The organism is Azospirillum sp. A26, from assembly GCF_042604635.1.
GTDB classification, from domain to species: domain Bacteria; phylum Pseudomonadota; class Alphaproteobacteria; order Azospirillales; family Azospirillaceae; genus Azospirillum; species Azospirillum palustre.
In genome coordinates this window covers 1,907,917-2,018,725 of the sequence record NZ_CP170472.1, presented here as the reverse complement: position 1 = coordinate 2,018,725, position 110,809 = coordinate 1,907,917, and the positions used below count along the sequence as shown (strand labels likewise).

General features: G+C 68.7%; 106 protein-coding genes (1 of these 106 cut by a window edge). 67 read left to right on the top strand and 39 right to left on the bottom strand.

Going from position 1 to position 110,809, the window contains the following annotated elements:
* Nucleotides 1-26 precede the first annotated feature (26 nt).
* Entirely contained in the window at nt 27-1,859 is a 1,833-nt protein-coding gene (locus ABNQ39_RS10155) for a right-handed parallel beta-helix repeat-containing protein (RefSeq protein ID WP_376957411.1), read from the top strand.
* A gap of 131 nt (nt 1,860-1,990) precedes the next feature.
* Here the strand turns inward: ABNQ39_RS10155 and ABNQ39_RS10150 are convergent, their stop codons facing one another.
* The 4 genes from ABNQ39_RS10150 to hemC all read right to left on the bottom strand — a co-directional run bounded on the left by ABNQ39_RS10150 (nt 1,991) and on the right by hemC (nt 7,004).
* Nucleotides 1,991-3,340, bottom strand: a complete 1,350-nt coding sequence (locus ABNQ39_RS10150) for a heme biosynthesis protein HemY (RefSeq protein WP_376957409.1) — start codon at nt 3,338-3,340, stop codon at nt 1,991-1,993.
* A complete protein-coding gene (locus ABNQ39_RS10145) occupies nt 3,337-5,133 on the bottom strand; it encodes a COG4223 family protein (protein ID WP_376957407.1) in 1,797 nt (598 codons plus the stop codon). Before ABNQ39_RS10145 ends, ABNQ39_RS10150 begins: the two co-directional genes overlap by 4 nt.
* Nucleotides 5,134-5,268: 135 nt before the next feature.
* The gene (locus ABNQ39_RS10140) at nt 5,269-6,039 is read right to left on the bottom strand and encodes a uroporphyrinogen-III synthase (protein WP_376957405.1); all 771 of its coding nucleotides are present in this window, start codon (nt 6,037-6,039) and stop codon (nt 5,269-5,271) included.
* A gap of 26 nt (nt 6,040-6,065) precedes the next feature.
* Nucleotides 6,066-7,004: a hydroxymethylbilane synthase gene (hemC, locus tag ABNQ39_RS10135; protein WP_376957403.1), complete on the bottom strand. Its 939-nt coding sequence runs from the start codon at nt 7,002-7,004 to the stop codon at nt 6,066-6,068.
* A 157-nt stretch (nt 7,005-7,161) separates the two neighbouring features.
* Here hemC and tsaD point away from each other — a divergent pair, with 157 nt between their 5' ends.
* The 3 genes from tsaD to ABNQ39_RS10120 all read left to right on the top strand — a co-directional run bounded on the left by tsaD (nt 7,162) and on the right by ABNQ39_RS10120 (nt 9,891).
* Nucleotides 7,162-8,247: a tRNA (adenosine(37)-N6)-threonylcarbamoyltransferase complex transferase subunit TsaD gene (tsaD, locus tag ABNQ39_RS10130; protein ID WP_376957401.1), complete on the top strand. Its 1,086-nt coding sequence runs from the start codon at nt 7,162-7,164 to the stop codon at nt 8,245-8,247.
* 46 nt (nt 8,248-8,293) lie between these two features.
* A complete protein-coding gene (locus ABNQ39_RS10125) occupies nt 8,294-9,313 on the top strand; it encodes an NAD(P)H-dependent glycerol-3-phosphate dehydrogenase (RefSeq protein ID WP_376957399.1) in 1,020 nt (339 codons plus the stop codon).
* A gap of 149 nt (nt 9,314-9,462) precedes the next feature.
* Nucleotides 9,463-9,891, top strand: a complete 429-nt coding sequence (locus ABNQ39_RS10120) for a DUF2141 domain-containing protein (protein WP_376957397.1) — start codon at nt 9,463-9,465, stop codon at nt 9,889-9,891.
* 237 nt (nt 9,892-10,128) lie between these two features.
* Here the strand turns inward: ABNQ39_RS10120 and ABNQ39_RS10115 are convergent, their stop codons facing one another.
* Nucleotides 10,129-10,317: a hypothetical protein gene (locus ABNQ39_RS10115; RefSeq protein ID WP_376957395.1), complete on the bottom strand. Its 189-nt coding sequence runs from the start codon at nt 10,315-10,317 to the stop codon at nt 10,129-10,131.
* A 119-nt stretch (nt 10,318-10,436) separates the two neighbouring features.
* Complete coding sequence (locus ABNQ39_RS10110; RefSeq protein ID WP_376957393.1) at nt 10,437-11,918, bottom strand: sensor histidine kinase; 1,482 nt, start codon at nt 11,916-11,918, stop codon at nt 10,437-10,439.
* A gap of 130 nt (nt 11,919-12,048) precedes the next feature.
* On the opposite strand from ABNQ39_RS10110, the gene ABNQ39_RS10105 reads away from it, so the two are divergent.
* The 4 genes from ABNQ39_RS10105 to ABNQ39_RS10090 all read left to right on the top strand — a co-directional run bounded on the left by ABNQ39_RS10105 (nt 12,049) and on the right by ABNQ39_RS10090 (nt 14,840).
* The gene (locus ABNQ39_RS10105; RefSeq protein WP_376957391.1) at nt 12,049-12,363 is read left to right on the top strand and encodes a hypothetical protein; all 315 of its coding nucleotides are present in this window, start codon (nt 12,049-12,051) and stop codon (nt 12,361-12,363) included.
* 69 nt (nt 12,364-12,432) lie between these two features.
* Nucleotides 12,433-13,878: a D-glycero-beta-D-manno-heptose-7-phosphate kinase gene (gene rfaE1 / locus ABNQ39_RS10100; RefSeq protein ID WP_376957389.1), complete on the top strand. Its 1,446-nt coding sequence runs from the start codon at nt 12,433-12,435 to the stop codon at nt 13,876-13,878.
* A gap of 198 nt (nt 13,879-14,076) precedes the next feature.
* Entirely contained in the window at nt 14,077-14,286 is a 210-nt protein-coding gene (locus tag ABNQ39_RS10095) for a cold-shock protein (protein WP_098739051.1), read from the top strand.
* A gap of 140 nt (nt 14,287-14,426) precedes the next feature.
* Nucleotides 14,427-14,840, top strand: coding sequence for a DUF6481 family protein (locus ABNQ39_RS10090; protein ID WP_376957387.1), 414 nt, complete (start codon nt 14,427-14,429; stop codon nt 14,838-14,840).
* Between the two features lie 157 nt (nt 14,841-14,997).
* Here the strand turns inward: ABNQ39_RS10090 and ABNQ39_RS10085 are convergent, their stop codons facing one another.
* Complete coding sequence (locus ABNQ39_RS10085; RefSeq protein ID WP_042692070.1) at nt 14,998-15,156, bottom strand: entericidin A/B family lipoprotein; 159 nt, start codon at nt 15,154-15,156, stop codon at nt 14,998-15,000.
* Nucleotides 15,157-15,334: 178 nt separating this feature from the next.
* Here ABNQ39_RS10085 and ABNQ39_RS10080 point away from each other — a divergent pair, with 178 nt between their 5' ends.
* Both ABNQ39_RS10080 and lpdA read left to right on the top strand, forming a co-directional pair.
* Entirely contained in the window at nt 15,335-15,922 is a 588-nt protein-coding gene (locus tag ABNQ39_RS10080) for a Uma2 family endonuclease (RefSeq protein ID WP_376957384.1), read from the top strand.
* A gap of 160 nt (nt 15,923-16,082) precedes the next feature.
* Nucleotides 16,083-17,480 carry a dihydrolipoyl dehydrogenase gene (lpdA, locus tag ABNQ39_RS10075; protein WP_376957382.1) on the top strand — a complete coding sequence of 466 codons (1,398 nt, stop codon included), beginning with the start codon at nt 16,083-16,085 and terminating at the stop codon, nt 17,478-17,480.
* A gap of 68 nt (nt 17,481-17,548) precedes the next feature.
* Here the strand turns inward: lpdA and ABNQ39_RS10070 are convergent, their stop codons facing one another.
* From ABNQ39_RS10070 to fsa, 6 genes are all read right to left on the bottom strand, one after another.
* The gene (locus tag ABNQ39_RS10070; protein ID WP_376957380.1) at nt 17,549-18,175 is read right to left on the bottom strand and encodes a nucleotidyl transferase AbiEii/AbiGii toxin family protein; all 627 of its coding nucleotides are present in this window, start codon (nt 18,173-18,175) and stop codon (nt 17,549-17,551) included.
* Nucleotides 18,087-18,491 carry a hypothetical protein gene (locus tag ABNQ39_RS10065; RefSeq protein ID WP_376957378.1) on the bottom strand — a complete coding sequence of 135 codons (405 nt, stop codon included), beginning with the start codon at nt 18,489-18,491 and terminating at the stop codon, nt 18,087-18,089. Before ABNQ39_RS10065 ends, ABNQ39_RS10070 begins: the two co-directional genes overlap by 89 nt.
* A gap of 142 nt (nt 18,492-18,633) precedes the next feature.
* The gene (locus ABNQ39_RS10060; protein ID WP_376957376.1) at nt 18,634-20,814 is read right to left on the bottom strand and encodes a methyl-accepting chemotaxis protein; all 2,181 of its coding nucleotides are present in this window, start codon (nt 20,812-20,814) and stop codon (nt 18,634-18,636) included.
* Between the two features lie 309 nt (nt 20,815-21,123).
* Nucleotides 21,124-22,074, bottom strand: a complete 951-nt coding sequence (locus ABNQ39_RS10055; RefSeq protein ID WP_376957374.1) for a tyrosine recombinase XerC — start codon at nt 22,072-22,074, stop codon at nt 21,124-21,126.
* Nucleotides 22,071-22,793, bottom strand: coding sequence for a DUF484 family protein (locus ABNQ39_RS10050; RefSeq protein ID WP_098739055.1), 723 nt, complete (start codon nt 22,791-22,793; stop codon nt 22,071-22,073). Before ABNQ39_RS10050 ends, ABNQ39_RS10055 begins: the two co-directional genes overlap by 4 nt.
* A 17-nt stretch (nt 22,794-22,810) precedes the next feature.
* Nucleotides 22,811-23,467 carry a fructose-6-phosphate aldolase gene (gene fsa, locus ABNQ39_RS10045; RefSeq protein WP_063635338.1) on the bottom strand — a complete coding sequence of 219 codons (657 nt, stop codon included), beginning with the start codon at nt 23,465-23,467 and terminating at the stop codon, nt 22,811-22,813.
* A gap of 162 nt (nt 23,468-23,629) precedes the next feature.
* Between fsa and ABNQ39_RS10040 the strand changes: the two genes are divergently transcribed.
* Both ABNQ39_RS10040 and ABNQ39_RS10035 read left to right on the top strand, forming a co-directional pair.
* Nucleotides 23,630-25,879, top strand: a complete 2,250-nt coding sequence (locus ABNQ39_RS10040; protein WP_428846393.1) for a primosomal protein N' — start codon at nt 23,630-23,632, stop codon at nt 25,877-25,879.
* 210 nt (nt 25,880-26,089) lie between these two features.
* A complete protein-coding gene (locus ABNQ39_RS10035; RefSeq protein ID WP_246307125.1) occupies nt 26,090-26,596 on the top strand; it encodes a cache domain-containing protein in 507 nt (168 codons plus the stop codon).
* Between the two features lie 110 nt (nt 26,597-26,706).
* On the opposite strand, the gene ABNQ39_RS10030 is transcribed toward ABNQ39_RS10035, so the two are convergent.
* Nucleotides 26,707-27,102: a hypothetical protein gene (locus tag ABNQ39_RS10030; RefSeq protein WP_376957372.1), complete on the bottom strand. Its 396-nt coding sequence runs from the start codon at nt 27,100-27,102 to the stop codon at nt 26,707-26,709.
* A gap of 383 nt (nt 27,103-27,485) precedes the next feature.
* Here ABNQ39_RS10030 and ABNQ39_RS10025 point away from each other — a divergent pair, with 383 nt between their 5' ends.
* From ABNQ39_RS10025 to gstA, 7 genes are all read left to right on the top strand, one after another.
* On the top strand, nt 27,486-28,055 hold the full coding sequence (locus tag ABNQ39_RS10025) for a F0F1 ATP synthase subunit delta (protein WP_098739058.1): 570 nt from the start codon (nt 27,486-27,488) through the stop codon (nt 28,053-28,055).
* Nucleotides 28,055-29,584, top strand: coding sequence for a F0F1 ATP synthase subunit alpha (atpA, locus tag ABNQ39_RS10020; protein ID WP_098739059.1), 1,530 nt, complete (start codon nt 28,055-28,057; stop codon nt 29,582-29,584). Before ABNQ39_RS10025 ends, atpA begins: the two co-directional genes overlap by 1 nt.
* Before the next feature lie 85 nt (nt 29,585-29,669).
* Nucleotides 29,670-30,554, top strand: coding sequence for a F0F1 ATP synthase subunit gamma (locus tag ABNQ39_RS10015; RefSeq protein ID WP_376957369.1), 885 nt, complete (start codon nt 29,670-29,672; stop codon nt 30,552-30,554).
* 86 nt (nt 30,555-30,640) lie between these two features.
* The gene (gene atpD / locus ABNQ39_RS10010; protein ID WP_109048034.1) at nt 30,641-32,062 is read left to right on the top strand and encodes a F0F1 ATP synthase subunit beta; all 1,422 of its coding nucleotides are present in this window, start codon (nt 30,641-30,643) and stop codon (nt 32,060-32,062) included.
* Between the two features lie 146 nt (nt 32,063-32,208).
* A complete protein-coding gene (locus ABNQ39_RS10005; protein WP_109048033.1) occupies nt 32,209-32,625 on the top strand; it encodes a F0F1 ATP synthase subunit epsilon in 417 nt (138 codons plus the stop codon).
* 254 nt (nt 32,626-32,879) lie between these two features.
* Nucleotides 32,880-33,704 (top strand): acyl-ACP desaturase, encoded by an 825-nt coding sequence (locus ABNQ39_RS10000; RefSeq protein ID WP_376957367.1) that lies wholly within the window; start codon nt 32,880-32,882, stop codon nt 33,702-33,704.
* 97 nt (nt 33,705-33,801) lie between these two features.
* A complete protein-coding gene (gene gstA / locus ABNQ39_RS09995; protein WP_376957365.1) occupies nt 33,802-34,416 on the top strand; it encodes a glutathione transferase GstA in 615 nt (204 codons plus the stop codon).
* Nucleotides 34,417-34,507: 91 nt separating this feature from the next.
* Here gstA and ABNQ39_RS09990 read toward each other — a convergent pair whose 3' ends face one another.
* Together ABNQ39_RS09990 and ABNQ39_RS09985 are read right to left on the bottom strand one after the other, a co-directional pair.
* The gene (locus ABNQ39_RS09990; protein WP_376957363.1) at nt 34,508-35,992 is read right to left on the bottom strand and encodes a DEAD/DEAH box helicase; all 1,485 of its coding nucleotides are present in this window, start codon (nt 35,990-35,992) and stop codon (nt 34,508-34,510) included.
* Nucleotides 35,993-36,311: 319 nt separating this feature from the next.
* Nucleotides 36,312-36,866, bottom strand: a complete 555-nt coding sequence (locus ABNQ39_RS09985; protein ID WP_376957361.1) for a superoxide dismutase family protein — start codon at nt 36,864-36,866, stop codon at nt 36,312-36,314.
* 172 nt (nt 36,867-37,038) lie between these two features.
* Between ABNQ39_RS09985 and ABNQ39_RS09980 the strand changes: the two genes are divergently transcribed.
* The 11 genes from ABNQ39_RS09980 to ABNQ39_RS09930 all read left to right on the top strand — a co-directional run bounded on the left by ABNQ39_RS09980 (nt 37,039) and on the right by ABNQ39_RS09930 (nt 47,403).
* Nucleotides 37,039-37,485, top strand: coding sequence for a Fur family transcriptional regulator (locus ABNQ39_RS09980; RefSeq protein WP_376957359.1), 447 nt, complete (start codon nt 37,039-37,041; stop codon nt 37,483-37,485).
* Complete coding sequence (locus ABNQ39_RS09975) at nt 37,482-37,706, top strand: hypothetical protein (protein WP_174471113.1); 225 nt, start codon at nt 37,482-37,484, stop codon at nt 37,704-37,706. Before ABNQ39_RS09980 ends, ABNQ39_RS09975 begins: the two co-directional genes overlap by 4 nt.
* A gap of 326 nt (nt 37,707-38,032) precedes the next feature.
* Nucleotides 38,033-38,851 (top strand): phage capsid protein, encoded by an 819-nt coding sequence (locus ABNQ39_RS09970; protein ID WP_376957357.1) that lies wholly within the window; start codon nt 38,033-38,035, stop codon nt 38,849-38,851.
* Nucleotides 38,852-39,097: 246 nt separating this feature from the next.
* The gene (locus ABNQ39_RS09965) at nt 39,098-39,619 is read left to right on the top strand and encodes a phage tail protein (protein ID WP_376957355.1); all 522 of its coding nucleotides are present in this window, start codon (nt 39,098-39,100) and stop codon (nt 39,617-39,619) included.
* A gap of 192 nt (nt 39,620-39,811) precedes the next feature.
* The gene (locus tag ABNQ39_RS09960) at nt 39,812-40,084 is read left to right on the top strand and encodes a hypothetical protein (protein WP_376957353.1); all 273 of its coding nucleotides are present in this window, start codon (nt 39,812-39,814) and stop codon (nt 40,082-40,084) included.
* Nucleotides 40,085-40,164: 80 nt separating this feature from the next.
* Nucleotides 40,165-40,734, top strand: a complete 570-nt coding sequence (locus ABNQ39_RS09955; RefSeq protein ID WP_376957351.1) for a hypothetical protein — start codon at nt 40,165-40,167, stop codon at nt 40,732-40,734.
* Nucleotides 40,735-40,747: 13 nt separating this feature from the next.
* Nucleotides 40,748-42,643, top strand: a complete 1,896-nt coding sequence (locus ABNQ39_RS09950; protein ID WP_376957349.1) for a hypothetical protein — start codon at nt 40,748-40,750, stop codon at nt 42,641-42,643.
* Nucleotides 42,643-43,464: a hypothetical protein gene (locus ABNQ39_RS09945; RefSeq protein ID WP_376957347.1), complete on the top strand. Its 822-nt coding sequence runs from the start codon at nt 42,643-42,645 to the stop codon at nt 43,462-43,464. Before ABNQ39_RS09950 ends, ABNQ39_RS09945 begins: the two co-directional genes overlap by 1 nt.
* Nucleotides 43,465-43,494: 30 nt before the next feature.
* Entirely contained in the window at nt 43,495-45,525 is a 2,031-nt protein-coding gene (locus ABNQ39_RS09940; RefSeq protein WP_376957345.1) for a glycosyl hydrolase family 28-related protein, read from the top strand.
* Entirely contained in the window at nt 45,522-47,048 is a 1,527-nt protein-coding gene (gene terL / locus ABNQ39_RS09935) for a phage terminase large subunit (protein ID WP_376957343.1), read from the top strand. The genes ABNQ39_RS09940 and terL overlap by 4 nt, the downstream gene beginning before the upstream one ends.
* Nucleotides 47,049-47,082: 34 nt before the next feature.
* Complete coding sequence (locus tag ABNQ39_RS09930) at nt 47,083-47,403, top strand: hypothetical protein (RefSeq protein ID WP_376957341.1); 321 nt, start codon at nt 47,083-47,085, stop codon at nt 47,401-47,403.
* A gap of 13 nt (nt 47,404-47,416) precedes the next feature.
* Here ABNQ39_RS09930 and ABNQ39_RS09925 read toward each other — a convergent pair whose 3' ends face one another.
* Complete coding sequence (locus ABNQ39_RS09925) at nt 47,417-47,635, bottom strand: hypothetical protein (protein ID WP_376957339.1); 219 nt, start codon at nt 47,633-47,635, stop codon at nt 47,417-47,419.
* A 344-nt stretch (nt 47,636-47,979) separates the two neighbouring features.
* On the opposite strand from ABNQ39_RS09925, the gene ABNQ39_RS09920 reads away from it, so the two are divergent.
* The 5 genes from ABNQ39_RS09920 (at nt 47,980) to infC (ending at nt 53,571) form a co-directional block, all read left to right on the top strand.
* Nucleotides 47,980-48,354 (top strand): DUF952 domain-containing protein, encoded by a 375-nt coding sequence (locus ABNQ39_RS09920; protein WP_109048020.1) that lies wholly within the window; start codon nt 47,980-47,982, stop codon nt 48,352-48,354.
* Nucleotides 48,351-49,424, top strand: coding sequence for a quinone-dependent dihydroorotate dehydrogenase (locus ABNQ39_RS09915; protein ID WP_376957337.1), 1,074 nt, complete (start codon nt 48,351-48,353; stop codon nt 49,422-49,424). Before ABNQ39_RS09920 ends, ABNQ39_RS09915 begins: the two co-directional genes overlap by 4 nt.
* Nucleotides 49,425-49,552: 128 nt before the next feature.
* Nucleotides 49,553-50,818 (top strand): EAL domain-containing protein, encoded by a 1,266-nt coding sequence (locus ABNQ39_RS09910; protein WP_376957335.1) that lies wholly within the window; start codon nt 49,553-49,555, stop codon nt 50,816-50,818.
* Nucleotides 50,819-50,994: 176 nt separating this feature from the next.
* The gene (gene thrS / locus ABNQ39_RS09905; RefSeq protein WP_376957333.1) at nt 50,995-52,959 is read left to right on the top strand and encodes a threonine--tRNA ligase; all 1,965 of its coding nucleotides are present in this window, start codon (nt 50,995-50,997) and stop codon (nt 52,957-52,959) included.
* A gap of 84 nt (nt 52,960-53,043) precedes the next feature.
* Nucleotides 53,044-53,571, top strand: coding sequence for a translation initiation factor IF-3 (infC, locus tag ABNQ39_RS09900; RefSeq protein ID WP_109490724.1), 528 nt, complete (start codon nt 53,044-53,046; stop codon nt 53,569-53,571).
* 77 nt (nt 53,572-53,648) lie between these two features.
* Here infC and ABNQ39_RS09895 read toward each other — a convergent pair whose 3' ends face one another.
* The 3 genes from ABNQ39_RS09895 to ABNQ39_RS09885 all read right to left on the bottom strand — a co-directional run bounded on the left by ABNQ39_RS09895 (nt 53,649) and on the right by ABNQ39_RS09885 (nt 57,082).
* Nucleotides 53,649-55,064 (bottom strand): CocE/NonD family hydrolase, encoded by a 1,416-nt coding sequence (locus tag ABNQ39_RS09895; RefSeq protein WP_376957329.1) that lies wholly within the window; start codon nt 55,062-55,064, stop codon nt 53,649-53,651.
* A 125-nt stretch (nt 55,065-55,189) separates the two neighbouring features.
* Nucleotides 55,190-55,387 carry a DUF2783 domain-containing protein gene (locus ABNQ39_RS09890; RefSeq protein ID WP_109445456.1) on the bottom strand — a complete coding sequence of 66 codons (198 nt, stop codon included), beginning with the start codon at nt 55,385-55,387 and terminating at the stop codon, nt 55,190-55,192.
* A gap of 27 nt (nt 55,388-55,414) precedes the next feature.
* Nucleotides 55,415-57,082 (bottom strand): FAD-dependent oxidoreductase, encoded by a 1,668-nt coding sequence (locus ABNQ39_RS09885; protein ID WP_376957326.1) that lies wholly within the window; start codon nt 57,080-57,082, stop codon nt 55,415-55,417.
* A 274-nt stretch (nt 57,083-57,356) separates the two neighbouring features.
* On the opposite strand from ABNQ39_RS09885, the gene ABNQ39_RS09880 reads away from it, so the two are divergent.
* Nucleotides 57,357-57,995, top strand: a complete 639-nt coding sequence (locus tag ABNQ39_RS09880; RefSeq protein WP_376957324.1) for a transferase hexapeptide repeat family protein — start codon at nt 57,357-57,359, stop codon at nt 57,993-57,995.
* Between the two features lie 9 nt (nt 57,996-58,004).
* Here ABNQ39_RS09880 and ABNQ39_RS09875 read toward each other — a convergent pair whose 3' ends face one another.
* Nucleotides 58,005-58,550, bottom strand: a complete 546-nt coding sequence (locus ABNQ39_RS09875; RefSeq protein ID WP_376957322.1) for a MarR family winged helix-turn-helix transcriptional regulator — start codon at nt 58,548-58,550, stop codon at nt 58,005-58,007.
* A gap of 158 nt (nt 58,551-58,708) precedes the next feature.
* On the opposite strand from ABNQ39_RS09875, the gene ABNQ39_RS09870 reads away from it, so the two are divergent.
* From ABNQ39_RS09870 to ABNQ39_RS09860, 3 genes are all read left to right on the top strand, one after another.
* Nucleotides 58,709-59,833 (top strand): homogentisate 1,2-dioxygenase, encoded by a 1,125-nt coding sequence (locus ABNQ39_RS09870; protein WP_376957320.1) that lies wholly within the window; start codon nt 58,709-58,711, stop codon nt 59,831-59,833.
* 49 nt (nt 59,834-59,882) lie between these two features.
* Complete coding sequence (locus ABNQ39_RS09865; protein WP_376957318.1) at nt 59,883-60,899, top strand: fumarylacetoacetate hydrolase family protein; 1,017 nt, start codon at nt 59,883-59,885, stop codon at nt 60,897-60,899.
* 311 nt (nt 60,900-61,210) lie between these two features.
* On the top strand, nt 61,211-63,295 hold the full coding sequence (locus ABNQ39_RS09860) for a methyl-accepting chemotaxis protein (RefSeq protein ID WP_376957316.1): 2,085 nt from the start codon (nt 61,211-61,213) through the stop codon (nt 63,293-63,295).
* 15 nt (nt 63,296-63,310) lie between these two features.
* On the opposite strand, the gene ABNQ39_RS09855 is transcribed toward ABNQ39_RS09860, so the two are convergent.
* From ABNQ39_RS09855 to paaX, 4 genes are all read right to left on the bottom strand, one after another.
* Nucleotides 63,311-64,363 carry a 2Fe-2S iron-sulfur cluster-binding protein gene (locus ABNQ39_RS09855; RefSeq protein ID WP_376957314.1) on the bottom strand — a complete coding sequence of 351 codons (1,053 nt, stop codon included), beginning with the start codon at nt 64,361-64,363 and terminating at the stop codon, nt 63,311-63,313.
* A gap of 97 nt (nt 64,364-64,460) precedes the next feature.
* Nucleotides 64,461-65,489, bottom strand: coding sequence for a hypothetical protein (locus tag ABNQ39_RS09850; protein WP_376957312.1), 1,029 nt, complete (start codon nt 65,487-65,489; stop codon nt 64,461-64,463).
* Nucleotides 65,490-65,740: 251 nt separating this feature from the next.
* The gene (locus ABNQ39_RS09845; protein WP_376957310.1) at nt 65,741-66,226 is read right to left on the bottom strand and encodes a BLUF domain-containing protein; all 486 of its coding nucleotides are present in this window, start codon (nt 66,224-66,226) and stop codon (nt 65,741-65,743) included.
* A 131-nt stretch (nt 66,227-66,357) separates the two neighbouring features.
* A complete protein-coding gene (paaX, locus tag ABNQ39_RS09840; protein WP_376957308.1) occupies nt 66,358-67,302 on the bottom strand; it encodes a phenylacetic acid degradation operon negative regulatory protein PaaX in 945 nt (314 codons plus the stop codon).
* Between the two features lie 442 nt (nt 67,303-67,744).
* On the opposite strand from paaX, the gene ABNQ39_RS09835 reads away from it, so the two are divergent.
* From ABNQ39_RS09835 to ABNQ39_RS09805, 7 genes are all read left to right on the top strand, one after another.
* The gene (locus tag ABNQ39_RS09835; protein ID WP_376957306.1) at nt 67,745-68,911 is read left to right on the top strand and encodes an ABC transporter substrate-binding protein; all 1,167 of its coding nucleotides are present in this window, start codon (nt 67,745-67,747) and stop codon (nt 68,909-68,911) included.
* A gap of 194 nt (nt 68,912-69,105) precedes the next feature.
* Entirely contained in the window at nt 69,106-69,981 is an 876-nt protein-coding gene (locus ABNQ39_RS09830) for a branched-chain amino acid ABC transporter permease (RefSeq protein WP_376957304.1), read from the top strand.
* Between the two features lie 13 nt (nt 69,982-69,994).
* The gene (locus ABNQ39_RS09825; protein ID WP_376957302.1) at nt 69,995-70,942 is read left to right on the top strand and encodes a branched-chain amino acid ABC transporter permease; all 948 of its coding nucleotides are present in this window, start codon (nt 69,995-69,997) and stop codon (nt 70,940-70,942) included.
* Nucleotides 70,939-71,763, top strand: a complete 825-nt coding sequence (locus ABNQ39_RS09820) for an ABC transporter ATP-binding protein (protein ID WP_376957300.1) — start codon at nt 70,939-70,941, stop codon at nt 71,761-71,763. The genes ABNQ39_RS09825 and ABNQ39_RS09820 overlap by 4 nt, the downstream gene beginning before the upstream one ends.
* Before the next feature lie 12 nt (nt 71,764-71,775).
* A complete protein-coding gene (locus tag ABNQ39_RS09815) occupies nt 71,776-72,480 on the top strand; it encodes an ABC transporter ATP-binding protein (protein WP_098739096.1) in 705 nt (234 codons plus the stop codon).
* A gap of 50 nt (nt 72,481-72,530) precedes the next feature.
* Nucleotides 72,531-73,181, top strand: a complete 651-nt coding sequence (gene maiA / locus ABNQ39_RS09810) for a maleylacetoacetate isomerase (RefSeq protein ID WP_376957297.1) — start codon at nt 72,531-72,533, stop codon at nt 73,179-73,181.
* Between the two features lie 160 nt (nt 73,182-73,341).
* Complete coding sequence (locus tag ABNQ39_RS09805) at nt 73,342-75,906, top strand: hybrid sensor histidine kinase/response regulator (protein ID WP_376957295.1); 2,565 nt, start codon at nt 73,342-73,344, stop codon at nt 75,904-75,906.
* A gap of 9 nt (nt 75,907-75,915) precedes the next feature.
* On the opposite strand, the gene ABNQ39_RS09800 is transcribed toward ABNQ39_RS09805, so the two are convergent.
* Nucleotides 75,916-76,851 (bottom strand): solute carrier family 35 transporter, encoded by a 936-nt coding sequence (locus ABNQ39_RS09800; protein WP_376957293.1) that lies wholly within the window; start codon nt 76,849-76,851, stop codon nt 75,916-75,918.
* A gap of 249 nt (nt 76,852-77,100) precedes the next feature.
* On the opposite strand from ABNQ39_RS09800, the gene ABNQ39_RS09795 reads away from it, so the two are divergent.
* The 3 genes from ABNQ39_RS09795 to ABNQ39_RS09785 all read left to right on the top strand — a co-directional run bounded on the left by ABNQ39_RS09795 (nt 77,101) and on the right by ABNQ39_RS09785 (nt 78,852).
* A complete protein-coding gene (locus tag ABNQ39_RS09795; protein WP_376957291.1) occupies nt 77,101-77,685 on the top strand; it encodes a hypothetical protein in 585 nt (194 codons plus the stop codon).
* 40 nt (nt 77,686-77,725) lie between these two features.
* Complete coding sequence (locus tag ABNQ39_RS09790; protein ID WP_376957289.1) at nt 77,726-77,911, top strand: hypothetical protein; 186 nt, start codon at nt 77,726-77,728, stop codon at nt 77,909-77,911.
* Nucleotides 77,912-78,084: 173 nt separating this feature from the next.
* Nucleotides 78,085-78,852 (top strand): cold-shock protein, encoded by a 768-nt coding sequence (locus ABNQ39_RS09785; protein WP_376957287.1) that lies wholly within the window; start codon nt 78,085-78,087, stop codon nt 78,850-78,852.
* Nucleotides 78,853-78,869: 17 nt separating this feature from the next.
* Here the strand turns inward: ABNQ39_RS09785 and ABNQ39_RS09780 are convergent, their stop codons facing one another.
* The 3 genes from ABNQ39_RS09780 to ABNQ39_RS09770 all read right to left on the bottom strand — a co-directional run bounded on the left by ABNQ39_RS09780 (nt 78,870) and on the right by ABNQ39_RS09770 (nt 80,416).
* Nucleotides 78,870-79,136, bottom strand: a complete 267-nt coding sequence (locus ABNQ39_RS09780) for a DUF2934 domain-containing protein (protein WP_376957285.1) — start codon at nt 79,134-79,136, stop codon at nt 78,870-78,872.
* Between the two features lie 32 nt (nt 79,137-79,168).
* The gene (locus ABNQ39_RS09775; RefSeq protein ID WP_376957283.1) at nt 79,169-79,603 is read right to left on the bottom strand and encodes a CBS domain-containing protein; all 435 of its coding nucleotides are present in this window, start codon (nt 79,601-79,603) and stop codon (nt 79,169-79,171) included.
* A 141-nt stretch (nt 79,604-79,744) separates the two neighbouring features.
* Nucleotides 79,745-80,416: an NnrU family protein gene (locus ABNQ39_RS09770; RefSeq protein ID WP_376957281.1), complete on the bottom strand. Its 672-nt coding sequence runs from the start codon at nt 80,414-80,416 to the stop codon at nt 79,745-79,747.
* A gap of 148 nt (nt 80,417-80,564) precedes the next feature.
* Here ABNQ39_RS09770 and ABNQ39_RS09765 point away from each other — a divergent pair, with 148 nt between their 5' ends.
* From ABNQ39_RS09765 to ABNQ39_RS09755, 3 genes are all read left to right on the top strand, one after another.
* Nucleotides 80,565-81,203 (top strand): DedA family protein, encoded by a 639-nt coding sequence (locus ABNQ39_RS09765; RefSeq protein WP_376957279.1) that lies wholly within the window; start codon nt 80,565-80,567, stop codon nt 81,201-81,203.
* A gap of 149 nt (nt 81,204-81,352) precedes the next feature.
* Nucleotides 81,353-81,946, top strand: coding sequence for a DUF4398 domain-containing protein (locus tag ABNQ39_RS09760; RefSeq protein ID WP_376957277.1), 594 nt, complete (start codon nt 81,353-81,355; stop codon nt 81,944-81,946).
* Nucleotides 81,943-82,728 (top strand): OmpA family protein, encoded by a 786-nt coding sequence (locus tag ABNQ39_RS09755; protein WP_376957275.1) that lies wholly within the window; start codon nt 81,943-81,945, stop codon nt 82,726-82,728. The genes ABNQ39_RS09760 and ABNQ39_RS09755 overlap by 4 nt, the downstream gene beginning before the upstream one ends.
* Before the next feature lie 75 nt (nt 82,729-82,803).
* On the opposite strand, the gene ABNQ39_RS09750 is transcribed toward ABNQ39_RS09755, so the two are convergent.
* A complete protein-coding gene (locus tag ABNQ39_RS09750; RefSeq protein WP_376957273.1) occupies nt 82,804-84,405 on the bottom strand; it encodes a phospholipase D-like domain-containing protein in 1,602 nt (533 codons plus the stop codon).
* A 399-nt stretch (nt 84,406-84,804) separates the two neighbouring features.
* On the opposite strand from ABNQ39_RS09750, the gene ABNQ39_RS09745 reads away from it, so the two are divergent.
* Complete coding sequence (locus ABNQ39_RS09745; RefSeq protein ID WP_376957272.1) at nt 84,805-85,221, top strand: hypothetical protein; 417 nt, start codon at nt 84,805-84,807, stop codon at nt 85,219-85,221.
* Nucleotides 85,222-85,409: 188 nt separating this feature from the next.
* Here the strand turns inward: ABNQ39_RS09745 and ABNQ39_RS09740 are convergent, their stop codons facing one another.
* Together ABNQ39_RS09740 and ABNQ39_RS09735 are read right to left on the bottom strand one after the other, a co-directional pair.
* A complete protein-coding gene (locus tag ABNQ39_RS09740) occupies nt 85,410-86,153 on the bottom strand; it encodes a gamma-glutamyl-gamma-aminobutyrate hydrolase family protein (RefSeq protein ID WP_376957270.1) in 744 nt (247 codons plus the stop codon).
* Between the two features lie 12 nt (nt 86,154-86,165).
* Nucleotides 86,166-87,209, bottom strand: a complete 1,044-nt coding sequence (locus ABNQ39_RS09735; protein WP_376957268.1) for an amidoligase family protein — start codon at nt 87,207-87,209, stop codon at nt 86,166-86,168.
* Nucleotides 87,210-87,588: 379 nt separating this feature from the next.
* Here ABNQ39_RS09735 and ABNQ39_RS09730 point away from each other — a divergent pair, with 379 nt between their 5' ends.
* On the top strand, nt 87,589-90,693 hold the full coding sequence (locus ABNQ39_RS09730) for a PAS domain-containing protein (RefSeq protein WP_376957266.1): 3,105 nt from the start codon (nt 87,589-87,591) through the stop codon (nt 90,691-90,693).
* Nucleotides 90,694-90,776: 83 nt separating this feature from the next.
* On the opposite strand, the gene acnA is transcribed toward ABNQ39_RS09730, so the two are convergent.
* Nucleotides 90,777-93,467 carry an aconitate hydratase AcnA gene (gene acnA, locus ABNQ39_RS09725; RefSeq protein ID WP_376957264.1) on the bottom strand — a complete coding sequence of 897 codons (2,691 nt, stop codon included), beginning with the start codon at nt 93,465-93,467 and terminating at the stop codon, nt 90,777-90,779.
* A 392-nt stretch (nt 93,468-93,859) separates the two neighbouring features.
* On the opposite strand from acnA, the gene lepB reads away from it, so the two are divergent.
* On the top strand, nt 93,860-94,597 hold the full coding sequence (gene lepB, locus ABNQ39_RS09720; RefSeq protein WP_376957262.1) for a signal peptidase I: 738 nt from the start codon (nt 93,860-93,862) through the stop codon (nt 94,595-94,597).
* A 34-nt stretch (nt 94,598-94,631) separates the two neighbouring features.
* Here lepB and ABNQ39_RS09715 read toward each other — a convergent pair whose 3' ends face one another.
* On the bottom strand, nt 94,632-95,675 hold the full coding sequence (locus ABNQ39_RS09715) for a class I SAM-dependent methyltransferase (RefSeq protein WP_376957260.1): 1,044 nt from the start codon (nt 95,673-95,675) through the stop codon (nt 94,632-94,634).
* A 262-nt stretch (nt 95,676-95,937) separates the two neighbouring features.
* Between ABNQ39_RS09715 and ABNQ39_RS09710 the strand changes: the two genes are divergently transcribed.
* From ABNQ39_RS09710 to ABNQ39_RS09695, 4 genes are all read left to right on the top strand, one after another.
* On the top strand, nt 95,938-96,540 hold the full coding sequence (locus tag ABNQ39_RS09710; protein WP_376957258.1) for an NUDIX domain-containing protein: 603 nt from the start codon (nt 95,938-95,940) through the stop codon (nt 96,538-96,540).
* A gap of 39 nt (nt 96,541-96,579) precedes the next feature.
* On the top strand, nt 96,580-97,209 hold the full coding sequence (locus tag ABNQ39_RS09705) for a 3'-5' exonuclease (RefSeq protein WP_376957256.1): 630 nt from the start codon (nt 96,580-96,582) through the stop codon (nt 97,207-97,209).
* A 134-nt stretch (nt 97,210-97,343) separates the two neighbouring features.
* A complete protein-coding gene (locus ABNQ39_RS09700; protein ID WP_098739117.1) occupies nt 97,344-97,628 on the top strand; it encodes a YciI family protein in 285 nt (94 codons plus the stop codon).
* A 17-nt stretch (nt 97,629-97,645) separates the two neighbouring features.
* The gene (locus ABNQ39_RS09695; RefSeq protein WP_376957254.1) at nt 97,646-98,065 is read left to right on the top strand and encodes an EVE domain-containing protein; all 420 of its coding nucleotides are present in this window, start codon (nt 97,646-97,648) and stop codon (nt 98,063-98,065) included.
* A gap of 74 nt (nt 98,066-98,139) precedes the next feature.
* Here ABNQ39_RS09695 and ABNQ39_RS09690 read toward each other — a convergent pair whose 3' ends face one another.
* Nucleotides 98,140-98,364: a hypothetical protein gene (locus ABNQ39_RS09690; RefSeq protein ID WP_376957252.1), complete on the bottom strand. Its 225-nt coding sequence runs from the start codon at nt 98,362-98,364 to the stop codon at nt 98,140-98,142.
* A gap of 415 nt (nt 98,365-98,779) precedes the next feature.
* Between ABNQ39_RS09690 and acs the strand changes: the two genes are divergently transcribed.
* Nucleotides 98,780-100,720, top strand: coding sequence for an acetate--CoA ligase (acs, locus tag ABNQ39_RS09685; RefSeq protein WP_376957250.1), 1,941 nt, complete (start codon nt 98,780-98,782; stop codon nt 100,718-100,720).
* A gap of 89 nt (nt 100,721-100,809) precedes the next feature.
* Here the strand turns inward: acs and ABNQ39_RS09680 are convergent, their stop codons facing one another.
* The 3 genes from ABNQ39_RS09680 to ABNQ39_RS09670 all read right to left on the bottom strand — a co-directional run bounded on the left by ABNQ39_RS09680 (nt 100,810) and on the right by ABNQ39_RS09670 (nt 103,019).
* Nucleotides 100,810-101,304 (bottom strand): hypothetical protein, encoded by a 495-nt coding sequence (locus ABNQ39_RS09680; RefSeq protein WP_376957248.1) that lies wholly within the window; start codon nt 101,302-101,304, stop codon nt 100,810-100,812.
* The gene (locus ABNQ39_RS09675) at nt 101,301-101,840 is read right to left on the bottom strand and encodes a hypothetical protein (RefSeq protein ID WP_376957246.1); all 540 of its coding nucleotides are present in this window, start codon (nt 101,838-101,840) and stop codon (nt 101,301-101,303) included. The genes ABNQ39_RS09680 and ABNQ39_RS09675 overlap by 4 nt, the downstream gene beginning before the upstream one ends.
* A gap of 141 nt (nt 101,841-101,981) precedes the next feature.
* Nucleotides 101,982-103,019 (bottom strand): DctP family TRAP transporter solute-binding subunit, encoded by a 1,038-nt coding sequence (locus ABNQ39_RS09670; protein WP_376957244.1) that lies wholly within the window; start codon nt 103,017-103,019, stop codon nt 101,982-101,984.
* 116 nt (nt 103,020-103,135) lie between these two features.
* Here ABNQ39_RS09670 and ABNQ39_RS09665 point away from each other — a divergent pair, with 116 nt between their 5' ends.
* The 6 genes from ABNQ39_RS09665 (at nt 103,136) to cowN (ending at nt 107,613) form a co-directional block, all read left to right on the top strand.
* Nucleotides 103,136-103,756 carry an OmpA family protein gene (locus tag ABNQ39_RS09665; protein WP_376957242.1) on the top strand — a complete coding sequence of 207 codons (621 nt, stop codon included), beginning with the start codon at nt 103,136-103,138 and terminating at the stop codon, nt 103,754-103,756.
* A gap of 124 nt (nt 103,757-103,880) precedes the next feature.
* On the top strand, nt 103,881-104,360 hold the full coding sequence (locus ABNQ39_RS09660) for a cupin domain-containing protein (protein WP_376957240.1): 480 nt from the start codon (nt 103,881-103,883) through the stop codon (nt 104,358-104,360).
* Nucleotides 104,361-104,454: 94 nt separating this feature from the next.
* Entirely contained in the window at nt 104,455-105,585 is a 1,131-nt protein-coding gene (lpxD, locus tag ABNQ39_RS09655; protein ID WP_376957238.1) for a UDP-3-O-(3-hydroxymyristoyl)glucosamine N-acyltransferase, read from the top strand.
* 51 nt (nt 105,586-105,636) lie between these two features.
* On the top strand, nt 105,637-106,413 hold the full coding sequence (locus ABNQ39_RS09650) for an RNA methyltransferase (RefSeq protein WP_109047974.1): 777 nt from the start codon (nt 105,637-105,639) through the stop codon (nt 106,411-106,413).
* Nucleotides 106,414-106,441: 28 nt separating this feature from the next.
* Nucleotides 106,442-107,173, top strand: coding sequence for a LytTR family DNA-binding domain-containing protein (locus tag ABNQ39_RS09645; protein ID WP_376957236.1), 732 nt, complete (start codon nt 106,442-106,444; stop codon nt 107,171-107,173).
* Nucleotides 107,174-107,316: 143 nt separating this feature from the next.
* Nucleotides 107,317-107,613: a N(2)-fixation sustaining protein CowN gene (cowN, locus tag ABNQ39_RS09640; RefSeq protein ID WP_085090167.1), complete on the top strand. Its 297-nt coding sequence runs from the start codon at nt 107,317-107,319 to the stop codon at nt 107,611-107,613.
* 4 nt (nt 107,614-107,617) lie between these two features.
* Here cowN and ABNQ39_RS09635 read toward each other — a convergent pair whose 3' ends face one another.
* Nucleotides 107,618-109,021, bottom strand: a complete 1,404-nt coding sequence (locus ABNQ39_RS09635) for a PQQ-dependent sugar dehydrogenase (RefSeq protein WP_376957233.1) — start codon at nt 109,019-109,021, stop codon at nt 107,618-107,620.
* 289 nt (nt 109,022-109,310) lie between these two features.
* Here ABNQ39_RS09635 and ABNQ39_RS09630 point away from each other — a divergent pair, with 289 nt between their 5' ends.
* On the top strand, nt 109,311-110,809 hold the start of the coding sequence (locus tag ABNQ39_RS09630; protein ID WP_376957231.1) for a response regulator. It continues 2,338 nt past the right edge of the window; 1,499 of the gene's 3,837 nt are visible here — the first part of the coding sequence; its start codon is at nt 109,311-109,313; its stop codon lies off the right edge, out of view.

Here is a 110,809-nt window from a genome sequence, read left to right as displayed (position 1 = left end):
TGACTGCCGCCGGATGGGGGCCGGCTGTGGCAGCGGAGACGACCTTCTACGTCTCGCCCACCGGCAACGACCGCTGGTCGGGACGCCTGGCCCAGCCGTCGGCCGACGGGCGCGACGGTCCGTTCGCCACGCCGGCCCGTGCGCTGGCCGCCGCCAAGGGAAGCGGCCCGGCGACCGTGCGGCTGCATGGCGGCACCTATCGGCTGACCGCCCCGCTGGTGGTGGATGCGTCGCTGCCGGGGCTGCGGCTGGCCGCGGTGGACGGCGAGCAGCCGGTGCTGTCGGGGGGCGAGGCGGTCGGCGGCGCGCAGACGGCCAACGGCGTGCTGTCGGCGCCGCTGGCGCGCGATCCGGCGCTGGACGTGTCCATCGGCGGGCAGCGTCTGGACGCGGCGCGCAGCGGCGACTTCACGCCCGGCGATCCGCGCAGCGGCTGGTTCCCGGCCAAGGCGGTGCAGTCCGATCCCAAAAACCAGGGGAGCAAGCGGCAGATGCGGCTGCCCTCCGGCGTGCTGAAGGCCGGCTGGGCTGGGCCGGGGGTGCGGGCGCAGGCGCTGGACCGCGAACGGCTGTCCGACGATCTGCTGGGGGTGGTGTCGGCCGACCCCGGCGGGCTGCTGAGCTTCGACGGCGACGGGCAATATCCGTACCGCGACGGCTCGACCGTCCGGCTGCTCGGCCATCCCGACTTCCTGACGCGGCCGGGCGAATTCGCCTGGGACGCCAGGGCGAAGCGCCTGCTGGTGAAGCCGCCGACCGGGCTGAACGCCGCGGGGGCGGATCTCGTGGTGGCGCGGCAGCCGGTGCTGCTGCGGCTGGACAATGCCCGCAACGTGTCGGTCGAGGGGCTGACCTTCACCGACGTGCCGTGGGACGGCAACGCGGTGGTGGTGAAGGGCGGCAGCGGGACACGGGTCGCCGGCAACCGCTTCGCCCTGGTCGGCACCGCGGTGATGCTGGACGGCGCCAGCCGGACCGAGGTGTCGGGCAACCGGATGGAGCATCTCGGCCGGTCCGGCGTGGTGCTGGCCCCGGGCAGCAGCGACAACCGCATCCTCGCCAACCGCATCAGCGACATCGGCGAGGTGCGTTTCTTCAGCGGCGGGGTGATGGGCGCCGGCATCCGCAACACGCTGATCGCCCACAACGACATCCGGCGGTCGGCCCGCTACGGCATCTCGATCAAGAACTGGAACCCGCAGACGGTGAACAGCGACAACACCATCGAGTTCAACCGCATCCGCGACACCTCGCGCCAGACCGCCGACGCCGGCGCCATCGAGATGCTGGGCCGCAGCGGCAACGACACCCGCAGTTTCGTCCGCTTCAACGACATCCGCGACACCGGCGGCCTCGCCACCGATGCGCAGGGGCGCTGGCTGGCCCGCTACAAGGGGTTCGGCATCTATCTCGACGACATGACCAGCGGCGTGACGGTGCAGGGCAACCTGCTGGAGAACACCGGGATGGCGGCGATCTTCCTGCATGGTGGCGACAACAACCGGGTGGCCGACAACATCACGGTGATGAATGACGGCAAGGACCGCTTCCTGCGGCTGGAATGGGTGCCCAGCGCCGGACAGGCCGGGCGGATGCACGGCAATGTCGCCGACGGCAATGTGGTGGCCGGCCCGTCGCCGAAGGAGCAGCTCGTCAACAGCCTGTCGGGCGGCGAGTACCGCATCGACAACACCCGGCTGGAGAGTGCCGCCCCCGTTGCGGAGGCGGCCGGGGCCGCCAATGCCGCCAGGGCAGCGGCTCCGCCGGCCAACGCGCCTGCCGGGGGGCGTTTGCTTGACCGCCTGCTGGCGATGAAGGAGCTGCCGCTGGACCGCGTCGGGCCGGAGGGGATGCGGTAGGGTTGTGACACCCAATGGGGAAATGCTGGCTTCGGTGGACGGGAGACCGCTGACGCCAGCGTCTGTCCCATAAAGAAAAAGCGCCCTTCCCGGTGGGGAAGGGCGCTTTTTTCGTGCGTTGCAACGATCCCTTACACGGTCGCCGGACGGGCCAACGCCGGGGGGATGTCGGTCGGTTCCATCACCGGGACGGCCACCGTCGGGGTCTTCCAAGTCAGGCTGTCGAAGGCGCCGCAATGGCCGCACAGACCGCCCCAGTTGTGGCTGACCGCGCCGCAGGAGCTGCAGGTCCACACCGGATCCTCCGGCGCGTTGGCGGCCTGGGCCAGCCAGTCCTTCGCCGCCTCCTCGTCGTGGCGCTCGCCGCGGTCCAACTCGGCCATCAGGCGGTAGGCGCGGCGGGTCGGGCCGATCTCCATGGCGCGGTTCAGGTGCTGGCGCGCCTCGCCCCACAGCTGGGCATCGATGGCGGCCTGGGCGACGGCGAGGTGGGACTCGGCCGAATCGGGGGCCTGACGCACCAGCTTCTGGAACAGACGCACGCGGGTCAGCGCGTCATAGCTGGACACGATGGTCCGGTAGATGTCGGCCAGTTCCGGGTGCGGCGACTGGCGCCAGGTCCGCTCCACCACCTTGGCAGCCGGCTTCAGCCGGTCGGCGGCGACCTGGAGACGGGCCAGACGCACGGCGGCGGGGACGAAGCCCGGCATCATGTCGTGCGCCGCCTGGGCATGCGACAGGGCGGCGTCGGCGCGGCCGCGGCGCTCCGCCTCGAAGCTGCGCTCCAGCAGCAGGACGGCGCGGTGGCGGCGGCCCTCCTCGGTCGGGATCGCCCCGGTCTGGATCGCCTGTTGCAGGGTGCCCTCGGCGGCAGCCCAGTCGCCGGCCTGCGCCTCCAGGTCATAGAGCGTGCTGAGCAGCCAGGGCGTGTTGGGCTGGAGCCCGCGCGCCTTGCGGGCGAGGTTCAGCGCCTCCACCCGGTCGCCCGACTTGATCGCCTGGGTCAGCAGCCCGCGCATGCCGAGGAAGGCGGTTTCCGGCCGTTCCAGCATCGCTTCGAAATACTGACGGGCGGCGCGCTCGTCGCCCTGCAACTGGGCGGCCTGAGCCGACAGCAGCATGGTCAGCGGCGGCTCGTTCAGCAGGCCGTCGGCCTTGCGCGCCATCTTGCGCGCGGTCGGCGCGTCGCCGGCGGCGATGGCGACCATGCCCTGGGTCAGGGCACGGTAGCCGCGTTCGCGGCGGCGGGCCCGGCTGTGGCGGCGGAGGCGCTGGGGCGTGCGGATCATGCCGCGGAGCAGGCGGTAGCCCAGCGCGGCGATGCCCAGCGCCACCAGCGTGACCAGCAGGGCGACCCAGAAGGGCGCCTCGACGGCGTAGCCCAGCCAGTGGACGCTGACGGTGCCGGGACGGTCGGCGAGCCAGATCGCGGCGGCGATGACCACCGCGACCTTCAGAAGGAACCAGAGGGCGCGGATCATTGGGCCGTCCCCTTCCCGCCGGCGGCGGTGGTCATCAGGGCGATGGCGCGGTCGTTCAACTGGCGCGCGGCCTGATCGGCGGCCACGCGCGCCTTGGCGTCGGCCAGCCAGGGGGCGGCGGTCTGGGCGGCCGGACCCTGGAGGGTCGACAGCTCCTCCACCGCCTTGGCCAGATTGCCGGCGGCGAGAGCGGCCTCGGCACGGGCGACGACGGCGTCGGCGGTGGTGCCGACCACCCCGCCGCCCTCGCGGCGCACGGTGACCAGGGTGGACAGCTTGCCGACCGCCGAATCGATCCAGCTGTTGCCCTCGCCGCGGATTTCGGCGCGGACGATCTCGCCGGCCAGCGGCTGGAAGCGGTCGGTCAGCTGGGCGCGGGTCGGGATGCCCTTGGCGGCATAGGGCGCCACGGCGTCGAGCGGCTGGGTCACGCCGGCATCGGCGATGTTGAGCGCACGGACGGCCTGGAGGTCCTGCTGGAACGGCTGCCCGCCCGACAGCGAGGCGCGCAGCTGGCCGGCGGCCAGCACCAGCGCCTGGGCGGCGGTGGCGGCATCCTGCCGCTCGCTGACGGCCTGGTTGACGCTGGTGACCTGCTGCTTCAGCGAGTCGACCTCGCCACGCAGCTGCTGCGCGGCCTGGGCGTTGCCGGAGGCGGCGGTGACCTTCTGCTCCAGGGCGGCGAGGCGGTCGGCCAGCGCCTTCTGGGCCTCGGCGGCGCTGGCGGCGGCACCGGTGTCCGGGGTGGCGGCCGGGCGCTTCTCCAGCGCATCGATCCGCTGGGTCAGTGCGGAGACGTCGACGCTTGCGGTGCCGTTGCCGGCGGCGGCCGGACGCTGCTCTAGCTTGCCGACGCGGTCGGCCAGCTGCTGGATCTGCGAGCGCAGCGCCGGATCGGCCGGAGCGGGCGCGGCGCCGGAGGCGGCGGACGGCGGGGATGCCGGCCAGCCGGGCAGGGCCGGACCCCACCAGGGCTCCGACAGGGCGGCGGCGCCGACCAGCAGGGCCACGACCGACAGGGCGGTGGCGAAACCGCCGCCGGAGCGTGGCTCCTCGATATAGGACGGGGTCGGGGCGATGGTCGGACGCACCGGCTCGGCATCGGCGCTGCGGCTGTAGCCCGCGCTGCCGGTGGTGCCGGAGGGCGTCCAACTGGTGGTTGAAGAGGTCGTCTTCGTCCCGCCCGACTTGATGGACTCCGGCTTGATGGCGTCGGCCTTCGCGCTCTCGACCTTCTCCGCGCCGCTCTTCGGCAGGTCGCTTTTCGGCAAGTCGCTCAGGCTGTCGGTGGCGCCGACCGGCGTGGCCGGCGGGATCAGGGCGTCGGCGGATTGCAGCTCGGTCACCGCACCGGCGGTCGCGCTGGGGGCCGGGATGTCGGTGCCGGAGATGGCTCCGGGAATGGTGTCGGCCGGGGAGGCGGCCGGGATCGGCTCGACCACCGGAACCGCGTCGATCGTGGTGACGGACGCAGCGGCGGGCGGGATGATGACGGCGGCCGCGGAGGCATCCGTCGGACGGTCCTCGCTGGGGGTCGCCGCGTCCAGGTCGGCGTCGTCCAGCTTGATGCGGTGCTTGGCGGCGGCGGCGCGCAGGTCGGCATGGCGCGCCAGCGGGATGGCGCCGCGCTTCTTCCAGCCCTGCACCGTCGTCACCGGGGTGTCCAGCTTGTGGGCCATCGGGCGGATGCCGCCGAAACGTTCGACGATGCGGTCGACCGCCGCATTGCCGGTGCTGGCGCCGTCGCCGTCACGGTCGGTGCCGGGGCGTTCGGAGCCTGGACGAGAGGTCATGGGCTGTACCTTCGGTTCGCTGTTGTTCGTTGTAACGTCACAGCCCCCTGACCGGTCCCCCTCGTCCCCCGTACGGCTGACCCGACCATCCGAAAGCATCGGAGGCGTAAGCCGTACGGCCGGACCGCGCCGGTGTTACCCGGCGACCGGCAACAGATCGAGCAGAGAGTCCTGCTCCGGCCGAGCCGCCACCCGTACGCTTCGCCACGGCATCTCTCCCTGTCCGCCGTACGCACGGGCAGCCTCCGCGACCGCGGGGCTGAGGCAGAACGCATCGACCGTACGACAACAGTCGACCAGCCCCGCCTCGGCGAGCAGCCTAACAAAGGATGCCGCGGTACGGGGAGAGAAAAACAACACGCCGTCGAGTGCGGACGTACGCAAAAATGTCGCGGTATCGTCCGAGAGGGTTAGCGCGGGTACGGCATCGTACATCACGCTGCGCCGCAGCGTGAACCCATCCGCCGCCAGCAGGCCGGCAAGGTCGCCCGCCACCTTGCTTCCCGCCACATGCAGGAGCGTCCCGGCGGCCGGATCGCGCAGCGCCCGCACCCGCTCGGCCAGCGCGTACACGTCGCCCGAGGCGCTGTCGACGTGGCCGAAGCCGGCTACCCGCGCCGCCCGCGCCGTGGCGTCTCCGACGGCTTGCACCGGACGGTCGCGCCGGCTCGTACGTTTGGCGTATGCGCGTACGCCGTTTGCGCTGGTGAACAGCAGCGCTTGTACGTCCGAAAGGTCGGGTTCCGGCCCGTCGAGCCAGACCATCGACAGCATCGACTCCACCGCCACCGCATGGCCGAGCGCTTCCAGCCGGCGGACCAGCGGCTCGGCATCCTCGGCCGGGCGGGTCACCAGCAGGCGCGTACGGGGGGAGCGGCGGGATGGTTCGGGCTGCTTTTCCGTCATGCGGAAAACCTGACCGGAGCGGGGGATCAGTGGGGTGAGGCGGCGAAGAAATCGGGTGGCAGCTGTGCCCGGATCTCGGCGCCGGCATCGCGCCCCAGCGACTCGGCATCGGCCGACCGGCCGCGGCGTTCGGTCCGGAAGATGATGCTCCCGTCATGCGACAGCACCTTGGCACGCAGATGCAGCCCGTCGCCGTCCAGCATCGCCAGCGCGGCGATGGGCGTGCGGCAGGAGCCGTCCAGCGCAGCCAGCAGGGCGCGCTCCGCCGTGACGCGGACCATGGTCTCGGCACAGTTCAGCGGGGCCAGCAGGGCGCGGGTGGCGTCGTCGTCGCTGCGGATCTCGATGCCGATGGCGCCCTGGGCCACCGCCGGCAGCATGGTTTCCGGTTCCAGCACCGCGGTGATGCGGTCGGTCAGGCCGAGGCGGCGCAGGCCTGCCAGCGCCAGCAGGGTGGCGTCGACCTCGCCGGCGTCGAGCTTGGACAGGCGGGTCTGCACGTTACCGCGCAGCGGGAAGATCTTCAGGTCGGGGCGCAGTTCCAGGACCTGGGCCTGACGGCGCAGGCCGGCGGTGCCGACCACGGCGCCGGCCGGCAGATCGGCCAGCCCGCAGCCGGTGCGCGAGAAGAAGGCGTCGCGCGGATCCTCGCGCGGCAGCAGGGTGGCGATCTCCAGCCCGTCGGGAAGCTGGGTCGGCACATCCTTCATCGAATGGACGGCAAGGTCGGCGCGGCCGTCGAACAGCGCCTCCTCCAGTTCCTTGGTGAACAGGCCCTTGCCGCCCGCCTCCGCCAGGGTGCGGTCGAGGATGCGGTCGCCGGTGGTCTTGAAGACGACGATCTCGATGGCGCCGGGCGCGGCGAGATGCGGATGGGCGGCGATCAGGCGGTCGCGGGTTTCATGGGCCTGCGCCAGCGCCAGCGGGCTGCCGCGCGTCCCGATACGGAGCGGGTGGGTCGTCATAGGGCGTGTTCTAGGGGATCCGCGCAGCTTTGCAAGGATTCGTCTGCCCTCCATACGTAAGATTGAGGCGGATCAAATCTGCGGATCGAATGTCGGGCGCGCAGCCGCCCGCAACTCCATCCTGTACCCGGACCGCCAAGGCGGCTAATTTGGCGCCATGATCGTTCTTGGAATCGAAACGAGCTGCGACGAGACGGCCGCCGCAATCGTCACCGACGCGCGCGAAATCCGCGCCGACGTCGTGCTGTCGCAGTTGGACGACCACACGCCCTATGGCGGCGTCGTCCCGGAAATCGCCGCCCGCGCGCATCTTGAGCATCTGGACGGGTTGATCCGCCGCGCCATGGCCGAGGCCGGGATCGGCTTCGGCGACCTCGACGCGGTGGCGGCCACCGGCGGGCCGGGGCTGATCGGCGGCGTCATCGTCGGCGTGATGACCGCCAAGGCCATCGCCGCGGCGCGTGGGCTGCCCTTCGTCGCGGTGAACCATCTGGAAGGCCACGCGCTGACCGCGCGGCTGACCGACAATGTCGCCTTTCCCTACCTGCTGCTGCTGGTGTCGGGCGGCCATTGCCAGTTGCTGGCGGTCGAGGGGGTGGGGCGCTATCGCCGGCTCGGCACCACCATCGACGATGCGGTCGGCGAGGCGTTCGACAAGACCGCCAAGCTGCTGGGGCTGGGCTATCCCGGCGGGCCGCTGGTGGAGAAGGCGGCGGCGCGAGCCACAAACCCGGCCCGCTTCGAGCTGCCGCGGCCGATGCTGGGGCGTCCGGGCTGCGACTTCTCCTTCTCCGGGCTGAAGACCGCGGTGCGGCGTCATGTGGAGGAGTTGGGCGGCATGTCGGGCGGCGTCCTGTCGGATGCGGATCGCGACGACCTCGCCGCGGCCTTCCAGGCGACGGTGGCGGAGGTGCTGGCCGACCGCTGCGCCCGCGCTATCCGCCGCTTCCAGGAGGACCATCCGCAGGGTGGCGCCCTGGTGGTCGCCGGCGGCGTGGCGGCCAACAAGGCGATCCGCAGCCGCCTGTCGATCCTGGCGGAGACGCATCGCATGCCGTTCGTCGCCCCGCCGCTGCGCCTGTGCACCGACAATGCGGCGATGATCGCCTGGGCCGGGATCGAGCGCTTCCGCATGGGCGAGAGCGACCCGCTGAACTTCGCCCCCCGTCCGCGCTGGCCGCTGGACCCGAACGCCGCGCCGGTGATCGGGCGCGCAGGCGTGGGGGCGGGGGTGAAGGCGTGACGAGTGTGCGCATACCCCTCTGTTTCTTATGCGTGAGTAAAGCTCCATGAGTGCCTTTTCCATCTCCTCCCTCAACCGCATCGGCGTCGTCGGTGGCGGCGCCTGGGGTACGGCGCTGGCGCTGGCGGCGTTGCGGGCCGGGCGCGAGACGCTGCTGTGGGCGCGCGAGCCGGCGGTGGTGGAGGCGATGAGCATCCGCCGCGAGAACCGCGATTACCTCCCCGGCGTGCCGCTGCCCGATGCGCTGCGGGTCACCGGCGAGCTGGCCGATCTCGGCGGCTGCGACGCGGTGCTGCTGGTATCGCCGGCCCAGCATGCGCGCAGCGTCACCGCGCGGATGGCGCCGGTTCTAAAGCCGGGGGCACCGGTCGTCGTCTGCGCCAAGGGAATCGAACTGGACAGCCACGCGCTGATGAGCGAGGCGGTGGCGGCATCGCTGCCGGCCGGCAATCCGGTGGCGATCCTGTCCGGTCCGACCTTCGCGGCGGAGGTGGCGCGCGGGCTGCCGACGGCGGTGACGCTGGCCTGTGCCGACGAGAAGCTGGGCACGGCGCTGGTCGCGGCGCTGGGCAGCCGCACCTTCCGGCCCTACCGCTCGGACGATGTCGTCGGCTCGCAGATCGGCGGGGCGGTGAAGAATGTGCTGGCCATCGCCTGCGGCGTGGTCGAGGGGCGGCGGCTGGGCGACAATGCGCGGGCGGCGCTGATCACCCGTGGGTTGGCGGAGATCACCCGGCTGGCGCTGGCGCTCGGCGGCCGGGCGGAGACGCTGATGGGGCTGTCGGGGCTGGGAGACCTGACGCTGACCTGCTCCAGCCTGCAATCGCGCAACATGTCGCTGGGGGCGGCGCTGGGCGAGGGCAAGGCGCTGGCCGAGATCCTGGCGGTGCGCCGGTCGGTGGCGGAGGGCGTCTATACCGCCGCCGCGGTGGTCGGGCTGGCCGGGAAGCTTGGCGTCGACATGCCGATCTGCGCCGCCGTCGACGCCATCCTGAATCGCGGCGCCGGGCTGGACGAGACCATCGACGGGCTGCTGTCCCGGCCCTTCCGCGGCGAAGGCGTTTAAGGGACGGAGAGATCTGCGGTCGTCATGGTCGCGTACTGTACCGCGGAGCACCCGGCCGGTCGGGTGCCGCCAGGGGAGAGCGGGGAATGACGGCACGGCGACGGTTCGCGCGTTGGTCCACAAGCTGGTCCATAAGTTGGTCCGCAAGGATGATCGCCCCGGTGACGCTGCTGGCGCTGGCCGCCATGGGATCGGGCGCGGGGACCGCTACGGCCGGGGAACTCCGCGCGACTGTCCGCAACGTCAAGCCCAACCAGGGCAAGGTGATGGTCGCGCTGTTCGACAGCGCCGAGGCGCAGAAGGCAAAGGCGCCGCGCGCCGGCTATTTCGCCGCGGCGCTGGGGACCGAGGTGCAGGTGGTGTTTCCGGATCTGCCGGCGGGGCGCTATGGGCTGATCGCCTTCCAGGATCTCGACAACAATGGGGAGATGGCGACCGGCCTGTTCGGCATCCCGGCCGAGCCGCACGGGTTCAGCCGCTCCGCCCGCGGCAGCTTCGGTCCACCGGGTTTCGACGATTATGCCGTGGCGGTCGGGGCCTCCGGCGTCGCGACGACGGAGATCCGGCTGGTCGAGTGACGGGCCGGCGGCGGCGTCCTCATACGTGCGCCACCAGGAACAGCAGCCGAGATCGACGACGGTCCGCGGCTTTGGGGAGAAGGGAAGCGCCGCCGTCAAATCCATGACGGGACGGCGGCGCAGGACATCGATGGTCGCAAAGGCGTTGGGGGTCGCCGTTGTGGCACCCGCTTCGTTGGGCGCCTGCCCCCGGGTGGTTCACCCGGCCTTCGCGTTACCGGTCGCTTGGCGCGACGGTCAGTGGGCGGAGCCCGGACGGTCGAAATAGCGGCCGATCGACGCGAAGATGAAGAGCACGCAGCCGAGGAAAACGATCAGGCCGCCGGCCGCGAAGGCTTCGTCCGCCGCGCGCGAGGAGGCGAGCAGCCCGACGAAGGCCATGATGCCGGCGAGGATGGGGTTGATCCAGAAGGAGAAGGCTTTCACGTCGCGGAGTCCTTTCAGAACAAGGCGTTGGCGGTGGGGAAGCGCCCGCCTCCCGCCCCGCCGGGCTGCTCGCGAACGCTTCGGCTTTGAAGGAATTCTGCGGGACGAACCCGGCAGAATCAATGCGACACAAACGACTTGTGCGCTGCAACGGCTACCGCACCGCGGTCCGCATTGCATTGCGGTATGTCAAGGGCGAAGGCCGTTCCGGCGGCGTCGCTTTCCACCAGCCGCAGCTCGCCGCCATGGGTGCGCAGCACCTCCCGCGCGATGGCGAGGCCGAGTCCGATCCCGCCGGCCCGCGCCGATCCGGCGAAGGGCTGGAACAGGTTCTCCCGCGCCCGCGGCGCCAGTCCGGGTCCATTGTCGGCGACGGTCAGGGTCAGCCGGTTTGCCGGTTCGGCCTGGATGGAAAGGCGCACCCGGTCGGCGCCGGCCTGCACCGCGTTGCGGCCGAGATTGACGAGTGCACGGCCAAGCTGGGCGGCATCGACCTGCGCCAGCGTGCCGGCGGGGACCTCGTTGACCCAATCCGCTTCGACCCGGCCGCCGTCGGGCCGGGCGGTGGCGAGAACCTCGGCCCCGACCTCCTCCACCAGCCGGCGCAGGTCCGTAGGCGCGGGAGAGAGCGGCAGGACGCCGTCGCGGGTGAAGGACAGGGTCTGGCTGCACAGTTCCACCGCCCGGTCGAGCGAGGCGACCAGCCGCGGCGTCACCCGCCGCACCTCCGGATCGGCGCTTTCGGTCAGCCGCTCCGACAGGAGGGAGGCGGTGGACAGGATGCCGCGCAGGTCGTGGTTGATCTTCGCCACCGCGGTGCCCAGCGTGGCGAGCCGCTCGCGCTGGCGCAGGGCGGCGCGCACCGTGCCCTGCATGGCGGCCAGCTCGCGCTCCGCCACGCCGATCTCGTCGGCGCGGGTGCCGGGCACCAGCGGTGGGGCGCCGTCGGGGTCGCGGCGGAAGGCGACCACTTCGGCGGTCAGGCGCCGCATCGGCCGCACCAGCAGGGCATGCAGGGTGACATAGACCAGGATCGCCGCGATCAGCGAGATGGCGACCGACACCGCCAGGATGCGGCGGGAGAAATCGAGCATGGCGTCGATCAGCGGACGCTCGTCCATCGTCACCTCGACGCGCTGGGCCGGGTCGTTGGGCGACCGGTCGATCACCCGGATCACCCGGTTGCGCTGCGGCCCGATGCCGCTGCCCAGAGCGCCTTCCAGGGCGAGCCACAGGGCGTTGCCGGCATCGACGAACTGCATGCCCATGCCGGTGCCGCGCAGGTCGTACACCGCATCGGCCTGCGGCGGCATCGGGCGCGACAGCATGTAGACGCGGGCGCCCGGCTGGATCAGGTCGATGACGTGGGTGCCGGTGTAGGCCAGCAGCTTCGCCTGAAGCTCCTTCGTCACCATCAGGTCGGGGGCCGCTTCCACCGACAGCGCCGCGATGTGGGCGGCGGCCAGCCGCTCCTCCAGGTAGCTCATCCGGAAGCGCGCGATGGAGGGGGCGTAGATCAGCACCTCCGCCAGCAGCACGAACAGGATGGTGAGCAGCAGAAGCTTGGCCGACAGGCTGGTCGCGACGGTGGGGCGGGGCATGGTGGCTCGCTGTGTGCCGGATGTGACGGCGGGCAGGACGCGTGACCTTACGCGCCGGACAGTCATCTACTACACTAAGCTGCCTTCAACGGCTCGGATGTCGGAAGGCGGCGGGAGCGGAGGACATGCGATGCGGAGCTTTCTGAAATACGAAGCGGTCGCCACCCTGGAGCGCAATGCGGCGCTGACCGCGGTCGCCGACGCGCTGGGGGCCGCCGGGGGCTGGATCGTCGACCACACGCTGTTCTCCGACGTCATGGCGACCGTCCGTTTCGCGCTGCCGGGCGACCGGACCGGACTGTTCGAGACCGCGCTGGCCGATGCCGGCCTCAGGGTCGAACCGGCCGCGGTGACTGCCGGTGCGGAGGAGGTGAACGGGGCGATCACCCTGACCTTCGCCCGTGGAACCGGCGATCTGCGCCGGGACGTTCCCGCTTTTTCCTGACGCCTCCATTCCGCACGGCGCAAACTTGTCCTCTGGCGTTACCGCTTTGGCGTTGGTAAGACAGGCGCCATGAGCGACCTTGCCCGTCACATCGACACCCTGTCGCGCGCCAACGTGCTGTGCCTTGGCGACGTGATGCTTGACCGTTTTGTCTATGGTTCGGTGGACCGGGTGTCGCCGGAGGCGCCGATCCCCGTCCTGCGCGTGGACCGCGAAGTGCCCAAGCTGGGCGGCGCCGGCAATGTCGCCGCCAATCTGGTGGCGCTGGAGGCGGACTGCCGCTTCGTCTCGGTGGTCGGGCGCGACGGCGTCGGCACCGATCTGCTGGCCCTGCTGCGGCGCGAGGGCGTCAGCGACGGCGCCATCGTGATGGAGGACGGGCGCCAGACCACGGTGAAGACCCGCTTCATCGCCGGCCAGCAGCAGCTTCTGCGCACCGACATCGAGACGGTGGTGCCGATCACCGTGACCGACCGCGTGCTGGAGCGGGTGCGCGACCTGCTGCCCGAGGTGGGCGGCGTCATCCTGTCCGATTACGGCAAGGGCGTGCTGACCGACGAGCTGGTGGTGGCGGTGATCGCCGCCGCGCGGCAGGCCGGGCGCACCGTGGTGGTCGATCCGAAGGGGCGCGACTACCGCCGCTATCGCGGGGCCGACATCGTCACGCCGAACCGCAAGGAGCTGATGGAGGCGACCGGCCTGCCGGCGCGCACCGACGAGGAGGTGATCGTCGCCGCCCGCCACCTGATCGCAACCTGTGGCATCGTCGCCGTCGTCGCCACCCGTAGCGAGCAGGGCATGTCGGTGGTGACGGCCGAGGATGCGGTGCATCTGCCGGCCGAGGCGCGCGAGGTGTTCGACGTGTCCGGCGCCGGCGACACCGTGGTGGCGACGCTGACCGCCGCGCTGTCGGTGGGGATCGATCTGGTCGATTCGGCGCGGCTTGCCAATCTGGCGGCCGGCATCGTGGTGGGCAAGGTCGGCACGGCGGTGGTCCGCTCGGCCGAACTGCTGTCCGGCCTGCACGAGCAGCAGTGGCGCCATGGCGAGGAAAAGGTGCTGACCCGTGACGCCGCGGCGGAACGGGCGGAGCGCTGGCGGCTGCGCGGCAAGCGGGTCGGCTTCACCAACGGCTGCTTCGACCTGCTGCACCCTGGCCATATCGCGCTGCTGAAGCAGGCCCGCGCCGCCTGCGACGTGCTGGTGGTCGGGCTGAACAGCGATGCGTCGGTGAAGCGGCTGAAGGGCGAAAGCCGGCCGGTCCAGAACGAGACGGCCCGCGCCACGGTTCTGGCGTCGTTGGGCTGCGTCGATCTGGTGGTGATCTTCGGCGAGGACACGCCGGAAATGCTGATCCACGCCCTGCGCCCCGACGTGCTGGTCAAGGGCGCCGACTACACCATCGCCACGGTGGTGGGGGCGGATTTCGTCCAGAGCTATGGCGGAAAAGTGGTGCTGGCCGAGCTGGTCCAGGGACAAAGCACGACCAACACGATCAAGCGTATGAAGGGCTGAGACGATCCGGCGCGCATGGCGGACCAGCGTCGTTTGTCGCTTGTAACCGTCCGATGCATGTCCTATCTGTGATTAGTCGACGTTGCTCTGGGCTTTGTTATTCTGATCCGTTCACACGGATTTGGGTCTCTTCCCCGAAGTGAAATTGATGCATCTGCGCAAACTCGCGTAGTGCAACGCCAGGAAGGGAACTGACCCATGGCTATCGGTACCGTCAAGTTTTTCAATTCGACCAAGGGCTTTGGCTTCATTCAGCCGGAAGACGGCACGCCCGACGTGTTCGTCCACATCTCCGCTGTCGAGCGCGCTGGCATCAGCAACCTTGGTGAAGGCCAGAAGCTGTCCTTCGACGCGATCCGCGATCCGCGCCGCGGCAAGGTTGCGGCCGAGAACCTGCGCGCGCTCTGAGCGCAGCAGGTTCGAAGGGAAAGGGCGGCTTCGGCCGCCTTTTTTTGTACCGGAATTCGGGAGCGCCGCAGCCGGGACCGTTTGTCCCTGGCGCCGCATCGCCATTTTTGGCGGCCTGTGCCCGGTACGGGATTTGTTCGATGGCCTGCCTTGTGGGCAAGGCCGACCTCACGAAATGGATGGATATGAACGGTTTTAAGAATGCAGGGCTTTCCGAGCGTCTGGCCACCGCGGCAGGCGCGAAAAAGGCGCTGTTGGAAAAGTTCAAGGCGCAGCCCGGGGTGAACGATCCGGTTTTCGCCGAGCGTGAGGAGGCCCGCCGGGCCATCCGCGTCGCCCGCGAGGCCCGCGAGGCTGAACGCAATGCCGCCCGCGATGCCCGCAAGGCCGCCGAACAGGAAGCGTTGAAGGCCGAACAGGAAGCGCAGGCCGCCCGCGAGGCGCTGGCGGTTCAGGAGCTTGCCGAGCAGGCCAAGCGCCAAGTGGCGACCGCAGCAGAGGCGAAAGCCGCCCGCGACGCCCGCTACGCCGCCCGCAAGGCCAGGAGCCGTTGAGGCGGATCGCGGGACGTCGGCAACCGATGAGGCCCGCGGCGCCGATCCTCTAACACAGCAATGGCCTCCCATGCGGTTCGGATCGAACGCATGGGAGGCCATTGCTTTTTGGGGTCGGCTCCGGGGGAGTTTCCCGGAGCCGCCGAAGGCTTCGGACTTACATCTTCTTCTGGACGTTGTCGGCGCCACGCTCGATGGCGCGGCCACCGGCCTGCACGTCCTGGCCGGCGCCCTCGACCGTGTTGCAGGCGGCCAGCGTGGTGCCCAGCAGGGTGCCCAGGACGGCGAGCAGGGCGAACTTCTTGATGGTGGTCATGGCGGTGGTCTCCGTTGCGGTGGCGCTGTGATGCCGATTTGAACGCAAGCGGGGCCGTAAAGGTTTCCGGAATCGGAAGGGGAGGGGCCTTGCGCAAAAGGGGTGCCCTTCGCTTCCATGCCGGAATGGACTACATTGGCACTGTTCCCGAACGCCATCGTCCGGATCGGAGACCGCCATGCCGCTCGCCCGCCGCTTCACCCCGCTGACGACCGTCGAGGAATTCCTGGCGATGGAGTTCCGGGACGACGCCCGGTATGAACTCGTCGACGGCGGGATCGTCGGGCAGGGCCATCCCAGCCGGGCGCACAGCACCCTGCAAGGCGCGCTGACACGCCGGATCGGCAATTCGCTGGAAGACCGGAACCGCCGCACCGGCCAATCTTGTGTCGTTTTGCCGGAAGCCGGCGTCCGCCCGCATTTCGACCCGACGCACAATTACCGGGTCGCCGACCTTGCCGTGACCTGCGAGCCCTTCGACCCGGACATCCCCTACACCACCGCCCCGGTGCTGCTGGTGGAGATCCTGTCGCCGACGGAGGAGAAGGCGCAGCGTGCCAAGCTGCATGCCTATGCCGCCATGCCGTCGGTGCGCGAGATCCTGTTCCTCGACTCCCGGACCATCCGGGCGGAACTGCACCGCCGCGATTCGGACAATCTCTGGCCCGCCGCACCCGAGGTGCTGGAGGAGGAGGGGAGGCTGGTGCTGGAGACCGCCGGCCTCGACATGCCGCTGGCGGAGCTTTACCGCGACCTCGGGTTCTGAGCGCCGTCCATTGGGCAACCCTGCCTCCAGAGACGAAGTGTCCCGTTGCCACGGGGCGTGAGCGCGGGCATAAATCGCCCCGCGGATGATCCCGCGCGCCCTCCCCGCTGGATGGGACGGCTTTTGGCAACGAGCAAGAATGGCGAAAGGAAAGCCTCTCATGGCTGAAAGCACTTTTGACGTCGTTGTGATCGGCGGCGGCCCCGGCGGGTATGTCTGCGCGATCCGCGCGGCGCAGCTCGGCTTCAAGGTCGCCTGCGTCGAGAAGCGGGGGACGCTGGGCGGCACCTGCCTGAACGTCGGCTGCATCCCGTCCAAGGCTCTGCTGGCGGCGTCGGAGAAGTTCGAGGAAGCGGCCCACGGCCTCGCCAAGTTCGGCATCAAGGTCGGCGGCGTCGAACTCGACCTGCCGGGCATGCAGGCGCACAAGGACAAGGTCGTCAAGGACAACGTCACCGGCATCGAGTTCCTGTTCAAGAAGAACAAGATCGCCTGGCTGAAGGGTGCCGGCAAGATCACCGCCGCCAACACCGTCGAGGTCGAGGGCGTCGGCGCCATCACCGCGTCGAAGGCGATCGTCATCGCCACCGGGTCGGACGTGACCCCGCTGCCGGGCATCGCCATCGACGAGAAGCGCGTGGTGTCCTCCACCGGCGCCCTGTCGCTGCCGGAGGTGCCGAAGCATCTGGTCGTCATCGGCGGCGGCGTGATCGGGCTGGAGCTGGGCTCGGTCTGGGGCCGTCTGGGCGCCAAGGTGACGGTGGTCGAGTATCTCGACCGCGTGCTGCCGACCATGGACAACGAGCTGTCCAAGCAGGCCCAGCGCATCTTCGCCAAGCAGGGCATGGACTTCAAGCTGAGCACCAAGGTGACCGGCGCGTCCGTGACCGGGACCGGCGTGACCCTGACGGTCGAGCCCGCCGCCGGCGGCGACGCGCAGACCATCGAGGCTGACGCCGTCCTGGTCGCCATCGGCCGCCGCCCCTACACCGAGGGCCTCGGCCTGGAGGCGGTGGGCGTCGAGCTGGAGCGCGGCCGCGTCAAGATCGACGGCCATTTCCAGACCAACGTGCCGGGCATCTACGCCATCGGCGACGTGGTCGAAGGCCCGATGCTGGCCCATAAGGCCGAGGAAGAGGGTGTGGCGCTGGCAGAGCAGCTGGCCGGCCAGAAGAGCCACGTCAACCACGACCTGGTTCCCGGCGTCGTCTACACCTGGCCGGAAGTCGCCGCCGTCGGCAAGACCGAGGAGCAGCTGAAGGCCGCGGGCGTCGCCTACAAGGCCGGCAAGTTCCCGTTCACCGCCAACGGCCGCGCGCGTGCCGGCGGCAACACCGACGGCTTCGTGAAAATCCTGTCGGATGCCGCCACCGATCAGGTGCTGGGCGTCCACATGATCGGCCCGAACGTGTCGGAGATGATCGGCGAGCTGGTGCTGGCCATGGAGTTCAGCGCATCCGCCGAAGACGTCGCCCGCACCTGCCACGCCCACCCGACTTTGTCGGAAGCGGTCAAGGAAGCGGCCCTGGCGGTGGACGGCCGTCCGCTGCACATCTGATCGGCTTTTCGACCTGACTGCTGGTGGCGAGCGCCCTCTCCCGCATGCGCGGGAGAGGGCGTTTCGTTTCAGGCATGTGCCGGGCGACCGGATTTGAGGAAGGACAGTGCCCGTTCCGCAGCTTCGCGCGTCATGTAACGCTGCCCGCCGGCGGTTGGATTGATGTCGGTCGCCGCCGCGTCGGCATAATCCGGAACCAGCCGCTCGACCCGGTCGATGACCTTGTCCAGGCGATCCTCCACTTCAGGCAGGCAGGTTGCCAAGCCGGCGGGATCCCGGTCGAGCACCGCCGCCAGATCGAAGAGATCGCGGATCTTGAAGGAAGATGGCGGATAGAAAATCTTCTTGATCGCGATTTCCCATGGCGTTTCGATCAGGATTTCTTCGCCATCGAACGTCCAGGGACGTGTCGGAGTCTCCGTGCGCCGCCCGGCGACGATGAAGTCGATTTCGCCGCCTTCCAGATTGAGTTTGAGGTAGTTGCCCGGATATTCGAACCCACGCCCCGCCAGCAGTGCGCGGGTGGTCGCGTTGCGTGCTGGGGTCAGGTCTCGCAGCACGTCGGAGTCACGGACGAAGATGTCGATGTCGTAGCTGACGCGGTGGTCATACTGGACGGCGAGCGCAGTGCCGCCGAAGCTCCAGCGCGGTCTGTCCGGGAGCGACCGTAGCAGACGGAGGGCGTCCGCGAGCAAGGCAGGTCAGCGTGAGGGCGGCCATTTCCTCGATCCAGGGATGGCTTCTTCCATCGGTCACGCCCCATATATCAGCCGCCCGGTCCAGCTGATCGAAATCCACCACGCCGGCCAGCACCAGATCGTGCAGCGCCTCGATCGACACCTCGTCGAACAGGGCTTCGATGTGCGGGCGCCAACGCGGATCGGGGCGGTCGGCGCCGAGGCAGTCGAGCAACGTCGCCTCGTCCATCGCGGCCGGACGGGGGGCGTTGATCGTGCCAAGCACGAGGGCAACAGCCCGGCGGGCCCGCTCCGACAGCGTCACGTCCGACATTTCCATCTCCGGCCAGCGGCCCATAGTGTGGGGAGATGGCGAAGGGGCGTCAACAGCCGGAACGGCGGCGGGCGGCAAAGGCGGCGGATGGCAAGGGCTCCCCCGCCCTCCGGCAGGGGAGCCCGTCTGCACGTGCAGCCCGTCACGCCGCGCGGATGGTCGACAGGAAGCCGTTCACCGCGGTGCGCAGGCGGCCGGCGTCGCCGGCAAGCTGGCCGGAGACCGACAGGACGTTCTCGGCGGAATGGCCGGCCTCGACGGCGGCGCTGCGGACGTCGGCGATGGTCTTCGTCACCTCCTGGGTGCCGCTGGCGGCCTGCTGGACATTGCGGGCGATCTCGGCGGTGGCGGAGCCCTGTTCCTCCACCGCGGCGGCGATGGCGGTGGAGATCTCGTCGATCTGGGCGATGATGCCGCCGATGCCCTTGATCGCGCCGGCGGTCTCGCCGGTGACCCGCTGCATGCCGGTGACGTGGCCGGCGATCTCCTCCGTCGCCTTGGCGGTCTGGCTGGCGAGGCTCTTCACCTCCTGGGCCACCACGGCGAAGCCCTTGCCAGCCTCTCCGGCGCGGGCGGCCTCGATGGTGGCGTTCAGCGCCAGCAGGTTGGTCTGGCTGGCGATGTCTTGGATCAGCTGTACCACCGTGCCGATCTTCTCCGCCGCCTCTGTCAGGCTCAGGACCTGGCCGTTGGCCTGCTGGGCCGCCTCCACCGCCTCGCGGGCGATCTGGGCGGACCGGTTGACGCTTTCGCCGATCTCCTGGATCGAGGCCGACAGCTCCTCCGTCGCGCTGGCGACGGTCTGCACGTTGCTGCTGGCGTCCTGGGAGGCGTTGGCGACCACGCCGGCCTGCTGGCTGGTCTGGGTCGCGGTGGCGGTCATCGTCTGGGCGGTGCCGGTCATCGACTGTGCGGCGCGGTCGACGCCGTCCACCACGTTCATCACCTGGGCTTCCAGAGTGTCGGCCAGTTGCAGCATGGCCTTGCGGCGCTCGGCATCGGCCCTGGCTTGATCCTCCGCCCGCTGGTCGATCATCCGCTTCAACTCGGCCATCATCTTGCGCAGGGCCTCGGCCAGCGCGCCGACCTCGTCGGACTGCCGGATGTCCAGCGTCTGGTCGAAGCGTCCGGCGGCGATGCCCTCGGCGAAGGCGACGCTGGCGCGGATCGGCCGGGCGACGCCGCCGGCGACCATCCACATCACCGCGACGGCACCGAGCGCGACCAGGGCACCGACGGAGACCTGCCAGAGGATGTTGGAATTGGCCCGCTCCCCAAGCTCCGTGGACAGCGCCATGCCGTCAGCCAGCACGATGTCCTTCGGCACTTGGACCAGCACGGCCCACGGCTTCTCGGTGTTGCCGAGCGTGATGGGAGCGAAGCTGCGCAGCATGTTGGTGGAGGCTTCGATATCGACATGCGGCTTGCCCGCCTGGACGCTCGCCAGATCGGCCTGCCAGGAGGCGTCGAAGGTGGAGATCGACTGGCCGATCAGGTCGGGCCGGGCGCTGTGGGCGACGATCAAACCCATGTTGCTGATGATGACAACCTGGCTGCGGCCGTTGAACACCGCGGCGCTGACCTTCGTCGACAGCTGCTGGACGAAGTCGAGGTTGAAGTCGGCGCCGGCCACGCCGCGGAACTTGCCGCCGATGACCACCGGAACCGACAGGGTCGCCAGGAACACCTGTTTGCCCTGCACGATGTAGGGCAGGGGGTCGAGCACGCTTTCCCGCCCGGTCTCCTGCGGGCCGATGTACCAGCCGCCCTTCGTCACGCCGTTGGGGTGACGGTCGCGGCTGTCGTACTCGACCAGCGGCTGCATGGCGATGCGGCCGTTCTGGTCGCGGTTCCAGTAGGGGATGAAGCGGCCGGTGGCGTCGGTTCCGGTCTCGCGGCGTCCCCGGAACTCCTCGTCCCGGCCATCGAGCGCGTCGGGCTCCCAGGCCGAATAGGTGCCGTTGAACAGCGGGTTGCGCTTCAGCACCGACAGCAGCACGCCGTTGAAGGCCTCACGCCGCCGGTCCAGCGGAACATTGCCGGGCGCCCCGTCGTCGGCGAGGCTGGAGAAGCCGCTTGCCATTGCCCGTGCGGCGTTCAGCGCGGTGTCGAACTCCGACCGCAGCAATCCGGCCTGGGTGGCGGCGAGATTCTGCAGGGACTCCGTCGTCTTGCTTTCGAGGATCCGTTCGACGTTCCCGGTGACGAACTCATTGCTTGAGCGGGTCGACAATACGGCGAAGCCGACCAGCACGGCGACGGTGCCTGCCAGGCAGAAGCCCGACAGCACTGCAATCTTCGATTGGATGGATTTCGTCTGCATAAAGTCTTTCCCCCGTCTTCGCCACATGGATGGAGGGAACTGTCGATCTTCAAAATTAATGGTAGGTTAACGAGAATTAAGGGGTCAAATCTCGTCTTTCGGCCTTAAGTATTATCTCCGAGCTGTTCTGTCAGATAATTTAAAGAATTTGGCGGAGGAGGTTTGAAAGTCTTAGAAAGTAATTTTGTTTCAATTGAGGGATTCTATCGTGAGCGTCGGCATTCAGCTTGCTGCCCCACGGCGCGTAACGCCGACATAAGCCTAGAAATGAATACCCCAATATGCACAGGCGCTTAGAGGCGGCGAGCGTCAGCCTTTGCGCGCCCGCGGATGGGCATTGCGGTACACATTCATCAGCTGCTCGTTCTCGACATCCGTATAGCGCTGGGTCGTGGAGAGCGACGCGTGGCCGAGCAGATCCTGGATGGCGCGCAGGTCGCCGCCGTCCGCCAAAAGGTGGGTCGCGAAACTATGCCGCAGGGCGTGCGGGGTGGCGCTGTCCGGCATGCCCATCAGGGCGCGCAGTTTCTGCATCTGGTGCTGGGCGACGCTGGCGTTCAGCCGGCCGCCGCGGGTGCCGACGAACAGGGGGCCGTCGGGCGCGAGCGTAAAGGGGCAAGACTCGATATAGGCGCGCACCGCGTCCGTCACCGCCGGCAGGACGGGGATCATGCGGTCCTTGCGCCCCTTGCCGGTGACGCGCAGCGTGTCGCCCAGCGGGGCGTCCTTGCGCGCCAGCCCCAGGGCTTCGGAGATGCGCAGGCCGCAGCCGTAGAGCAGGGTGAACAGGGCGCGGTCGCGCTTGCCGATCCAGGGCTCCTCGCGGTCGCGCTCGGCCTCCTCCAGCAGGCGGTCGGCGTCGATCTCGGTCAGCGGGCGCGGGGCGGGGCGCTTGACCTTCGGGGTCGCCAGCGTGGCGACGGCGGGGTTGTGCAGCCGGCCGCTGCGGTCCAGCCAGCGGAACAGGTTGCGCACCGACGCCAGCTTGCGCGCCCGGCTGGCCCCGACCAGCCCGTCCATCGCCAGCCGGGACATCCAGGCGCGGAAATCCACCGCCTTCAGGTCGCCCAGATCGTTGAGCGAGGGCGGCGAGCCGCCGCGGAATTCGGTGAGGAAGCGCAGGAACTCTCCCACATCGGCGGTGTAGGCCGACAGGGTGTGGCGGGAGACCGCCTTCTCGCTCTCCATCCAGCGCCGCCAGTGAGCGAGCGCATCCTGGACATCGGGCTTGGCGGAAAAACCCAGAACTGGTTCGGTCACGCCGGCAGCTCCAGCCAGCCGCGGATCACCCGCTCGATCACGCGGGCGAGGAAGCCGACCAGCTCGGTACCCTGGCCGCTGTGGAAGGTGTCGGGTTCGCGACTGCCGAAGGCGAGCAGCCCGTCGGGCGTCTCGCTGGAGACCTGGATGCGGATCAGCGCCTCCGACCGGACGAGGCCGGCGCCGGGACCGTAGATCTCTGGATCGCCCTGGATGTCGGTGTTCAGCACCACGTCGGCGCGGCCCAGCCGGTCGGCGATGGCGCCCGGCTCCACCACCCGCACGCCGGAGCGGTGGACATGGGGGATGTCGGTACCGTTGGATTCGATGACCAGACAGGCGACGTCGAGGTCGAGCAGGACCGCGAGGTCGGTGGTGATGGTCTGGATCAGCTGTTCGAAGCTCTGGGCATCGAGCAGGAACAGAACCGCGGCATGGATGCGGTTCTGGCTGTTCAGGTTGGCCCGGCTGGTGCCGATCAGCTCGCGCTGCTGGTCCTTGAGGGTGCGGACCTCGGCGCGCAGCCGGTCGACCATGAAGGCCTGGAGGTCCACCACCCCACGCCCGCGGTCGAGCGACGGCGGGGTCAGATGGTGGACCAGATCGGCGTTCTGGGCCAGGAAGTCCGGGTGGGTCCGCAGATAGGCGCGCACATCCTCCGAAGAGAGCGTCGACGCCTGACGCGGGGGGTGGCCCGGTTCGCGGCCCCTGTCGGCCATGATCGCTCCGGCCCGCCTTACAGGATCGACTGGCCGGTCTTCTTCCAGTCCTCGACGAACTGGGAGAGACCCTTGTCGGTCAGCGGGTGGTTGAACAGCTGCTTCAGCACCGACGCCGGCGCGGTCACGACATGGGCGCCCAGGCGGGCGGCCTTGACGATGTGCATCGGGTTGCGGATCGAGGCGACCAGCACCTCGGTCTTGAAGGCGTCGTAATTGTTATAGATCTCGCAGATGTCCTTGATGATGCCCATACCATCCTGGCCGATGTCGTCCAGGCGGCCGACGAAGGGCGACACGAAGCTGGCGCCGGCCTTGGCCGCCAGGATCGCCTGGGCGGGGGAGAAGCACAGCGTGACGTTGACCATCGTCCCTTCGGACGAGATGATCTTGCAGACCTTCAGGCCGGCCGGGGTCAGCGGCACCTTCACCGCGACGCGGTGGGAGATCTTGGCGATCTTGTGGGCCTCGGCGAGCATGGTCTCGAAGTCGGTGGACGCCACCTCGGCGCTGACCGGACCGTTGACCACGTCGCAAATCTCGGCCACGAGGTCGAGGAATTGACGGCCGGACTTGGCGATCAGGGAGGGGTTGGTGGTAACACCGTCCAGCAGACCGGTATCGGCCAGATCGCGGATCTCGGCGATGTCGGCGGTGTCGACGAAGAACTTCATGACGAAGGGTCCATGCTTGCTGATGTTGACCGGAACCGGCCGCGCCGGAAAGCTGACCGACGCGCCGTCCCGCCCGGTGCCCGGGACATGAGGCCACTCTAGCCGATGCGTTCGATTTCCGCCAGTTCCGCCCCGGGCTTTCAGGGGGATCTTCTTGGGGACGTGCCCGAAACGGGGCAGCCCGAAGGCGATTCCGCGGCAAATTCCGCGGATTTCCCGGCGAAGCCGCAGCAGCGCGGGTCGGACCGCCGCGTCGCCGTGCTGCTGCCGCTGCCCCTGCGCGAGGCCTACGACTACCGCGTGCCCGACGGAATGGAGCTGGTTCCCGGCGATTTCGTCGAGGTGCCGCTGGGGCCGCGCCGGCTGATCGGCGTGGTCTGGGGTCCCGGCGCCGGGACGGTGGAGTCCGGCCGGCTGAAGGCGGTGGTGCGCCGGTTCGACGTGCCGCCGATGACAGAGGTCGGCCGCCGCTTCGTCGAATGGGTCGCCGCCTACACCATGACGCCGCCGGGCTTCGTCCTGCGCATGGCGGTCAGCGTGCCGTCGGCGCTGGAGCCGCCCAAGCCGATGCTGGCCTATCTGCGCAAGCCGGATGCGGAACCGCCACCCGGCTTCAAGATGACCGACCCGCGCAAGCGCATCCTGGCCCTGCTGATGGATGGGCCTCCGCGCACACCGGCGGAGCTGGCCGAGGAGGCCGGCTGCGGCGTGACGGTGGTGCGCGGGCTGGCCGAGGCCGGGCTGCTCGACCCGGTGATGCTGCAACCGACGCGGCTCGGCCGGCCGGACTGGCGCCGGCCCGGACCGACCCTGTCGGCGAACCAGCAGGGGGCGGCCGACGATCTGCGCGAGCGGGTGACCTCGGGATGCTATTCCACGGTCCTGCTCGACGGCGTCACCGGATCGGGCAAGACGGAGGTCTATTACGAGGCGATCTCCGCGGCGCTGGAGCAGGGCAAACAGGCGCTGGTTCTGCTGCCCGAGATCGCGCTGTCGGCCCAGTGGCTCGACCGCTTCGCCCGCCGCTTCGGCGCGCCGCCGGCGGAATGGCATTCGGAACTGACCGGGGCGCAGCGCCGCGACACATGGCGCGCGGTGTCGAAGGGCGAGGTGCCGGTGGTGGTGGGCGCCCGCTCGGCGCTGTTCCTGCCCTATCCCGATTTGGGCGTCATCATCGTCGATGAGGAGCACGACTCCGCCTACAAGCAGGAAGAGGGGGCGATCTACCATGCCCGCGACATGGCGGTGGCGCGGGCGCATCTCGGCGGGCTGCCGATCGTGCTGGTGTCGGCCACGCCGTCGCTGGAGACCAAGGTCAATGCCGACAGCCACCGCTATGCCCGGATCGAGCTGCCGTCCCGCCATGGCGGCGCCGTGCTGCCCGATGTCGAGTTGGTCGATCTGCGGCGCGACCGCCCTCCGGCCCGGCACTGGCTGGCGCCCAGCCTGCGCAAGGCGCTGACCGACACACTGGCCGGCGGCGAACAGGCGATGCTGTTCCTGAACCGCCGCGGCTATGCCCCGCTGACCCTGTGCCGCGCCTGCGGCCACCGCATGCAGTGCCCGAACTGCACGGCGTGGCTGGTCGAGCACCGGCTCGCCCGCAAGCTGCAATGCCACCATTGCGGTTTGCAGCAGCCCTTGCCCCATGCCTGCCCGGACTGCGGCGAGGAAGGGACGATGGCCGCCTGCGGTCCCGGCGTGGAGCGCATTGCCGAAGAGGTGGCGGAGCTGTTCCCCGACGCCCGCGCCGCCATCATGGCGTCCGACACCCTGCACGGCCCGCGCGCCATCCAGGAGATGGTGGAGAGCATCGGCCGGCACGAGCTGGACATCATCATCGGCACCCAGGTGATGGCCAAGGGCCACCATTTCCCGATGCTGACGCTGGTCGGGGTGGTCGATGCCGATCTGGGGCTGAACGGCGGCGACCTGCGGGCGGCGGAGCGCACCTACCAGCTGCTGCATCAGGTGGCGGGACGGGCCGGGCGCGGCGAACGGCCGGGCCGGGTGATGTTGCAGACCTTCATGCCCGAACATCCGGTGATGCAGGCGCTGGCCGCCGGCGACCGCGACGGCTTTTATCAGCTGGAGGCGGAGATGCGGCTGGAGGCCGGCATGCCGCCCTTCGGCCGGCTGGCGGCGCTGATCGTGTCGGGCGAGGACCCGACGCTGGTGGAGCGGGTGGCGATGGCGCTGGGCCGTGCGGCACCGCGCAGCGACACCGTCCATATATTGGGGCCGGCCCCGGCGCCGCTGGCGCTGCTGCGCGGACGGCACCGCCGCCGCCTGCTGATGAAGGCGCCGCGCAGCACCCAGGTTCAGCCGCTGATCGCGGAGTGGCTGGACCGGGTGGAGATCCCGCCGGCCATCCGCGTGCAGATCGATGTCGATCCCTACAGCTTCCTTTAGGTGCGGTTAAGGCGACCGGACCAAGCTGCGGCGAATTGACACGATGCGATCCTGTGGGCGATCCGGCATGGCACCTGTGACGTTTGGTCCATTGCACAGCGCGGGACATGGTATTACCACGGCAGGGATGGTTCCGAATCGAAACATCCCTGTCGGGATGAAACCCGCGGAGCCAAACGTCACAGGGACAGGGTCGGGCTGATGGTCGGCATGCTCTCCAAGCTTCGTCTGCGCGTTCAGCGGCAAACCCTGCTGACCGTGCTGCCGGTTCTTCTGCTGCTGGTGGTCATCGCGTTCGCCGCCGGCGCTCCGGCCCGCACCCGCGGCACCGACGCCGAGGCGCTGACGATGATCGACCGTGCCCAGCAGCTGCTGGAGCGGATCGGTCCGGACGCGGCGGCCGAAGCGTTTGCCGGCCATGATAGCGCTTTCACCGACCGCGACCTCTACCCGATGCTGCTGGACGACAAGGGGGTGATGGTCGCCCATGGCTGGACCGCGACGCTGAACGGGTCGAACCTGAACGAGCTGCACGACATCGAGGGCAAGCCCTTCATCCGCGAGGCGCTGGACGGGGTGGCGCGCGACGGACGGACCGACGTCACCTATCGCTGGATCGATCCGCTGACGGGACAGGTCGCGCGCAAGACGATGCACGCCCGCCGTCTGGTGCTGAACGGCAAGCCATACATGCTGGCGGTTGGCGTCTATCGCTGAGGTGGCTCGTATCGCCGAGGTGTTTGTGAAACCGGTGCGGCGGGTTGCCGCACGTCACTTTTTTACATGGTGAAATTTCAGGGCGGCCGCCGGTCTTGGCCTGAGGCGGGTCAGAAAGCCCGCGGGCGGCGCGGGCGCCAGATCGACAGGCAGTCCGCGGCGCTGTCGCCGGCGCCGATGCCGTACCAGCCCGACCGGTCGTGGAAGGACAGGCTGTAGCGGCCCTTGGCGTCGCGTTCGAAGCGGAAGACGGGGCGGTCCACCTCGGGCAGCAGCACCAGAAGACGGTCGTGATCGCGTCCCGACTCGCGCAGCACACCGACCCAATGACCGTCGCGAATCTTCGGTTCGGCCACGGTGGCGAAGGCATCCATATCGTCCGGGGTAAAGCGGGCGCGGCAGAACTGGATGACGGTCGCCCCGCGCTCTTCCCCGCGGGAGCCGGCGCCGGCGGCGGTGTCCGCGTCGGCAGTCGCAACAGTGTCGGTCGTCGGCTGGATGGTCATCGCGGATAAGGTCCCTGGTCGCCTGGAGCGGCTGCGGCGGGGCAAAGTGACGGGAAACCAAGGTCGGATCGCCCACCCGCGCGGTTCCGGCCGACCGTGGATCAGATTGGTTAACCTTGAATTAAACAGGCAATAGGGCCACATCGAAGTCACAGCCGGTATGACCAGTCGAGAGCGACTCGAGTCATTGGCGAGCGCAGTTGCGACCAATGATTCCGCAGTTGCTCAAAACGCCGCAGCCAAATTGTCCAGACCCCGTTGCGTGGGCGCGATTCCTGTGATATTGGACCGCTCGCTTTCGCGGCCGGGGTGTTTGTGCCTCGGGTTGACACCCTATAAGGCCGCCGAATTCACCGTCTACCGAACTCAATTCGAGGGATCAGGTGGCATCCGAAGGAACAGGCGTATCCGAACTCGCCGCGCGTTACTCCATCGCGCTGTTCGAGCTTGCGGACGAAAATCAGGCGTTGGACACGGTCGCGAGCGATCTGACCACGCTGAAGCAGATCCTGGCCGAGAGCGCTGACCTCCGTCGCCTCGTCCGCAGCCCCGTCATCAGCCGCGCCGATCAGGGCAAGGCCATGGCCGCTGTCCTGGACAGCGCCGGCGTGTCCGATCTGACCAAGCGCTTCATCGGGCTGGTGGCGGCCAACCGCCGCCTGTTCTCGATCGACGGCATGATCGAAGGCTTCCTGGCCGAACTGGCCCGGCGCCGCGGCGAGGTCACGGCGCAGGTCACCTCGGCCCAGCCGCTGAGCGATGCCCAGCGCAACGCCGTCATCGACGCGCTCAAGGCGTCCATCGGTTCCAAGGTGCTGGTGAACACCTCCGTCGATCCGGAGTTGATCGGCGGCATGATCGTTAAGTTCGGCTCGCGCATGGTCGATACCTCGGTGCGAACGAAGCTGAACAAATTGCAACTCGCCATGAAGGCCTCAGGGGGATCAGTCTGATGGATATCCGCGCCGCAGAAATCTCTGCGATCCTCAAGCAGCAGATCGCGAATTTCGGGACCGAGGCGGATGTCGCCGAGGTTGGTCAGGTCCTGTCGGTGGGTGACGGCGTCGCCCGCGTGCACGGCCTGGACAACGTCCGCGCCGGCGAAATGGTCGAGTTCCCGGGTGGCCTGCAGGGTATGGCGCTGAACCTCGAGACCGACAATGTCGGCATCGTGATCTTCGGCGACGACCGCGGCATCAAGGAAGGCGACACCGTCAAGCGCACCGGCACCATCGTCGACGTTCCGGTCGGCCGTGGCCTGCTGGGCCGCGTCGTGGACGGTCTGGGCAACCCGATCGACGGCAAGGGCCCGCTGGTCGACGTCACCCGCACCCGCGTGGAAGTGAAGGCCCCCGGCATCATCCCGCGCAAGTCGGTGCACGAGCCGATGCAGACCGGCCTGAAGGCCGTCGACAGCCTGGTTCCGATCGGGCGCGGCCAGCGCGAGCTGATCATCGGTGACCGTCAGACCGGCAAGACCGCCGTCGTCATCGACACCTTCCTGAACCAGAAGCCGATCAACCAGGGCGACGACGAGAGCAAGAAGCTCTACTGCATCTACGTCGCCGTCGGCCAGAAGCGCTCCACCGTCGCCCAGATCGTCAAGACCCTGGAAGACGCCGGCGCCATGGAATACTCCATCGTCGTCGCCGCCACCGCGTCGGAGCCGGCTCCACTGCAGTTCCTGGCGCCGTACACCGGCTGCACGATGGGCGAGTATTTCCGCGACAACGGCATGCACGCCCTGATCGTGTACGACGATCTGTCCAAGCAGGCCGTCGCCTACCGCCAGATGTCGCTGCTGCTCCGCCGTCCGCCGGGCCGCGAAGCCTACCCGGGCGACGTGTTCTACCTCCACAGCCGCCTGCTGGAGCGCGCCGCCAAGATGGGCGACGCCCATGGCAACGGTTCGCTGACCGCCCTGCCGGTCATCGAAACCCAGGCCGGCGACGTGTCCGCCTACATCCCGACCAACGTGATCTCGATCACCGACGGTCAGATCTTCCTGGAAACCGGCCTGTTCTACAAGGGCATCCGCCCCGCCATCAACGTCGGTCTGTCGGTGAGCCGCGTCGGTTCCGCCGCCCAGATCAAGGCGATGAAGCAGGTCGCCGGCACCATCAAGATGGAACTCGCGCAGTACCGCGAGATGGCTGCCTTCGCCCAGTTCGCCTCGGACCTCGACGCCTCGACCCAGCGCCTGCTGGCCCGTGGCGCCCGTCTGACCGAGCTGCTGAAGCAGGGCCAGTTCCAGCCGCTGCCGGTTGAAGAGCAGGTCGTGTCGATCTTCGCCGGCGTGAAGGGCTACCTGGACGCCATCAAGGTCGAGGACGTCAACCGCTTCGAGGCCAAGTTCCTGTCGGAAATCCGCGCCAAGGGCGCCGATATCCTGGCGGCGATCCGCACCGACAAGCAGATCACCTCGGCGACCGAAGAGAAGCTGAAGGCTTTCCTCGACGGCTTCGCCAAGGTCTTCGCCTGACCGACCGCGCGCGGGGGCGGGAAACCGCCCCCCACCGTCTTAAAGACGGTCACGGAACGACCTCGAGCGGAATTGAAGGGCCGGCATGCCTAACCTCAAGGACCTAAAGAACCGGATCGCGAGCGTCCAGTCGACGCGCAAGATCACCTCGGCCATGAAGATGGTTGCGGCTTCCAAGCTGCGCCGCGCCCAGGAGCAGGCGGAAGCCAGCGGTCCCTACGCGGAGCGTATGGGCCGGATGCTGTCGTCCCTGGCCGCCAACGTGCAGGACAGCGGCAACGGGCCGAAGCTGATGACCGGGACGGGCGCCGACAAGGTGCATCTGCTGGTCGTCATCAGCTCCGACCGCGGTCTGTGCGGCGCCTTCAACGGCTCCATCGTCCGCGAGGCCAAGCGCCAGATCACGCGCCTGCAGGGCGAGGGCAAGACCGTCAAGGTGCTGACCGTCGGCCGCAAGGGCCGCGACCAGCTGCGCCGCGAGTTCGCCTCGCTGATCGTCGAGAGCTACGAAGATGTCGGCCGCCGCCGGCTCGGCTTCAGCGACGCCGACATGGTGGCGACGAAGGTGCTGGCGATGTACGACGCCGGCGAGTTCGACGTCTGCTCGGTCGTCTTCAACAAGTTCAAGTCGGCGATCTCCCAGATCGTCACGGTTCAGCAGCTCATTCCGTTCGCCGTCCCCGGCGAGGCGGTCGCGGCTACCGACGAGGTGAAGCCGCTCTATGAGTTCGAGCCGGACGAGGAGCAGATCCTCGCCGAACTGCTGCCGCGCAACCTGTCCATCCAGATCTACCGCGCCCTCCTGGAGAGCGCCGCGTCCGAGCAGGGCGCACGGATGACCGCGATGGACAACGCGACGCGCAACGCCGGCGACATGATCAACAAGCTGACGATCACCTACAACCGGACGCGCCAGGCCTACATCACCAAGGAGCTGATCGAGATCATCTCCGGTGCCGAGGCCCTGTAACGGCGGCATCCGACCCGTAGGGTCAAGCCCATTTGCGCCGGCGACGGCATACCGACACTTACCGAGTTCCTAGGGAGCTTTACTCCATGGCCACCACCAATTCTGTCGGCAAGATCACGCAGGTCACGGGCGCCGTCGTGGACGTGCAGTTCAACGGCGACCTGCCGGCGATCCTGAACGCCCTGCACACCCAGAACGACGGCAAGACCCTCGTTCTGGAAGTGGCGCAGCACCTGGGCGAGAGCACGGTCCGCACCATCGCCATGGACAGCACCGACGGTCTGGTGCGTGGCTCGGAAGTGACGGACACCGGCAACCCGATCGCCGTGCCGGTCGGTCCGGAGACGCTCGGCCGCATCATCAACGTCATCGGCGAGCCGATCGACGAGCGCGGCGCCGTCAACGCCGCCCGCACCCTGCCGATCCATCGTCAGGCCCCGGACTTCGTCGACCAGTCGACGGACGCCGAAGTGCTGATCACCGGCATCAAGGTCATCGACCTGCTGGCCCCCTACGCCAAGGGCGGCAAGATCGGCCTGTTCGGCGGCGCCGGCGTCGGCAAGACCGTGACGATCATGGAGCTGATCAACAACGTCGCCAAGGCGCACGGCGGTGTGTCGGTGTTCGCCGGCGTGGGTGAGCGTACCCGCGAGGGCAACGACCTCTACCACGAGATGATCGAGTCGGGCGTCATCAAGCTCGACGGCCCGGGCTCCAAGGTGGCCCTGGTGTACGGCCAGATGAACGAGCCGCCGGGCGCCCGCGCCCGCGTCGCGCTGAGCGGCCTGACGCTCGCGGAATACTTCCGCGACGAGGAAGGCCAGGACGTGCTGTTCTTCGTGGACAACATCTTCCGCTTCACGCAGGCCGGTTCGGAAGTGTCGGCCCTGCTGGGCCGCATCCCGTCGGCGGTGGGCTATCAGCCGACGCTGGGCACCGACATGGGCGCCCTGCAGGAGCGCATCACCTCGACCAAGAAGGGCTCGATCACCTCGGTGCAGGCCATTTACGTGCCCGCCGACGATCTGACCGACCCGGCCCCGGCCGCCTCCTTCGCCCACCTGGACGCCACCACGGTGCTGTCGCGCTCGATCGCCGAAATGGCCATCTTCCCGGCCGTGGACCCGCTCGACTCGACCAGCCGCATCCTCGACCCGCGTGTCGTCGGTGAGGAGCACTACGGCGTCGCCCGTTCGGTGCAGAAGGTTCTGCAGACCTACAAGTCCCTGCAGGACATCATCGCCATCCTGGGCATGGACGAGCTGTCGGAAGAGGACAAGCTGGTCGTCGCCCGCGCCCGCAAGATCCAGCGCTTCCTGTCGCAGCCGTTCCACGTCGCCGAGGTGTTCACCGGCACGCCGGGCGTGCTGGTCCCGCTGGAAGAGACCATCAAGGGCTTCAAGGGCATCGTGAACGGCGACTACGATCACCTGCCGGAGGCCGCCTTCTACATGGTCGGCACCATCGACGAGGCGATCGCCAAGGCCAAGAAGCTGGCCGCCGCCTGATCCCACACCAGGGATTGCGGCATTCCGACCCGGCCCCATCGCCCTTGTGACGAGGCGTGAGACGGCCGGGCGGAAATCGACATCAGCACACCCCCTCCCCCCGTCAGCGGGGGAGGGGGTTCCTATGAAGAGGCACCAGGAAACCCATGGCCGATAAAGTCGAATTCGAGCTGGTCTCGCCGGAAAAGCTGCTGAAGTCGCAGCCCGTGGACATGGTCGTGGTGCCGGGTTCGGAAGGCGATTTCGGCGTCCTCGCCGGTCATTCGCCGATGATCTCGACCGTGCGTCCGGGTGTCATCGACGTCTATGAGGGCGACCGCATCGTCGACCGCGTCTTCGTCGCCGGTGGTTTCGCCGAGGTCACCGAGGCCCGCTGCACCGTCCTGGCCGAGGAAGCGGTTGCGCTGACCGACCTGGACCGCGCCGCGGTCGAGAAGCAGATCAAGGACCTGTCCGAGGATCTGGACGACAGCAAGTCCGATGCCGAGCGGGCCGCCGCCGAGTCCAAGCTGGCCGTCGCGCGTGCCAAGCTGGATGCGCTGAGCCAGGGCTCCGCTCACTGAGCGGTAGCGGCCGTCGACCCGGTCCCTGGCAAACGGCGTATATCTCTTCGGTCGAACGGGCGGCTTGGGCATCCAGGCCGCCCGTTTGCGTTGCGACTTGGTTGCATCGCGGTGAAGACCGACTACATTCGAAGGCCTGAACCGTGAACCCTGCTGCACCCGATAAGCGGGCGGGGACACAGGCACCAGGGAACCCTTTCCCGATATGACCCGGCCGCGGAGATGCGGCCCAAGACGAGGCGGTAGAGCGGAACATGGCGCGTGCGCATTGGCGGATCGACGAGCTTCCCTGGGACCGTTTCGATGCCGGGAAGATCGACCCCGATCTGGTTCCCCTGATCAAGGCGGCGGCCCTGGTGGAATTCAACGCCGACGACTACACCGCCTATCTGTGCAACGTCTTCAACGACGATCCGGAGTTCCAGGAAACCGCCCGCGGCTGGGCGGTTGAGGAGGTCCAGCATGGCGAGGCGCTGGGCCGCTGGGCCGAACTGGTCGACCCGACCTTCGACTTCCGGGCGGCGGTCGAGCGCTTCCGGGCCGGCTATCGCGTGCCGATCGACCTCGACGCCTCGGTCCGTGGTTCGCGCACCGGCGAGATGATCGCCCGCTGCATGGTGGAGACCGGCACCAGCTCCTATTACGCCGCCATCGGCGATTCGACCGACGAGCCGGTGTTGAAGGAGATCTGCCGCAACATCGCCGCCGACGAGCTGCGCCACTACAAGATCTTCTACACCTACGCCAAGAAGTATCTGGACCGCGAAGGGCTGAACAAGGTCCAGCGGCTGAAGGTGGCGCTGTCGCGCATCGGTGAGTCTGAGGACGACGAACTGGCCTATGCCTATTACGCGGCCAACGCGCCGGCCGACGCCGTCTACGAGCACAAGCTCTACAACGCCGCCTACAAGCGCCGGGCGTTCGGCCGCTATCGCCGCAAGCATGTCGACCGCGCCATCGCCATGCTGTTCAAGGCCTGCGGGCTGAAGCCGCACACTCGCCTGTGCAGCGTGGCGTCCCGCGGGGCCTGGTGGTTCATCGACCGTCAGGCGCGGAAGCTGGCGGCACAGGCCGTCTGACGCTCTCCGGGCGGGCCGGGCCTCGGGAAAGGTGGCGGCGGCGGTCCCTTTGGGGTAGCCATTACCGCGCCAACCACCCAGAGAGGGTCTCGGAGACATGAAGCTCTATTACAAGCCGGGCGCCTGTTCCTTGTCGCCGCACATCGTCCTGCGCGAAGCCGGGCTGCCCTTCGAACTGGTCAAGGTCGATCTCGTGACCAAGACGCTGGCCGACGGCAGCGATTTCCGCGCGGTGAACCCGAAGGGGCAGGTGCCCACCCTGGCGCTCGATGAGGGCGGCACCCTGACCGAGGGTGCGGTGATCGTGCAGTACCTCGCCGACAAGGTGCCGGCCAGCGGCCTGATTCCGGCGGCCGGCACGATGGAGCGCTACCGCGTGCAGGAGCTGCTGAACTTCATCGGGTCGGAACTGCACAAGGGCGTCGTCCCGCTGTTCCCGATGTTGAACGAGGTGGTGTCCGACACCCACCGCCAATTCGCGACCAAGGTCCTGAGCGGCAAGCTGGCGGTGCTCGACCAGCAGCTTGCGGGCAAAGCCTATCTGACCGGCGACAGCTTCACCGTCGCCGACGCCTATGCCTACACGGTGCTGAGCTGGCTGCCGCGCATCAAGTTCGACCTGTCGTCCTTCCCGAACCTGACGGCCTTCGCCGAACGCGTCGCCGCCCGTCCGGCGGTGCAGGCGGCGCACGCTGCCGAAGCCCAGGGCTGAGCATCGGCCGCTCTCCTCGATGAGGACCGGATGAAAAAAGGCCCCGTCTCCTTGGAGACGGGGCCTTTTCCTTGTGGGCGCGCTGTCGGGGTCAGGCGGCGTTGGGCTTGCGCCGCATCGGGGTGTTGCCGCCGGGGGTGCCGGCCGCACGCGGCGCCTGCTTGCCGCTGCCGCTGCCATGGCTGTTGCCATGCGACACGGCGTGCGGGGCCGGGCGGCGGTCGTGGCGGTTCTGGTCGTTGCGGGCGGCGTCCGGACGCGGGCCGGCCGGCTTGCCGGCCTTCTGCGGTGCCTTGGCGGGCTGCTGGGCAGCCTTGGGCGCCGCCTTCGGCGCGGCGGGGCGGGCCTGCTGCTGGTTGCGGTTGTTCTGGTTGCGGTTGCTGCCCGGCGCTTTGGGGCGGGGCGGCGGCTTGGACGAGGCGTGGATCTGCGCCACCTCCACCGCATGGTAGGGGTGGGTGGTGTCGGCCGGGATCGGCTGGCGGATCGTCTTCTCGATGTCCTTCAGATAGCCGACCTCTTCATGGTCGCAGAAGGAGACGGCGCTGCCGTCGGTGCCGGCACGCGCGGTCCGGCCGATGCGGTGGACGTAGCTTTCCGGCTCGTTCGGCAGGTCGAAGTTGATGACGTGGCTGATGCCGTCGATGTCGATGCCGCGCGCGGCGATGTCGGTCGCCACCAGCGCCCGCAGCTCGCCGTTGCGGAAGCTCTCCAGCGCGCGGACGCGGGCCGACTGCGACTTGTCGCCGTGGATGGCGTCGGCGGTTATGCCGGCCTTCTTCAGATGGTCGGCGATGCGGTCGGCGCCATGCTTGGTGCGGGCGAAGACGATGGTGCGGGCCATCGTCGAATCTTCCAGCAGATCGGCCAGCAGGCGGCGCTTGTCGGCGCGGTCGACGAACAGGACGCGCTGGTTGATGCGCTCCACCGTGGTCGACTGCGGCGTCACCTCGATGCGCTCGGCATCGGTCAGGATGCTGTTGGCAAGGTCCACCACGGCGTCGGGCATGGTGGCGGAGAACAGCAGGGTCTGCCGCTCCTTCGGCAGCACCGCGACCACCTTCCGCACATCGCGGATGAAGCCCATGTCGAGCATGCGGTCGGCCTCGTCGAGGACGAAGAACTCGATGGTGCCGAGGTTGACGTGGTTCTGCGCCATCAGGTCGAGCAGGCGGCCGGGGGTGGCGATCAGCACCTCGACGCCGCGGGCGATGGCGGAGACCTGCGGGCTCTGGCCGACGCCGCCGTGGATGACGGTGCGGCGGATCGGCAGATGGCGGCCGTAGGTGGTGAAGCTGTCGCCGATCTGCAGCGCCAGTTCGCGTGTCGGCGTCAGGATCAGGACGCGCGGCGACTTGGCGGCCACGCGCTTCTTGTTCTGGAACAGCCGCTGCAGGATCGGCAGCGTGAAGGCGGCGGTCTTGCCGGTGCCGGTCTGGGCGAGGCCGAGCATGTCGCGGCCGGCCAGCAGAAGCGGGATGGCGCCGGCCTGGATCGGCGTGGCCGTGGTGTAGCCTTCCTCGGCGACGGCGCGCAGAAGAGGCTCGATCAGGCCGAGGCCGGAAAATTCGGTCATGGAAGTGATGGTCCTGGTCACCAAAATGGGGGCCGCGCCAGGAGGGAGCGGCCGGGCTTGCGCGCTCCGCGGCGGGTTGGCGCGGAGCCGTCGGGCGGCGGGCGATCGGGTGCCTGCACGGGTTTGCGCGGCGCCGGGCGCCGTCCGACCCTGGACAGATAGGGCCGGTGGCTTGATTTGGCAAGCAAACTCGGCGCGCGGCAGGGGTGCGCCCTGCCGGTTCGCCCGAACAGGCGGAGGCTTGGCGGCACGAAAGGGGCGCGGACCGGCTCCGCCCTCTTGCGGCATATCGCCGCGCCCCGATGCCGTCTGTGGAGGCTTACGGCTTCTTGATCACGCCGCAGGCGAGACGGTCGCCGGAATTGCCGGCCGGCTGGCTGAGATAATCGTCGGGCTGGGCGTGGACGACGATCGAGGTGCCGCCCTGCTTGAACAGGCCGTCGGCACCGTCGGTCAGGGTGACCATGTGGGTGATCGCCTCGAACCCGGCCTTGCCGGCCTCGTTGGCCCAGATGTTGGGCAGCTCGCCGTAATGCATGTGCTCCGCCTCAAGCCCGTGCTTGGCGCCCTGGGCGGCGAAATGGCCGCCGGCCGCCTTGAAGTCGGGGGTGCAGGCGCCGTTTTCGTGGATGTGGATGCCGTGCCAGCCCGGCGGCAGCCCTTCCAGCTGGCCATGCACCAGGATGCCGTGCGGGAATTTGGTGAAGGTGACGGTGCCCAGCGGCTTGCCCTGCGCGTCGGCGACGGCGGCCTGGGCGGCGGGAGCGGGTGTCGGGGCCGTCGGGGGAGTGGATTGCTGGGCCAGGGCCGGAGCGGCAGCCAGCGACAGGCCGGCGAGCAGCAGGGCCGGGGTGAGGGACAGGGTGCGGGGCATTCTGGTGGGTCCTCCGTCTTGAGTGTTGGCCGTCTTGAGTGTTGGCCTGTTGGCCGGCACGCCTGGACGGCCGGCGGGGTGACGACTTCACGCCGCTGCGAAACCGCTCTGGGATTGCGAACGGTTTTCAGTATGATGGGGGCATCGGCAAGCAAAGACCAGGGTTGGGGTTATGACGTCGCGTCTGGAAGCGTTGTGCATGGAAAAGGGCCTGAAGATGACCGGCCAGCGTCGCGTCATCTCACAGGTGTTGTCGGAGGCGGACGACCACCCCGACGTCGAGGAGGTGCATCGCCGCGCCGTGCAGATCGACCCGCGCATCTCCATCGCCACCGTCTACCGCACCATGCGGCTGCTGGAGGACGCGCAGGTGATCGAGCGCGTCGACCTTGGCGACGGCCGCGCCCGCTATGAAGAGGCGACGGCGGACCACCACCATCACCTGATCGACACCCGCACCGGCCGGATCATCGAATTCGCCAGCCCGGAGCTGGAGGCGATGAAGGAGCGGATCGCCCACGAGCTTGGTTACAAGATCGTCGGCCACCGGCTTGAAATCTACGGGGTGCCGCTGGACGACGCGGCCGACGGCGCCCGGGATGAGGAGGAGCGTCCATGACCGATCCCCGTTTCCCCGAGGCCGACCAGCCCATCGCCGAGGCCATCGCCTGCCGGGATGCGGTGCAGCGCTGCTACTCCGGCCTGTGCCGCTGCGGCCAGCCGGAGCGCTATGCGCTGGAGGCGGCGGTCACCGTCTACCGCTACCACCATCCGGAGATTCCGCCGGCCCAGGCGGAGACCATCGTCAGCCATTGGGTGGCGGGGCCGGTCCGGCATTGAGGCTCCCGGCGGCAAGACAGTCGCCGGCCGGCAGTTTTATGAAAATAGTCCTTGATCGCTGCCGCATAAAATCCTAAAACCAACCCTGTCAAGGCGACGGGTCCGCCCCCGGACCTAACGCCCGACAGCACCTAAGCTCCCCCCTCGCTTCGGTCCGAAAAGGGCCGGCCGGACACTCCCGAAGTCCGGCCGGCCCTTTTTGTTTTCGCGTTTCGCCCGCGGCCGGCGCTGCGTCCTGCACGCACCCCCGACAACCGGGTGGCGGAACGAATCCCCCCGCCATGGTCCCCGCGGGATCCGCAGGAACGCGAAAGGAAATTTTCCCTATGTCGACGAGCATCGCCCAGGCATTCGTCAAGCAGTTCGAGCGCGAGGTCCATGAGGCTTACCAGCGCATGGGCTCCAAGCTGCGCAACACCGTGCGCGGCAAGAACAATGTGCAGGGCGCCTCCACCGTCTTCCAGAAGGTCGGCAAGGGCGCCGCCGCCACCAAGTCGCGCCACGGCGCGGTTCCGGTGATGAACCTGGACCACACGCCGGTGGAGTGCGCGCTGTACGACTTCTATGCCGGCGACTGGGTCGACCGGCTGGACGAGCTGAAGACCAACATCGACGAGCGGCAGATCATCGCCAATGCCGGCGCCTACGCGCTGGGCCGCAAGACCGACGAGCTGCTGATCGCCGAGCTGAACAGGTCCGTCAACTACGCCGGCAGCGCCGCCGACGGGCTGACCAAGGCCAAGATCCTGACGGCCTTCGAGATGATGGGCGAGGCCGACGTGCCGGACGACGGCCAGCGCTATGCCGTCGTCGGCTGGAAGCAGTGGAGCCAGCTGCTGGGCATCGAGGAGTTCGCCAGCGCCGACTATGTCGGCTCCGACGAGCTGCCCTGGCGCGGCACCCAAGCCAAGCGCTGGCTCGGCACGCTGTGGCTGCCGCATTCCGGCCTGACGCTGAGCGGCAACGTCCGGCTCTGTCACTGGTACCACAAGACGGCGGTCGGTCATGCGGCGGGTGCCGACGTGAAGACCGACATCACCTGGCACGGCGACCGTGCGGCACATTTCGTCAACAACATGATGAGCCAGGGCGCCGCGCTGATCGACACCAGCGGCGTGGTCACCCTGCGCTGCCTGGAGAACTGAACGGAGGAGGGTGAGCATCCTTTCAGGCACTGAAGCCGCCACGGTGTGAGGCGATGTCTGGCCCGCCTCCGTCCCCGTTCCGGCGGCCTCGATCGGAAACTGCCAAGACCCAGGCGAAACTCGCCCGCATCACGATTTGGCGTTTGAGGTGGACGGCATTGGCCAAGTCAGCCGTGTCCGCTCCCGTCCTTATGTGGCGTCCGGTGCCCAGCCTCAACCCGTTCAATCCACTTATGGAGAGCTTTCATGACGACCTGTTCCTGCCTTGTCCCCACCGGTGCCCTTCTGGCTTTCGGCGGCGCCATCGCGCCAGCCGGCTATCTGCTGTGTGACGGCAGCGCAGTCGACCGCACGACCTACAGCGATCTGTTCGCTGTTCTTGGCACGGCGTTCGGTGCCGGAAATGGCACGACCAGCTTCAACCTGCCGGACCTGCGCGGACGCGTTCCCGTCGGCAAGGACGATATGGGAGGGACGGCCGCCAACCGGCTGACCTTCGCAGGCTCCCACATTGCCGGAAACACGCTCGGGGCATCGGGCGGCGCCGAGACGCACACACTGACGCAAGCCCAGATGCCCAATCACTATCACGCAGTCTATCCGCACGCCGGTTATGTCTTGCCGTCGTCCGGCACGCGCGGGGCGGGCAGCGAGGATCCTTACGCCACGTCCAACGTTTCGTCGTCCGCCACCAGCAGCGTCGGTGGTGGACAGGAGCACAACAACACGCAGCCGAGTCTGATCACCACTTATATCATCAAGGCATAAAGCAGGGTTTTCTGGACTGGGCACCAAGTTCCATGCCCCTCCCTCTTGCTGCTGTCTTCATGTTCTCCGTGACGAAGCCCACACGCTGAAGGCGGCCCAGCACTTCCGATGCACCGTAGCTTGCTGGCCGAATTCCTTGACCCGGCGTGTCGCGAGCTATGTCCCAGCCCTTATTTACGGAGTCTTCGATCCATGGCCTATGCGTCCAAGGATTTGAGCGTGCTCGCCTATGCGAACGGCTTCACGCTCTGGCACTACACCACCCATGACGTGGCGACCGACGTCGATACCGCCGGCTATTTCAACGCGGCGGCCGACCTGCTGCGGGTGGGCGACATGCTGCTGGCCAACTGCGCGGTCGGCAGCGCCACCCCCGCCACCGGCGTGCTGGTGGTGGCGGCCAGCGCCAGCGGGGCGGTCGACGTCGCCAACCTGACGCCGTTCGGTGGCGTCAACAGCGACTGATCCGCCGAAGGGAAGGGCGCCGCACCGACGGCGCCTCCCGCTCGCCTTCCGCTCCATGCCCGCTACCCGGAGACATGTCCATGGCCCTGACCGCCATCGGCCTGTGCGGCCGTGCGCTGATCAAGCTCGGCGCCACCGCCATCGCCTCCTTCGAAGACGGCTCCGCCGAGGCGGAGGTGGCCGCCGCGCTTTACGGGCCGACGCGCGATGCGCTGCTGTCGGCCAACGCCTGGAGCTTCGCCAGCGTGCAGGCCACGCTGCCGCGGCTGGCCGAGCCGCCGGTCGCCGATTACGCCTGCGCCTTCCAACTGCCGGCCGGCTTCCTGCGGGCGCTGGGAGCGGGCGGCGGGGGGCGGGGGCGTGGCCTGTCCTACCGCATCGTCGGCCGCACGCTGCTGTGCGATGCCGGCACCGTCACCCTGTCCTACATCGGCCGCCCGGCGGAGGAGGATTTCCCCGCCTTCTTCGACCAGGCGCTGATCGCCCGGCTGGCTGCCGAGTTCTGCCTGCCGCTGACCGAAAGCTCGACGCGGGCTGAACTGCTGGCCCAGCAGGCCGAGAGCGAATTCCGCCGCGCCCGCCAGATCGACGCCCAGCAGGACAGCCAGCCCGGCTTCGAGGACTTCACCCTGATCGACGCGCGAGCCTGACGGGGAGGGCGTGATGGGACGGCTGCATCAGGTCAAGACCAACTTCACCGCCGGTGAGGTGTCGCGCCGCCTGCTCGGGCGCGGCGACCTCAAGGCCTACGACAACGGCGCGCTGGCTTTGCGCAACCTGTTCATCGACCCGACCGGCGGGGTGACGCGGCGGTCGGGGCTCGCCTTCACCGCGCTGGCGCGTGGCGACGGGCGGCTGGTGGCGTTCGAGCGCAATGCCGAGCAGACCTATCTGCTGGTCTTCACCGACCGTTGGATCGACGTGTTCCAGGGTGGCACCCGGCTGGCGTCGGTCGCCGCCCCCTGGACGTTGACGCAACTGGCGCAGATCACCTGGACGCAGAGCGCCGACACGCTGCTGGTCTGTCATCCCGACCTGCCACCGCGCAAGCTGACGCGCGGCGACGATGGTGGGTGGACGCTGTCGGACTGGGTCTTCGCGGTCGAGGGCGAGCTGGTGCGCGTCCCCTTCCACCGTTTCGGCGATCCGGCGGTGACGCTGACGCCGTCCGGCACCGGCGGCGCGATCACGGTCACCGCGTCGGCTCCCGTCTTCGATCCGCGCCAGGACGGCACCCGGATCCGCATCAAGGGCAAGCAGCTGCTGGTGACCGGCGTGGTGTCGGCGACGCAGGTGAATGCCACGGTGAAGGAGGCGCTGGCCGACACCCAGCCGACGACGCAGTGGGAAGAGCAGGCCTTCTCGGTCCATCGCGGCTGGCCGGTGTCGGCGGCCTTCCATCAGGACCGGCTGGTGATCGGCGGGTCACGCGACCTGCCCAACCGGCTGTGGCTGTCGCGGTCCGCCCAGATCTGGAATTTCGATCTGGGCGAGGGGCTGGACGATCAGGCCATCGAGTTCGGCATCCTGTCCGATCAGGTCAATGCGGTGCGCGCCGTCTTCTCCGGCCGGCATCTGCAGGTCTTCACCTCGGGCGCCGAGTATATGGTGACCGGCGACCCGCTGACCCCGCAGAGCATGCAGGTCAACCGGCAGACGCGCATCGGCTCGCCGATGGACCGCGCCATCCCGCCTCGCGATGTCGAGGGGGCGACGCTGTTCGTGCCGCGCAACCGGCGCGAAATCCGCGAGTTCCTCTACACCGACACCGAGGCGGCCTATCAGGCGAACGACCTCGCCCTGCTGGCCCGCCACCTGATGGCCGGCCCGCGCGACCAGGATTACGATCAGAACCGCCGGCTGCTGTTCGTCGCGATGGAGGACGGCACGCTGGGGGCGCTGACCGCCTACCGGGCGGAGGATGTCACCGCCTGGACCCTGCTGGAGACCGACGGGGCGGTGCGCTCCGTCGCCGCGGTGGGAGACGAGGTCTACACGCTGGTCGAGCGGCGCGGGGTGTGGACGGTCGAGCGGTTCGACGACGCGCTGAACCTCGACACCGCCGTCACGGCGGAGCGGGGTGAGGCAACCGCCGTCTGGAGCGGGCTGGCGCATCTGGAGGGACGGACGGTCGCCGTCGTCGCCGACGGGGTGATCCGCAACCCCGCCACCGTCCAGGCCGGCAGCGTCACGCTCGACCCGCCGGCGCGCAAGGTCGAGATCGGACTGCCCTACACCCACCGGATCGAACCGCTGCCGCCCAACCTGCTGGGACAGGCGGCCGGGGCCGACATCGTCCGGCTGGTCGCCGTCACCTTCCGGCTGGAGGAGACGGCGGCGTTGCGCGTCGATCTGGGGCGCGGGTTGCAGGAACTTCCGCTTCACCGGCTGGGGCCGCAACCGGCCAGCGGGGTGCCGCCGCGGGTGTCGGGCGACCGCCGGGTGCGGGCGCTCGGCTGGCGCCACGACACCGATGTCCCGCTGTGGCGCATCGAACAGGATGCGCCGCTGCCTTTCACGCTGCTTTCCGTGACCATGGAACTGAAGGTGAATGACTGATGGGTGGAATCACTCCCCTCGTGACCACGGCCCTGCCGCTGGCGAACTCCGTCATCGGCACCGTGCGCAATGCAACTGCTGGCCAATCCACTGTTGGCCAGTCCAGTGCCGCAGCCCAACAGGCCGCCGCCCAGCAGGCCGCGGCTGAACTCGACTACAAGCGCCAGCAGGATGCGGCGCAGGCCGCAGCCGCGCAGGCGGCGCTGGAACAGAAATACCGCGAGGAGACGGCGGCGGCCGAGCGCAACGCCCAGGCCGCGGCGACCGCCCGCCAGCAGCAGGCCCAGCTGGAGGCCGAGGCGCAGGCCCGCCAGTGGGCGCATGACGCCGAGTTGCGTCAACAGGAGCAGGAGCTTCAGCGCCAGAAGGACGAAACCGCGACGGCTGCCGCGGCGGCGGCGCGGGCCAAGGAGATGGACGATTTCCGCGGAGCCCAGGAGCAGACGTTGGCCCAGCTGCGCGCCGGCCAGGAGGAGACCGTCCGCGCCAGGGAGACCGACGCGCAGACCCAGCTCGCCCAGTTGACCGCCGCGGCGGATGCTGCCGAACAGCGCCGGCTGGCCGCCTTGCGCCAGGCGGTCAGCAAGACCCGTGCCGGGTTGGGCGCGCGTGGCGTCACCGCCCAGGACGGGTCGGGCGAGGCGATCCTGCTGGGGCTGACCAACTCCAGCGAAACCGAGCGCAAGGACGCCCAGGCGACGGACCAGCTGAAGCGCGCCGCCATCCAGCAGGGGCTGGACGATGCCAAGCGCCGCAACCTGCTGGAGTTGTCGCAACTCGCCGACCGTCAGCGACTGGAATACATGAGCAAGTTCTTTTGAGGAACGGCTCCACCGCCCGGAGACCCCCCGATGTCCACGCCGCTTCTCATCCCGCGCGGAACCCCGCGCGTCCAGTATCTCGCAGACGGCATGCAGCGGGTCTTTACCTACCCGTTTCCGATCTTTGCCGGCGAGGATCTCCAGGTCTTCCTGGGCGCGGCGCTCCAGAGCACCGGCTATGCGGTCAGCGAAGCCGGTGCGACCGCGGGCGGCGCGGTGACCTTCGCCGCCGCACCGGCCGAGGGGACCGTCGTGCTGCTGCGCCGGCGGCTGCCCATCGAACGGCGCAGCGATTTCGGCGAGAGCGGGCCGCTGCCCGCCGCCGCCCTCAATGGCGAGCTGGACCGGCTGACGGCCATGCTCCAGCAGGTGGCGGGCGATCAGGAGCTGATGCTGCGCTATGGCGACAGCGACCTGCCGGCCTCCCCCCTGCTGCCGGAGCGGGGGTTGCGCCAGGGCAAGCTGCTGGCCTTCGACAGCGCCGGCAACCCGACGATCCGCCCGCCGGTGGACGAGGAGGCGCTGGCGACCTATGTGCCGCCGGGGGCCGGGGCCACGGCCCGGCCGGTGCGCGACAAGCTGGCCGATTTCGTGTCGGTGAAGGATTTCGGCGCGGTGGGCGACGGGCTGGTCGACGACACGCTGGCCTTGCAGGCGGCGCTGACCTCGGCCCGTGCGGTGTTCGTGCCGCCGGGCAGCTACCGCATCGCCAACACGCTGACGCTCGGCCACGGCCAGACGCTGTATGGGGCGGGGCAGGCGTCGGTGATCCGGGGGGCGTCGAACGGCTTCGACCTGATCCATCTGCCGGACGGCTACGCCACCCTGTCCGGTCTGCGGCTGGAGCAGGGCCGGGCCGGGGTGCGGCTGTTCGGGCGTGACGGTCCTTGCGTGCAGAACAGCCTGACCGACCTGACATTCTGGGAGCCGGAGGTGGGGCTGGTCTTCGATGGCTATACCGACCCGAATCTACCCTGCTATTGGAACAACATCGCCCGCGTGCTGGTGGCGCGGCCGTCGCGCCATGGGGTGTGGCTGACGCGGACGGGGGCGGGCGACACGCCGAACGCCAACCGCTTCCAGGCCGTGCGGGTCTATTCGCTGTCGGCGCCGATGAGCGGCTGCGGCTTCTTCGTCGAGCAGGGGCGCTTCAACAACGCCTTCTTCGACTGCGAGGCCAACCTGTGGCCCGAGGCGGAAGCCTGTTTCCGTGTCGGCGCCGTCACCGACAAGACGCTGATCGTGAATTTCTACGCCGAATCGCTGGGCGCCCTGCCGAACCTGCAGCTGGATGCCGGGTCGGTGGAGACGGCAATCGTCAACCTGTTCTCCGCCGCCGCCGGTCCGGCGATCCTCGACCGGTCGGGCGGGCGCTATACCGCGGTCAATGCCGGCTATCCGGAGAAGAACCGGCTTCAGCGCAGCCGCATCACTGAACTGGTGGTGGAGGCGCTGCGCTACGACACCGAATATGTGGAGCCGGCCGGGGGCGGGGCGGTGGCGCTGGACCTGACCAGTTCCGTCTATCTGGCCAGCGCCTATGCCGGGGCGGTGGAGTTGCGGCTCCCCAAGGCCGAGGACGCCAACGGCCATGCGGTGACGATCAAGCGCACCGATGCGTCGACCAACCCGCTCACAGTGACCGAGACCGGCGGGCCGGGGCCGGACGGGCGGGTGCTGTCGCTGGGCAACCGGTACGACTTCGCGACGCTGGTGTCGAACGGGGCCGGCTGGTGGATCGTCGCCGGCAACAACCCGCCCGGCAACGCCCGCTATCACGAGGCTCCCGGCCTGTTCGAACCGGACCTGAACCAGCAGCTCTATCTGGTCAGCGCCTGGAACGGGGCGGTCGAGGTGCGGTTGCCGGCGCCCTCGGCCCCGCATGCGGTCGGCCGCACGGTCACCATCAAGAAGTCCGACACCGGCGGCAACCGCGTCACCGTCACCCAGGCCGGTGGCGGCGGGCCGGACAGCGAGGCCATCGCGCTGACCGCGCAGGGCCATGCGGTGACGGCGATGTCGAACGGCGCCGGCTGGCACATTCTGGGGCGGAATCCATGAAGGAAAAGGACGATGACGGTTTCCGCGCCTTCGTCCAGGGCTGGAACGCCATGGTGGAGTTGAAGACCCCCGCCCACCATGCGCGGATGGCTGGCTGGCTGGAGGATCATATAGCCGGGCAGAGCCGGCGCATGCTGCTGATGGCCTTCCGCGGGTCGGGCAAATCGACGCTGGTCGGGCTGTTCGCGGCCTGGCTGCTGCTGCGCGATCCCAACCGGCGGCTGCTGGTGCTGGCCGCCGACCTGAAGCTGGCGATGAAGATGGTGCGCAACGTCAAGCGCATCCTGGAACGCCATCCCGATTGCAGCCACCTGAAGCCGCCCTCATCGGTGCGGGACCAATGGGCGGCCGACCGCTTCACCGTGGTGCGGCCGATGGAACTGCGCGACCCGTCGATGGCAGCGGCCGGCATCGGCGGCAACATCACCGGCAGCCGCGCCGACGTGGTGATCTGCGACGACGTGGAGGTGCCGCGCAACGCCGACACCGCGGTGAAGCGCGCGGCCCTGCGCGAGCGGCTGTCGGAGCTGGAGTATGTGCTGGTGCCGGGCGGGGCGCAGCTCTATGTCGGCACGCCGCATGCGCAGGACAGCCTCTATGCCGAGGAGAGCGACGACGGCAGCCCGCCCTTCCTGGACGGGTTCGAGCGGCTGGTCCTGCCGGTCTACACCGAGGATGCCGAGGGCAACCGCAGCTACGCCTGGAAGGAGCGCTTCGGCGAGGCGCATGTCGCCCGCATCCGCAAATCGACCGGTCCCAACAAGTTCACCAGCCAGATGCTGCTGCGCCCGGTCAGCGTCACCGACGGGGTGCTGAATGTCGAAAAGCTCGGCCGCTACGACGCGGAGCTGGAGTATCGCGAGACGCTGGGGCGCGCGGTGCTGACGCTGGACGGGGTGAAGATGGTCTCCGCCACCTGCTGGTGGGATCCGGCCTTCGCCCGGCCGGCGGGGGAGGGGGACGGCAGGTCCAAAGGCGGCGACGGCAGCGTGGTCGCCGCCGTCTTCGCCGGGGAGAACGAGCACTTCTACCTGCATCGCGTGCTGTATCTGTCCGTCGACCCCAGGGCGGAGGAGACGGAGGCCGACCAGCAATGCATGCAGGTCTCCCGCTTCCTGGCCGACAACCATCTGCCGGCGGTTCACATCGAGATCAACGGTCTCGGCCGTTTCCTGCCCGGACTGCTGCGCAAGCGGCTGCGCGATGACCGGCTGGCCGCAGGCGTGGTCGAGCAGAACAGCCGCACGCCCAAGGCGGCGCGCATCATCAAGGCTTTCGACGCCCTGCTGGCCGACCGCCGCCTGCTGGCCCACCGGCAGGTCTGGCAGACGCCGCTGATCCGCGAAATGCGCGACTGGCGCCCGGATGGCCGCTACCGCGGGCCCGACGACGGGCTGGACGCGGTGGCCGGCTGCCTGGGCGCCGAACCGTACCGCTTCGACCGCAGCACCACGCCACCCGACCGCCGCCCAGACTGGCGCGGTGCGGCGGCTGTGGTGGCCCCTGCGGACTGGGAGCTTTGAGTCGTTTCCACACCCACACGAACGGGAGACCCCAATGCATGAATCCCTGACCGCAGGCCTGGATCTCGCCTGGTGGATCACCGCCGTCGAGTTGCCGGCGCTGGGCGGGCTGTTCTGGCTGATCGCGCGGGTGCGCAAGGATGCGGACAGCGCGCTGGACGATCTGCGCAACCGGGCGGAGGAGGCCCAGGCGCAGGTGCGCGAGAGCCTTGCCGCATACAAGCTGGAGGTCGCGAAGACCTATGTCTCCTTCGCGACGCTCAAGGATGTCGAGCAGCGTCTGACCGACCATCTGCTGCGGATAGAGACCAAGCTCGATTCGGGCTTCATGCCGTTCGAAGGCGGACGGCGCTGACCGAGAGGGCGGGTCAGTCGGCGTGGTGGATCATCGACTGGTAGATCTTCCAGGCGATTTCGACCGACACGCCGCCGGCCCGCGCCCCGGCCGCCAGCATGGTGGCGCTAGGCTTCAGCGGCACCGCGGTCTGACCCGGCTCGCACAGCGCGCCCATGGCGGTGACCGACGCGCCCAGATCCGTTTCGCAGGACGAGGTCTTCTTCAGCAGGCTCATGGAGATGGCGTTCATGGCGGATCCTCCGTTGACTTGCTTCTGTCACAGCAAAAGCGGTGCCAACCGCCCGAGGCGGTCCAAATCCAGGAATTCCAGGGGATTCGCGGGGGGTTGAGCGGGCAATGCCCATAATCCGATGGCGAATGCCGCCGCCGAATTTCAAAAATACCCGCAAAATGCCGAATAGTTTCGAGTGTGCTTTGCAAAATGCAACGCGCGAAGCGTGCGGAATTGCAATCGGGGAGTCGATCTTGCGTTGTGCCATCAATCGCGATCCGCGAGATGGGACCTGTTACCGCCAAGCTGCGGCTTCGAGGTCTCTGGCCGCTGGGCATGCATTGCGTTAGTGTCCGACCGTCATGACCGACCGAATCATTCACCACATGTGCCGTGCGGACGAGTGGGACGCCGCCCGCCCGGCCGGCCGCTATCCCGGCTCGTCCCAGGATGTCCAGGACGGCTTTATCCATTTCTCGACCGCCGCACAGGTGGTGGAGAGTGCCGCCAAGCACCGCGCCGGCCAGGACGGCCTGCTGCTGCTGACGGTGGACGCCGACCGGCTGGGCGACGCCCTGCGCTGGGAACCGTCGCGCGGCGGACAGCTGTTTCCGCACCTCTACGGGCCGCTGCCGGTGGACGCCGCGCTGCGGGTCGATCCGCTGCCGCTGGGACCGGACGGGCGCCATGTCTTCCCGGCCGGCTTTCCCTTCACCCTTCAGGACCTCGTTCCGTGATCGACCTCTATCCGCTTGCCGGGCCGCTGCTGTTCCGCTTCGACCCTGAGACCGCGCATGGCCTGACCATCAAGGCGCTGAAGTCCGGATTGGTCCCGCCGGCCCGCGGCAGGGACGAGCCGGCGCTGCACACCCGCGTGTGGGGGCTGGACTTCGCCAACCCGGTCGGGCTGGCCGCCGGCTTCGACAAGAATGCCGAGGTGGTCGACGCCATGCTGAACCTGGGTTTCGGCTTCGTCGAGCCCGGCAGCGTCACCCCGCGGCCCCAGCCCGGCAACCCGCGCCCCCGCCTGTTCCGGCTGGTGGAGCAGCGCGCGGTGATCAACCGCATGGGCTTCAACAACGAGGGGCTGGAGGCCTTCGCCCAGCGGCTGGAGCGCCGCCGTGACTCGGCCAAGCGGGCGCCCGGCATCGTCGGCGCCAACCTGGGCAAGAACAAAGACACGGTGGACGCCGCCGACGACTATGTGATCGGCCTACGCCGGCTGGCGCCGCTGGCCGACTATCTGGTCGTCAACGTCTCCTCCCCCAACACGCCGGGCTTGCGCGCGCTTCAGGGCCGCGACCCGCTGCGTGCCCTGCTGGAACGGGTGCTGGAGGCGCGGGCGTCCTGCGGCCTGACCCGCAATCCGCCGCTGCTGCTGAAGATCGCCCCCGACCTGACGGTGGAGGACAAGAGCGACATCGCCGCGGTGGCGCTGGAGTCCGGCATCGACGGGCTGATCGTCTCCAACACCACCATCGCCCGGCCCGACAGCATCCCGGCGGCGATGCGCAGCGAGGCCGGCGGCCTGTCCGGCCGTCCGCTGTTCGAGGCCTCCACCTCCGTCCTGCGCGAGATTTATGCGCTGACCGGCGGCAAGCTGCCCATCGTCGGCGTCGGCGGTGTCGCGACCGGAGAGGACGCCTATGCCAAGATCCGGGCCGGCGCCTCGCTGGTGCAGCTCTATTCGGCGATGGTCTATGCCGGACCGGCAGTGGTCCACCGCATCCGCCGCGAACTGGCGGAGCTGCTGCGCCGCGACGGCTTCCGGTCGGTGGCCGACGCGGTGGGGGTGGATCACCGCTGATTCCGCGCAGGGCGGAGCCGGCGGCGGCGTAGCATTAACGGATCGTCAAGCGGGTGTCCCGACAGTGGGTCCCACGGTTGGAACCCCCGCAAGGTCCGCATCATGCTCCTGCCGGAGGCTGCGAACCCGTGAAGGCCCTGACCGCCGACTTCCGCCCCGGTACCGCCGTCCCGACCAGGGCGGTGCCCACCACCCTGGTTCCCATGATGACCCTGCTGACGCACCTCGTCTATGCGCTGGCCTACCTGATCGCCGGCGGTTCGGCCGGTGCGGCGCTGTGGGCGCTGCGTCCGGAGGCCGACCCGCTGGTGGCGTGGCTGGTGGGCGCGCTGGTGGTGCTGGCCGGCGCGCTGGTCCATGAGGCGGTGACGCGGCTGGAGCGTGAACGCAAGGCCGCCCGCCGCATCGCCCGCCTGAACGACCGGGTGGAGGAGCTGGCCCTGCTGCTGGAGCGGCGGCTCGCGGCCGATCCCGGCGCCCAGACGGACGGCGGGGTGCGGTACGATGCGGTGATGCAGGAGGTGAAGCTTCTGCAGTCGCTGGTCGCCCGCCTGACCGAGCGGCGTGCTCCCCGGCCGCCGGCCGCCAGTGCGGAGCGCCGTCCCGCGCCGTCCGCAGCGCCCTCTGCCGTGCCCATTCCCGCCGCGCCGGCCCCGATGGACGATGCGGCGGTGCTGGAGGCGGTGCGCGACGCGCTGAAGGCCGACCGCATCGACGTCTATCTCCAGCCCATCGTCAGCCTGCCCCAGCGCAAGCATCGCTTCTATGAAGTGTTCTCGCGCGTGCGGGCAGCCGACGGGCAGCAGATCATGCCCGACCGCTATCTCGACATCGCCGAGCGCGAGGGGCTGATCGCCACCATCGACAATCTGCAGCTGGTGCGTTGCGTACAGCTGATCCGCGAGACGGAACGGCGCCAGCACGCCATCGGCTTCTTCGCCAACATCTCCGCCGCAACGCTGGCCGATGCGGAGTTCATGCGCCAGTTCCTGAACATGATGGCGCAGAACCACGCCCTGGTGCCCAAGCTGGTGTTCGAGCTGAGCCAGCATGCCGTGAGCGCGGGCGGGGCGGTGACGATGGGCATCCTGTCGCAGCTGGCGCGGCTGGGCTTCCGCTTCTCGATGGATCAGGTGACCGACCTCGCCATCGACCTCGACCGGCTGCTGCGCCACGAGTTCCGCTGCATCAAGCTGGACCGCGCGCTGGTGCTGGATCCCGCCAATGCCGGGCGCATCCGCGAACTGCGCCACCGCTGCGCCGCCGAAGGCATCGACCTGATCGTCGAGAAGATCGAGACGGAGAACCAGCTGGTCGAGGTGCTCGACACCGGCTTCGACTTCGGCCAGGGCTATCTGTTCGGCGAACCGCGGCTGAGCCGGAAGCCGGAGTGAGGGCGAGGGCAGGTGTCCACATGGGACCGATGCCGGGTTGTGGCGGCAATGCAGCGTTGGTCTGTCCACACCCTTGATTTCCGCCACCGCGCTTGACATTCCCCCACGCGGCGATGGAAATTTCGCGTTCCCGGCCAAGTCCGGGCACCCGATGCGGGTGAGACCAACACTAGTAAATGGTGACTTCGGTGACGTCCAACATCGCCATCACGCTGCCCGACGGCAGCGTGCGGGAGTTCGACCGGCCGGTGACGGGGCTCGAGATTGCCCAGTCCATCGGTTCGCGCCTGGCCAAAGATGCGCTTGCCGTCAAGATCGACGGCACGGTGAAGGACCTCACCACCACCGTCACCACCAACGCCAAGATCGAGATCGTCACGCGCAACCACGGCGACGCTCTCGAGGTCATCCGCCACGACGCCGCCCATGTGCTGGCCGATGCGGTGCAGAAGCTCTATCCCGGCACGCAGGTCACCATCGGCCCGTCGATCGCCACCGGCTTCTACTATGACTTCGCGCGCGACGAGCCGTTCACGCCCGAGGATCTGGAGAAGATCGAGGCGAAGATGCGCGAGATCGTCGGGGCCGACATCCCCATCGTCCGCGAGGTCTGGGACCGCGACGAGGCGGTCGCCTATTTCAAGAAGCTCGGCGAGCATTACAAGGCCGAGCTGATCGAGGCGATCCCGCAGGGCGAGCCGGTGTCGATCTACCGCCAGGGTGACTGGCTGGATCTGTGCCGCGGCCCCCACGCCATGACGACCGGCAAGGTCGGCCAGGGCTTCAAGCTGATGAAGGTGGCCGGCGCCTATTGGCGCGGCGACAGCCGCAACCCCATGCTCCAGCGCATCTACGGCACCGCTTGGCGCGACGAGAAGGAGCTGAAGGCCTACCTGCACCAGATCGAGGAGGCGGAGAAGCGCGACCACCGCAAGCTGGGCAAGGAACTCGACCTGTTCCATGTCCAGGAAGAGGCGGTCGGCTCGGTCTTCTGGCATCCGAAGGGCTGGACGCTCTACCAGACGCTGGAAAACTACATCCGCACCAAGCTGAAGTCGGCCGGCTACGTCGAGGTGAAGACGCCGCAGCTGATCGACAGCTCGCTGTTCAAGGCGTCGGGCCACTGGGACATGTATGGCGACAACATGTTCAAGGTGGAGGCCGACGGCGGCGAGAAGCTGCTGGGCATCAAGCCGATGAACTGCCCCGGCCACGTCCAGATCTTCCGCCACGGCCTGCGCTCCTACCGCGACCTGCCGATCCGCATGGCGGAGTTCGGCGCCTGCCACCGCAACGAGCCGTCGGGTGCGCTGCACGGCATCATGCGCGTGCGCGCCTTCACCCAGGACGACGCCCACATCTTCTGCACCGAGGATCAGGTGCAGAGCGAGGCGGCCGAGTATTTCAAGTTGCAGCTCGGCGTCTACAAGGATCTGGGCTTCGACAAGATCTCGGTGAAGCTGGCGCTGCGTCCGGACGTCCGCACCGGCGCCGATGAGCTGTGGGACCGGGCCGAAGGGGCGCTGGCTCAGGCGCTGCGCGATGCCGGGCTGGAGTATGAGGAACTGCCCGGCGAGGGCGCCTTCTACGGCCCGAAGGTGGAGTTCCACCTGACCGACGCCATCGGCCGGACCTGGCAGTGCGGCACCTTGCAGTACGATCCGAACCTGCCGGAACGACTCGATGCCAGCTATATCGGCGAGGATGGCGCCCGCCATCGTCCGATCATGCTGCACCGCGCGATCCTGGGGTCGATGGAGCGCTTCATCGGCATGCTGATCGAGCATTACGCCGGCAAGTTCCCGCTGTGGCTGTCGCCGGTCCAGGTGACGGTCGCCACCATCACCAGCGAGGCCGACGGCTATGCCGAGGAAGTGGCCAAGCTGTTGAAGCGCAAGGGCCTGCGCGTCGAACTCGACACCCGCAACGAGAAGATCAACCTGAAGGTCCGCGAGCACAGCCTGCAGAAGGTGCCGCTGATGCTGGTGGTTGGAAAGCGTGAGGCCGAAGAGCGTACGGTCGCGCTCCGCGTGCTGGGTGGCAAGGATCAGGAAATTCTTGCCCTCGACGCGGCGGTTGATAAACTGCTTGAGGTTGCGAAATCGCCCGCCGGCGAGACCGTGACCGATTCGCCATTCTAACAGACCGCGTGACGCCGCCGGCCGCTCCTCTGGACGGCCGGCTTCCACGTGGTTTCAGACCACGGAGAAGCGTCCATAGCCAGGATCCCGTCCGAAGCCGCCCCGACCCGCGATGGCCCGCGGGTTAACCGGGAGATCTCGGCTCGTTCCGTCCGTCTCGTCGGTGCAGATGGCGAGATGATCGGGGTGGTGTCGTTGCGCGATGCTTTGCTGGCTGCCGAGGATGCCGGTCTCGATCTGGTCGAGATCGCTCCCCAGGCGGAACCGCCCGTCTGCAAAATCCTCGACTATGGCAGGTTCAAGTACGAGGCGCAGAAGAAGGCGAACGAGGCCCGCAAGAAGCAGAAGATCATCGAGGTCAAGGAGATCAAGCTCCGGCCGAACATCGATGACAACGACTATGACGTGAAGATGCGTTCGGCGCGCCGTTTCCTTGAGGAAGGCGACAAGGTCAAGGTGACCCTGCGCTTCCGCGGCCGGGAAATGGCGCACCAGGATCTGGGGATGAATGTGCTGGTCCGCGTCCGCGACGAGCTGGAGGCGCTGGCGAAGGTCGAGCAGATGCCGAAGCTCGAAGGCCGCCAGATGGTCATGGTGCTGGCCCCGCGCTGACCCGTGGTGATGTTGTGAAAAAGGCCCGTCCGGGATGCCGGACGGGCCTTTTCATTTGTGGTGACGAGGGAGTTGCCTCAGCGCAGCGGCCGGTCGTCGAGGATGACGACATAGCAGGTGTGGCGGGTGAATTTGGCGCAGTTGTCGAGTGCGGCGCGGCGGGCGGCGTCCTCGCTCGGCATGCCGGACTTCCAGCCGAAGGCGCCGTCCTGCGACACGGCGAAGGCCTTGCGTCCGGCCGCCGAGACATAGGCGTCGAACTTCTCGCGTCCGGCGGTGGACAGCTCCGGCGGCGGCTCCAGCCTGACGCGCGTGCCGCGCGGCCCGTCCGGCGCGACAGCCATCGGGGCGGCCATTGGGGCGGTAGCCGCCATGTCGGCGGCACCGCCGGACGGCCGGTCGTTGAGATAGGCGATGCGGCAGCCCTTCTGGGTGTGCGACATGCAGTTTTCCAGGGCGCCCTTCTGCGCCTCGTCCAGGCTGCGCAGGCCGGACTTCCAGCCGAAGGCGCCGTCGGGCGAGACGGCGAAGGCCTTGTTGCCGCCGGCTTCGACATAGGCGGGGAATTTGGCCCGGTTGGTGGCCGACAGTTCCGACGGCGGCGGGAGTGCCGGCAGCGAGACGGTGATCGGCGTGCCGCGCGGCGCCAGCCCGGTCTTCGTCAGGAAGCCGTCGACCATCGGCGTCCATTGCGGGATGGCGGCGCTGAAGAAGGAATGCCCGTCCTTGCCATTTGGCGGCGCGGCGATGAACTCCGCCCGCCCGCCCGCCTGGGTGAAGGCCTCCCACAGGCGCCGGGCGAGGTCGGGGCCGAAGAACAGATCGTTCTCGGCATAGATCCACAGGGTGGGAACGCGCGACGTGCGGCCCATGGTGCCGAAGGCGCCGACCAGCCGGTCCTCCTGGCAGACCTGATTGTCGGCGATGGAGCCGCGGCCACCGGCGAAGCTGATGACCGCCTTCAGCCCCGGCGGCGGATCGGCGCTGAGCGCGATGCTGGCGAGCCCGCCGGCCGACACGCCCACCGCCAGGATGCGGCTGGCGTCGGCGAAGGGCTGCGCCGCCACATAGCGGATGGCCTGCCGCAGATCCTCGGCGCTCTGGCGGGCGGAGCGCAGATAGTCCGGGTTGTTGCAGGAACCGGTCGTTTCGCTGTAGGGGCCGTCCGACCCGCCATAGCCGCGCCGCATCACCGCCACCACGGCCCAGCCGCGCCGCGCGAACTCGCGTGCTTCCGGCAGGTAGCGCAACGGCGTCATCTGTGCCCGTTCCGCCGCGTCGCGTGGCGTGCCGTGACTGAGGATGGCGATGGGGTAGGGGCCGGGCCCGTCCGGCCGCAGCAGCATCGCCTCCAGCGTGGCGGATGTGCCGTCGGGGAAGCGCGCCGGGATCGGCAGCGCCGTCTGCGTCAGACCTTCGGCCAGGGCGGGACCGCAGCACAGCAGCAGGAAGAACAGGGCGAACAGGCGGCGCAGGGTCATGGCGGGAATCATGGGCTGGCGCAGTCTCCGCAAGGGAAGGGCTCTTGCGCCTTTGTACGCCATCCTGGGCTTGGCGTCAGCGGGGAGGTGGAGGGGAAGAGGCGGCTGACGACTGCCCCCTCCCTGACCTTTTCCCTCTACTCTATCCCCTGCCGCGCCACGCGCAGCGCCTCGGCCAGAACCTCCGCGTCGCCGATGTGGTTGGCGAGCAGCAGGATCAGCTTGGCATTCAGCCGGGTGCTCTGCTCGGGCGTCAGATCGCGGTGGCTGTCGATCAGCAACTGGTAGACGTCGTCCGGGCTGGCGAAGCGCTGCTCGGTCATCAGTTTGGCCATGGGAAGGGCTCCGAAAAAATCAGGAAATCAGCGGCTGACCACGTGGCCGACCGCGCGGTCCAGCGCGGCGGACAGCGCCGCGGCGTCGAAGCGGCGCCAGCGGGCGGCGATGTGCTGGTCGGGGCGGATCAGATAGACGCTGCCGGGGGTCAGGTCATAGCGCTCGCGCAGCCGGCCGGCGCTGTCCACCAGCTCCCCGGCGATGCCGCGGCGGCGGTCGGTCACCGCGTGCCAGACCAGCGGCAGCGGCCCGGCGGCAAGGCCGTCCAGCGCGTCCGCCACCTCTGCCGGAACTCGCCCGTCGCCTGCGGCGTAGAGCACGGTGAAGCGGCCGTCCAGCGCCTCCATCAGCCAGCCGGACAGGCCGTCACGCTCCACCGGCGCGTCGGTGGCCGGGGCGCCCGGCACCATCCTTCCGGCGAAGCCGTCGCCGTCCGGCGTGTTCAGCGGGCTGTCGGTGTAGGTGGTGGGGGTCGACAGGCGGCCGGAATTGACCAGCGCGCGGGCGAAGGGCTGGTCGACCGCCAGTTCCAGCACGGCGTCGCGGAAGACGCGGCTCATCTCGCTCTTCGGCGTGATGAAGTCGGTTGAGCGGGTGGAGTTCAGGATATTCTCCTTTGCCGCCGCCACCCGCTCGTCGCTGTAGCTGTCCAGCAGCGAGTCCGGCGCCTTGCCCTCCAGCACCAGCGCCAGCTTCCACACCAGATTGTCGGCGTCGGGCACACCGCTGTTGGCGCCGCGGGCACCGAAGGGCGAGACCTGATGGGCGCTGTCGCCGGCGAACAGGATGCGGCCATGGCGGAACCGGTCCAGCCGGCGGCACTGGAAGGTGTAGACCGACACCCATTCCAGCTCGAAGGGCGTGTCGGCGCCCAGCATCGCCTGGACGCGCGGGATGACGCGCTCCGGTTTCTTCTCCTCCTCCGGGTCGGCGTCCCAGCCCAGTTGGAAATCGAGGCGCCAGACATTGTCGGGCTGCATGTGCAGCAGGGCCGACTGTTTGCGGTGGAAGGGCGGGTCGAACCAGAACCAGCGCTCCGCCGGGAAGTCGGCCTTCATCACCACGTCGGCGATCAGGAAGCGGTCCTTGAACACCTCGCCCTGGAACTCCAGCCCCAGCATCTTGCGCACCGACGACTTGGCGCCGTCGCAGGCGATGACCCAGCCGGCCTCGATCGCATGGACGCCGTCGGGCGTCTCGACCTGAAGCACGACATGGTCGGCCTCCTGCTTGGCGGAGATGACGCGCGAGAGCCAGCGCAGGTCGATCAGCTCGCTCTTGCGGGCTTGCGCGACCAGGAAATCCTCCAGGTAATATTGCTGGAGGTTGATGAAGGCGGGGATTTTGTGGTCCGGCTCCGGCAGCAGGTCGAACTGGTAGACCATGCGGTCGCCGTTGAAGACCTTGCCGATCTTCCACACGACGCCCTTGTCGATCATGCGCTGGCCGACGCCCAGCCGGTCCCACACCTCCAGCGCGCGCTTGGCATAGCAGACGGCGCGGCTGCCGACGCTGACGGTGTCCTCGGCGTCGAGCACCACCACCGGCACGCCCTTGCGCGCGAAGTCGAGTGCCGCGGTCAGCCCGACCGGGCCGGCGCCGACGATCACCACCGGATGGCGCCGGACACTGCCGGTGCGCTGTTCGTCGGAGGGTGTGAAGCTGTATTTCGGATAGCTGAAGGTCGCGTGCATCGGGCGTTTCCTCCCCCGGAAACAATGATCGCCGAAAGGCGGGACTGGGCGCGTTGGCGGATTGTTATTGTTGCCAACGATACAGTTTCATTTGATACCAATCAAGCCCTGCCATCGCTCCCGGCAAGGGGGCCAGTGAAGCGATACAGGTATGTTCACTGTGACGGAAAATCAGTATCGCGTACAGCCTGCGGCGGTGTAGCCTTGCGGCAAAAGATCGGCCGCAGACAGCCGAACAAGACAGCCGAACAACGACACCGAGGAACGCCCGCTCATGACCGCCCCGACCGCCTTTCCGACTTTGCCGCGCCCGACCGTCTACGCCATCGACGGCGTGATCCCGGTGATCGATCCGACCGCCTTCGTCCATCCCTCCGCCGTGCTGATCGGCGACGTGGTCGTCGGGCCCGGCTGCTATGTCGGTCCCTGCGCCAGCCTGCGCGGCGATTTCGGCCGGATCGTCCTGCACCGGGGCAGCAACGTTCAGGACAACTGCACGATCCACGCCTTCCCCGGCCATGACGCCATCGTCGAGGAGGACGGCCATGTCGGCCATGGCGCGGTGCTGCACGGCTGCGTCGTCCGCCGCAACGCGCTGGTGGGCATGAATGTGGTGGTGATGGACGGGGCGGAGGTCGGCGAGGAGTCCATCGTCGCCGCCATGGCCTTCGTCAAGGCCGGCTTCGTCGTGCCGCCGCGCACGCTGGTTGCCGGCCTGCCGGCCAAGGTGATGCGCGAGCTGCGCCCCGACGAGATCGCCTGGAAGTCGGAGGGGACGGAGGAATACCAGCGCCTCGCCCGCCGCTCGCTCGCCACCATGGTCGCCTGTGCGCCCCTGGAGGCGGAGGAACCCGGCCGCGGCCGCGTCGATGCCGGCACCAGCCAGCCGCTGCACAAGGTGAAGGGGGCCTGACCGGCTCCCTTACTCGCCCGCGGCTTCTGCCTGCGCGCCAACCGGCGCCGGACGGGTGGCGAGCTGGTCGGCGCGGGCCTGGAGCTTCGACAGCAGCGTGTCGAGCTGCGCCCGCTCGTCGATCGACAGGGCGTCGGTGACCTCTTCCTCGTAGGTCAGCGCCATCGGCACGATCTCCGCATAGATCGCCAGCGCCTTGGGCGTCAGGGTCAGCAGCGCCTTGCGCCGGTCGGTGTCGCCCGACTCGCGCAGGATCAGCGCCGAATCCAGCATGCGGCTGATGGCGCGGCTGACCTGCACCTTGTCCATCGCCGTGCGCTGGGCGATCTCGCCCGCGCTCATCGTCTCGCCGCCGCCCAGCACGGCGATGATCCGCCATTCCGGGATCGTGATGCCGAACCGCTTCTCGTACAGCTTGGCCAGCGTGTGGCTGACCGTGTTGGCCAGCACCGACAGCCGGTAGGGCAGGAAGCGCGTCAGATGCAGCGCCGGCAAATCCGTCTGGCCGGATGCTGAACTGGCGGAAGCGGTGCGGGAACGGCGGGCAGGCGGCATCGGCGGCGCATCGTCTGTGGGGAGGGTCGCGGGTGCCCCATCCTGCGCTGTAATTTGGCTCTTGCAACAGTTTCAAACGAAACTAAAATGGCGGCAACGGAACAAGCCTGCCGGCGCCCGATGCGGAAACGTCCGGCGGCAGTGAGTGGGGAAGCGCCATGAAGAACTGGATTTCGTTTCCGAAGGTTGAGGGCACCGCGTCGCGTCAGGCCCATGTCCGGCTTCCCGCCGGCACCTACGAGCGCGAAATGGGACGCGAGGGCTTCTTCGGCCCGGCGACCCAGATGCACCATGCCCACCCGCCGACCGGCTGGACCAGCTTCGACGGGCCGCTGCGGCCGCGCGCCTTCGACCTGAACCATGTCGACACCATGCCCGGCTGCCCGCTGGAGGCGCCGGCCCTGATGGGCAACGGGGCGACCCAGGTCCGGCTGTGGCGCTTCAAGGGCAGGATGGACCATCTCGTCCGCAACGCCGACGGCGACGACCTGCTGTTCTTCCACCAGGGCGGCGGCCACCTGTTCTGCGATTACGGCCATCTGGAGGTACGCGAGGGCGACTATGTCGTGCTGCCGCGCAACACCTGCTGGCGGCTGGAGACGGATGAGGCGGTGATGGTGCTGATGGTGGAGGCCACCAACGACGCCTACAAGCTGCCGCACAAGGGGCTGGTCGGCACCCATGCCATCTTCGATCCGGCGGTGCTGGACGTCCCGGCGCTGGACGATGCCTTCCAGGCGCAGAAGCACGAGCGCGAGACCCTGGTGCGGGTGAAGAAGCGCGGGCAGCTCTGTGCCATGACCTATCCGTTCAACCCGTTGGATGCCGTGGGCTGGCATGGCGACCTCGCCCCGGTGCGGCTGAACTGGCGCGACATCCGGCCGCTGATGAGCCACCGCTACCATCTGCCGCCGTCGGCGCACAGCACCTGGATATCCTCCCGCTTCATCGTCTGCACCTTCGTGCCGCGTCCCATCGAGTCGGACCCGGAGGCGCTGAAGCTGCCCTACTACCACTCGAACGAGGATTTCGACGAGGTGCTGTTCTATCACCGCGGCCAGTTCTTCTCGCGCGACAACATCCATCCCGGCATGGTCACCTACCACCCCTCGGGCTTCCCGCACGGGCCGCACCCGAAGGCCTACGAGGTGGCGCAGAAGTTCGAACGCAAGGAGACCGACGAGGTCGCGGTGATGATCGACACCCGCGATCCGCTCGACGTCTATCAGGCGATGGACGGTGTCGAATGGGGCGGCTACGCCGACAGCTGGAAAGCGAAATGAGCGGCCAGAAAGCCGCCGGACGCTGAATTCCGAGGAAGGGAAGAGACGAATGAAGCTGGCAAGTTTGAAGGCGGGCGGGCGCGACGGCACCCTGGTCGTGGTGTCGCGCGACCTGACCCGCGCCGTCCCGGTGCCGGAGATCGCCCGCACCCTGCAGGCGGCGCTGGACGACTGGACGGCGCTGGCGCCGAAGCTGGAGGAGGCCTATCGCGCGCTGAACGCCGATCCGTCCTCCGGCCGGCCCTTCGACCCGGCGCTGGCGGCCTCGCCGCTGCCGCGCGCCTACCAGTGGGCGGACGGGTCGGCCTACGTCAACCATGTGGAGCTGGTCCGCAAGGCGCGCGGTGCCGAGATGCCGCCCAGCTTCTGGACCGACCCGCTGATGTATCAGGGCTGTTCCGACAGCTTCCTGGCACCGACCGACCCGATCCTGGCGGCGACCGAAGCCTGGGGCATCGATTTCGAGGCGGAGATCGCGGTCATCACCGGCGACGTGCCGATGGGCGTTTCGGCCGAGGCGGCGCGCGGGCAGATCAGGCTGCTGATGCTGGTCAACGACGTCAGCTTGCGCAACCTGATCCCGGCGGAGCTTGGCAAGGGCTTCGGCTTCTTCCAGTCCAAGCCGGCCTCCAGCTTCTCCCCCGTCGCGGTGACGCCGGACGAGCTGGGCGAGGCCTGGGACGGCGCCAAGCTGCACCGTCCGCTGGTGACGACGCTGAACGGCGAGCCCTTCGGCAAGCCGGATGCCGGGGTCGACATGACCTTCGACTTCCCGACCCTGATCGCGCATGCCGCCAAGACCCGCCATATGGCGGCCGGCAGCATCGTCGGCTCGGGCACGGTGTCGAACAAGCTGGACGGCGGTCCCGGCAAGCCGGTCGATGCCGGCGGCGTCGGCTATTCCTGCCTTGCCGAGCTTCGGATGATCGAAACCATCGAGCATGGCGCGCCGAAGACCCCCTTCATGCGCTTCGGCGACCGGGTGCGGATCGAGCTATTCGACGCCGCTGGTGCCAGCGTGTTCGGCGCCATCGACCAGCAGGTGGTGCGGTACGACGGGCCGTAAGGGACGGCTTCCGCACCGGTGCTCGGTCATTGTCCTGGGTGTGGGACAAGACGCCGGCGGGGCTTTTTCGCTCCGCCGGCGGGCTTTTTCGCAGTTGCAGCAATACCGTTCGCTTGGCCTCCCAGCCACGGCACCCGGTCCGGAAGCGATCCAAAGGTTGCGCCGGCAATCGGCAAATCATGAGAATTGACGTGCCTTCCAACCGTTATCGATTATAAGGTGCCGCCCCTTACCCCTATTTGGCACCGCCTTGGCGCTATTCCGGAACATTTGGCCCGGAGCGCTTGGCGGACCGGAAAAAGGCGTGCGGCATGAAGGCTCGGTTCAGGACGAAGATCATCATCGGCGTGGCGGCGGTTCTGGCGGCGGGCGCCGCCGCGGTGACGGCGGTGTCGCTCACCCTGTCGCGCGACGCCGGGCACAAGGCCGCCCAGACCCTGGCGGCCGAGATGGCGGACCGCCATGGGGCGCGGGTCGCCGCCGACCTGGCCGCAGCACTCGACGCCGCCCGTGCCGCCGCGGCCCTCGTGGAGGTCGAACGGTCCACCGGAACCCCGCGGCGCGAAACGGTGAACCGCTACCTGGCCCGTGTGGCGGAGGCCAACCCGCTCTATGCCGGGGTGTGGGTGGACATGGCCGACGACGGGTTCGACAGCCGGGATGCGGCGTTCGCCGACCATGACCGCTCCACCGAGATTCTCGGCCTGCCCAAGACCGGCCGGATGAGCCTGCTCTGGCTGCCGGGGGACAAGGGGGTCCATGCCGACGACAGCGAGGGCTATCCCTTCGCGGATGTGCAGGAGAAGGAATATTACAAGTCGGCCGCCGCCGCCCGAAAGCCGGTCCTGACCGAGCCCTATCTCGACGATTTCACCAAGCGGCTGATGACCAGCGCCGCGGCCCCGGTGATCGACGGGACGGCAGGCGGGGGGCGGGTGATCGGCGTCACCGGGGTCGATATGGCGCTGAGCGGCCTGACCGATCTTGTCCGCTCGGTGAAGCCCTATGGCGACGGTTTCGCCGCGGTGCTGACCGGCTCCGGCCTCTATGTCGCCCATCCCGACGACGGCAGGCTGTCGAAGACTGCCGATGACCTGCCGGAGGCCGCCCGCCGCGCCGTCGCCGAGGGCCGCGCCTTCGACGGCCTCGTCATGCTTGCCGGGGCGCCGCATTATCTGCGGCTGGCGCCGGTGCGCTTCTCCGGCGCGGAGGGGGCCTGGTCCTTCATGGTGGCGGCGCCGCAATCCAGCGTGATGGCCGATGCGAACCGGCTCGCCGTCCTGATCGTGCTGGTCAGCCTCGGCTGCGTCGCGCTGGGATGCGTGGTGGCCTGGAAGGTTGGCGACGGCATCGCCCGGCCGGTCAGCGCCGTCACCGTCGCCATGGACCGGCTGGCGGCCGGCGATCTGGCGGTGACGGTGCCGGGTGCCGACCGCGACGACGAGGCCGGCGGCATGGCCCGCGCCGTCGAGGTGTTCAAGGAGGGGCTGGTCCGGGCGAAGGAACTCGACCGCCAGCAGCAGGCTGACTGGCATGCCAAGGAGGCCCGCGTCGCGGCCCTGGCCGACTTGCAGAAGGGCTTCGAGGTCCGCGTCGGCGGTCTGACCGGGGCGCTGGCCTCGTCCGCCCAGCAGCTCGAATCGACCGCCCGCGCCCTGACCGGCATCGCCGACCAGAGCCTCGGCCGGTCGGAGCAGGTGGCCGCCTCCGCCAGCGCCTCCGCCGACAGCGTGCAGACCGCCGCCGCGGCGACGGAGGAACTCTCCGCCTCGGTCCAGGACATCGGCCGGCAGGTGGCGGAGTCCGCCCGCATCGCCGATGCCGCGGTGTCCGACGTGAAGCGGGCCGACGAGGCGGTCACCGTTCTGGCGGAGAGCGCCGAACGGATCGGCGCCGTGGTGGAACTGATCAACTCCATCGCCGGCCAGACCAACCTGCTGGCGCTGAACGCGACCATCGAGGCGGCGCGCGCCGGTGAGGCGGGCAAGGGCTTCGCCGTCGTGGCGTCGGAGGTCAAGGGCCTCGCCAACCAGACCGCGCAGGCGACCGAGGACATCGTCGGCCAGATCAAGGGCATCCGCGATGCGACGCAGGAGGCGGTGACCGCCGTCCATGGCATCAACGAAACCATCGCCCAGGTCAGCCGCATCGCGTCAGGGATCGCCGCGGCGGTGGATCAGCAGGCGGCGGCGACCCAGGAGATCGCCCGCAGCGTGATCCGGGCGGCCGACGGGGCGCAGGAGGTCAGCGGCGGCATGGGCAACATCCGGGCGGGTGCCGGCGAAACCGGTGCGGCCGCCGACCAGCTGCTCGCCGCCGCAGCATCACTCGCCGGCCAGTCGAAGGACCTGACCCGCGAGATCGACGGCTTCATCGCCGGTGTCCGCAAGGCCTGAGGTGCCTGTTTCCCGTTATCCAACCGCCATCAGCCGGTCGGCCGGCAGCGTTTCCGGGATGTGCTGCGAGACATAGCCTTCGCTGTGGAGCTGGTCGTCCCTGGCGCCCAGCGCGCGGGCGGCGGCGACGCAGGAGTCGACGAAGGCGGGGCTGCCGGCGGTGAAGATGGCGTGGCCGGACAGGTCGGGGAACAGGCCGGGCAGGATCGCCGGGATGCGGCCCGTCAGATGGCCGGCGGCCTCTTCGCGCGTCAGGGTCACCTTGACCTTGAAGTTGCGGTATTTGGCCTGCCAGTAGCTCAGCAGACCCAGCTCATACACGTCGGCTCTGGTGCAGGCGGAGAACAGCAGCGTCACCGGCGGGCGATAGCCGCGGCGCAGCGCCGCGTCGGTCAGCGCCAGGATGGGAGCGAGGCCGGAGCCGGCGGCCATGCACAGCACCGGGCTGTCCACCGACGGGTCGCCGATGAAGGTGCCGTAGGGGCCGGACAGCTTGACCATGCTGCCGACCGTCAGCGTGTCGTGGATCCAGCCACTGGTCGGGCCGCCGTCGACGCGGGTCACCTGCAGCACGATCTCGCCGTCCGGACGGGGCGCGTTGGCGATGGAATAGCAGCGCGGCGGCGCGCCGGCGGCGGCATCGCCCAGCATCACATACTGGCCCGGCCAGTAGCGCAGCGGCTGGCCCAGCGGGCGCAGGCGCAGTTCCACGATGCGGGGCGTGCGTGGGATGCGGTCGGTGACGACGAACAGCACGTTCTCGCGCGGCGGGAACAGCTTGGGCTGGGCGTCGGCGGTGCCGTATTCGATCACCAGCTCGTCGGAGATCGGCTTGGCCATGCACATCAGGCCATAGCCGTCCTTCCGCTCGGGTTGGGACAGCGCCATGTCCAGAACCATGCCCTGGTCGAACTGGCCGCTGAGGACCTTGACCTTGCATTCGCCGCAGGCGCCGGCGCGGCAGTTGTTGGGCAGGGCATAGCCGGCCTGTTCCAGCGCCGACAGGACGGTCTCGCCGTCACGGCACTCGACCGTGCGGCCCGAGGGGTGGAGGCGGATGCGGCTCACCGGCGGGATCCTTGGACGGGATTGGAGACGTGATACCCCCTTCCCTGACCCTCGAAGAAGGGCAGGGAAGGGGGTGGGAGCGTTCAGACAGGCCTGCTCAGAACACCGGGATGATCTCGTCCATGTCGACGTCCCGCACTTCCTCGCCGGTGATGCCGACCTCGGGGATGGCCGGGAACGGGATGTCGTAGCGGTCCAGCACGCCCTTCAAGTTCAGCATGGCGTTGCGCCAGTTCTCCTTCTTCGCCTCGTAATCCGGGATGTGGAAGCCGGCGTTGCGGGCGATGGCCTCGGCCTCGCGCTGGGTGGCGATGAAGTCGTCGGGCAGGTCCCAGAACTGGGGCGGCGGTTCGAACAGGACGGCAGACAGGAACAGGTAGCCGGCGCGGATCTGCTTGGTGATGATCGAGCGGTCCTCCACCGCCAGATGGGGATAGTCGCGCTCCATCACCGACATGCAGATCGCCATGTGGCGGCCCTCGTCGCGGCCGATGTTGCGGAAGGCCTCCTTGAACACCGGCTCGCTGCAACCGGCCGCCATCTGGTGGAAGATGGTCGCCGCCGCGATCTCGCCCATCAGGAAGGAGCTGAACAGCACGGCCAGCGAGTATTTCGGAACCGCCTTCTTGTAGCCGTCCCAATAGCGCCCGCCATTGTAGTAGAGCCAGTGGGCGTTCTTCTGCAACCGGCGGCCGAGATCCGTCTTCGGCTCGTAGGTCAGCGGGCTGGTGGCTTCCAGCAGCCTGGTGATGGCGAGGCCGCACATCTGCTCGTGGTTCTGCTCGTCGCGGGTGACCGAGAAGAAGCAGCGGCGGACGGGGTCCTCCTCATGCACCTCGTAGGTCTTGATCAGGGCGTGGGCGAAGACCGGCGGGGCGGAGGCGTCGAACACCGACAGGATGGTCCACCAGTAGGCGATGGCCTCCCGCTCCTCCCACGAATAGCGCGACACGTCGAAGCTGTCCCAGGGCAGCTTGGCCGGGTCCCAGTTCTCGCGCTGGGCAGCGGCATAGACCTCTTCCAGCTTCTTGGTCTGCGACACCCAGGACAGCGGGTAGACGTTCGGCTGCGGCGTGGCGGGGGGCAGCTCCATCGTGTTGGCGATGGGGGTGTAGTCCTTGGACATGGGGGCGTCTCCTCCGGGGCTTTTCGGCGGGCGCTCACATTTCCATCGGCGCCCTGTGGTCTTTATATGACACAGAAAATTCTCGCTATCAATGATATCTGTATCGCTTCAATTCAGGGAATTACCTAGGTAATCCATTGATTTGAAAAGATAATCGTGGGGAGGCTGCGAATTGATCCAGATCAATTCGTTCGCTCAAGCAACGAAAATCGCGGGATAGGTATCGGGATGCCCGGCGGGCAGGGCCGCGTTCAGGACCGAACGAGGACGGGAATGTTGCCGCGCACCATGTCGCGGGCGGCGGGGTCGACATCGGCGATGATGCAGGCGTGCATGTAGGCGCGGCTCAGCACATCGCGCGCGAAGCCGGCCCCGTGCGACCGTTGCCGGAATTCCTCGCTGCGCATCGGAGTGCCGAAGATCGCCTGCCAGAAGGTCGGCGTGTCGAGCGGGCCGAAATTCATCGCCCAGAAACCGAATTCGGGCGGCCCACCCGAAGTCTCCCGCAGCAGCGGCGTCACGTCGCGATGGCGCGGGTCGTCGACGATGCGGGCGAACAACCGGTCCACCGCCTCCGCTTCGCCTTCCAGAACCTGGAGGAAGATGCCCCCGAACTCGACCAGGAAGCCGGTGATGCCCTGTTCAGAGTTCTTGCGGGCGCTGAACAGACAGATGTCGGCAAGCGCACTGTAGGGAAGCCGGTCGATGGCCTCGCTGCGGTAGACGATGGTCAGCATCGACAGCTTTCCAGCCTTCGGTCGATTGGGGACGATCGTCGACTGTATCGTCTTTTTCTGGGCCGGACCTGTGGTGTTTTGGTGTGGCTGCTCTCAGGACGCCGGAACCGCTCGATCCGGGAATGCTTATATTAGCTGGCGACAATGGTCTCCAGCCCGCCGAACCGGCCCTGGAAGGCGGGCTGGGCTTCCGGCAAGGGGCCGTTGGCGGTGGTCGCCGCCTGCATCAGGAAGGCTTCCGACGGGCCGGCGAGGCGGCGGTAGAGGTTGCGGGTCAGCATGCGCGATTCCTGTCCCGGCCAGTCCGCCGGCAACAGGTCGGGCGGCAGCATCGGGTCGCGCAGCAGGATGCGGCGGAAATCGTGGATCATCAGCGTGCGCAGGACGAAACAGGCGGCCGGGTCGGGCGCCTCCGCGGCATCGGCCGCCGCCCAGACCGGACGGAAGTGATCCAGAAACGCGGCATAGTCGTGTTCGAGCTGATCGATGTCCCAGCAGCCGCGCACCAGATCGCGCAGCGCCCCGAACCCCTCCGCCCGGTCCAGGCTGGCCTTCATGTGGACGATCCTGTCGGCCACGCCCAACTCCGCCAGCGAGCGGTGCATCGCCGCCTCGTCGCAGTTGGGGTGGGCGTAGACGGTGGCCGACGCGGCGCCGAAGCCCTGCCAGGTCAGCTCCCGCCGCAGGGCATCCCGCGTCTCGGCATCCAGCGCGTTGGGCGGCACCATCAGCAGGTCCCAGCCGCGGTCCCATTCCCGGGCCAGCGGAGCGTAGATCCGCCGTTCGGCCGCCGCGAAGCGTTCCTTCCCGCTCTCGGTGACGCGGTAGAAGCTGCGCCGGCCGATCTGGGTGTTGGTCAGCCAGTCGTCCTTGCACAGCCGGAAGACCGAAGTTCGGATGATCCGCTCGCTCATGCCGAACCGGTCCATCAGCTCGATCAGGCTGCCCAGCCACAGCGATCCGCCATGCGGCAGCACCGCGTCGCCATAGACGGTGATGATCAGCGACTTCGCCCGCGGCGCGATGGTCTCGGTCAGCTGGGCGGCAAGGTCTTCGGGGCGGCGCGGGCGGGCCATGCGGAGGGGGCGTCCTTATCGATGCGGCTGGCGTCGTGTGTTGAAGCGGGGGTGCGCGACGGAGTTGTATACGAAACCCGGGGCCGGTTGGGCCAGTGCCACGACAGCGCGGGCCGGGAGGCGGAAAGCAGGTCCGCCGCCGATAGGAGGCAACCCGGACTTTCCGTTTGACAATCATTAATGTGATACACTAGGTTGGCATCTCAAAGTAAATTTGTGTCATAAAACGAAATGACGATTTCCCGGTGCCAAGCTGGAGGGATCGCAAAGGAAAGGGGAAGCAGGTGGCAACATCCGCAATTCGATTGTGGTTGCGCTCGCTGAAATTTTTCTTCCGAAACCATTTCGTTTGAAACATTATGTGCGGCAAATCGTTCCGCAGCGCCTGGATCGGGCCGCCGCCCGGTCCGGCGACAAGCGGGACAGCATCAGGGAGGACATCATGCGCAATCGCCTGCTTGCCACCATCGCCTTCACCGCCATGGCCGCCATGACGGCGGTGTCCGGTCTGATGCCGGGGGTCGCCCAGGCCGCGGACCCGATCAAGATCGGTGCCATCGTCTCTGCCACCGGCCCGGCCTCCTTCCTCGGCGACCCGGAGAAGAAGGTGCTGGAGCTGTATGCCGACCGCATCAACAAGGCGGGTGGCGTCGGCGGACGGCCGGTGCAACTGACCGTCTATGACGATGGCGGTGCGGCGGACAAGGCGGCCTCCTTCACCAAGCGCCTGATCGAGAGCGACGGCGTCGACGTGATCGTCGGCGGCACCACGACTGCGGCGACCATGGCGGCTGTGCCGCTGGTGGAGCGCGCCGGCGTGCCCTTCATCTCGCTGGCCGGCGCCGTGGTGATCGTCGAGCCGGTGAAGAAGTGGGTGTTCAAGACCCCCCACACCGACCGCATGGCGGCGGAAAAGGTGATGGAGGACATGAAGAAGCGCGGGCTGACCAAGCTGGCGCTGCTGTCGGAGGACAGCGGCTTCGGCAAGTCTGGCCGCGAGCAGACCGTCGCCGTCGCCAAGGAGCGCGGGATCGAGCTGGTCGCCGACGAGACCTACGGCGCCAAGGACACCGACGTCACCGCCCAGCTGACCAAGGTCAAGAACAACGCCGCAGCGCAGGCGGTGCTGGTGTTCGGCCTGGGCCAGGGGCCGGCGGTGGTGACCAAGAACTACCGCCAGCTCGGCATCTCGCTGCCGCTCTACCAGTCGCATGGCGTGGCATCGAAGGAATATATCCGGCTGGCCGGTGGTGCCGCCGAGGGTGTGCGCCTGCCGGCCGCCGGTCTGGTCGTCGCGGCACAGCTTGCCGACAGCGACCCGCAGAAGAAGGTCGTGACCGAGTTCACCAAGGTCTACGAGGACAGCTTCAACACCGAGGTGTCGACCTTCGCCGGCCATGCCTATGACGGGCTGATGATCGCGCTGGACGCGGTGAAGCGTGCCGGCGGCACCGACAAGGCCAAGCTGCGCGACGCCATCGAGCAGACCAAGGGCTATGTCGGCACCGGCGGCACCGTGACCATGAGCGCCAAGGACCACATGGGCCTGACGCTGGACGCCTTCCACATGGTGGAGGTCCGCCAAGGCGATTGGGCGCTGGTGAAGTAAACCGGCGGTCCGCTGTTATTCCCTCTCCCCCCTGGGGAGAGGGTTAGGGTGAGGGGGATGCACAGCGTGGCTTTTTTCGACAAGCGACGCCGTAGCCCCCCGTTCAATCCACCCCACGCATCCCCCTCACCCCGACCCTCTCCCCAGGGGGGAGAGGGGGAATTGTGCGCGGGGAGAACATCAGGAACCCAACGATGTTCGCGGAACTGCTGCAATATCTGCTGTCGGGGTTGACCATCGGCGCGATCTATGCGCTGGCGGGGCTCGGCTTCTCGATCATCTACAACGCCAGCCACGTCATCAATTTCGCCCAGGGCGAGTTCATCATGATCGGCGGCATGGCGTCGGCCACCCTGACGGCGTCGGGCGTGCCGCTGCCGCTGGCGATCATGATCGGCTGCGGCGGCGCCATGCTGGTCGGCGTCCTGGTGGCGAAATTCGCGGTCGAACGCGCCCGCAACGCCTCCACCGTCACGCTCATCATCATCACCATCGGCGCCTCGATCTTCCTGCGCGGCGTCGCCGAGCTGGTCTGGGGTAAGGATTTCAAGCGGCTGGACGCCTTCTCGGGCGAGACGCCGATCCAGATCCTGGGCGCCTCGATGCAGCCGCAGTCGCTGTGGGTGGTGGGCACGGCCGGCGTGCTGATCGTCGCCATCGGCCTGTTCTTCGCCAGGACGCTGACCGGCAAGGCGATGCTCGCCACCTCGCACAACCGGCTGGCCGCACAGCTGGTCGGCATCGACGTGAAGCGGGTGGTGCTGGCCTCCTTCGCGCTGTCGGCGGCGCTGGGCGCGGTCGGCGGGGCGGTGGTCGCCCCCATCACCTTCTCCTACACCGAGATGGGCATCATGCTGGGGCTGAAGGGATTCACCGCCGCGGTTCTGGGCGGGCTCGGCCATGGGCCGGGCGCGGTGGCCGGCGGGCTGATCGTCGGCATCGCCGAGGCGCTGGGCGCCGGCTACATCTCGTCGGCTTACAAGGATGCGGTGGCCTTCGTCATCATCCTGGCCGTCCTTCTCTTCATGCCGAACGGGCTGTTCGGCAAGCGCGGCACCGAACGGGTGTAAGGATTTATCCCCGATGAACGCACTCCTTCACGGGCGGCTGACCGGGCTTCTGGCGCTGGGCGCGGTGATCGCGGTCCTGCCGGCCTTCCTGCCCAACAACTTCTATCTCGACATCGCCATCCTGGCCGGCTTCAACGCCGTGGTCTGCGTCGGGCTGAACCTGCTGATCGGCTATGCCGGGCAGATCAGTTTGGGCCATGCCGGCTTCTTCGGCATCGGCGCCTACGCGTCCGGCGTGCTGGTCGGCACCTACGGCTGGCCGCCGATTGTGGCGCTGCTGGCCGGCGCCGTCTTCGTCGGGCTGCTGGCCTTTCTGGTCGCCAAGCCGATCCTGCGGCTGAAGGGCCATTACCTCGCGATGGCGACGCTCGGCATCGGCATCATCGTGTCCATCGTGCTGCGCACCGAAAGCGGCCTGACCGGCGGCCCCGACGGCATGATGGTGGAGCCGTTCAGGATCTTCGGCGTCGAGCTGTATGGCGAGAAGGTCTGGTACTGGGTGGTCGGCGTGCTGCTGGTCGGCGTGGTCTGGCTGTCGCTGAACCTGATCGACAGCCCGATGGGCCGGGCCTTGCGCGCCGTCCACGGGTCGGAGGTGGCGGCCGAGGTGGTCGGCGTCGACACCGCGCGCTTCAAGGTGATGGTCTTCGTGCTGTCGGCGGTGTTCGCCAGCGTGGCCGGCAGCCTGTTCGCCCATTACGCCGGCCTGATCACCCCAGCCAAGGCCGACTTCTTCAAGTCGATCGAGCTGGTCACCATGGTGGTGTTCGGCGGCATGGCCTCGACCTTCGGCGCCGTCGTCGGTGCGGTGGTGCTGACGCTGCTGCCTCAGGCGCTGACGGTCTTCCAGGACTACCAGCAGATCGTGCTGGGCGGCATCCTGATGGCGACGATGGTGTTCATGCCCAAGGGGCTGCTTCCCACCCTGGCGGCGCTGCTTCCGGCGCGGAGGCGGGCATGAAGATGCTGGCGACCACAGACCTCTCCCCGGACATGACCGCACAGGCCCGCCGCGTCGGCCCGCCGATCCTGAAGGTGGAGCATCTCAGCCGCGAGTTCGGCGGCGTGCTCGCCATCGGCGACCTCAGCTTCTCCATCGCCGCCGGCGACATCCATTCGATCATCGGGCCGAACGGCGCGGGCAAGACCACCCTGTTCAACCTTGTGACCGGCGTTTACAAGCCGTCGGGTGGCCGGGTGCTGTTCGACGGGGCCGACGTGTCGGGCATGGCGCCCTACAGGCTGGCCGCCCGCGGCATGTCGCGCACCTTCCAGAACCTGCAGATCTTCTTCAACATGACGGCGCTGGAGAACGTCATGGTCGGGCGGCACCTGCACCTGAACACCCGGCTGCTGCCGGCGCTGTTCCGCGTGCCCTCGCTGGTGCGCAAGGACCGCGAGGCGAAGGACCGGGCGGCGCAGCTGATGGCCGATGTCGGGCTGGAGAAGTACGTCGATGCCGACGCCGCCTCCATGCCCTACGGCGCGTTGAAGCGTCTGGAGATCGCCCGCGCGTTGGCGTCGGAGCCGAAGCTGCTTCTGTTGGACGAGCCGGCGGCCGGTTTGAACGCCACCGAAAGCCGCGAGATCGACGAGGTGATCAAGACGGTGGCGGCCGGCGGCGTGACCATCGTCCTGGTGGAGCATGACATGAAGATGGTGATGGGCATCTCGCACCGGATCACCGCGCTGAACCAGGGCCGCATGCTGGCCGAGGGCACGCCGCAGGAGGTGGGGGCCAACCCGGACGTCATCGCCGCCTATCTCGGCGCCGCACCGTAAGGAGGGCCACCCATGCTTCTGGAGATCGAGGGACTCAACAGCCATTACGGCCGCATCCACGCGCTGAAATCGGCCAGCCTGACCGTGCGGGAGGGCGAGCTGGTGGCGCTGGTCGGCGCCAACGGGGCCGGCAAGACGACGCTGCTGCGCACCCTGTCCGGCGTCCATCCCGCCAGCAGCGGGCGCATCACCTTCGACGGCTGCGACATCACGGGCATGAAGGCGTCGCGCCGCGTCGCCGAAGGGGTGGTGCAGGTGCCGGAGGGGCGGCAGCTGTTCGGACCGCAGAGTGTGGAGGACAATCTCCGCCTCGGTGCCTACCGCCGGGGCAGCGGCAAGCCGGACGACGACATCGACCGGCTCTACGAGATGTTCCCGGTGCTGAAGGTCAAGCGCGACCAGCCCGCCGGCACCCTGTCGGGCGGCCAGCAGCAGATCGTCGCCCTTGGCCGCGCGCTGATGGCGAAGCCGCGCCTGCTGCTGCTCGACGAACCCAGCATGGGGCTGGCGCCGCTGCTGGTCGCGGAGATCTTCGACGCCGTCCAGCGGCTGAAGCGCGAGGGCACGACCATCCTGCTGGTCGAGCAGAACGCCCATGCGGCACTCGCCATCGCCGACCGCGGCTATGTGATCGAGACCGGCGAGATCGTGCTGAGCGACAGCGGTGCGGCCCTTCTCAGCAACGAGCGGGTGCGGCAGGCTTATCTGGGGCTTTGATAGGCTCCGATACAGGATCGCCGCCGCAAAACCAAAACGGACCCAATCCCGTGAAACTCCACACCTACTTCCGCTCCTCCGCCGCCTACCGCGTGCGCATCGCCCTGAATCTGAAGGGCCTGACCCCGGACCAGGCCTTCGTCCATCTGCGCCGGGGCGAGCAGGCCAAGCCGCCCTATGCCGACCTCAACCCGGAACATCTGGTGCCGGCGCTGGAAGTCGACGGGCCGGACGGTCATCATGTGCTGACCCAGTCGCTCGCCATCATCGAGTATCTGGACGAGACGCATCCCACCCCGGCGCTGCTGCCGGCCGATCCGCTGGGCCGGGCGCGGGTGCGGGCGCTGGCGCTGGCGGTGGCCTGCGACCTTCACCCGCTGAACAATCTGCGGGTGCTGAACCACCTGAAGACCATGGGCCACAGCCAGGAGGAGGTCGATGGCTGGTACCGGCACTGGATCGCCGTCGGCCTGACCGCGCTGGAGGCGCAGCTGGCCGGCGATCCGCGCACCGGCCGCTTCTGCCATGGCGACGAGCCCGGTCTGGCCGACATCCTGCTGGTGCCGCAAATGGCGAACGCCCGCCGCCTGGACTGCCCGCTGGACGGTTATCCCACGCTGCTGCGCATCGACGCGGCCTGCCGTGCCCTGCCGGCCTTCGCCGCCGCCCTTCCGGACCGCCAGCCCGACGCCGAGGCCTGAAACGCCGCCATCTGCCGGCATCGCAAGCCCGACCTTTGTCCCCGCCAGATCACACTTTTTCCGTTGGTGTTAGCGGTTTCGCGACATCCTTCCGTGGTATAGAGGTAACGGGAAATCGGGTGGGGACGGCGGCCGGGCGATGTTGGGCAACTTCTCTTCGATGGCGTACGATCTTGCCGAGAACATCGCGGCGAGCGCCTTCGTCGTTCTTGCCTACACGTTTCTGATCCGCCGCTCCGGCGGCTGGAGCCTGTACACCCGCCAGATCGTCTTCGGCGCGGTGATGGCGCTGACCGCCATCTTCTCGATGGTCCACCCCATCCACATCGGGCCGGGCATCTTCATCGACGCGCGGGCCCCGCTGGTCGGGCTGAGCGCGCTGTTCGGCGGTCCGCTCTCCTCCGCCATCACCGCGGTGACGGTCGCGGGATACCGCATCGTCCTGGGCGGGGTGGGGATGGAGGCCGGCGTCGCCAATGCGCTGCTCTCCTTCCTGACCGGCGTCGGCTTCGCGATGTGGTCGAAGCGGCGCGGGATGGCGATGGGCGTCGGTTCGCTGCTGGGCTTCGGGCTTCTGCTGACGCTGGTGTCGACGTCGACCCTGCTGCTGCTGCCCAGCTGGGAGCTTGCCCTGCAGGTGGGGCAGCGCACGGCGCCGGCGCTGCTGGCCATCATCCCGCTCGGCACCCTGTTCCTGGGCGGCCTGCTGCTGCGCGAGCAGCGCCACCACGACGCCGAACGGCGGCTGGGCGAGAGCGAGGCGCGGTACCGCCTGCTGGCCGACAACGCCACCGACATGATCCTGGAGATGAAGGCCGACGGGGCGGTGCGCTACCTGTCGCCGTCGGTGCGCGACATTCTGGGCCACGACCCGGCGGAGATCGTCGGTTCCGCCCCGGCCAACCTGCTGCATCCGGACGATCTCGATAGTGCGGCGATGGCCTTCGCCGGGTTGCAGCCGGGGTCGCCCCCCGTCACCTTCACCCACCGGCTTCGCCACCGCGACGGCCATTACCTGTGGGTCGAATCCAGCATGCGGCCGACGGTGGGGTCCGACGGCGGCTTCGTGGTGGTCGGCGTGGTCCGCGACGTGACCGAGCGCAAGCGCTACGAGGAGGAGCTGTCCGCCGCCCGCGCCGAGGCCGAAGCGGCCAACCGCGTGAAGTCGGAATTCCTGGCGTCGATGAGCCATGAGATCCGCACGCCGCTGAACGGCGTCATCGGCTTCGCCGATCTGCTGCTCGGCACCGAGCTGACGGCGGAACAGCGCCAGTATGTGTCGCTCCAGCGCGAGGCCGGGCGCGGGCTGCTGGCGATCATCGGCGACATCCTGGATTATTCGAAGATCGAGGCCGGCAAGCTGGAGTTGGAGGAGCGCGCCTTCGACCTGCATCGGCTGCTGCGCGACTGCCGCGACCTGATGAGCAATGCCGCCTCGCAGAAGGGGCTGTTGCTGCAACTGTCGCTGGGCGGCACCGTTCCGCGCTATGTCCGCGGCGACGAGGCGCGCATCCGCCAGATCCTGCTGAACCTCGTCGGCAATGCGGTGAAGTTTACCGAACGCGGCTCGGTGCTGCTGTCGGCCGGGCTGCTGTCGGGGCAGGAAGCCGGCGAGGGGGAGGCCGTTCCGGTGGCGCATGTGCGGCTTTCGGTCAGCGACACCGGCCCCGGCATTCCGGCGGCCGATCAGGCCAACCTGTTCCAGCGTTTCAGCCAGGGCGACCGCTCCACCACCCGGCGCTATGGCGGCACCGGGCTCGGCCTCATCATCTCCAAGCAGCTGTCGGAATTGATGGGCGGTCATATCGGCGTGCAGAGCAGTCCGGGGGTGGGCAGCACCTTCTGGTTCGAGCTGCCGCTGCCGGTCGCCACCGCGCCGGGGTTGTCCGCCGTCGAGCGGAAAAATGCGGCACCGACCCGCAGCGCCCGCATCCTGCTGGCCGAAGACGTGCCGATGAACCAGATCGTCACCTCCTCCATCCTCTGCAAGGCCGGTCATACGGTCGAGGTTGCGGAGGACGGCATCCTGGCGGTGGAGGCGATGCGCCGGGGCGAGTTCGACCTCGTCCTGATGGACATGCAGATGCCGCGGATGGACGGTTTGCAGGCAACCGCGGCGATCCGTCAGCTTGGCGGGCGGCGCGGCGCCGTGCCCATCATCGCGCTGACCGCCAACGCGCTGACCGATCAGCTCCAGCTTTGCCTGGATGTCGGCATGAACGACCATGTGACCAAGCCGATCGAGCGCGACACGCTGCTGTCCGCGGTCGACCGCTGGCTCGACGTCGGGACGGATGGGACTCTGCCGGAGGGGGATGCCGTGGAAGAGGCGACGGTGCTGGCCGGGGTGGCGCCGGTGTCGGACAGCGCGCCGGTGCTGAACCGCGCCACGCTGGACACGCTGGCCGAAACGCTGGGCGCGGACGTGCTGCCCCGCTTCATCGCCGGCACCCTGGCCGAGCTGGCCCTGCGCACCGACCGCATCGGCGAGGCGGACTCGTCGAAGGCCGCCGCGGCCGACGCCCATGCCATGGTGTCGCTGGCCGGCAATGTCGGCCTCCTGGAATTGTCGCGGACCGCCCGCAAGCTTCAGCATGCCTGCGAGCAGCAATGGCCGGATGAGCCGGTGCTGAAGATCGAATTGCGCGATGCCGTCAACCGCGCCTCCTCGGCGCTTCAGGCGGCGCTGCCCACCCTGGGCGTGGCGGTTGAGACGGCCCGCTGAGCCGTCCCCCTACCTGTTGACGATCAGGGCGACGCCGGCCACCGCGACCGCGGCGCCGGCCCAGGCGCCCAGCGACGGGCGCTGGCCGGTCAGCAGCCACATCATCGGCAGGATCAGGACCGGGCTGAGCGCCGACAGGGTGGCGACCACGCCGGCATTGCCGTGGGCGAGCCCGACCAGCAGCAGCGTCATCCCCAGCCCGACGCCGAGCAGCCCGTTGCCGGCGATCTGCAGCATCAGCTTCGGCGTCAGCCCGCGGGGGACCAGCAGCCCGCCGAGCCCACCGGCGCCTGCCACCGCCGCGCCGCCGTTAACCCCGGCGCGAACAGCCGACAGCACGCCGATGGCCGTGAACATCAGAGCCGCCGTGGTGACCCGCACCGCGGCCGACGCGATCGGATCGGCGCCCGCCGTCATCACCGGCTTGGCGATGATCGAGCCGGCGGCCTGACCGACCGCCGCCAGCAGGCAGACCGACACGCCGGCCAGCAAATTGCCCTGGATCGCCTCCCAGCTGTGGGTGGAGCCGGAGCGCAGGGCCACCGCCAGCATCACCCCCAGCGTGACCAGCGCAACGCCCAGAACGGTCCACGGCCCCAGCGCCTCCCCCAGCAGGGCATAGGCCAGCAGGGCGGTCAGCGGCGCGTTGGCGGCATAGATCACCACGTTGCGGCGCGGCCCCAGCCGGCTGAGCGACCAGAACAGCGCCATATCCCCCACCACGATCCCCAGCAACCCCGACAGTGCCAGCGTCAGCGCGGCCCCGGTGTCCAGCGTCTGCCAGCCGCCCAGCAGGGTGGTGGCGACCAGCAGGGCCGCGGCGACGATGGTCAGGCGCACGCGGTTGAAGGCGATGGAGCCGAGCACCCGCACCGGTCCGATGGCGATCAGGCCGCCCGCGGCCCAGCACAGCGCCGCGCCCAGCGCGGCCATGTTGGCGATCATGATGGAACTGCGGACCGTTGGTTGAGGAGGGGGACAGGCACTCTACAGCCGACGCCCTCTGCCTGCGAAATGAGCAAGATGCATGGCCGGGCAGATCTTCGACCGGTCTGCCGGAACCGTGCCCTGCCCACGACCGTTGATTCCATCGGAACATGCCCCCCGAGCGGGATCGCCATGGGCCTGACCGGATGGACATGCTCAACCCGAGGGGCCAACCCCCGAGGAGCCAACCCGAGGAGCACGCGACCGATGCGGACAAATTTCACAAGGTTCGGCCCCGTCGCCCTCGTCATGGCGACCGGGCTCCTCGCCGCCCAGGGGGCGGCGGCCCAGATGGGTGCCGCGGCCCAGGCGAGTTGCGGCGCGATGGTGGATCAGTTCGCCGCCGATCTCGGCCTGTCGACCGAACCGCCGCCGGTCGCCGTCCCCGGTCCTGGTGGCGGTACCGGCACGCCTGGGCTGTCGGGCTCCACCCCGCGCGACGAACCGGGGTCCGGCAGCGGCAGCGACCGGCTCGCCCAGTCCGGCGGCATGGTGGCGCCGCCCGCCGTCGGCGACCGGTCGGTGGTCGAGCCGCCGGCCATCGGCAGCAACATGCCGACCGCTCCCTCCATCAGCCCCCAGGCCAACTCGCGGACGCCGCCGGACAGCGGTCCGGGCGGTTCCGGCGGCGGCGACGGGCTGATGGGGCAAGCGGCGCGGAACGCCCAGGTGGAATCGCTGGTCACCGCCGCCCGCAGCGCCGCCCGCGACGGCGACGAGACCCGCTGCATGACCAGCCTGAACGATGCCCGGCGCCTGTCGCGGACCGCCCCCGGCGGTCATGGCGGCTGATGACGTCACTTGCCTTATCAATGATTTTGAGGAACCGCGCATGATCTTCGAACTTGGACCCTATCCGCCAGCGCCGTCGCGCGAACCGTCGGTGCCGGATGACTCGATGCCGGTGCCGGGCGATCCGGCGCGTCCGCCGCTGGGAGAGCCGCCGGGCCCGATCCCGGTTCCGCCGCGTGAACCGCCGCCGGCGCCGGACCGTCTGATGGACCGCCTGATGGGCTGAGGACGGTCCATCGGGCCTCACGGGTGTGATTTAACGGCCTGTCCGGCTTATTCGGAGCGGTCCCGACTTGCCAAGAGCGCGCGGACGGGCGATGTGTCAGGGGTTGGCGTCCACCGGTCCATGAGATGGACCGGCAAGGGCGCCGCTTCTGTTTGCCGGAGTTCGGGTTTCCCATGCACAATCAGCCGCCCCGCAGCCACGTCTATCGCCAGCCCAACGTCGTCGCCACCCAGGTGACGGCCACCGTGAAATGGTTCAACCCCGAACGTGGCTACGGCTTCGTCAAGGTCGGCGACAGCGGCAAGGACGCCCTGCTGCCGGCCTCGCTCGTCGTTCCCGCCGGCCACACCACGCTGCCGGACGGCGCCACCGTCGTCGTCGACCTTGTCGAGGATCGCAAGGGCCAGCAGGTCAGCGTCCTGCACTCCGTCGATCTCTCCACCGCCGCCGCCCCGGCCCGTCCGCAGGGGCGCGAGCGCAGCTTCGGGGACCGCGGTGATCGGGGCTTCGGTGACCGGGGTGGGGATCGGGGCGGTGACCGCGGTTTCGGTGCGCGCCGCGATGCCGGCGGTCCGCGTGACCGCGGCTTTGGCGACCGTGGTGGTGATCGCGGCGGCGACCGGGGCGGCTTCCAGAGCCGCAACCAGGATCGCGGTTTCCAGGACCGGGGCCAGGACCGTGGTTTCCAGGACCGGGGCGGTCCCCGCCGTCCGCAGCAGGCCAGCGGTCCGACCAGCGAGATGGGCGCCACGGTGAAGTGGTTCAACGGCGGTAAGGGCTATGGCTTCGCGCAGCCCGACGACGGCGGGCGCGACGTCTTCATTCCGGCCCGTGCGCTGGAGAGCGCCGGCCTGCGCGGTCTGGATGACGGGCAGCGCGTGCGCATGACCGTCCGCCAGGGCGAAAAGGGCATGGAAGCGGTCAGCCTCAAGATCGAGTGACCGCTTCCATCCAGTGATCAGCTGTCCGACGGCACCGAGGACTGGCCCAGATGCGCCGCCGCTTCCCGCTGGTTGCGGGCGGCGGCGTCATCGGGAACGGCCAGCCCGGCGTCCGGACTGTTGACGCGGGGACCGCCGGAGTTGCGGCGGTCCTCCTCCTCGATCTCGCGGGCGGCCTGCGCCCAATGGTCGAGATGGCGGTCATCGGGCCGCCCTTCCTCTTCCCAAAGCCGATAGGCCCGGTCACGGACCCGTGGGTCGTCGGGACCCAATGTCTGTTCCATGATGGTTGGTTCCTGTTGTCGAGGGAGGTCGCTCAGGCCCGGTCCGGCTCGGAGGGGGAGGAAATCCGTTCCAGCGTGTCCTGGACCGCGCGGTCGTTCTTGGCGTCGGTGGCAAGGTCGCCCAGCGAGACGATGCCGGTCAGCCGGTCGTTGCGGTCCACCACCGGCACACGCCGGATCTGCTGGCCGGCCATCAACTGGGTCACGCTTCCGACCGGGTCGTCCTCGTAGCAATAGCGCGGATTGGCGGTCATCACCTCCGACACCTTGCAGCGGTCGGGCTGCTTTCCGGCGGAGATCGCCCGGATGGTGATGTCGCGGTCGGTCACCACACCGATCAGATCCCGTCCGTCGCAGACGGGCAGGATGCCGACGTTCAACTGGTCCATCAATTGCGCGGCCCGGCGGATGCTGTCGTCGGGCCGGACCGTCTGCACGTCGCGGGTCATGATCTCGCGGATTTTCATGCGGGGGCTTCCTGAAGCAATGGCGGGGGGAGCAATGACAAGAGGCACAGGGGCAAGAGGCACAGGGGTGGAGGTCAGGCTGGGCGGGGGACGCGGTACTCCTGTCCCGTCCTCAACAGATGCACCGGTCCGCCGTCCCGCTCAACCTACCCAGTAGAGTGGATCCACCCCGAAGAGCAGGGGGTGAAGCATCAGCATCCCACCATAAGCGGCAAGCCCGCCGATCAGTCTTGCCGGCCCCATCTCCGCCAGTCCGCGCAGCGCTCCGCGCCAGCCCTGCGGCCCGGCCAGTGGCAGCAGCGAGGTCTCGTCCCGGTAGGCACGACCGGCGGCGCTGCGGCGCAGCACGATTTCGTTCTTCACCAGCGCGAACAGGGCAATGGCCGCCATGGTGCCGAACAGCAGCACCCGGCGCCCGTCGCCGGTGGCGTTCAGGTGCGCGCATGCCCATAGCAGCAGCGCCAGGCTACCCGGCGCACGGGTCAGGCGGTAAACGCCGCGGGGCGGGTTCGGCGCGCCCTGGCTGCCGAAGCGGGTGGTGACGCGGGCGACCAGCAGCAGGAAGACGACGGGCATCGCCACCGCCACCAGCGGGGCGGCCCAGTCGAAGGGCGTGAACAGCACCTCCCCGCCGTCGGCAGCGCGGTAGGCCAGCACGAACAGGGTCAGCGTCAGCAGCGAGCCGACGGAATGGATCGTCACGAAGCCGCCGCGGCCGAGCCGGGCGATCAGGGCGGGCCGCACCCCCGGCCAGGACGGCAGGGCATGGCTGAGGAACAGCAGGGCGGCGGCGAGGGCGAGGGATGCGGTCATGATGGAGACACTGAACCGTGTACGAACGGCCTCTGCCTTGATTGGGGTCAAGATTGGGGTCAGGGGGGATGGAAAAACGGGGAACGCCGGCAAGGCCAGCACGGTTCACTGGAGACGGCTTTCTCCTCACCGACTCTTTGTGGACCCAATGACCGAGTGGATCATCCAGATCGTGCAGCAGTTCGGCTATCTCGGCATCTTCCTGATGCTGATCCTGGCCCGCGTGCTGCCGCCGGTGCCGGCGGAAACGGTGATTCCGCTGGCCGGCATGGGGGCCGCGACGGGGGAGTTCAACCTGCTGCTGGTGGCGCTGGCCGCCGGGGCTGGGTCGGCGGTGGGGGAACTGGTGTGGTACCTGCCGGCCCATTGGATGGGGCGCGAGCGGTTCGAAGCCTTCCTCCGCCGCCACGGCCATTGGCTGACGGTGAAGCCCGAGCAGGTTCACCGCGCCACCGAGTGGTTCGCCCGGCGCGGCGGCGTCGCCGTTCTGCTGTGCCAGCCGCTGCCGGGGTTGCGTACGCTGATCTCGGTTCCTGCCGGGGCCTGCGGGCTGCCGATGGCGGTGTTCCTGCTCTATGCCGCCGCCGGGGCGACGCTGTGGTCGCTGGTGCTGGCCGGCACCGGCTATCTGGTGCGGGTCGGTTTTCCCTGGATCGCCGACTGGATGGTGCCGGGGGCGCTGGTGCTGTTCATCGTCCTGCTGGCCACCTATGTGCTGCGGCTGGTCCGGCACCGGCGCGACAACCGCCGGGCGGAGCGTGAAGGAATTTCGCGCAGCGGCGGCTGAACCGGCGCGGAACCTTCGCCCGTGCTGGCGCGTTTGAGGCGCAAGACATCCCGAAAGGACGTGGCCGAAAGGACATGACTTGAGGGGGACACGACCTTGGCCCGCCCCCGGTTTCCGGCGTGAAGCCCGATCCGAAAGGAACCGACCAGATGACCCGCAAATCCGCAATGACGAACCGGTGGCGAGCCGCCGCCGTTTTGTCGGCGGCGCTCGGCATGGCCGCCTGCGCCTCCGACGTGCCGCCGCCCACCGCCCAGCTCGGCGCCGCGTCCCAGGCGGTGCAGGAGGCCGAGCGCGCCAACGCCCTGCAATACGCCCCGGTGGCGTTGCAGAGCGCCCGCGACAAGCTGGCCTCCGCCGACAAGGCCATGCGCGCCGACGAGCGCACCCGCGCCCGCCGCCTCGCCGAGGAGGCCCGCGTCGATGCCGAACTGGCGACGGTGACCTCGCAGCGCGCGGTGACCCAGCAGGCCGCCACCGCGGTGGCCAAGTCCGCGATCCCCAACAATCCGCGGTCGGCCGCCGCGCCGGACGTGGCGCCGGTCTATAGCGGCTCGACGCTGGGCGGCACGCCGTCCGGCGGGGCCGGCTATGGCGGTTCCGGGATGAGCGGCTCCAGCTATCCGGCTCCGTCCGCGGTTCCGCCGGCACCGGCCGGTTCGCTCGGCACGGTGAGCGGCTCTGGGGTTGGGACCAGCGGCGGCAACAGCTGGGGCTACAGCTATCCGGAGGTGCGTCAATGACCGCGTTCGCTTCCCGCCGCATCCCCGTTCTCTCGGGCCTCATCCTCGCGGGTCTCGGCCTCGGGCTGGCCGGCTGCGCCACCCAGCCCACCGACAGCGCCGCCCTGACCCAGGCGCGGCAGGATTACAGCCTCGCCGCCGCCAACCCGCAGGTCGCCGGCAACGCCCCGCTTCAGCTGCGCGACGCCGAGACGGCCTTGCGCCGAGCCGAGGCGATGCGCGACCAGGGCGCCGATGCCGCCGAGGTCGATCACCAGGCCTACATCGTCAGCCGCCGGGTGCAGATCGCCCAGGAGACGGCCGGGGTGAAGGGCGCCCAGACCGTGGTCGCCAACGCCGACACCTACCGCCTCCAGGCCCGCAACACCGAGCTGGAGCAGCAGCTGCGCGACCTCCAGGCGCAGCGGACCGAGCGCGGTCTGGTCATGACGCTGGGCGACATCCTGTTCGCCACCGGCCGGGCGGAACTGACCCCCGGCGCCTATGAGCGCATCGACCGGCTCGCCCAGTTCCTGCAATCCCAGCCCGGCCGCACCATCCGGATCGAGGGCCACACCGACAGCACCGGCAGCGACACCACCAACCTGCGCCTGTCGGAGGCCCGCGCCAACTCCGTCCGCGATGCCCTGACCATGCGCGGCGTTTCGCCGGCGCGCATCGTCACCCAGGGCATGGGCGAGGCGCAGCCCGTGGCCGCCAACAACACCGACGCCGGCCGCCAGCAGAACCGCCGCGTCGAGATCGTCATCTCCGACGACGGCCGCGTCGCGGAAACGCGATAAGTCCAGACATGGAAATCCCCTCTCCCACGGTGGGAGAGGGGATTTCGGAAAGCGGGCCCGCCTCTTGCGTGACGGTCAGTCGCGCGCGGGGCGGGCTTTTTCGCGTCCGCTCCGGATCACGCTCCAAACCCCGGCGGCCAGCCCGACCGTCAGCAGAGCGGCAGCGGCGGCGCGCAGGGCGGAGCGCGGCGGCGGCGGCAGACGCTTCCACGGCGCCCAGGCCTCGTTCGGGTCGTCGGGATCGGCGATGCGCAGGGCGGCGAAGGCCTGTTCGGTCAGGCTGGGATCGCTGGCGGGCAGTTCGGCCAGCCGGCGGCCGGACTGCGGGCAGAGCCGGTCGATGGCGGCGACGACGCTGCCGGCCGCTTGGATTTCCGCCTCCAGCCGGGGCTGGTCGATGCCCATATGCTCGGCCAGCAGGCGGTTGCGCACGCCCATGATCGCGGCCTCCGCGCTGGTCCGCTCCGGCCCGTCCTCCCGCGGCGCCTCGATGGTCAGGTCGCATTCGCTGTCGTAGCCCATCGAACGGTTGTTCAGGTTGGACGAGCCGATGCGCAGCAGCCGGCCGTCCACCGCCACCACCTTGGAATGGACGATCACCGGCCCGCCGCCCTCCGTCACCGGAGTCAGGGCGCGCAGCCGGCCGAAGCGGTCGGCTGCGCGCAGGCAGCGCAAGGCCACCGAGCGCGGCGTGTCCATCGCCATGCGGTCGAACCAGCTCGGGCTTTCCATCGACACCACCAGCACCACTTCCGGCCCGTCGGGCTCGGCCAGCCGGCGGGCCAGCGCCTCGGCGACGCGGGCGGAGGCGAAATACTGGTTTTCCAGATAGATGGTGCGCTCGGCCGCGGCGATGGCGGCGAAGGTCAGCGCCTCGCTCTCGCGGATCGCCCGACGATCTTCGGTCTCCGGCACGGTGCGGGAAATGCCGATCCGCGCGTTGGTCAGGATCGGGCTGGCGCAGTCGGGCAGGGAACAGTCCGGCCAGGGATCCTGATCGGCCCGGTCGGTGTCGGGCGGCGGGCAGGGCTCCAGCACCTCGCCGGTGGCGCAGCGCCAGCGCTCCCTCGCCAGTTCGGACAGGGCACGGGCGGCATCGCCGTCGACCATCATCATCACGTCGTGGCGGGGACCATAGGGTTCGCCGTTCGGGCAGCGGCGGCGCGGGTCGTCATCAAGATGCTCCGACGTGTCCCAGCGGTCGAAGGAGAAGTCCATCCCGCCGCAGAAGGCCAGGGCATCGTCGATCACCAGCAGTTTCTGGTGCTGGGCGGCGCCGACCGGCAGTTCCCCGTCGAGCCGGGCGTTCAGCCGGTGGCCGGTGCTGCGGTCCAGCCGCTCCAGTGGCTCATGCGGATGGTCGAGCGCGATGGGAAAGGGCATGTCCCATTTCAGCGCCCGGACATGCAGCCCGGGCCGCGACCGCATCAGCCGGGCGAGGAAGCGGCCCAGCGTCTCGGAGCTTTCGGGATCCAGGCGCATGCGCGGGTCGATGTCCCAGCCGACCAGCAGGATCGACCGCTTCGCCTGTTCCATGGCGGCGCGGGCGGCAAGGAAATAATCGGCGCCGTCGACCAGCACCGCCACCCGCCCGGCACGTTCGGTCCGCCAGCAGGTCTGGCCGGGACGGAGCACCGGGTCGGAGGTTCCGATGGCACTGGAAGGATCGGGGGGCATCGGGGGTGTTGCGGAATGATGGGGGGCGGAATGTCGGGTGGCATCCTGGGAGGCGTCGGGCAAGGCTGGAACCCTCATTGAAAACGCGTCGGGAGGCTTTGCGCGGACCATCCGCCTCGCGGCTTGAACCCTATGGCGCACCTGTTGTTCCCGCTTCGCCGGCTGTGCGTCGGTGGCTCGCCGAAGGAACCCGACGGGCGCGTCCTTGCCCCTCTTTTGCCGGCGTTTTTCCAAAAAAAGCGCATGGACCGACCGAGATCATGCCCCGATTGCCCTGTTCTAAACCCATGAAAGACAACGACGCCCTGGCCGGACGCCGATTGCGGCTCCAAACACGGCGTCCGTCCCGTTCCAAAGACGCCCAAATGCGAGGCGTTGCCACCATGAAGGAGTTCGAGGATGCGTAACCTGATGATCGGTGCTGTTTCGGCAGTTCTCCTGATGGCCGCCCCGGCCATGGCCCAGACCGCTCAGCAAGCCAACCCCGGCGCCCTCAAGGGCAGCGGCGCATACACCACCGCTCCGAGCAGCACCACCAACGTCGGACCGGACGGCATCGTCCACACCCCGCCGGGCGCCACCACCTCGCCGTCGGCCGGCTCCACGACGGGCGGTGCGGGCATGTCGGGTTCGACCGGCACCACCGGCACCATGTCGGGCTCCTCGACCTCGCCGGTGCCGGGTGTGACCACCGCCCCGTCGGGCATGGGCAACAACACCGGCAGCAACGTTCCGCGCGACAACCAGACCGCGACGGGCACCCACTGCCCGCCGGGCACCCCGAACTGCGGCCCGGACAACGGCGGCAGCCAGTAACATCTTCTCTGCAGCAACAGCGCGGGCGCCCCGGAGCCATCCCTCCGGCGGCGCCCGCGTCGTTTCCGGTGCCGTGATCCGTCTCAATCGGATATGCAGCCGAGTGCCGCTGCGCCGACGGGATCAGCTTGTTAAGTTCAGCCTGAGTCGAAGATCAGTTTGAAGGCTGGGGGTTTCCAGCCGGATGCTCAGCCGGATGCGCGGACCGACCGGCGGGTCGGAACTTCCACGAATTCGTCCAGCGGAGCGGTTCCGGCGGCGGTGTCGACCAGACGGCGGAACAGGGCCTGCTGCCGGCTGTCGGCGACCAGATATTCCGGATGCCACTGCACGCCGATCATGAAGGGCTCGTTCGGCGCCTCGATGCCCTGGACGACGCCGGCGCGTTCGCGGGCGACCACGCGCAGACCGTCGCCGACACGATCCACCGACTGGTGATGCAGGGCGTTCACGCGGCATTCGGCGATGCCGAGGATGCGGTAGAGCCTGCTGTCCGGTGCGATCCGGATGCGCTTGCGCGGCAGAACGGTGCGCATGTGCGGCGCTTCGTCGTAGACCTCGTGGATGTCGACGTGGAGCGAGCCGCCGCGATGGACGTTGATCATCTGGGAGCCGCGGCAGATGCCCAGCACCGGCAGCCCTATCTTGGCGGCGCAGTCCAGCGCCAGCATCTCCAGCCGGTCGCGTTCGGGATCGATGCGGATGTGCGGGCGGGCGGATTCGCCGTAGAGCGAGGCGTCGATGTCGTCGCCGCCGCCGACGACCAGCGCGTCCAGCCGGTCGATGGGGAAGGGTGACTCGGCGGTGATGCGGACCGACGATGCACCGGCCCGCCACAGGGCAAGCCGGTTGGCCATGGCGGCGATGCGGCTGCCATGGATCGAGGCGGTGATGCCGACCAGCGGCCGGGACCTGCCGACGATGGCTGCCATGGAAAACTCCCCTCAGCCGGCCTGACGGGCGGCGCCGTCGACCCCGTCGACTTGCCCGGTCCTGTCTGTCCCGGCGTCCGCCTCGGCGCCGTGAATGCCCGGATTGGCGGCCAGCACGGCGTCGATGCGCTCGGCCCAGCCGTCGAGTTGCTGTGCTTCGGCTGCCCGGCGGTAATCCGTGCCGAGGCCATCCAGCAGGGCGCGGTCGGCGGCCAGCCGCTCCACCGCCACCCAGCGGTTCCAGTCGGCGGCGAGCGACCATTTGGGGTCGCTCAACCGCGCGTTCGGCAGCCGGTAATGGAAGGTCGGGCGCGGGCGGATATGCGGATCCTCCATCGCCGCAGCCAGACGGTCGCGGTCGAGATGGGCGAACAGCGGGAACAGGTCCAGCTCGCGGTTGCGGGTTGGGTTGTCGGCCAGATAATCGTCGATCAGCCCGCCCAGGTTGGGACGATAGCCGGGATCGACGACCTTGGCGGCATAGGGCGTCGGGAAGGCGGCGATGAACCCGGACAGGCGCCGGGTGACATCGACCCGGATCTCCCGCCGCAGCCAGGGGGCCAGCAGCAGGAAGGCCTTCAAAGTGTCCAGCAGGTAATCGCCATCGGTTCGCGCCACCTCCGGATTGAAATGCAGGCCGAAGGCGAACAGCGGGCTGGCCTCCGTCCCGGCGGCACCCAGCGCGCGCAGGCGGGCGACCATCTCTTCCAGCTCCGGCATCTGCTCCACCGTCACCGGCGGGGCGGCGATCTCGAAGGGCATCACCAGACTGCCGATGTTGCCCCACAGCGGCCGCAGCGGGTCGAGGATCGCCGCACCCCCCTTGCCCTTGTGGGCGGAGCGCATGTCGAGTTCCACCGTGAAGTCGCCGAGCCGCGTTTCCGTCACCAGACATCGGTGCGGGTTCTCGACGGTGACGCTGCCGCCGAACAGCCGGTGCACGCAGGCTGCGGCCGACGGCGCGTCCAGATCGGCGAATTCAAGTTCCACCCCCACGCGGCGCGGCGTGCCCTGGGACGTGGTGCGGAGCGGGGGGAGGAGGAATGGTGTGGTCATTGCAAGGCTTCAACAGCCCATCCCGCAGCCTGTTCCATCGGCAGCCTGTTCCATCGATGGAGCAGCGTCTGTATTGCAGTTGCATGGGAAGTCCTTGAACACAGCAACGACGCGAATTCAAGCAGGCTGCGGGACATATCCCTTTCGACCGTAGCCACTCGATGGTGGTATGTTTTGGTTTTTGATGTAAATGCCCTGCGATTGACGGCAAATTGGGAGAGGATAACAGCCCTTCGATCGGGTTCTCCCCTCTGTTCCGGCCCATTCTTTTCTAAATTAACCGGCGCTTAACCATAAGTGGGTTAGCGATAGGCCTGCCGCAGGGTGGCGCATCCATCGTTCCATCCGGTCTGCTTTGCGGAGGAGCCTCGTCTAAGCCATGACCCTTCTGGCACGCCTCTTCATCCTGGTCCTGCTCGCGGTCCTGCCGGCGATCGGCATCCAGATCTACAGCGTGCTCGAACAGCGGGCGGAGCGCGAGGGCGAGGTGACACTCCAGGCCGAACGGCTTCTCCGGCAGGTCGAAAGCGAGCATTTCCGTCTCATCGACAGCGCCCGCCTGATGGTCACCGCGGTGACCGAGGCGCGCTTCCTGCGCCGGGGCGAGATCGACAACTGCCAGACTTATCTGGAACGGCTGGCCACCCGTTCCGCCGATTACCGCACCCTGTCGATCACCGATACCGAGGGGCGCATCCTGTGCAGCGCCGATCCGTCGCGCATCGGTGCCTCGCTGAGCGTCCAGCCGCATTTCCGCCGGGCGATGGCGCAGGGCCGCTTTGCCGTCGGCGAATGGACGATCACCCATTCCGGCGCCGATGGCGGCGAACTGCCGGTCGCGGCTCCCTATTCGGACAGCGACGGCCGGCGGGCCGGCGTGGTCGCCCTGTCGCTCGACGTGCCGCGGCTGACCGCCCTCTTCGCCTCCCGTCCGATGCCGGACAACACCACCCTGACCGTCGCCGACCGCTCCGGCACCATCCTGGTGAAGCTGCCGGGCACCCAGGGCCGGGCCGGCGAACGGCTGCCGGACAGCTATCTGGGGCTTCTGTCGGAACGGGAAGCCGGCGTGACCCTGCTGCCCGGACTGGACGGCGTGTCGCGCATTCTCGCCTTCTCTCCGCCGTCCGCCGGCATCCGCGACCTGTTCATCAGCGTCGGCGTCGACCGTGGCGCCGCCATGGGCGCGGTGGACCGCGCCACCCGTGACGGGCTGCTGATGACGCTGTCCGGCTTCCTGGTCGCCGCCGCCGCCGCCTGGATCGGCGGCACCCTGTTCATCCGCCGCCCGGTCGATGCGCTGGTTTCCGCCGCCCGCGACTGGAGCGAGGGCAAGACCGCCACCCGGGTGAAGCTGTCCGACCGCTCGTCGGAGATCGGCCAGCTCGGCTACGCCTTCGACATGATGGCCGAACGGCTGGAGGCGCGCGAAGCGGCGCTGCGCCAGTCGGAAAGCCACATCCGCGCCGTGCTGGACGCGCTGCCGGCCTATGTCGGCGTGCTGACGCCGGACGGGGCGGTGGCCCAGGTCAACCGCGCCGCCGCCGATGCCGCCGGGCTGCCGCCCGCCCGCATCGTCGGCCGTCCCTTCGACGAGATCTGCTGGCTGTCCTTCGACGAGGCCGGGCGGGAGCGGCTGCGGCAGGCGCTGGCGCTGGGCGCCGGTGGACGGTCCTCCCGCTTCGACGCCGGGCTGCGCGTCGCCACCGGGCGGGACACCGCGCCGCGGGAGATGACGGTGGACGTCAACCTGACCCCGATGGTCGATGCCGACGGCCATGTCACCCACCTGATCGCCACCGGTATCGACATCACCGAACGCAAGCGCACCGAGGAGGCGCTGCGCGTCGCCGAGGAGCGCGTGCGCACCGGTCTGCGCAATTCCGGCGTGGTGGTGCTCAACCAGGACCGCGACCTGCGCTACACCTGGGCGCATTCGGAATGGCTCGGCTTCTCTCCCGACGCGCTGATCGGCCGTACCGACGCCGACCTGTGCAGCCAGCGCGAGGATGCCGACGGCATGATGGCGCTGAAGCGTCGGGTGATGGAGAGCGGCGTCGGGGCGCGGGAAGAGGTGCGCATCCGCTGCAAGGGCGAGGACCGCTTCTTCGACCTGACCATCGACCCGCTGCTCGATCCCGCCGGCCGTGTGGAGGGCGTCACCTGCGCCGCCGTCGAGGTCACCGACCGCAAGAAGGCCGAGGCCGAACTGCGCCGTGCGCGGGAGGAGGCCGATCAGGCCAACGACGGCAAGTCCAAGTTCCTCGCCGCCGCCAGCCACGACCTGCGCCAGCCGGTGCAGTCGCTCTATCTCTTCACCGCGGCGTTGAGCGACCGGTTGCAGGGCCATGCGGCTCTGCCGATCCTCGACAACATCCGGCAGGGGCTGGACACGCTGAAGAGCCTGCTGGACGGCCTGCTGGACATGTCGCGGCTGGAATCCGGCAAGATCGTCGCCACACCGGTCGAGGTGCGGCTGAACCAGATGCTTGGCCGGCTGGTCGCCGAATACGGCCCGCGCGCCGCCCAGAAGGGGTTGGAACTGCGCGCCGTGCCGACCCGCGCCTGGGTCCACACCGATCCGGCCCATCTGGAGCGCATCCTGCGCAACCTCGTGGAAAACGCGCTGCGCTACACCACCAGGGGCAAGGTGCTGCTGGGTTGCCGCCGGACGCCGTCCGGCATGCGGGTGGAGGTGTGGGATACCGGCGCCGGCATCCCCGCCGACCGGCTGGAGGACATCTTCGAGGAGTTCACCCAGTTGGGCGAGCGCAGCGAACGCGGCCTCGGCCTGGGGCTGGCCATCGTCAAGCGGCTGTCGCGGCTGCTCGGCCATCCGGTGACGGTGCGCTCGTGGGAGGGCAAGGGGTCGGTCTTCGCGGTCGAACTGCCGCGGGTGATCCTGGGCAACCCGCGTCCGGCCAGCGGCACCGCCGCCGCCGCCGCGACGCTCGCGCGCCGGTCCGTCGCCAACGATGCCGCTGCGGCCAACGACCGGGGGCAGGCGATCAGCGCCATCGCCAACGCCTTCGGTGGCGGGCGGAGCGCGGGCGGGGCGACCAGGACGATTACCGCGCCGGCTGCGGCCGCAACCGGCGCCGGGGCCGGGGCCGCCAAGGGCATGGTGCTGGTGATCGACGACGAGGCGATCATCCTGCTCGGCCTCAAGGCGATCCTGGAGGGCTGGGGCTATGACGTGCTGACCGCCAAGTCTGGCGATCAGGCGCTTGAGCGGCTGCGTGCCGACGGCCGCTGCCCGCAGATCGTGCTGGCCGACTACCAGCTCCAGCAGGGCCGCACCGGTCCGGAGGCGGTGTGTGCCGTCCAGACCATGCTGGGCCAGTCGGTTCCCGGCATCATCCTGACCGGCGACACCAGTTCCGAGCGCCAGGAGGAGGCCGAGCGCCGCGGCTTCCGCATCCTGCACAAGCCGGTCTTCCCCAACGACCTCCGCCGCATGATGGCGAGCGCCGGGGCGGCGTGAGGCGCCGCTTCGGTTGCACCGACAGCGAAAAGGGCCGCTCCCCATCGGGAGGCGGCCCTTTCCTTATTTGAACTCCGGCAGCCTTACTTCGCCAGATTGCGCAGCACGAAGTTCAGCACACCGCCGTTCCGGTAATATTCCACCTCGTCCAGCGTATCGATGCGCAGCAGCAGCGGGTGGGTCTCCACCGTGCCGTCGGCGCGGGTCAGGGTCAGGGTGACGTCCTTGCGCGGGCGCAGGTCCTGTTCGATCCCGGCGATGTCGAAGCGTTCCGACCCGTCCAGCTTCAGCTCGTTGCGGGTCAGGCCGTCCTTGAACTGCAAGGGCAGGATGCCCATCCCGACGAGGTTGGAGCGGTGGATGCGCTCGAAGCTTTCGGCGATCACCGCGCGGATGCCCAGCAGCCGGGTGCCCTTCGCCGCCCAGTCGCGGCTCGACCCCGTGCCGTATTCCTTGCCGGCGACCACCACCAGCGGCACGCCTTCGTCGGCGTAGCGCATGGCGGCGGTGTAGATCGGCAGCCGTTCGCCCGACGGGTAATGCTTGGTCTCGCCGCCTTCCACGCCGGGGATCAACTCGTTGCGGATGCGGATGTTGGCGAAGGTGCCGCGCATCATGACTTCATGGTTGCCGCGGCGGGCGCCGTAGCTGTTGAAGTCCTGCGGACGGACCTGATAGCTCAGCAGATACTCGCCGGCCGGGCTGGTCTTCTTGATCGAGCCGGCGGGGGAGATGTGGTCGGTGGTGATGGAATCGCCCAGCACCGCCAGCGCCCGCGCGCCGCGCACGTCCGACACCGGGTCCGGCGTCTTGGTCAGGCCGGTGAAGAAGGGCGGCAGCTTCACATAGGTGGAGCCGTCCTGCCACTGGTAGGTCTGGCCCTCCGCCGTGGCGATGGCCTGCCACTGTTCCGGACCCTTGAACACGTCGGAATAGCGGCTGCGGAACATCTCCGCGGTCAGCGAGGCGTCGATGGCGTCCTGCACCTCGCGGTTGCTCGGCCAGATGTCCTTCAGATAGACCGGCTGGCCATCGGTTCCGGTGCCGATGGGGTCGGTGGTCAGGTCGATGTTCAGGTTGCCGGCCAGCGCATAGGCGACGCACAGCGGCGGCGAGGCGAGGTAGTTGGCGCGGGTGTGCGGGTTGACGCGGCCTTCGAAGTTGCGGTTGCCCGACAGCACCGCGCCGACCACGAGGTTGCCTTCCTCCACCGCCGCGGCGATGGTATCGGGCAGCGGGCCGGAGTTGCCGATGCAGGTGGTGCAGCCATAGCCGACGATGTTGAAGCCGATGCGGTCGAGGTAAGGCTGCAACCCGGCCTTGGCGAGATAGTCGGTGACCACCTGGGAGCCCGGCGCCAGCGAGGTCTTGACCCACGGCTTCTGCTTCAGTCCCTTCTCGACAGCCTTCTTGGCCAAGAGGCCGGCGGCGACCAGCACCGCCGGGTTGGAGGTGTTGGTGCAGGAGGTGATGGCGGCGATGACGACGGCACCCTGTTCCAGGCTGTAGTCGGCGCCCTTCACCGCAACCGCCTTCTTCGGGTCGTCAGCCTTGTAGGCCTCGCTCATGTCCTTGACAAAGCCCTGCGCCACCGCCGACAGCGGCACGCGGTCCTGCGGGCGCTTCGGGCCGGCCAGCGACGGCTCCACCGTGCCCATGTCCAGTTCGAGCACGTCGGTGAAGACCGGGTCGGGGCTGTTCGGCTCGCGCCACATGCCCTGGGCCTTGGCATAGGCCTCGACCAGCGCCACGCGGTCGGGGTCGCGGCCGGTGAAGGTCAGGTAGCGGATGGTCTCGGCGTCGATGGGGAAGATGCCGCAGGTGGCGCCATACTCCGGCGCCATGTTGCCGATGGTGGCGCGGTCGGGCAGCGTCATGCTGTCCAGGCCCGGCCCGAAGAACTCGACGAACTTGCCGACCACGCCCTTCCTGCGCAGCATCTGGGTGACGGTCAGCACCAGATCGGTGGCGGTCATGCCTTCCTTCAGCCGGCCGGTCAGTTTGAAGCCGACGACCTCCGGGATCAGCATGGAGATCGGCTGGCCCAGCATCGCGGCCTCCGCCTCGATGCCGCCGACGCCCCAGCCCAGCACGGACAGGCCGTTGACCATGGTGGTGTGGCTGTCGGTGCCGACCAGCGTGTCGGGATAGGCCACCGGCTTGCCCGACGGGTCGCCGTCGGTCCACACGACCTGGGCCAGATATTCGGTGTTGACCTGATGGCAGATCCCGGTGCCCGGCGGCACCACGCGGAAATTGTCGAAGGCCTTCTGGCCCCAGCGCAGGAACTCGTAGCGTTCCAGGTTGCGCTCGAACTCCAGATCGACGTTCTTCTGGAAGGCGTCGGCGCCGCCGAAGTAATCGACCATCACCGAATGGTCGATGACCAGATCGACCGGGACCAGCGGGTTGATCTTCGTCGGGTCGCCGCCCAGCGACGCCATCGCTTCCCGCATCGCCGCCAGATCGCAGACCGCCGGCACGCCGGTGAAGTCCTGCATCAGCACGCGCGCCGGGCGATAGGCGATTTCACGGTCGGACCGCTTGTCGACCAGCCATTGGGCCACCGCCTTCACGTCGTCGACGGAGACGGTGCGCCCATCCTCGAACCGCAGCAGGTTTTCCAGCAGCACCTTCATCGAGAACGGCAGCCGCGACAGATCGCCGAGACCCGCCTCCTCGGCGGCCTTCAGGCTGAAATAGTCGTAGCTCTTGCCGCCCGCGCTGAGTGAGCGGCGGGTCTTGAGCGAATCCTGACCGGTGAAGGTGGTCACGGGAAAGACTCCTTGGCTTCTGTGGCTTTTGGACCCGGCAGTCCGGATCGTGGCTTTCGGTTCGGGCGGGCACCGGGGCGGATGCCTGGGGGAAGATGCTTCTCGTCGGATGGGCTGGGGATGGACCGGACGGCCGCCGGACAGAGCGGGCCATACAGCCAAGATGTAGGGCGCGAGCCCGGTCTATCAACGCACCGAATGTCCCCTGCCGCAAGGCGAGGCGGAAGTCCAATCCAGGGGCAGGACTTGGCGTGTGCCTGGATACTGGAAACGATTACGGTGCGGTGGTCCATACATTACAAAGTTTTATGCCGTCCGGAATTGCATATGGCTTTCAGCGAGTGGCTTGTCCGGCTAGTCTGCCCGCGGCGACACATGGACGGAGGCGGGCGGTGACGGGCAAGGGCGGTCTTTGGGAGATGGTCCGCACGGTCGCGGTCGCGGGGCTGCTGGCCGTTGGCGCCCGTTCGGTGGTGGCGCAGCCTTTCCACGTCCCGTCGGGATCGATGGAGCCGACGCTGGAGGTCGGCGATTTCCTGTTTGCCAGCAAATTCCCCTATGGGTACAGCCGCTATTCCTTCCCGCTCGACGCGCTTCCCATCTCCGGCCGGGTTCTGGGCCATGCACCGCAGCGCGGCGACATCGTGGTGTTCCGCCTGCCGCGCGACCCGGAGCAGGTCTATGTGAAGCGGCTCGTCGGGCTGCCGGGCGACGTGGTGCAGATGCGGAGCGGCATTCTGCATGTGAACGGCCAGCCGGCGGCGCTGGAGCGCGTGGAGGATTTCGTCGAGACGGGAGCCGATGGCGCCCGCCGGACCATCCCGCAATATGTGGAGCATCTGCCGGGTGGTCCGGCGCACCGTGTCCTGCATGTGGCCGGGCGCGATGGTCTGGACGACACCCCGCCGCTTCGGGTGCCGGATGGCCATTACTTCATGCTGGGTGACAACCGCAGCAATTCGCTGGACAGCCGGGTTGCGGCAACGGCCGGCGGCGTCGGCTTCGTTCCCGCCGAAAACCTCATCGGCCGTGCCGACCTGCGGCATTTCTCCGTCGATCCAACCGCGCTGGACGACTTGGCCCACTGGCCGGCGGCCCTGCGGCTGGACCGCATCGGGCTGATCCGCTGATCTGCCCTCACGCCATCCTATGGGGCGGGCTTCGTCAGGCGGGTTTCATCGCCACGTAGCGGACGAAGCGCAACCCGCTGCCCAGCACCCGCAACCGTGCCCACCATAGCGCCAGTTCGCGCTTCAAGGCGGCCAGTACCGGTGCCGGCGGCGCGGCGGCCGCCAGCGTGTCGGCCAGCTTGCGCACGCGGTCGATGATGTGGCGGCGGTGCAGCTGGGTCAGATCCTCCGAAATGCGGAGGTCGAGGTTGCGCTGGGTCAGTTCGTCGGCCATGCGGGTGGCGGTCCAGGGATAGACCTCCATCGGCTCCTCCTCCCGCCAGCCGTTCCAGCTGTCCCAGGAGCCGGGGGTGCCGTCGATCACATAGTCGTACAGGGCGATGCCGCCCTTGGGCTTCACGCAGTCGCCGAGCCGGTCGAGAAACAGGTCCTTGTCGCGCACGCGGTGGAGAATGCGGTCGGCCATCACCAGGTCGAAGTTGCCGGCTTGGTTGAAATGCTCCGGGTCGTAATGGGCGATGGGTGCCTTCTTCGACAGGCCCAGCGCCTTCGACCGGTCCATCGCCAGCTTCGCCAGCAGCGGCGACGGCTCCAGCCCGGTCACCCAGGTGTCGCAGCTTTGCACCAGCGCGCGGGCGGTGCCGCCCAGGCCGGCCGACAGGTCCAGCACGCTCTTGGCCGGGTTCAGCCCGAAGGACCGGACGGAATCGACCAGCCACGCCGCTTCCTCCGGTCCTGTCATGTCCTGGCCCCACAGAAGCTGCGCCCCCTCGCTGCGCGCCGGCGACCAGACCGGCTCGCCGTGACGGTCGAGTTGCATCAACGCCAGCCGGTCCAGTTCCGGGTTGCCGGTGGGCGGTGCCGGCAGCGCGATTGTGCCCGACGGCGCTGGAGGGGTGGCGCCACCGACCGCATCGACCGGGCCGGGCTGGCGGCGGCCCGCCAGAGCGCGTGGGTCGGCCCGGTTCGAAATGCGGGGCAGGCGGGACAGGTCATAGCCTTCCCACCACGCAGCCAAACGGATGCGCCAGTCGGGATTACGCCACCGTTCCAAATCCTGCGGACTGATCTGCGGCACCACGCATCTGCCCTTTCCAGGTCAAGCGGCGGATCACCGATCTACCACTTTTGGGTATAGTAACGACATCCGGCACCGTGATTTAGAAGTAGGTTGGCCTGATTTGTCTGTCAAGAAACCATTATTTAACGATTTCGACTTCGTTTTCGCCAATTGTCGGAAAATTTTACCGGTTTTTGTCTGTCCACCTGCTCTGTGCGGCCATTGCGGCAGCCGGGGCGCCTCCCTATACTCCCGTCGCAACCGACGAAGGGGGCTTCGCGTGCCGATCGAAACCGGTGAATCCACCGGCAATCCCTGGACCGTGCTGACCAGCACGACGAAGTATGAGAATGCCTGGATGGAGGTGGTCGAACACAAGGTTCTGACCCCGAAGGGCTCTCCCGGCATCTACGGCGTCGTCCATCCCCGCAGCCTTGCCACCGGCGTGGTGCCGGTCCATGCCGACGGCACGGTGACCCTGGTCGGCCAGTACCGCTTCCCCCTGAAGCAATACAGCTGGGAAATCCCCGAGGGCGGCGGGCGCAAGGGCGTCGAGCCGCAGGAATCCGCTGCGCGCGAGCTGCGCGAGGAAACCGGCCTGACGGCGCGGCGCTGGATGCCGCTGATGACGCTGCACCTGTCCAACTGCATCACCGACGAGGTGGCACACACCTTCGTCGCCTGGGATATGGAGCAGGGCGAGTCCGCCCCCGACGAAACCGAGGTGCTGGCTGTGCGCCGCGTCCCCTTCGCCGAGGTGATCGACATGGTCCTGGCCGGCGCCATCACCGACGCCATGGCGGTGGCCAGCCTGCTGAAGCTGCGGGTGCTGGCGGCGGAAGGCGCGCTGCCCGAGGATCTCGCCGGCATTCTCCGCGCCTGACCTGTCAGCTAACTCGACCTGCCACCAACTCGGACCTCCATGACCGTCATTTCCGGCCACGCCGTCGCCATCGATTTCGAGACCGCCAACGAGACCCGCACCAGCGCCTGCTCCATCGGCGTCGCCTGGATCGAGAACGGCCGCGTGACCGGGACGGAAGAGCATCTGATCCGCCCGCGCGAGCCGCGCTTCAACCCCTTCAACAGCGCCATCCACGGCATCCGCGAAGAGGACGTGGCCGACGCGCCCGAATTTCCGGAGGTGTGGGCGAGCCTGCGCGAACGGGTGCAGGGCCGGCTGATCCTGGCCCACAACGCCGCCTTCGACCTCAGCGTGCTGCGCCATACCCTGACCGACTATGGCTTGGACCTGCCGGCCTGCGACTATCTCTGCACCGTCATGATGGCGCGCCGGGCCTGGCCGACCCTGACCGGACACCGGCTGAACCATCTGGCCGATTTCCTGGGGATCGCGCTTCACCACCATCATGCCGGCAGCGACGCCGAGGCCTGCGGCCGCATCGCGCTGGCGGCGGCGTTGGAGATGGGACTGGGCGGCTTCGGTGAGATCGAGCGCACCGGCATCCGGCTGGGCCGCATCGCCCCCGGCGGCTATTCGCCCTGCAAGGGCGGCAAGGCGCCGCCGCCCCGCCCGCGCGTGGTGGCGTGAAGCGTCAGCCGGCGCTTTCCCCCCCAGCTTCCCCTGCGTTCAGATTTTTGCGATCGGCTTTACGCTTCAAATCGATTCCGATTTTTCGCGATCCGATCTAGGCTCCCGCTCCACCGTGTGAAGGAGCGAACCGCATGCTGTTCATGTTCCATTGCGTCGACAAGGCGGGTGCCGCCGATGTCCGCGCCGCCAACCGTACCGAGCATCTGGCCTATCTGGAGGCCAATGCCGCCCGCATCTTCGCCGCCGGCCCGCTGCTGTCGGACGACCAGAGCGGCATGGTCGGCAGCCTGCTGATCGTCGAATGCGCCGATGCCGCCGCCGCGCAGGCGTTCGCCGACGGCGACCCCTATGCCAAGGCCGGCCTGTTCGACAGCGTGACGATCCGGCCCTGGCGCCGCGTCTACCCCAAGGCCTGAGCGGGAGAGCGCTGGCGATGGCCTACTGGCTGGTGAAATCCGAGCCGTTCAAATATTCCTGGGACCGCATGGTCGCCGATGGCCGGACCCATTGGGACGGAGTGCGCAATTACCAGGCGTCCAACAATCTGAAGGCGATGGAGGTGGGCGACCGCGCCTTCTTCTATCACTCCAACGAAGGGCTGGAGATCGTCGGCATCGTCGAGATCGTCCGCACCTATTACCCGGACCCCAGCGACGAGTCCGGCCGCTTCGGCATGGTCGACGTGGCCCCGGTGATGCCGGTGAAGACGCCCGTCACGCTGAAGCAGATCAAGGCCGATCCGCATCTTCAGTCGATGGCGTTGGTGCGTCAATCGCGGCTGTCGGTCTGTCCGGTCACCGACGAGGAGTGGGCGCGGGTGTGCGATCTGGCAGGGGTCGGCGTACCGGCTTGAGGGGCGGAGCGGGGCGAAAGCGGCCCCGCTCTCCGCTGCCCGGTTCTTCGCTACCAAGCTCTTCGCAGAAAGACCTACTCCGCCGCTTCCTGCATTGCCGCGTGGAAGTCGTTGGTCGCCTGCAGCATGCGCCGGGCGATGTCCGCCATGCCGGCGGCCGAGACGGCGCCGATGGGGCTGCCGAGCGTGCGCAGCGTGGCGTCGATGGCCATCAGGCTGGTGCGGTCGGCCATTCCGGCGAGACGGTCGCTGCGGTCGCCGGCTTTCGGAAGATCGTCCGCGTTCGTGGTGCTGGGCATTGCGATCCTTGCCGCCGCTGATCGTTACCGTAATGCAGCAACTCTATAGCTGCCGGCGGGTTAAGGTCGGGTTAAGCAAGGGATCGTCCGTTACAGGACAGACATCCCTGCCGCATGCCCCGCATGCTGCGCCGCGGCGCGGCGGATGGTCGCGGAGCCGGCCTGCCGCCCGTCCGGCCCGGCTGGCGGCGCGGTCACGGAGACCTTGGCATGCCTCGGTATGCTTGGAGAAGAAACAGTCTCGCGCTGCAAAATCAGCGACACAATCCTCCTTTGGTCGGGGGGCCTGCGGGGGCCGATCTGCTTGTTCGTCCCGCAACTTGTGTGGATAATGCCGCTCAATTCCGGGCGGCGGCCCGCCGCCCTCCAATCATCTTCCGGCCAATTCGGAAGCACCACGGGGGAATCGCACTCAATGACCGACAACAGCTTCTTTCCGGTGAAGCCCGAGATCGCGGCCGCCGCCCACGTGAATGCGGAAGCCTATGCCCGCATGTACGAGCAGTCGGTCAAGGACCCCGAGGCGTTCTGGGGCGAGCAGGGCAAGCGGCTCGACTGGATCCAGCCCTACAGCAAGGTGAAGGACGTCAACTTCAACGACGACGTCCACATCCGCTGGTTCTACGACGGCACGCTGAACGTGTCGGCCAATTGCATCGACCGCCATCTGGCGACCCGCGGCGACCAGACCGCGATCCTGTTCGAAGGCGACGACCCCGGCGTTTCCAAGGCCATCACCTACAAGGAACTGCACGAGAAGGTCTGCCGTCTCGCCAACGTGCTGAAGAAGAACGGTGTCAAGAAGGGCGACCGCGTCACCATCTATCTGCCGATGATCCCGGAGGCCGCCTATGCGATGCTGGCCTGCACCCGCATCGGCGCCATCCACTCCATCGTCTTCGGCGGCTTCTCGCCCGACAGCCTGAAGGACCGCATCGTCGACTGCGACAGCCATTTCGTCATCACCTCCGACGAGGGTCTGCGCGGCGGCCGCAAGGTACCGCTGAAGGCCAACGCCGACAAGGCGGTGGCTGGCGCGTCGGTGGTCAAGCATGTTCTGGTGGTCAAGCACACCGGCGGCACCGTCGCCTGGACCGAGGGCCGCGACCTCTGGTACCACGAGGAGATGGAGAGCGTCTCCGCCGACTGCCCGCCGGAAGAGATGAACGCCGAGGATCCGCTGTTCATCCTCTACACCTCCGGCTCGACCGGCAAGCCGAAGGGCGTGCTGCACACCACCGGCGGCTATCTCGTCTATGCGTCGATGACCCACCGGTATGTCTTCGACTACAAGGACGGTGAGGTCTACTGGTGCACGGCCGACGTGGGCTGGGTCACCGGCCACAGCTACATCGTCTATGGCCCGCTCGCCAACGGCGCCACCACGTTGATGTTCGAAGGCATCCCGACCTACCCGGACGTCTCGCGCTTCTGGCAGGTGATCGACAAGCACAAGGTCAACATCTTCTACACCGCCCCGACCGCCATCCGCTCGCTGATGCGTGAAGGCGAAGGCCCGGTGAAGACGACCTCGCGCGCCAGCCTGCGGGTGCTGGGTTCGGTCGGCGAGCCGATCAATCCGGAAGCGTGGCTGTGGTATTACAATGTGGTCGGCGACGCCCGCTGCCCGATCGTCGACACCTGGTGGCAGACGGAAACCGGCGGCATCCTGATCAGCCCGCTGGTCGGCGCCATCGGCCAGAAGCCGGGCTCCGCGACCAAGCCGTTCTTCGGCGTCCAGCCGGTCGTCGTCGACAATGAAGGCCAGATCCTGGAGGGCGAGACCGAGGGCAACCTCTGCATCGCCGATGCCTGGCCCGGCATGATGCGAACGGTCTATGGCGACCACGAGCGCTTCATCCAGACCTACTTCTCGACCTTCGCCGGCAAGTACTTCACCGGTGACGGCTGCCGCCGCGACGCCGACGGCTATTACTGGATCACCGGTCGCGTCGACGACGTCATCAACGTGTCCGGCCACCGCATGGGCACTGCCGAGGTCGAGAGCGCGCTGGTCGCCCATCCGAAGGTCGCCGAGGCCGCGGTCGTCGGCTATCCGCACGACCTGAAGGGCCAGGGCATCTATGCCTACGTCACGCTGAACGCCGGCGAGACGCCGACCGAGGAACTGCGCAAGGAGCTGGTCGCCTGGGTCCGCAAGGAAATCGGCCCGATCGCCTCGCCCGACCTGATCCAGTGGGCCCCCGGCCTGCCGAAGACCCGTTCGGGCAAGATCATGCGCCGCATCCTGCGCAAGATCGCCGCGAACGAGCATGACAGCCTGGGCGACACCTCGACGCTCGCCGATCCGGGCGTGGTGACCGACCTGATCGACAACCGCATGAACAACGCCTGACGGCGGGTTTCATGAGAAAGGGGCGCTCCGGTGGAGCGCCCCTTTTTCTTTGTCGTGTCAGGCCTTTGCCTTAACGGCCCCGGCCGTCCTCACCGCTCCGGCAGCACCAGCGGGGCGGCGGGGGAGATGGTGAAGGCGGTGGGGGAGGGGTGGCGCTCGACGATCCGCTTGCGGGCGTCTTCCGCGCTATCGGCGGCGACGGCGTAGGTGCGGATGCCGGTCCAGGGGGCGGTGGCGTCCAGCGCCTCCACCGCGACATACCACAGCGGGCCGCTGGACCGGGCGACGCGGTCGACGCAATAGAACTCCATCGGCGTCAGGGCGTCGTCGTCGGTGACGGCCGACTGCAGCGACAGGATCTCGCCTTCGACCTCCGCCGCCTCGCGGCGCAGGCCGGCGAGGGTTTCCTCCGCCTCCACCCGGCGGACCGAGGCGAGCTTGGCGTAGTTGGCATAGACGCCCAGCCGTTCCTTCAGTGCGGTCAGCTTCTCCGACTGGCGGCGGGCGCGGATGCCGAGGATGCGCTCGGCCAGCACGCCGATGACCAGACTGGTGACGGCTCCCAGAAGCCAGACGGGGCTCATGGTGCGGAGGCCCTGGCAACAGCGTCTTCGTCCGCCTCCTCGCTGGAAACGGTGACGCCCACGCCCTCGTGAAAGATGTTGCGGGTCAGCATCTGGGCGGCGGCGAAGTCGGAGGCCCAGACCTGTGCCTCGTTCCCGAAGCGCCAGATGGCGGGGTGGACGACCGCCTTGGCATCGGGCCGGGCGGTGAAGCCCGGCGCCATCGCCAGACGGAAGGTGAAATGGTTGCGCCCCGGCTCATGCCGGCCAATCTCGTGGATGAAGCGGCGCGCGGCGGCGGTGCGCTTGCCGCTGCGGCGGTTGAGGACCAGCCTGTCGGTCGACAGTTCCACCAGCCTTGCCTTCGTCGCCTCGATTTCGGCCTGCATGGCCTCCAGCTCATTGGCCTGGAGTTCCAGCGCGTCGCGTTCGGCGGTCAGGGCAGCGCCGCAGCGTCGGATTTCCCGATCCGTCCGCAGGATCAGGCCGCGGCGGATGACCAGAAACAGCAGGGTGGCGCCGATGCTGAACAGCGCCAGCAGCATTTCCGACGTCATACGCGCCCGCTCCGCAAACCATTCGGTATTGGGGGAGTTGTAGCGCAATCCGCCTGGGCACGCATCACAAGCAAGTGCCTTATGGGGCTAAAAAACGGCGCCCCGCAGGGCGCCGTAGTCTTCAGTCAAGCGGACGGACGGTCATTTCCTCTCGCCGATGGCGGCCTGGGCCGCCTTCACCAGATCGGGGCCGATCTGCTTGGCCCACTTGTCGAAGACCGGCTGGGTGGCGGTCTGGAAGGCCTTCTGCTGCTCCGGCGTCAGGCGCACGACTTCGACGCCCTGAGCGGTGATTTCCTTCAGCAGGCTGTCGTCCTCGGCGGTGATGCCCTTGCGGGAGATCGCGACCTCTTCCGCGGCGGCCTGGACGGCGGCGGCGCGCACGGCCTCCTGATCCTCCTTCGACCAGCTGGCCCAAACCTCCTTGTTGACGACGAAGATCAGCGGATCGGCAACGTAGCCCCACAAGGTCAGGTTCTTCTGGCCCAGCGTGGCGAGCTTGGCGGCGACGAAGATCGCCAGCGGGTTTTCCTGCCCGTCGACGGCGCCGGTCGACAGGGCCGGTTGCGCGTCGGCCCAGCTCATCTGCGTCGGGTTGGCGCCCAGCGCCGTGAAGGTGTCGAGATAGAGCGGCGAGCCGACGACGCGGATCTTCAGCCCCTTCAGGTCGGCCGGCGTGCGGATCGGGTGCTTGGAGTTGGAGATTTCGCGGAAGCCGTTCTCGCCCCAGGCCAGCGGCACCACGTCCTTGGTGGCGAGCAGGTCGAACAGCGTCTTACCGACCTCGCCCTGGGTCAGGGCATCCAGCGCCTTGTGGTCGGGCATCAGGAAGGGCAGGGAAAAGAGGTTCAGCTCCTTCACCTGCGGCGACCAGTTGATGGTCGAGCCGACCGCCATGTCGATGGTGCCCTGGCGGAGCGCGGTGAACTCCTTGGTCTGGTCGCCGTTCACCAGCGAGGTGCCGGGATACATCTTGATGGTGATGCGGCCGCCGGTCTTCTCCTTGACCAGTTCGGCCCAGCGGTCGCCGCCGACACCCCAGGGGAAGGGCTTGCCCAGAACGGTCGAAAGCTTGTACTCCGCCTTGTAGTCGGCAGCGTTCGCCGCACTGGCAACCAGAGCCGGAACCGTCAGCGCGGCCAGCGCGATGCCGGCGAGCAGAGCCTTCAGCGATTTCATGCTTATTTCCTCCCAAGCGCCCTATACGAAAGATACGGATCGGGATCGTACAGATGCACGCAGGACTGTTCCACGCGCAATTTGAAGCGACCGTCCGCGGTCCGAACAATGCGGCCATGCGGCTTGCCCTCATGCTCGGCGCTTGCACCTGCCTAGTCCTGCCGACGGCAGGCCTCGCCCAGGGATTGCCCGGCCCGGCGACCCCGATGGGGCCGAACCCCAGCGAGTGTGAAATCCAGGCGGCGCTGCTCGGCACCACCGGACCCGACTGCCCGCCGGTGGCGATGCAGCGGCCGGCCGCCCCGCCGCCGGCCACGTCCGCCGCCGCCCCGCCGGGCCAGCGGCCGAGCCCGGTGACGGTGCCGCCGCTGCCCGGCCCGACCGCCATGCAGGCACCGGAACTGCGTGCCGCCTTCCGGGTGGAATTCGACTTCAACTCCGCCGTCATCCGGCCGGAATCGCGGGAGATCCTGGACAAGGTGGCGGCGGTGATGGGAACGGCCGGCACCACCCGCTTCCGCATCGTCGGCCACACCGATGCGGTGGGCGGCGACGCGGCCAACCTTGCTTTGTCCAAGCGGCGGGCGGCGGCGGTGGTCGAGTATCTGGTGTCGCGCCACCATATCCACGCCGACCGGCTGGAGGCGTCCGGCATGGGCGCGCGGGACCTGCTGCTGCCCGACCAGCCGAAGGCGGCGGCCAACCGGCGGGTGGAGATCGTCAATCTGGGCGGCTGAAGTTTTTTCGGATCCGCCGGGAACCTTCGGCGGGGTGGGGTGTTGCGCAGGAGCGCCGACGGGCCTTTGGCCCTGTGCGCCCCTCCCTCCAACCCCCGACCCCAACCCCTGACCGGGAGAGCCGATGCCGGATCACACCCCCATTCCCATCGACAGCCACCGCATCGCCGACGACGAGGTCGGCAAGCCGGCGGTCTTCGGCGCCATCCTGTCCGGCCAGCCGCTGGAGATTCACCGCAACATCTTCGAAGGCGACTACAGCCGTTTCCGGTCGGGGGTGTGGCAGTGTACGCCGGGCCTCGTCGCGATGAAGGACTGGCCCTATCACGAGTTCTGCGTCCTGCTGTCGGGCCGGGTGATCATCACTCCGGAGGGCGGAACCCCGCGGGAATACAAGGCCGGCGACGCGCTGGTGCTGCCGATGGGCTTCACCGGCACCTGGGAGATCCTGGAGACGGTGCGCAAATACTATGCGGTCCAGGCGCGCCAGCCGCTGCTGCGGCGGATGAAGGCGCGGGTGAAGGGCTGGCTGCGGCCCGATAAGGAGAATGGGGGCGCCAAGGGCGGGCCGGCGGCGACTTCGCAGCCCGGTACCGCGTTCTGACACCTCGCCATCCGCCGGACGCCCGTGTTAGGGTCCGCCGCGCCGTCTGCCAGGACGGCCCCCGTGCAAGACACTGACACCGGTGCGTCCCATCATGACCCAGGCCCCCCGTACCCTCACCGAGATCGCCGAAGCGCTGGGCGCCGCGGTCGAAGGCGACGGCTCCCTCACGATCCGCCGCGCCGTCCATCCGTCGGAAGCGGACGGGCCGGAGGATCTGGCGCTGGCGATGGACAAGGATCTGCTGGCCCTGCTGCCCGGCAGCAAGGCGGTCGCCGCTGTCGTCGCCGAAGGGGTCGAGGTGCCGGAGGGCATCAGGGGCCGCATCGTGGTCAAGCGCCCGCGCTACGCCATGGCCGGGATGCTCGACATCTTCGAACGTCCGGTCCATGCCGAGCCGGGGGTGTCGCCGCAGGCCTATGTGGCGCCCGACGCCGTGGTGGCGCCCGATGCCTCCATCGCCCCCTTCGCCTATGTCGGCCCGCGCGCCCGCATCGGCGCCGGGGTGGTCATCCTGCCGCATGTCACGGTCGGGGCCGATGCGGTGATCGGCGACGGCAGCCTGCTGCATCCGGGCGCTCGCATCGGCGAACGGGTCGAGATGGGGGCGCGCTGCATCGTCCATCCCAACGCCGCCGTCGGCAATGACGGCTTCAGCTTCGTCACGCCGGAACCGGGCAGCGTCGAATCGGCCAAGACCACCGGCCGCGTTGTCGGCACCAACGTGCTGATCCGCCGGGTGAACTCCATCGGCACCGTGATCATGGGCGACGATGTCGAGATCGGCGCCGGCGCCACCATCGACCGCGGCACGGTGACGGCCACCCGCATCGGCAACGGCACCAAGATCGACAACCTCGTCCAGATCGGCCACAACGTCCAGGTCGGCACCAACTGCATGCTGTGCGGCCATGTCGGCATCGCCGGCAGCACGGTGATCGGCGACCGCGTGGTGCTGGCCGGCAAGGTCGGCGTCGCCGACCACATCAAGATCGGCAGCGACGCGGTGGTGGCGGCCAATTCCGGCGTCGGCATGAACATCCCGCCGAAGTCGGTGTGGATGGGCTATCCCGCCGTGCCGCGCGCCCGCGCCTTCGAGCAATACAAGGGACTCGCCCGCCTGAAGCGCCTCTTCGCCGACGTCTCCGACCTCAAGGCGCGCCTGACCGCCATCGACGGCGGCCCGGTGAAGGCCGAGGCGGAGCCGGCGGAGCAGCAGGAATAGGCCGGCGATCCGGCCGTCTTCGCCCGTCATCGTTCAACCACAATCGTTCCCATGACCTCCGGCCAGAACCCCACCCGTGAATCGATCCTTGGCGGCCCGGCCGTCATCCTGGTGCAGCCGCAGCTCGGCGAGAACATCGGCGCCTGCGCGCGTGCGATGCTGAATTGCGGGCTGACCGACCTCCGGCTGGTCAAGCCGCGGGACGGCTGGCCGAACCCGAAGGCGAATGCCGCGGCGTCGGGGGCCGACCTCGTCATCGACAATGCGAAGATCTTCGAGACGACGGCCGAGGCGGTCGCCGATCTGGAGTCGGTCTTCGCCACCACGGTGCGCACCCGCGACATGATCCAGCGCTTCGTCACCCCGCGCGTCGCGGCCGGCGAGATGCGGGAGCGCTATGCCGCCGGCCAGAAGGTCGGGGTGATGTTCGGGCCGGAGCGCACCGGGCTGTTCAACGACGACCTGACCCTTGCCCAGACGCTGGTGACGGTGCCGCTGAACCCGGCCTTCTCCTCGCTCAATCTGGCGCAGGCGGTGCTGCTGATCGGCTACGAGTGGTTCCAGGCCGGCGACCGCACGCCCGACCGTTTCCTCCACACCGGCCAGACCCGCCCGGCGACGATGGCGGAGCGGGTGAATTTCTTCGAGCGTTTGGAGGCGTCGCTGGATCGCACCGGCTTCTTCACCAGCGAGGCGAAGCGCCCCTCGATGATCCGCACCCTGCGCAACGCCTTCGAGCGGATGGAGATGACCGAGCAGGAGGTGCGCACCCTCCACGGCGTCGTCACCGCCCTGGTCGAGGGCGACAAGCGGAAAGGCGGGAGTTAAGCCGTAAGCACCGCTATAGTGGGCGTCCATGGACTATGCGTTGCAGAACATGGATGTCGGGCTGGTGCTGCTGGACAGCGCGCGGCGGGTGCTGGCCCTGAATCCGGCGGCGGTGCGGCTGCTGGGGGAGCGCGCCGCCGGGCTCGTCGGCGCCTATCTGCACGACCTGCACCCGCCCTCCCACCGCGCCAAGGTGGAACTGCTGATGGCCGCCGCCACCGATCCCGCCGCCCCGGCCTCGGCCTGTTCGATGATGGTGGCGCTGCCCGGCCGGGTGCTGGTGGTGAAGGCGACCACGCTGGCGCCCGCCACCGCGGCGGGGGAGGGCAGCGCGGTCACCGCCCTGATGCTGATGGAGGCGGCGCGGCCATCGGTGGTCGATGCGCAAAACCCGCAATCGCAAGCTCCCGCATCGCAGGCGCCTGAACCGCTGGTCAAGCTGCCGGTGGAGAAGGGGCAGGGGATTGTGCTGCTCGACCCGGCCGATGCCGTCTATCTCCAGGCCGACGGCCATTACACCACCGTCCACACCGCCGATGGCGCCTTCTTCTGCGGCCTGCCGCTGTCGGAACTGGAGGCGCGGCTCGACGCCCGGTCCTTCGTGCGCACCCATCGCGGCTATATCGTGAACCTGCGCCACGCCCGCGCGGTGGAACGGCAGGATGGCCGCGCCGCCTTCGTCATGGCCGCCCCCGGCGCCCCCCGCGTGCCGGTCAGCCGCAACCGGGCCGAGGCGCTGAAGAAACGGCTGGCGCTGTAGCAGCGTCCGTTCATGCAGCGATCCCGCCATTCGCGCAGGCCGGATGCCGCTGGTGCAGGGCCGCTTGATCGCAGGCGTGCCGGTGGGGAAGCATCGGACCAATCTTCCCCACCCCTGCCAACTGGAATGAGGAGCCCGCTTCCGTGGACAGCATCGACGCGCCCGACCGCTATGTCTCGTTCAAGGGGATCGACTGCGAAGGCAACAGCCGCCGCATCATCGACCGCCTGTACATGCACATCGACGACCCCGCCAAGACCAACGCCTTCTGGGAGCGGTTCCGCGCCAAGCTGGCGGTGGCCGAGGACCCGCTGAAACGGCAGGCCGACGGGCTGTGCCTGCTCTGCGCCAACATCTATTACATCGCCGACCTGTTCGAGGAGCATGACGACGAGGACGGGCTGGCGATGCTGCGCCAGTTGGAGGACGAGTGCTGCTGACCTGTCAGGGCCTGGGAGCCGTTCTGGCCGCCGGCTCCCTCTCGGCATCCTTGTCCGCCGCGGCGTAGGCGACGCGCCAGACCGTGCCGGAGGCGTCCTCGGCGATCAGCAGGGCGCCGTCGCCGGTCACCGCCAGCCCGCTCGGCCGGCCCCAGACCTTCGGGGTCTCGTCGCCCTCCGCGGCACTCCCCGTTGCGGTCCCCGTGGCCGGGGTGACGCGGAAGCCGGTGACGAAGGTCTCATAGGTGCCGGTCGGCCGGCTCTTGTCGAAGGGCGCGGTGTCGAAGGGCACGAAGGCGATGGCGTAGCCAGTCGGACGCGAGCGGTTCCACGACCCGTGCAGAGACACGAAGGCGCCCATGCGATAGCGCTCCGGGAAATGGGTGGCGTCGCCGAAGGCCAGCCCGATCGGTGCCGAATGGGCCTGGAACAGCAGCCCCGGCACCAGCGCCGCCTTCACCAGATCGGGCCGCCGCCCGGCAAGGTCGGGCTGCGGGTTGTCGCCGATGTAGGAATAGGGCCAGCCATAGAAGCCGCCCGGCTTCACCGCCGTCAGGAAATCGGGAACCAGCTGGTCGCCCAGCCCGTCGCGCTCGTTGACGACGGCATAGAGGTCGCCGGTGCCGGGCTTGAAGGCAAGGCCGACCGCGTTGCGCAGGCCGGCGGCGTAGGTGCGCTGGCCGCTGCCGTCGATGCGGAATTCCTGGATGGTGGCGCGCGGTTCCGGCTCCACCCCAATGTTTCCCTCCGATCCGATGCCGACATAGAAGTGCCGCCCGTCCGGCGCCACCGCGACGGAGCGCGTGGCATGGCCGCCGCGTTTGCCGAAGGCGCCCTCCGGCGTCAGCCGCCGCCGTTCCCCCGCCTGGGTCGTCCCGGCGGTCCAGGGCAGCCGCCACACCCCGGCCAGATCGCCGACCAGCACCGCCCCGTCATGGAAGGCGAGACCGAAGGGATGGTCGAAGCCGTCGGCCCAGACCTGGGCCATCTCCGCCCGGCCGTCGCCGTCGGCATCGCGCAGCAGGGTCAGGGTGCCCGGCCGCTGCTGGGCCACCAGCACGTCGCCGTTGGGCAGGACGAGCAGGTTGCGCGCATTCTCGACATGGTCGCGGAACAGGGTGACGGTGAAGCCGCGCGGCGCGCGCAGGGGCTGCTCGGCGGGGCGTTGCACCAGCACCGCCTCGTTGGCGACCGCGGGTGTGGCATAGGGCTTCGGCAGGGTTTCGATCCGCACATGCACCTCGGCGCCGACCGTCTGCATCGGGTCCGACCGCACCGGCCCGGTCAGCGCCGATTGCGCCAGGGCCGGCTGGATCAATGCCGACTGGAGCAGGACCGGGCCGGCGGCCAAGGCCAGCAGTGTGGCGAGTAGGAAAGGCTTGGGCGGCAGGGGGCGGCGGTCGGCCATCGGACGGGCGCTTTCACGGCGGAGGCGAGGGCGAAGGGGGCGGGGCGGGCATGACAAATATCGGACGTGAATATGGGGACGATGCCCCAGCCGTTGTACGAACGCAGGCGGTGCAAGGGGGGCTGTACCTGAGGGGTCCCCCGCAAGCGCCGGGTGTCGCGAACGCCGCCCTTGCGCACATCAAGTTGCTTGCGGACGCAGCCGGCGCCAGACCATACTCCGACCGATGTAGGCGGAAGGACCGGCGGGCGGCGCCGGTTGCCGGCGGCGGTGCGGCGACAACTCTGCAATGATGGACAGACACCCGATCGACGCTGCGGCACTCACGCTTTCCCCCACCCGCACCCGTCTGCTGCTGGCCGCGGCCTTCGCGCTGATCGCGCTGCTCGGCGCCGGCTTCTGGGGCTATGTCGTCTGGGCCGACCGGGAAGAGACGCTGCGCCACGGCCGGGAGCAGGCCCAATCCACCGCCCGCCTGCTGCAAGAGCATGTCCGGCGGACGGTTGCGACCGCAGACCTCGTCATCAGCCGTGCGCAGGATCTCATCCGCCATTACGGCATGCCCGGCCTGGACACCAATCGCGAGGCCTGGATCACCGTCCGCGACATGGTGGACAGCCTGCCGGAAATCGCGGCGCTGTGGATCGACGGTGCAACCGGGGACGCCGTGCTGACCAGCAGGCAATATCCGACACCACGCGTCAACGCTTCGGATCGCAGCTTTTTCAAGGCGCATCTCGACGGGACAGATTTCCATGTCGGCGAGCGCATCACCGGCCGGCAGACGGGGACGGAGTTCTTCACCGTCAGCCGTTCGATCATGCTGGAAGGCCGCTTCCAGGGGGTTGTTCATGCCAATGTCGACCTCGACTATTACAGCCAGCTCTACGAAAGCCTGGATCTCGGTGCCGGTTCGGCGATTGCGGTTATCCGCACCGATGGAAAACCCGTGCTGCGCTTTCCCGCCAGCGAGCCGCTGGACGGCCCGGACGGGAGCGTCGTGCTGCGCCACGCGGCCGATGCAGCCATCGAAACCTTCGAGGCAGACGGGCCGAGGCCGGGGAGCAGGCGCATCCTGTCCTACCAGCGGGTGCCGAACCTGCCGCTCGTCGCGTTCGTCGCCCTGTCGGAGCGGACGGAACTGGCGCCCTGGCGGGAGCGTACGCTCCGGGGCAGCATCCTGGTCGGGCTGGCGGTGCTGGCCTGCGCCGGTCTGGCCTATATCGCGCTGCGCAGCCTGGAGCGCGAGGTGGCCGGGCGCCGCCAACTGGCCGACACCAACGCCGAGCTGGACACCAAGAAGAGCGAGCTGGAAGTCGCCAACGAGGCGTTCGCCAGCGCCAACCGCCGTTTGAACCTGATCCTGCATTCGGCGTCCGACAGCATCTGCGGCGTCAACCGCGACGGGACGATCACCTTCGCCAACCCCGCCACCTCGGCGCTGACTGGCTATTCCAACGAGGAGCTGCTGGGCGGCAACCTGCATGCGCTGATCCATTCCCGCCGTGCCGACGGCAGCCATTTCCCGGCGCTGGAATGCCCGGTGACCGAGGTGCTGCTGAGCGGGGAGAGCCGGCGCGGGCTGGAGGACACCTATTGGAGCAAGGCGGGGACGCCTTTCCTGGTGGAGTACACGGCCTCCCCGATGCTGGCCGACGGCAAGGTCGAGGGTGCCGTGGTGGTCTTCCACGAGATCGCCGAGCGCAAGCGGGCGGAGGCGGCGATGCAGCGCGCCCGGCTGGCGGCGGAAGCGGCGAGCCGTTCCAAGAGCGAGTTCCTGGCCAACAT

Coding starts and splice junctions, on each gene's coding strand:
- ABNQ39_RS10150 (WP_376957409.1), bottom strand. CDS start 3,340: ATGATCCGCGCCCTCTGGTTCCTTCTGAAGGTCGCGGTGGTCATCGCC.
- ABNQ39_RS10145 (WP_376957407.1), bottom strand. CDS start 5,133: ATGACCTCTCGTCCAGGCTCCGAACGCCCCGGCACCGACCGTGACGGC.
- ABNQ39_RS10140 (WP_376957405.1), bottom strand. CDS start 6,039: ATGACGGAAAAGCAGCCCGAACCATCCCGCCGCTCCCCCCGTACGCGC.
- hemC (WP_376957403.1), bottom strand. CDS start 7,004: ATGACGACCCACCCGCTCCGTATCGGGACGCGCGGCAGCCCGCTGGCG.
- tsaD (WP_376957401.1), top strand. CDS start 7,162: ATGATCGTTCTTGGAATCGAAACGAGCTGCGACGAGACGGCCGCCGCA.
- ABNQ39_RS10125 (WP_376957399.1), top strand. CDS start 8,294: ATGAGTGCCTTTTCCATCTCCTCCCTCAACCGCATCGGCGTCGTCGGT.
- ABNQ39_RS10120 (WP_376957397.1), top strand. CDS start 9,463: ATGATCGCCCCGGTGACGCTGCTGGCGCTGGCCGCCATGGGATCGGGC.
- ABNQ39_RS10110 (WP_376957393.1), bottom strand. CDS start 11,918: ATGCCCCGCCCCACCGTCGCGACCAGCCTGTCGGCCAAGCTTCTGCTG.
- ABNQ39_RS10105 (WP_376957391.1), top strand. CDS start 12,049: ATGCGGAGCTTTCTGAAATACGAAGCGGTCGCCACCCTGGAGCGCAAT.
- rfaE1 (WP_376957389.1), top strand. CDS start 12,433: ATGAGCGACCTTGCCCGTCACATCGACACCCTGTCGCGCGCCAACGTG.
- ABNQ39_RS10095 (WP_098739051.1), top strand. CDS start 14,077: ATGGCTATCGGTACCGTCAAGTTTTTCAATTCGACCAAGGGCTTTGGC.
- ABNQ39_RS10090 (WP_376957387.1), top strand. CDS start 14,427: ATGGCCTGCCTTGTGGGCAAGGCCGACCTCACGAAATGGATGGATATG.
- ABNQ39_RS10085 (WP_042692070.1), bottom strand. CDS start 15,156: ATGACCACCATCAAGAAGTTCGCCCTGCTCGCCGTCCTGGGCACCCTG.
- ABNQ39_RS10080 (WP_376957384.1), top strand. CDS start 15,335: ATGCCGCTCGCCCGCCGCTTCACCCCGCTGACGACCGTCGAGGAATTC.
- lpdA (WP_376957382.1), top strand. CDS start 16,083: ATGGCTGAAAGCACTTTTGACGTCGTTGTGATCGGCGGCGGCCCCGGC.
- ABNQ39_RS10065 (WP_376957378.1), bottom strand. CDS start 18,491: ATGTCGGACGTGACGCTGTCGGAGCGGGCCCGCCGGGCTGTTGCCCTC.
- ABNQ39_RS10060 (WP_376957376.1), bottom strand. CDS start 20,814: ATGCAGACGAAATCCATCCAATCGAAGATTGCAGTGCTGTCGGGCTTC.
- ABNQ39_RS10050 (WP_098739055.1), bottom strand. CDS start 22,793: ATGGCCGACAGGGGCCGCGAACCGGGCCACCCCCCGCGTCAGGCGTCG.
- fsa (WP_063635338.1), bottom strand. CDS start 23,467: ATGAAGTTCTTCGTCGACACCGCCGACATCGCCGAGATCCGCGATCTG.
- ABNQ39_RS10035 (WP_246307125.1), top strand. CDS start 26,090: ATGCTCTCCAAGCTTCGTCTGCGCGTTCAGCGGCAAACCCTGCTGACC.
- ABNQ39_RS10030 (WP_376957372.1), bottom strand. CDS start 27,102: ATGACCATCCAGCCGACGACCGACACTGTTGCGACTGCCGACGCGGAC.
- atpA (WP_098739059.1), top strand. CDS start 28,055: ATGGATATCCGCGCCGCAGAAATCTCTGCGATCCTCAAGCAGCAGATC.
- ABNQ39_RS10015 (WP_376957369.1), top strand. CDS start 29,670: ATGCCTAACCTCAAGGACCTAAAGAACCGGATCGCGAGCGTCCAGTCG.
- atpD (WP_109048034.1), top strand. CDS start 30,641: ATGGCCACCACCAATTCTGTCGGCAAGATCACGCAGGTCACGGGCGCC.
- ABNQ39_RS10005 (WP_109048033.1), top strand. CDS start 32,209: ATGGCCGATAAAGTCGAATTCGAGCTGGTCTCGCCGGAAAAGCTGCTG.
- ABNQ39_RS10000 (WP_376957367.1), top strand. CDS start 32,880: ATGGCGCGTGCGCATTGGCGGATCGACGAGCTTCCCTGGGACCGTTTC.
- gstA (WP_376957365.1), top strand. CDS start 33,802: ATGAAGCTCTATTACAAGCCGGGCGCCTGTTCCTTGTCGCCGCACATC.
- ABNQ39_RS09990 (WP_376957363.1), bottom strand. CDS start 35,992: ATGACCGAATTTTCCGGCCTCGGCCTGATCGAGCCTCTTCTGCGCGCC.
- ABNQ39_RS09985 (WP_376957361.1), bottom strand. CDS start 36,866: ATGCCCCGCACCCTGTCCCTCACCCCGGCCCTGCTGCTCGCCGGCCTG.
- ABNQ39_RS09980 (WP_376957359.1), top strand. CDS start 37,039: ATGACGTCGCGTCTGGAAGCGTTGTGCATGGAAAAGGGCCTGAAGATG.
- ABNQ39_RS09975 (WP_174471113.1), top strand. CDS start 37,482: ATGACCGATCCCCGTTTCCCCGAGGCCGACCAGCCCATCGCCGAGGCC.
- ABNQ39_RS09970 (WP_376957357.1), top strand. CDS start 38,033: ATGTCGACGAGCATCGCCCAGGCATTCGTCAAGCAGTTCGAGCGCGAG.
- ABNQ39_RS09965 (WP_376957355.1), top strand. CDS start 39,098: ATGACGACCTGTTCCTGCCTTGTCCCCACCGGTGCCCTTCTGGCTTTC.
- ABNQ39_RS09960 (WP_376957353.1), top strand. CDS start 39,812: ATGGCCTATGCGTCCAAGGATTTGAGCGTGCTCGCCTATGCGAACGGC.
- ABNQ39_RS09955 (WP_376957351.1), top strand. CDS start 40,165: ATGGCCCTGACCGCCATCGGCCTGTGCGGCCGTGCGCTGATCAAGCTC.
- ABNQ39_RS09950 (WP_376957349.1), top strand. CDS start 40,748: ATGGGACGGCTGCATCAGGTCAAGACCAACTTCACCGCCGGTGAGGTG.
- ABNQ39_RS09945 (WP_376957347.1), top strand. CDS start 42,643: ATGGGTGGAATCACTCCCCTCGTGACCACGGCCCTGCCGCTGGCGAAC.
- ABNQ39_RS09940 (WP_376957345.1), top strand. CDS start 43,495: ATGTCCACGCCGCTTCTCATCCCGCGCGGAACCCCGCGCGTCCAGTAT.
- terL (WP_376957343.1), top strand. CDS start 45,522: ATGAAGGAAAAGGACGATGACGGTTTCCGCGCCTTCGTCCAGGGCTGG.
- ABNQ39_RS09930 (WP_376957341.1), top strand. CDS start 47,083: ATGCATGAATCCCTGACCGCAGGCCTGGATCTCGCCTGGTGGATCACC.
- ABNQ39_RS09925 (WP_376957339.1), bottom strand. CDS start 47,635: ATGAACGCCATCTCCATGAGCCTGCTGAAGAAGACCTCGTCCTGCGAA.
- ABNQ39_RS09920 (WP_109048020.1), top strand. CDS start 47,980: ATGACCGACCGAATCATTCACCACATGTGCCGTGCGGACGAGTGGGAC.
- thrS (WP_376957333.1), top strand. CDS start 50,995: ATGGTGACTTCGGTGACGTCCAACATCGCCATCACGCTGCCCGACGGC.
- ABNQ39_RS09895 (WP_376957329.1), bottom strand. CDS start 55,064: ATGATTCCCGCCATGACCCTGCGCCGCCTGTTCGCCCTGTTCTTCCTG.
- ABNQ39_RS09890 (WP_109445456.1), bottom strand. CDS start 55,387: ATGGCCAAACTGATGACCGAGCAGCGCTTCGCCAGCCCGGACGACGTC.
- ABNQ39_RS09885 (WP_376957326.1), bottom strand. CDS start 57,082: ATGCACGCGACCTTCAGCTATCCGAAATACAGCTTCACACCCTCCGAC.
- ABNQ39_RS09880 (WP_376957324.1), top strand. CDS start 57,357: ATGACCGCCCCGACCGCCTTTCCGACTTTGCCGCGCCCGACCGTCTAC.
- ABNQ39_RS09875 (WP_376957322.1), bottom strand. CDS start 58,550: ATGCCGCCTGCCCGCCGTTCCCGCACCGCTTCCGCCAGTTCAGCATCC.
- ABNQ39_RS09870 (WP_376957320.1), top strand. CDS start 58,709: ATGAAGAACTGGATTTCGTTTCCGAAGGTTGAGGGCACCGCGTCGCGT.
- ABNQ39_RS09865 (WP_376957318.1), top strand. CDS start 59,883: ATGAAGCTGGCAAGTTTGAAGGCGGGCGGGCGCGACGGCACCCTGGTC.
- ABNQ39_RS09860 (WP_376957316.1), top strand. CDS start 61,211: ATGAAGGCTCGGTTCAGGACGAAGATCATCATCGGCGTGGCGGCGGTT.
- ABNQ39_RS09850 (WP_376957312.1), bottom strand. CDS start 65,489: ATGTCCAAGGACTACACCCCCATCGCCAACACGATGGAGCTGCCCCCC.
- ABNQ39_RS09845 (WP_376957310.1), bottom strand. CDS start 66,226: ATGCTGACCATCGTCTACCGCAGCGAGGCCATCGACCGGCTTCCCTAC.
- paaX (WP_376957308.1), bottom strand. CDS start 67,302: ATGGCCCGCCCGCGCCGCCCCGAAGACCTTGCCGCCCAGCTGACCGAG.
- ABNQ39_RS09835 (WP_376957306.1), top strand. CDS start 67,745: ATGCGCAATCGCCTGCTTGCCACCATCGCCTTCACCGCCATGGCCGCC.
- ABNQ39_RS09830 (WP_376957304.1), top strand. CDS start 69,106: ATGTTCGCGGAACTGCTGCAATATCTGCTGTCGGGGTTGACCATCGGC.
- ABNQ39_RS09825 (WP_376957302.1), top strand. CDS start 69,995: ATGAACGCACTCCTTCACGGGCGGCTGACCGGGCTTCTGGCGCTGGGC.
- ABNQ39_RS09820 (WP_376957300.1), top strand. CDS start 70,939: ATGAAGATGCTGGCGACCACAGACCTCTCCCCGGACATGACCGCACAG.
- ABNQ39_RS09815 (WP_098739096.1), top strand. CDS start 71,776: ATGCTTCTGGAGATCGAGGGACTCAACAGCCATTACGGCCGCATCCAC.
- ABNQ39_RS09805 (WP_376957295.1), top strand. CDS start 73,342: ATGGCGTACGATCTTGCCGAGAACATCGCGGCGAGCGCCTTCGTCGTT.
- ABNQ39_RS09800 (WP_376957293.1), bottom strand. CDS start 76,851: ATGATCGCCAACATGGCCGCGCTGGGCGCGGCGCTGTGCTGGGCCGCG.
- ABNQ39_RS09795 (WP_376957291.1), top strand. CDS start 77,101: ATGCGGACAAATTTCACAAGGTTCGGCCCCGTCGCCCTCGTCATGGCG.
- ABNQ39_RS09790 (WP_376957289.1), top strand. CDS start 77,726: ATGATCTTCGAACTTGGACCCTATCCGCCAGCGCCGTCGCGCGAACCG.
- ABNQ39_RS09785 (WP_376957287.1), top strand. CDS start 78,085: ATGCACAATCAGCCGCCCCGCAGCCACGTCTATCGCCAGCCCAACGTC.
- ABNQ39_RS09780 (WP_376957285.1), bottom strand. CDS start 79,136: ATGGAACAGACATTGGGTCCCGACGACCCACGGGTCCGTGACCGGGCC.
- ABNQ39_RS09775 (WP_376957283.1), bottom strand. CDS start 79,603: ATGAAAATCCGCGAGATCATGACCCGCGACGTGCAGACGGTCCGGCCC.
- ABNQ39_RS09770 (WP_376957281.1), bottom strand. CDS start 80,416: ATGACCGCATCCCTCGCCCTCGCCGCCGCCCTGCTGTTCCTCAGCCAT.
- ABNQ39_RS09765 (WP_376957279.1), top strand. CDS start 80,565: ATGACCGAGTGGATCATCCAGATCGTGCAGCAGTTCGGCTATCTCGGC.
- ABNQ39_RS09760 (WP_376957277.1), top strand. CDS start 81,353: ATGACCCGCAAATCCGCAATGACGAACCGGTGGCGAGCCGCCGCCGTT.
- ABNQ39_RS09755 (WP_376957275.1), top strand. CDS start 81,943: ATGACCGCGTTCGCTTCCCGCCGCATCCCCGTTCTCTCGGGCCTCATC.
- ABNQ39_RS09750 (WP_376957273.1), bottom strand. CDS start 84,405: ATGCCCCCCGATCCTTCCAGTGCCATCGGAACCTCCGACCCGGTGCTC.
- ABNQ39_RS09745 (WP_376957272.1), top strand. CDS start 84,805: ATGCGTAACCTGATGATCGGTGCTGTTTCGGCAGTTCTCCTGATGGCC.
- ABNQ39_RS09740 (WP_376957270.1), bottom strand. CDS start 86,153: ATGGCAGCCATCGTCGGCAGGTCCCGGCCGCTGGTCGGCATCACCGCC.
- ABNQ39_RS09735 (WP_376957268.1), bottom strand. CDS start 87,209: ATGACCACACCATTCCTCCTCCCCCCGCTCCGCACCACGTCCCAGGGC.
- ABNQ39_RS09730 (WP_376957266.1), top strand. CDS start 87,589: ATGACCCTTCTGGCACGCCTCTTCATCCTGGTCCTGCTCGCGGTCCTG.
- ABNQ39_RS09705 (WP_376957256.1), top strand. CDS start 96,580: ATGACCGTCATTTCCGGCCACGCCGTCGCCATCGATTTCGAGACCGCC.
- ABNQ39_RS09700 (WP_098739117.1), top strand. CDS start 97,344: ATGCTGTTCATGTTCCATTGCGTCGACAAGGCGGGTGCCGCCGATGTC.
- ABNQ39_RS09695 (WP_376957254.1), top strand. CDS start 97,646: ATGGCCTACTGGCTGGTGAAATCCGAGCCGTTCAAATATTCCTGGGAC.
- ABNQ39_RS09690 (WP_376957252.1), bottom strand. CDS start 98,364: ATGCCCAGCACCACGAACGCGGACGATCTTCCGAAAGCCGGCGACCGC.
- acs (WP_376957250.1), top strand. CDS start 98,780: ATGACCGACAACAGCTTCTTTCCGGTGAAGCCCGAGATCGCGGCCGCC.
- ABNQ39_RS09680 (WP_376957248.1), bottom strand. CDS start 101,304: ATGAGCCCCGTCTGGCTTCTGGGAGCCGTCACCAGTCTGGTCATCGGC.
- ABNQ39_RS09675 (WP_376957246.1), bottom strand. CDS start 101,840: ATGACGTCGGAAATGCTGCTGGCGCTGTTCAGCATCGGCGCCACCCTG.
- ABNQ39_RS09670 (WP_376957244.1), bottom strand. CDS start 103,019: ATGAAATCGCTGAAGGCTCTGCTCGCCGGCATCGCGCTGGCCGCGCTG.
- ABNQ39_RS09665 (WP_376957242.1), top strand. CDS start 103,136: ATGCGGCTTGCCCTCATGCTCGGCGCTTGCACCTGCCTAGTCCTGCCG.
- ABNQ39_RS09660 (WP_376957240.1), top strand. CDS start 103,881: ATGCCGGATCACACCCCCATTCCCATCGACAGCCACCGCATCGCCGAC.
- lpxD (WP_376957238.1), top strand. CDS start 104,455: ATGACCCAGGCCCCCCGTACCCTCACCGAGATCGCCGAAGCGCTGGGC.
- ABNQ39_RS09650 (WP_109047974.1), top strand. CDS start 105,637: ATGACCTCCGGCCAGAACCCCACCCGTGAATCGATCCTTGGCGGCCCG.
- ABNQ39_RS09645 (WP_376957236.1), top strand. CDS start 106,442: ATGGACTATGCGTTGCAGAACATGGATGTCGGGCTGGTGCTGCTGGAC.
- ABNQ39_RS09635 (WP_376957233.1), bottom strand. CDS start 109,021: ATGGCCGACCGCCGCCCCCTGCCGCCCAAGCCTTTCCTACTCGCCACA.